Here is a 113,498-nt window from a genome sequence, read left to right as displayed (position 1 = left end):
CCGGCATCCGGCTCGCCGACACGCCGTCGCCGCTGTACCGGCTGCTGGTCCTCGCGGTCCTGCTGTCCGCCCGCATCGACGCCGGCATCGCCGCCGCCGCGGCTCGCGAGCTGTCCCGCGCCGGGTTCCGCACACCCCGGCGCATGGCCGACGCGACCTGGCAGCAGCGCGTCGACGCGCTCGGCCGCGGCCACTACCGCCGCTACGACGAGCGCACCGCGACGATGCTCGGCGACGGCGCGCAGCTGCTGCTCGAGCGGTACCGGGGCGACCTGCGTCGCCTGCACGACGACGCCGGGTCGGTCGCCGAGCTGGAGAAGCGGCTGCAGGACGTGCCGGGCATCGGCCCCACGGGTGCGGCGATCTTCTGCCGCGAGGTCCAGGGCGTCTGGACCGACGTCGCCCCCTACGTCGACGACCGCGCGGCGCAGGGCGCCCGGCTGCTGAAGCTGCCGTCGTCGCCGAAGGGGCTGGCGGGGCTCGTGCCGGCGGCGGACCTCCCCCGCCTCACGGCCGTCTGCGTCCGCGCCACCCTCGACGACGACGTCCGCTGACGCCGCACGGCGAGGCGGCCTTGACAACCGGCGGGAAATGAGAGGGGATGAGAACACCGCAGCCGGGTACGTCCCGGTCACCGTCGTTCGTGGTTCAGAAGAGTGCCACACCCCGACCCTCTCGGAGGTGTGAGCATGACCAGCCTCGCCCCGCACGCCCAGGACCACGCTGACCACGACGACCGGACCGCCGGTCTCCTTCGCGCCGCAGCGCGCGCCGACGACCCGGAGCGACGCCGGCTCCTCGATCAGGTGGTGCTCGGCAACCTCGGGATCGCCGAGTCCATCGCCCGGCGCTACGGCGGCCGCGGCGTCGACGCCGACGAGCTGCGACAGGTCGCCTACCTGGGCCTGGTCGCCGCCGCCCGGCGGTTCGACCCCGATCGCGGCCACGACTTCGTCTCCTTCGCCGTGCCGACCATCCTCGGCGAGGTCAAGCGCTACTTCCGCGACCACGCCTGGGCGGTCCGGCCGCCGCGGCGGATCCAGGAGCTGCGCGCGGCCATGACCTCGGCGTCGGACGACCTGCACCAGCGGCTCGGTTCGGCGCCCTCGGCGGCGGATCTCGCCGACCACCTCGGCGCCCCCGTCGAGGACGTCCGCGAGGCGGAGCGCTCCGGCGACCACTACTCCGCGCTCTCGATCGACCAGCCGGCGGCCGACGCCGACGGGGCGACCGGCACGACGCTCGGCGACACGCTGGGCGGCTGGGACGCGGGCTACGACCGCTCGGAGGCGACGGTGCTGCTGACGGCGGCGTGCCGCTCGCTCCCCCGCCGCGACGCGCACATCGTCTACCTGCGCTTCTTCCTCGGGATGACGCAGCAGGAGATCGGCGCCGAGATCGGGGTGACGCAGATGCAGGTGTCGCGGCTGCTGCACCGGATCCTGACCCAACTGCGGGCGAGCATCGGCGAGCTCGGCGCCGCCTGACGGGGTGGGCGGGCGCCGTCGCCGTCAGTCGGTCGCCGTCAGTCGGTCGATCCCTGGCCGACGTCGAAACGGTCCTCGTAGCGCCGCCGCGCCTCGGCCAAGGCGCGGCGGCCGACCCGGGCGACGGGGTCGATGTCGGTGACCAGCGGCTCGTGGTCCGGCCCCTGCCCGACGACGCGGCCGGTGAGCAGCCAGGCGAACCGGTCGTCCTCGTCGAGCTCGTCGTACTTGCACAGCCGCCGGGCGACCCAGTCGGCCGGCGGCCGCGGCCACCACGGCTCGGGCTCCAGCGTCGTGACCGACCAGCCCGGGAGCTCCACCCCGGCCTCGTAGTCACGACTCGGCCCGTCCTTCTCGTCCCGCGCCGGCCCCCTCGAGTACCGCACGAGCAGCCCGGGATGCTCGCCGACCGCCCTCAGGACCTCGTCGAGCGAGTCGAGGACCGGCAGGTCGTCGTCGGTGGATTCGGCTGGCACGTGTGGACCTCCGCTTCCGGCACCGGTGCCCGTACCCAATCTTCACGGCTCCTTAGCGGGATGCGATGTATAGCGACGACCCATGCGTGGAAAGCTGTGCGCATGGCGATCGGAACGGTGAAGTTCTTCCGCGCGGACAAGGGTTGGGGGGCCATCAGTTCGCCGGACATTCCCGACGGCACGGACACGTGGGTGCACTTCAGCGTCATCGCGATGGACGGCTTCCGCGAGCTCGCCGCCGGCGACCGCGTCGAGTTCTCGTACGAGCAGGCGCAGCAGGACAGTTTCCGCTACCGCGCCACCGTCGTCCGCAAGCTGCCCGACACCCGCCGCCGGACCGCCTGACCCGCTCGCCACCCGACCGGGTGCGACGATGACGCCATGAGGTGGGACGCGGAGTGGCGTGAGGGTATCGACCACGCCCTCAACGAGGCCGACGTGCTGGGGTTGCGGCCGGCCGTCGACCACGCGGCCGTCGACGTGCTGCTGCACGTGCTCGCGATGCCCGAAGACGGCCCCCTCGGTCCCGACCGGCGCCGGATCCTGCGCCTGCACGACCCCGGCACCGTCGACGTCGTCCTGCGCCTCCATCGGCTCGAGGGCCTGGACCGGGAGCCCGCGATCCCGCTGGCAGGGCTGGACGCCGTCGAGGCGTTCTTCGCGTCGCTTTCGTGGGGCGGGTCGATCTACGGCTGGCGCTTCCTCGACGACCCGGAACTCACCACTGGCTGGCCGCCGTCCCCGAGTCTGCGCGTCGACCTGCGCGCCACGCCCGCCGCGCACACGTTCTACTGGTTCAACGAGTGCGGCGACGGCGACGGCGACGACACCCGGGGCTACTGCATCGAGGGCACGGTGTCCTTCAACGACCTCAGCGTCCACCGCGCCGACGGCAGCGAGCAGGACCTCGGCGAGTTCGTCGCCGATTCCCGGCGCTACTGGACCGCGCTCCAAACCGGTGATCCCAGGCTCGCATTCGACGCGCAACGGGCAGCACAGGCCGGTACACCCAGCTGGCGCCCCTGGGCCGGCGGCTGGACGGCCACGACCGTCAGCGGCACCTGACCGGGCCGGGTGCGGACAGACGTCGACGCCGGGCCCGGGGTGGCGGGCCCGGCGCCAGCCGGTGATGGGGGCTCGGGGCTCAGATGAGCCAGCGGTTCTTCTGCACGAACGGGATCCGCTCCCAGACGCGGCCCAGCCCGAGGTACCGGCCCGAGAACGTCAGCGCCAGGACCACGATCATGAGCGCCTCGGTGATGTGCTCGTCGAGGAACGGGTTGGTCTCCAGCGGCAGCGAGGCCATGTACATCATGGCGAGCATCAGCACGCCGGCGACGGCGGCGACGCGCATCCCGATGCCGAGGATCAGCGCCAGCCCGATGCCGAGCAGGCCGATCATGAACAGCCAGTCCACCCAGGTGTTCCCGGCCAGGTTGGTGAAGAAGTCTTTGAACGGGCCCTCGACGCCGGACAGGTACCCGGTGGTGGGGCTGCCGCCGTCGATCCAGGCGTTCTCGCTCGGGGTCGCGTAGCCGAGGCCGAACGTCTTGTCGAGGAACGCCCACAGGAAGGTCCAGCCGAGCGCGAACCGCAGGGCGGCCAGCACGTACTGAAGAGCCACGGGGCGAACGTCGGGGGTTCCGGTGCCGGCAGTGGGCTCGGCGAGGTCCGGCCCGATGGTCCTGATCGGCACGTCATGGCTGCTGGACGTGGTCATCGTCCTTGCCTTTCCGGAAGTGTCGCCGGCGGGTCCGGCGGCTGGTTCCAGTTCACCGCTCCGGGCCGGTCCGGCGCTGCTGTCGAAGGTCGTCGGCGTCCGGGACATAGGTCCTGGCGGCGGATGACCTCGGTCGTCAGAGCGCCGGCGGCCGGGTGCGGATGCGCCGGCCGCGCACGATCTCGGGCCGGACGCGGATGTAGTACGGCCGCTCCCCCAGCGCCCACGGCGTCAGGCCGAGCCCGTCGAGGTGGCGGCGCTCGGCCTCGTCGGTGACGACGTCGGAGCGGCCCACGATCACCACCGACCAGCCGGTCATGCTGGCGTCGGCATAGTCGTCGGCCTCGAAGGCGACGACGGCGGACCGCGTCGCGGCGGCCAGCTTGGAGCCGGAGCTCGTGCGGATGACGACGTCGTCGCCGTCCAGGGCGAAGTTGACCGGCTGGATGGCCGGCAGCGCCGCCTCGGTGAAGACGATCCGGCCGATCGGCACGGTCCGCAGCAGCCTGTAGCAGGCGGGCCGGTCCAGCTTCTCCAGCCCGTCGAAGTCACTCAGGGTCAGTGCGTCCACAGCACCACGGTCCGCGCGCCGGGGCACCCCTGCCAGGGACCAAGGTCCCGTCGGCGGACGTAGAGGACTCGGGTCCGCCCGGGACGGGACTTTGGTCCCCGCCCGCGCAGCCGAACGGCCACTACAGTCGGCGGCGTGGACACCGATCGCACCATCAGGGTCTTCCTGCTCGACGACCACGAGGTGGTCCGCCGCGGTGTCGCGGCCCTGCTCGAGACCGAATCAGACATCGAGGTCGTCGGCGAGGCCGGCACCGCCGAGCAGGCCATGGCCCGCATCCCCGCCCTCCGGCCCGACGTCGCGATCCTCGACGTCCGGCTGCCCGACGGCGACGGCGTCACCGTCTGCCGCGAGATGCGCTCGCAACTGCCGGACCTGCAGTGCCTCATGCTCACGTCCTACGCCGACGACGACGCGCTCTTCGACGCCGTCATGGCCGGCGCCGCCGGGTACGTCCTGAAGCAGGTCCACGGCACCGACCTCATCGGCGCGGTCCGGGCCCTGGCCGCCGGGCAGTCGCTGCTCGATCCCGCCAGCACCGCGCGCATGCTGGCCCGGCTGCGCGACCGCGCCAGCAAGCCGGACCGGCTGGCCGGCCTCTCCGACCAGGAGCGGCGGATCTTCGACCTCATCGGCGAGGGGCTGACGAACCGGCAGATCGGCGAGCGGATGTACCTGGCCGAGAAGACGGTGAAGAACTACGTCTCGACCATGCTCGGGAAGCTGCACATGAACCGTCGCACGCAGGCCGCCATCCTCGCCGTCCAGCTCAAGGCCGAGAGCCGTCACGACTCCTGATCGAGCGGCACCGCCCAGCGCACCGTCGTCCCGCCGTCCTGGCCCGGACCGGCCGTGAACGTCCCGCCGAGCCGCTCGGCCCGCTGCGCGAGGTTGGCCAGGCCGCTCTCGTGCCGCTCGGCCGGCAGCCCCACGCCGTCGTCGGCCACCTGGAGCAGGAGCACGCCCCCGGCGGCGGACACCAGCACGTCGACGCGCGTCGCGCGGGCATGCCGCACCGCGTTGGACAGCGCCTCCTGCAGCACCGGCACGAGCTGCTCGGCGAGGTCGTCGGGGACGGCGTTGTCCAGCTCGCCGACCAGCTGCAGGCCCGGGGCGAACCCCAGCTGCTCGCGCGCGGACTCGACCAGCGTGACCAGCCGGCCCCGCAGCGTCGTCGCGCGATCCTCCTTCGACGTCTGCAGCGCGAAGATCGTCGAGCGGATCTGCCGGATCGTGGCGTCCAGGTCCTCGACGACGTGCTCGATGCGCGCCGCGACGTCGGGCCGGTCGATCAGCCGAGCGGTCGCCGTCAGGCTCATCGCGCCGGCGAACAGCCGCTGCACGATGACGTCGTGCAGGTCGCGGGCGATCCGCTCGCGGTCGTCGACCAGCCCGTGCTCCTCGGCCGCCTTGCGCGCGTCGGCCAGCTCGAGCCCGACGGCGGCCTGGCTCGCGAACGCGTGCAGCATGCGCACCGCCGGCTCGGCGAACGGGGTCGCGCCCCGCCTCTTGGCCAGCAGCAGCACCGCCCGCACCGACGGCGGCGCACCCAGCGGCACCAGCAGCGCCGGCCCGTCCGGCAGCCGGTCGAGCACCGGCATGGGCGCGGCGTCGCGCCGCAGCTCGGGCACGGCGCGCGGCTCGCCGGAGGCCAGCACCGTCGCCGACAGCGTCCCTTCGGCCGAGAACGCCATGTCGCGCACGCCGCCGTCACCGTCGCCGTCGCTGCCGTCCACGCCGTCGACGGCGAGCACCCGCAGCATCCGACCGCCCTCCTCGGGCACCACGATGATCGAGGTGTCGGCACCGGCCATGCCACGCCCGTGCCGGGCGATCAGCCGCAGCGCCTCTTCCGAGGCCGTGCCGGACAGCAGCGCCTGCGTGACCTCGGCCGACGCGTCGAGCCAGGTCTCGCGCCGGCGGGTGGCGTCGTAGAGGCGGGCGTTCCCGATGGCGATGCCGGCCGCCGTGGCCAGCGCCTTGACGATGATCTCGTCCTGCTCGTCGAACTCGCGGCCGTCGCGCTTCTCGGTCAGGTAGAGGTTGCCGAAGACCTCGTCGCGGATCCGGATCGGCACGCCGAGGAAGCTGTGCATCGCGGGATGGCCGTCGGGGAAGCCGTAGGACGCCGCGTGCTCGCTGATCTCGGCCAGTCGTAGCGTCTCGGGCTCAGCGATGAGCAGGCCGAGCAGCCCGCGCCCGTGCGGCCACTCGTGGATCCGGGCGATCTCCTGCTCGCTGACGCCCACCGGGAGGAACTGCGCCAGCCGTCCGTCGTCGCCGATGACGCCGAGCGCGCCGTAGCGGCAGTCGGCCAGCTCCGTCGCCGCCTCGACGATGCGCCGCAGCGCGGTCTCGAGGTCCAGCTCGCGGCCGATGGACACCACCGCCTCGAGCAGCGCGTGCACGCCGTCGCGGGCGGCCACGACCGCCTGCAGCCGCGACTGCACCTCGGCGAGCAGCTCGTCGAGCGGCAGCTTCGGAAGAAGATGATCGGACTCCTCCACGAGGTGATCGTGCCACGCGGGACCGAGGTCGTGGGTGCCCGGGCCGTTGGGCTCTGCGCCGACCCGCCGCGCGGTGGTGTCGTCGAAGTAGAGCATCCATCACCACGTCAGGAGGAATCGTGAGAGCGCTGGTCTACCACGGCCCGGGACACCGATCCTGGGAGGACGTGCCCGACCCGGTCGTCGAGAGCCCGGACGACGCCGTCGTCCGGGTCGACTGCGTCACCATCTGCGGCACCGACCTGCACATCCTGAAGGGCGACGTCGCCACCGTCGAGCCCGGGCGGGTTCTCGGTCACGAGGCCGTCGGCGCCGTAGAGGAGATCGGAGCCGGTGTGCGCACCGTCGCCGTCGGCGACCGCGTCCTCGTCTCGTGCATCTCCGCCTGCGGTCGGTGCCGGTACTGCCGGGAGGGCCGCTACGGCCAGTGCCTCGGCGGAGGCGGCTGGATCCTCGGCCACCGCATCGACGGCACGCAGGCCGAGCGGGTCCGCGTCCCGTTCGCCGACACGTCCGTGTACCGGCTGGCCGACGGCGTCAGCAGCGAGGACGCGGTCATGCTGGCCGACATCCTGCCCACGTCCTACGAGGTCGGCGTCCTCGCCGGCGCGGTCCGGCCGGGCGACACCGTCGTCATCGTCGGCGCCGGCCCGATCGGTCTCGCGGCCGTCGTCACGGCCCGGCTGTTCAGCCCGTCTCACATCGTCGTCGTCGATCCGGCTCCCGGACGGCGGGCGGCCGCCGCCGCCTTCGGCGCGGACGTCCAGCTCGACCCCACGGCCGACGACGTGCTCGGCCGGGTGCGGGACCTGACGGACGGGCTCGGCGCCGACGTCGCCGTCGAGGCCGTCGGGCTCCCGTCGACGTTCGAGAGCTGCGTCGAGCAGGTCCGGCCCGGCGGCCACGTGGCCAACGTCGGCGTCCACGGCGGGCCGGCGACCCTGCACCTCGAGACGGCGTGGATCCGCGACCTCACCATCACCACGGGCCTGGTCGACACGGCCACGACGCCGTCGCTGCTGCGCATGCTCGCCGCGGGCCGGCTCGCGCTGCCCGGCCTCGTCACCCACCGCTTCGGGATCGACGAGATGCAGGACGCCTACGACGTCTTCTCCCGTCCGTCCGAGACCGGGGTCCTGAAGGTCGCGCTCTTCGCCGCCGACGCCGATGTCCAAGGTCCCGCTGGTGCGGGCCTTACGCGGGTACCCGGCTGAGCCGGCGCGCGCGACGCTGGAAGAAACAGCACAGCTCAGCGTGGAGGGAAGCGATCCAGATGCGCGCCCGCGTCGTCTACGAGTCCATGTTCGGCAACACCCAGGAGATCGCCGAGGCGATCACCGAGGGACTGTCGGCACACCTGACCGTCGAGATCGTCGAGGTCGGCTCGGCCGGCGACTCGCTCGACGGGGTCGACCTCCTCGTGGTCGGCGGCCCGACCCACGCGTTCAGCATGAGCCGCCCCTCCACCCGCAAGAGCGCCGCCGACGACGCGCCCGGCGGGATCGTGTCCAAGGGCCCGGGCATCCGCGAGTGGATCGCCGGCCTGCACCCCGACGGCACGCCGGTGGCGACGTTCGACACCAGGGCCGAGCACCCGCACCTGCCCGGCTCCGCCGCCCACGCCGCGCTGCGCCGGCTGCGCCACCGTGGCGCCCGCCCGGTCGCCGGCGCGAAGAGCTTCTCCGTGACGGGGATCAGCGGCCCGCTGGCCGACGGCGAGGCGGACCGGGCCCGCGAGTGGGGCGACCAGCTCGGCCTCGCCCTGACCTGAGGAGATCCGCCACGGGGTCGAAGGACTCGGGACGAAGGTCCCGAACCAGGTTCCTTCGTCCTCTAGGGCGGCGGCCCGTCCGGGACGAGGCTGGAGACATGAGGAACCCCACGAGATCCGTGCCGGCGGCGCGGCGCCTCCTCGCCGTCTGCGCGCACCCCTATGACGCCACCTTCGCCCTCGGCGGGGTGATCGGCGCCTTCGCGGACGCCGGGACGTCCGTGCACGTGCTGTGCCTGACCCACGGCCGCCGCCCCGACCCGAGCCCGCGCCGCCGCCTCGAGCGCGCCCGCGACCTCGGCCGCGCCGTCCGCCACCTGGGCGCCGAGGACGTCACCTTGATGGACCACGCGCCCGGGACGCTCGGCACCGCGAGCCTCGACGAGCTGGCCCGCGAGATCGAGTCCGCGGTCACCGCGGCCGACGCGCTGCTGGTCGTCGACGCCACCGGCGGCGGCGCCCACCCGGACCACGTGCGGACGATGCGCGCCGCCTACCGGGCCGCCGCCACCGTCGGCTCGGTGCTCTACGCGTGGACGCCGCGCCCGGCTCCCCGGCCGGCCGGCCGGGTCCTCGTCGTCGACGTCGACCGGGACCGGCAGCGCGACGCCATCGCCTGCCACACCGGGCTGGCCGCCGACGATCCCGTGCGCGATCACTGGCCGGCGCACCAGGACCCGGCCGAGCGGCTGGTCGTCCTCAGCGCCGAACGCACCCTCGCCCCGGCGCCCGCGGAACCCGCCATCTGACGGAGATCCCCGATCGGAGGTCACCATGTCCACCGCCATCGTCGTCGGCGTCGACGGGTCGCCGGACAGCGGCCACGCCCTCGACTGGGCCGCCGCGGAGGCGCAGCTGCGCGGCGTCGAGCTGCGCATCGTGTACGGGCTGTGGCTGCCCATGGCCGCCGTCCCGTTCGGCGGCGCCGCGGTGCTCCCGCCGTCCGACGACTTCCATGCCTACGCCGAGCTGGTCCTCGACAACGCCACCCAGCGGGTCAAGAGCCGGCACCCCGTCGTCGAGACGGCGATCTTCCTGCTGCAGCGGCCGCCGGCCGAGGCGCTGCTCGAGGCGGGCCGCGACGCCGCGCTGACGGTGGTCGGCACCCGCGGGCTGAGCGGCCTCGGCGCCCTCGTGCTCGGCTCGGTGAGCGGACGGGTGGCGGCCCGGTCGACGCGCCCGGTGGTCGTCGTCCCGCCGCACCAGCGCACCGGCGACGGCACCCTCGTCGTCGGCGTCGACGGATCCGCGCACAGCGACGCCGCCCTCCGGTTCGCCCTGACGGAGGCCGCCGAGCGGTCGGCGCCTGTCCTCGCCCTGACCGTCTTCCAGACCCAGGTGGTCCAGCTGCCGATCCTCGACCCCGACGCGCTCGCCCGGGTCACCGCGCTGGACCGCCAGCGGGCCGAGGGCCTGGCGGCCGAGGCGGTGGCCCGAGCCCGCGCCGCGACCGGCTCGCGCGCCGAGGTCCGGGTCCGCGCCGAGGCCGGCAACCCGGCCGAGATCATCGCCGGCCTCGGGCGCGACGCGACGCTGATCGTCGTCGGCACCCGCGGGCGCGGCGAGGTGCGCCGCATGCTGCTCGGCTCGACCAGCCGCGGCGTCCTGCACCACGCGGCCGGCCCGGTCGCCGTCGTGCACGCCCCCGAGGCGGCCTGACGGCGGACGCCTTCGCTCAGGGCCGGACGGCGGTGACGATCCAGGCGCGGGCGTCGTACAGGACGCCGTCCGGGGTCGCGTGCGCGGCGAGGTGAGCGCGCAGCCGCTCGCGCGCGGCGGCGAGCCCGGCGCCGTCGAACCCGGCAAGGGCGCCCTGGGGCTCCCGCAGCTGCAGCACGGCCTCGAACGCCGCGTCGACGCCGTCGCCGTACCAGACCGGCCGCTCGACCGCGGCGAACCCGACGTCGCCGTAGCCCGCCGACTCGAGCAGCGCGCGGGTCGCGCCGGGATCGGCGAGCGAGAACGCGCCGTCGTCACCCCGATCGGGCTCCGCCCCACCCAGGATCGCCGCGATCAGCGGGCCGGCCCAGGCGTTGGCCGCGCGCCCCTGCCAGACGATCATCGCCAGCCGTCCGCCTGGCCGGGTCGCCCGCGCGAGGTTCGCGAACGCGGCGGCCGGGTCGGCGAAGAACATCGTCCCGAACCGGCTCATGACCAGGTCGAACCCGCCCTCAGGGAACGGCTGCGCCTGCGCGTCGGCGGTCTCGAACGCGACGTTGCGCAGGCCCTCGCGGGCGGCGAGCCCGCGCGCCTCGTCGATCCGGGCCGGCGCGACGTCGACGCCCAGGACCCGGCCCGCCGTCGCGATGCGGGCCGCGTCGCGGGTGGTCCGCCCGCTCCCGCAGCCGACGTCGAGCACCCGGTCGGCCGGCCCGATCGCGAGCGTCTCGCGGAACGGCGGGTCGAGATACCGGAGCTCGGCGTCGTAGTCGAAGGGCATCGCCTGACTCTAGGGGCTTGCAATCGGTACCCGGGTACAGGCTTACGGTCGAATGACGACGAGAGACGGGACGACACCATGAGCCTCACCCCGCGACCCGCGATCGGCCTCGAGCCCACGTGGGTGCCCGAGGACGCCTGCACCCTGCCCACCGCGGAGCGCCCGCTCCGGCTCGACGAGTTCGCCGGCCTGTTCGCGCGGTCCCTGCGCGGCCTCGACCGCCCAGCGCCGACCCGGCTGCTGCTGGACCTCGACGCCGCGGCCGAGGAGCAGGCCCGCGACCTCACCGCCCGCGAGAACAGCTGCTGCTCCTTCTTCACCTTCGCCTTCGAGCACGCCGCCGACGGCATCGTGCGGCTCCGGGTGGACGTGCCGGCCGGGCGCAGCACCGTGCTCGACGGCCTGGCCCGGCAGGCCGCCTCGGCCGCGTCCCGGGCGGGGTGACCAGCCCCGCCCCGGCCGCGACGGATGCGATGATCGTGGCAACGATCGTTCGCAGAGGAGACCACCCATGCGCGGAGCCGTCCTGCACGCACCCGGCGACATCCGGGTCGAGGAGCGTGCGGACCCGGTCATCGTCGAACCCACCGACGCGGTCATCCGTGTCACCGCGGCCTGCATCTGCGGCTCCGACCTCTGGCCCTACCGCGGCATCGAGAAGCCGCGGCTGCCGCGGCACATGGGCCACGAGTACGTCGGCGTCGTCGAGGAGATCGGCTCCGACGTGCGCGCCGTGCGGGTCGGAGACTTCGTGGTCGGGTCGTTCTTCGCCTCCGACAACACGTGCGAGATCTGCCGCGCCGGCTACCAGAGCCGCTGCGTGCACGCCGTCTCCATGGGCTCCATCGGCACCCAGGCCGAACGGGCCCGGATCCCCATGGCCGACGGCACCCTCGTCGCCACCCCGGGCGTACCGGACCCGCGATTGGTCCCGTCACTGCTCGCGGCGTCCGACGTGCTCGGCACCGGCTGGTTCGCCGCCGTCGCCGCCGAGGCCGGACCCGGCAAGACCGTCGCCGTCGTCGGCGACGGTGCGGTGGGCCTGCTCGGCGTGCTCGCCGCACGCCACCTCGGCGCGGAACGCGTCATCGCCATGAGCCGCCACGGCGACCGCCAGGCCCTGGCCCGCGACTTCGGCGCCACCGACATCGTCACCGAACGCGGCGACGACGGCGTGGCGGCGGTGAAGGAGCTCACCGGCGGCCTCGGCGCCCACTCGGTCATCGAGGCCGTCGGCACCCAGGAGTCGATGATGCAGGCCATCCGCTCCACCCGCGCCGGCGGCCACGTCGGCTACGTCGGCGTCGCCCACGACGTCGCACTCCCCGGCGACGAGCTGTTCTTCTCCGGTGTGCACCTGCACGGCGGGCCCGCTCCCGTCCGCCGGTTCCTGCCCGAGCTGATCGAGCTGATCATCGCCGGTGCGATCGACCCGGGCCGGGTCTTCGACCTCACCCTCCCCCTCGACGACGCCGCCGACGGCTACCGGGCCATGGACGAGCGCCGCGCCATCAAGGTCCTGCTCACCCCCTGACGTCCCTGTGCGACGAGCGAACGCTCGCCACCACCCAGTCCCGCGACCCGATGATGGTTGAGGGAAAGGTGTCGCTCTGGCGACAGTTTTCCCTCAACCATCCGCGACGGCACCGCAAACCGTCAGCGCGCCGGCCGGGCCAGGACGTCGACAGCCGCACCGAACAGGCGTGGAAGCGCGGCCGCGAGCGGGACGAGCGCCCGCCGTCCGCCGGACACCGAGGTCGCGCCGACCAGCACCCGGGTCATCAACTCGTAACGCCAGGTCAGCCGTCGCCAGGCCGCCTCGTAGCCGGCCGGCGCGTCCGCTGCGATGGCGGCCACGGCGACGCGGGCCTGGGCCATGCCCAGGGCGACGCCCTCGCCGGTCAGGGCGTCGACGTAGCCGGCTGCGTCGCCGGCCAGGAGGATGCGGCCCGCGACCCGGTGCCGCGAGCGCTGCCGGAGCGGCCCGGCGCCGAGCACCGGCGTCACCGCGTGGCCCGCAAGGCGCGAGACGAGCGCCGGGAACGCGGCCAGGTGCTGGTCGAAGGACGCGCGGGCGCGCGTGAGCAGGGCGATGCCGACCAGGTCGGCGCCGACCGGTGTCACGTACGCCTCCGCCGCCGGCGCCCAGTGCACCTCCACGTAGTCGGTCCAGGGCGCGAGCCGGGCGTGGCGTCGCAGGCCGAAGCGGCGTGCCGAGCCGACGGTGACGTCCAGGCCGAGCCGGCGGCGGATGGGCGAGTGCAGCCCGTCGGCGGCGACGAGGTAGCGGGCGCGGATGCCGTCCACGTCGACGCCGTCGGCATCCTGCGCCACCGCATCGATCGCCGCGGGGACGACGGGGACACCTGCGGCATCGACCGCGGAGCGCAGCGCCGCGTGCAACGTCGTCCGCCGGACGCCGCGGCCCGGGCCGGCCCGGAAGTCCGCGACCGCCGAGCGCCGGCCGGCCACGTAACGGATCCCGCGCAGCGACCGGCCGTCGGGGTGGATGCCGAGGCCGGCGAGGGCGGCGACGGCGCCCGGCATGAGCCCCTCGCCGCAGGCCTTGTCGATCGGCCCGGTCCGCGGCTCGTACACCACGACCGAGAGCCCGGCTCGCGCCGCGTGCAACGCCGCCGTCAGCCCCACCGGGCCGCCGCCGGCGACGACGACGTCGATCACGTCGCCCGCTCGGCCTCGAGCGCCGTCAGCGCCGCATTCTCGACCGAGAGCCGGACGGCGAGCAAACCGGCGTTGAGCAGGGTGAACACGACCGCCGTGATCCAGGCCGAGTGCACGAGCGGCAGCGCGAACCCCTCGACCACGACGGCGACGTAGTTGGGATGGCGCAGCCACCGGTACGGCCCGCCGGCCACCAGCGGCAGGCCGGGCACGACGATGACCCGGGTGTTCCACTGGTGCCCGAGCGTCGCGATGCACCACCAGCGCAGCGCCTGCGACGCCACGACGAGCGCCAGCATCGTCCACCCCAGGGCGGGCACGAACTCGGGCCGGCGGATCCACACCTCGGCGACCGCGCCCACCAGCAGTCCCGTGTGCAGGACGACCATGACGGGGAAATGGCCCTGCCCGTACTCGACGCCGCCCCGGGCGAAGCTCCAGGCCGCGTTGCGCTTCGACACCACCAGCTCGGCCAGCCGCTCGAGGCCGACCAGTCCCACCAGCACGGTGAACAACACGTCGGACACGGGGTCACGCTCGCAGCAGGACGAGCTCGAGGCAGAAGCCGGGTCCCATGGCCAGCACGATCCCATACGAGCCCGGCCGCGGCGGGCGCAGCTCGAGCGTGTCGGCGAGGACGTGCAGCACCGACGCCGACGACAGGTTGCCGATGCGGTCCAGCGAGTCCCACGTCAGCGCCAGCGCGTCGCGGTCGACCCCGAGCGCGTCCTGCATCGCCTCGAGCACCTTCGGCCCGCCCGGATGGCACACCCACCACTCGACGTCCTCGCGGCCCAGCCCGAGATCGGACAGGAAGCCGTCGACGTCGGCGCCGACGTGCCCGCGAACGAGATCGGGGACGTCGGCGCTCAGGACGATGCGCAGGCCGCTCGCGCCGACGTCCCAGCCCATGGTCCGCTCGGTGTCCTCGTAGAGCCGGCTCCGGCTGGCCAGGACGGCCGGCCGCACCCGCCCGGGCGGTGGGTCGAGCCCGCCGGCCCGCTCCGCCCCCACCGCGACGACGGCGGCGGCCCCGTCGCCGAACAGGCCGCTGGCGACCAGGTTCGGGATCGACGCGTCCGCCCGCTGCACCGTCAGCGAGCACAGCTCCACCGACAGCAGCACCGCGACGTCGCGGGGATGACCCAGCAGGTAGTCGTGCACCCGCGCGATGCCCGCGGCCCCGGCCACGCAGCCGAGGCCGACGATCGGCACCCGCTTGACGTCCGGCCGCAGTCCGATGCGCCCGGCGATCCGCGCGTCGAGCGACGGGACGGCGATCCCGGTGATGGTGGTCGACACGATCTGGTCGACGTCCGACGGCGTGAGTCCGGCGGCGTCGAGCGCCTCGGTGACGGCGCGGGCGCCCAGCTCGACGGCGGCCTCGATGAACGCGTCGTTGGCGGCGCCGAAGTCGGTCAGCTCGGCGTAGCGCTCCTTCGGCAGGGCGAGGTGGCGCGTGCTGACGCCGGCGTTGGCGTGGAAGCGCTGCAGCAGCGCGTGGTCGTAGCGGCCGGACGGGGCGATCATGCCCGCGAACGCCGCCGTCAGGTCCGCCTGCGCGTACTTGTGATCCGGCAAGGCGCCTCGAACGGACAAGATGCGCGTCATTGTCCCTTTGTACGCCAAAATCCCGGCCCTAAACTTCGACCGTGGCGACGGGAACGGCGGCGGCGGGCCTGGTGCGCGCCTGCCATCCGGAGCCGACGGCGGCCGTCACCGTCCTGAGCGCGCTGCTGGCGCTGCGCCTGGGCCACGACGCCGCGACACTCGTGCTGGTCGTGGCGGCGGTGTTCACCGGCCAGCTCACCATCGGCTGGTCCAACGACCTGGTCGACGCCGGCCGCGACCGTGCCGTGGGTCGCGCCGACAAGCCGCTGGTCACCGGCCGGGTGACGGCGCGGACGGTCGGTGTGGCGCTGACGGCGGCGGCGGCCGCCTGCGTGGTGCTGTCGCTGGCCCTGGGACTCGCAGCGGGGCTGGTGCACCTGCTGCTCGTCGGCTGCGGCGTCGGCTACAACCTGCTGTTCAAGCGGACGGCGCTGTCGTGGCTGCCGTACGCGGTGGCGTTCGGGCTGCTGCCCGCCGTCGTGAGCCTCGCCCTCGACCCGCCCGAGTGGCCGCCCGCCTGGATGATGGCCGCCGGCGCGCTGCTCGGCGTGGGCGCGCACCTGGTCAACGTGCTGCCCGACCTCGACGACGACCTCGCGACGGGCGTGCGCGGGCTGCCGCACCGGCTCGGTGCGGCGCGGGCCCGGGTGACGGCCGTGGTCGTGCTGGTTGCGGCGTCGGTGCTCGTGGTGCTGGGTCCGGGCCGGCCCCCGGCGTGGGCGTGGGCGGGTCTGGCCGTCGTCGCCGTCCTGGCGGTGGTGGCGCTGCGCGGACGGGGCAGCACGCCGTTCCGCGCGGCCATGGCCATCGCGCTGGTCGACGTCGTCCTGCTGGTGCTGCGCAGCTGAACGGGTAGTGCCTCCTCATGGATGACCCCTGGGACCTCGTCGTCGTCGGCTCCGGACCGGCCGGATCGGCGACGGCGCTCGGGGCGCTGACGGCGGACCCGCGGCTGCGCGTGCTGCTGCTCGACCGCGCCGACTTCCCGCGCGACAAGGCGTGCGGCGACGGCATCTCGCCGGACGTGACGGACGTCCTGGCCGTCCTGGGTGTCCCGGGACTGCTGGACGACTGGGCGCCGGTGCGGCGGCTGGAGCTGGCCCGGGGCGAGGACCGGGTGTCGCGCCCCATGCGGCGGGCGGTCCGGGTCGTCCCGCGCACCGTCCTCGACCACCGGCTGCTGGCGGCCGCCGTCGGCGCCGGGGCGCGGTTCGAACGACGCCGGGTGCGCTCCGTCCGCTCCCGGGGCGACGTCGTGGTCGTCGACGGCGACATCGCGGCCCGGGTGGCGGTGGGCGCGGACGGCGCGTACTCCGTCGTCCGCAAGGCAGCCGGACTCCCGCCCGCGCGGCGCCGGGCCATCGCGCTGCGCGGCTACGTGGCCACGCCGCCGCGCTGGTCGGGCCTGCAGGTCATCGCGTTCGACCCGCACGTCACGCAGGCGTACGCGTGGTGCTTCGACCGCGGCGACGGGCTGGCCAGCGTCGGCTACGGCGCCTTCGCCACGGACGGCCTGACCCGTGCCGCGCTGCTGCGGCGCCTCGGCGAGGTCCTGCCCGGCGCCGAGGACGGGACCGACTGGCGCGGCCACCACCTGCCGCTGTCGTCGTGGCGATGGGCGCAGCCCGGCGGGCCGCTCCTGCTGGCCGGCGACGCCGCGGGCCTGATCAACCCGATGACCGGCGAGGGCATCCACTACGCGGTGGCGACGGGTGCCCTGGCCGGACGGGCCGCGGCGGCCGCCGTCAGCGCCGGGCGTCCCGGGTCGGCCGGAGGGCGATACCGGACGGCCGTGCGGGCGATGCTCGGGCCGCACCTGCGGCACACGGCCGGGGCCGCTCGCCTGTCCGCGGTGCCGGCGGTGCTGCGGGCCGGCATCACGGCGGCGCGCCGCGATCAGGGCGTCTTCGACGACCTCGTCGACCTCGGGCTGGGCCAGGGACGGCTGACCCGCCACGTGCTGGCCGGACTGGCCCGCGCCCTCACCCCGCGCTGAGCCGCGCTCGTCGTCCGGGCGGCGGTGCATGGGGGCGACGGGCCTGGGTACCTGCCCGGGACCGCGGAACGGACGGCTGGGGAGGGTCACATGATCGAGGTCAAGCGGCGGGTGGACGTGACACCGGAGCAGGTCTACGCCGTGCTGGCCGACGGCTGGAGCTTCGCCGGATGGGTCGTGGGCGCCTCGCACATCCGCGCCGTGGACCCGGCCTGGCCCGCGCCGGGCAGCCGGATCCACCACAGCGTCGGCCCCTGGCCGCTGTCGATCGAGGACGTCACCACCGTCGTCACCGCCGAGCCCGGCTCGCTGCTCGAGCTCGAGGCCCGGGCGTGGCCGGTCGGCGCCGCCAGGGTCCGGATCGAGCTGCGTCCGAGCACGGACGGCCACACCGAGATCCGCTTCCTCGAGGAGCTGAGCAAGGGCCCGGGCCGGCTCCTGCCGTCGCCGCTGCAGGGCCTGCTGCTCAAGCCGCGCAACGACGAGTCGCTGCGCCGCCTGGTCCGCATCGCGGAGGGTCAGGCGTCCTGACGGTGCCGGGCGCTCAGCGCCTCAGCGGTACCGATCAGCAGCACGGCGGCGATCACGGCGACGATGAATCCGAGGACGTTCAGTTCGAAGATGTCCCCCGTGCCGAGCAGGTTCGCCACCACGCCACCGATGACCGATCCGGCCAGTCCGAGCAGCAGGGTGGCGATCCAGCCGAGGTTCTGCTTGCCGGGCTTGATCAGCCGGGCGAGTGCGCCGATGATCAGGCCGGCGACGATGAATCCGATCACGGTCGTCTCCTCGTATCGGGCGGCTGGGCTTCGCCGCGTTCGCTGTCCCCGTACCCGCCCGCGTCGTCCCCACGCCTCGACGCCGGGACCCTGGTGTCCGCGGCGACCAGGGCGTTACGCTCCACGAACTGTCGGACGGACGGAGGATCTCTTGTACCCCACGGTCGCGGAGATCCTGGAACTTCCGGAGGTCCAGCGCGGTCACCCGCGCATCGCGGCCGGCAAGGACGGCGTGGATCGAGCGGTGCGGTGGGTGCACGCCCTCGAGCTACGCGACGTGACGGGGCTGGTGCGGGGCGGCGAGCTGTTGCTGACCACCGGCGTGGCCCTTCCCGAGAACGCCGGTGACCTGCGCCGCTACATCCAGTCGCTGGCGAGCAACGGCGTGGTGGGCGTCGGCATCGAGCTGGGCTTCCGGTGGACGACCCTGCCCCAGGCCATGGTGGACGAGGCCGACCGGCGCGGCGTGGTGCTCGTCGCGTTCCACAGCGGCGTCCCGTTCATCTCCATCACCGAGGCGGTCCACAGCGTGATCCTCAGCAGCCAGCTGGCGCTGCTGAAGACCTCGGAGCAGATCCACGAGGCGTTCACCCGTCTCGGCACCGAGGGCGCGACGACGCAGGAGATCGTCGACGAGGCGGCGCGGTGGGCCGGCGCCCCGGTCGTGCTCGAGAGCCCCGCCCACCGGGTGCTCGCGGCGTCGCACGCCGGCCACCACCGCGACGTCGTGCTGGGCGACTGGGAGCGGCGGTCGCGCCATGCTCACGCCGTCGACCACACCGGCCGGTACGGCCCCGAAGGATGGCTCGTGGCGCCGGTGCGCGCGCGGTCCCAGGCCTGGGGCCGGCTCATCCTGCAACCCGGCGAGACCTGCACCAGCAACCAGCGCATGGCGCTCGAGCGCGCGGCCGCCGCGCTGGCGCTCGGCCGGCTGATCGAGCCCGACGCGCCGACGCTGGAGCGGCAGGCGCACCGGTGCCTGCTCGCCGACATCGTCGCCGGACACCATGACGACAAGGACCTGTACTCCCGGGCCGCCGCGCTCGGCGTGCCGATGGCGGGCCACGCCCTGCTCGGCCTCGTCGTGGACCCCAGGGGTCCCGCGAGCGACGCCGTCGACCAGTCCCACGGTGACGCGCTGGTGGCCGCCGCGATCGACCAGGTGAGCGCGGCGGCCATCGCCGGTCCCCTCGAACGCGGCATCGGGGTCGTGCTGGCCGTGCCGGGCACGGGACCGCACCGAGAGACGGTGCGCCAGCTGGCCGACGCCGTCCACCGCCGGTTCACCTCGACGGGACGGCGCGTCGTGGTCGGGGCGGGAGCGGTGGCGTCGACCATGGCGCAGGCCGCGGCGTCTCTGCGCGAGGCGGCGGTCGTCGCCCGTGCGGCGCCGTGCCGCGCCGCCGGCGAGTCCTATCTGACCCTCGCCGACGTCCGGCTGGCGGGCCTGCTGACCATGCTCCGCAGCGATCCCCGCCTCGAGGCGTTCATCGAGCGCGAGCTCGGAGCGCTGCTGGCCGACACCAGCCGCGACGGCACCGAGCTGCTCCGGACGCTGCACGCCTACCTGACGGCGGGGCGGAACCGCGCGCTGACGGCGAGGTCGCTGCACCTGAGCCGCCAGGCCCTGTACCGGCGGCTGGACCGCCTGCAGCAGCTGCTGAAGGTCGACCTCGACGACGCCGAGTCGTGCCTCTCGCTGCACGTGGCGCTGACGGCGGTGCGCCACGCGGGCGTCGATCGGCGCGTCTTCGACTGGTGACGCAGTGTCAACCGGAGGCGCCGAAGTCGGGACACTGTGACCGGCATCACGTCGCCGGCCGGCCAGTAGTGTCCTTCACACCGTCCGTCGAGGCGGCCCCTCACCTCCGCTTGCTCTGAGCTGCGCCACACACTGCGCAGCCTGCGTTGATACATAATCGAAGATTTTTCAGCCGCCCATCCAGCCCTCAGGGAGCTGATCACATGGCTCGACGACCACTGGCCCTGCTCGCCCTCGCCCTCGCCGGCGCGCTGGCCATCGGCGCGTGTTCCGGCGGCTCCGACGACGGCGCACCGGCGGCCGGGGACGGCGCTCCGGCGGCCGGGGACGGGCCCGAGGGGACGCTCGTGGTCGCCGCCGCCGAGGAGCCCGAGACGCTGGACTTCATGGCCAGCACCCAGGGCAACGTCCACTTCCGGACCATCAACGTCGTCGAGACGCTCTTCGCCTTCGACGACGAGTGGGCGCCGCAGCCGCTACTGGCCGACACCGTCGAGGCCTCGCCCGACCTGACGACCTACACCATCACGCTGCGCAACGTGAAGCTGCACAACGGCGACCCGCTGACCTCCGCCGACGTCGTCGCCTCGCTCGAGCGGTGGATGGAGGTCGACGGGCGCGCCGCCGGGTGGATGACCGGCCTCGAGAGCCTGGAGGCGACGGACGACACCACCGTCGTCTTCACGTTCAGCGTGCCCAAGCCGCTGCTGCCGTCGTACCTGGCGACCACTACGACGGGGATCATCGCGGCGAGCGCCGCCGAGGCCGCCGGGACCGGGGTCCTGGAGCCGGAGCAGCTCATCGGCACCGGGCCGTTCATGATCGATCACTGGGAGTCCGGCGTCGAGCTGGTGCTGAAGGCGTTCCCCGACTACGTCCCTCCCGAGGGCGAGCCGTCCGGCCACGCCGGGGCGCGCGAGGCCGGCGTCGAGGAGATCGTCTACCGGCCGGTGCTGGACGAGAGCGCGCGGCTCGCGGGCCTGCAGACCGGCGAGTTCAACTACGTCGAGTCGCTGCCGCTGGACCAGCTGGACATCATCGAGTCGACCGACGGCGTCGAGGTGACGCCGCGGATCGTGGGCAGCGTCGCTGCCTACCTCAACACCCAGGACCCCGTCATCGGCGATCCGGCGATGCGCCGTGCGCTGCTGGTCGCGCTGAACATGGACGAGATCGCGGCGTCCCTCGGTCCGGACGAGCTGTGGGAGCTGTCGCCGGCGATCCCCTCGTCGGGCACCCGGTTCGCCAGCGACGCCGGCACCGACGACTGGAACGCCGGCGACCCGGACCGGGCGCGGTCGATGGCCGAACAGGCCGGCTACGACGGCGAGCCGCTGGTCGTCATCACGACGTCCACGCCCGCGACCTACCGGATGGCGATCCTCCTCGAGGAGCAGCTGGAGAAGGCCGGCTTCACGGTAGAGCCGCAGCTCATGGAGACCGCGGCGATGCAGGAACGACGCAGTCAGCCCGACGGCTGGCACATCGCGATGGGCCAGATCAACAACGTCCCGGACGCCACGCAGCTGAGCGCGCTGTCGTGCGGGAACACGGTCGGCGCCTACTGCTCGGAGGAGATGAACGGCCTCGTCAGCGCGTTCTCGTCGGCGACCTCGGACTCCGACCTGACCGCGGCGCACGATGCGATCCAGGAGCTCTTCTACCAGGACCTCCCGTACATCAAGGGTCCCGAGGTCTCCGATCTCAACGCGACGTACCACCTGGCGGACTTCGATCCGACCAAGCTCAACGTCCCGCACCTGTGGAACGCACGCCTCACCCAGTAGGCGGGACGACGCATGCTGTTGATCTACGCGGTACGGCGGCTCGTGGCAGCCCTTCCGGTGCTGGTCATCGTCGCCGTCCTCACCTTCCTGCTGATGTCGATCGTGCCGGGCGACCCCGCCCGGGTGCTGCTGGGCGACTCCGCGAGCACGGAGCAGCTCGCGCGGCTGCGCACCGAACTGGGCCTGGACGATCCCTGGCTGGTCCGGTTCGGCTCGTGGTTCGGCGGGGTCCTCCGCGGCGACCTCGGCGAGTCGGTGTTCCTCTCCGAGCCGGTCAGCTCGATCATCGGCAAGCGAGGCCTGGTCTCGCTCACCCTGGCGATCGCGGCCGAGGCGGTCGCCATCGTGATCGGCATCGTCCTGGGAGTGGTGGCGGCGCTGCGTCGCGACCGGTGGCTGGACCGCATGCTGTCGGCCGGGTCGGTCGCCGGCATCGCGGTGCCGAACTTCGTCGTGGCCATCCTCCTGATCGCGCTGTTCGCCGTGCAGCTGCGGTGGTTGCCGGCCACGGGCTTCGTCGCCCCGTGGGACGACCTCGGCGCGAGCATCCGGACGCTCGCGCTGCCGGTCGCCGCCCTGGCGATCAAGCAGGCGGCGCTGATCGCCCGGATGATGCGCGGCAGCATGGTCGAGGTGCTGTCGAGCGAGTACCTGCTCGCCGCCAGGGCGCGCGGTCTCGGCCGCGTCCGCCGCGTCGTGCGGCACGCGCTGCCGAACGCGCTCGGGCCCACCATCACGGTGATCGGCGTCGGCTTCGGCTCCCTGGTGACCGGCACCGTGATCATCGAGGTGGTCTTCGGCATCCCCGGCATGGGCCAGCTGCTCATCGACGGTGTCCGCACCAGGGACATCGTCCTGCTGCAAGGCGTGATGTTGACCATCACGGCGATCTACGTGCTCGTGATGCTCCTGACGGACCTCGCCCAGGCCTGGGTGAACCCGCGCATCAAGCCGAACTGACGGAGGCGAGACCCCATGGCAGCACGACGCACGACGCTCGGTGACGCGGTGACCGGTGTGGTCGCCGGCACCGCGAAGGCGGGAGGCGGGGCACGGCCGCACCGCCCGGTCGGTGGCGTCCGCGCGTTCCTCCGCACGGTGCTCGCCGGGTCGCCGCTGGCGATCGTCTGCAGCAGCGTCGTGGTCTTCTGGGTCGTCGTCGCCGTCCTCGGACCGTTCCTGGTCCCCGGCGACCCGCTCGCGACGAACGTGAGCGAGCGGCTGTCGTCCCCGTCGGCCGACCACTGGCTCGGCACGGACGAGTTCGGCCGCGACGTCGCCGCCCGGCTGGTGCACGGCGCGGGGGTCTCGCTCCTGCTCGCGTCGGTCACCGTCGTCGTCTGCATGGTCGTCGGCACCGCCATCGGCTCCGCGGCCGGCTTCTACCGCGGGCTCTCCCAGGTCCTCATGCGGGTCGTCGACGCGCTGATGGCCATCCCGGGCCTGGTCCTGGCCATCGTCCTGATGGCCGTCCTCGGGCAGGGCCTGCTCACGATCATCATCGCCCTGTCCGTCGTCTACATCCCGCTGTTCGCCCGGGTCTCCTTCGGCGAGGTCCGGGCACTGAAGGAGCTCGAGTTCGGGCAGGCGGCGCTCGCGCTCGGCGCCAGCAAGTGGCGCGTCCTCACCCGGCACTTCCTGCCGTCGATGAGCTCGTCGCTCAATGTCCAGGCGTCCTACGTCCTGTCCACGGCCATCATCACCGAGGCGAGTCTCAGCTTCCTCGGCGCCGGGGTGCCGCCGCCGACGCCGAGCTGGGGCGCGGACATCAGCGCGGGCAAGAGCTACCTGTTCACCGCGCCGTGGATGCTCTGGCCGGCCGCCATCGCGCTCACCTCGCTCGTGCTGGCCGTGAGCCTGCTCGGCGACCGTCTGAGGGACGTCCTGGAGTTCCGGACCGACCGGGTGGAGGTCTGACGCATGCCCGCGAGGCACACACCCACGCCGCGGCTGTCCGTCGACGGCCTGTCGGTGACCTACCGGGGCAGCCGGCCCAATCCCGCGGTCACCGGCGTGTCCTTCTCGATCGGCGTCGGCGAGAGCCTCGCCATCGTCGGCGAGTCCGGAAGCGGCAAGTCGAGCGTCGCGCGCAGCCTCGGTGGCCTGCTCCAGGGCAAGGCCGACGTGAGCTGGGAGTCGATGGCGATCGACGACACGCGCTTCGTCCCCGGCGACGTCGAGGCCGGCGTCGGCGGCGTGGCGGGGCGGCTGCTCAGCTACGTCTTCCAGGAGCCCAAGGCCTACCTCAACCCGAGCCTGCGCATCGGCGGGCAGCTCTGCGAGATCCTCGGCATCCACCTGAAGCTCGGCCGCCGCGAGGCCGAGCGCGAGGCGGTCGAACTGCTCGACCACGTCGGCATCCCGGACGCGGCGCGCCGGATGAACGACTACCCCCATCAGCTCTCGGGCGGCCTGGCCCAGCGCGTCGCGATCGCGATGGCGATCGCTCCTCGCCCGGCCGTGCTCGTCGCCGACGAGCCGACCTCGTCCCTCGACGTGACGGTCGCGGCGCGGGTGGTCGCGCTGCTCCGCCGGCTGCAGCGCGATCGCGGCATGGCGCTGCTGCACATCACCCACAACCTCTATCTGGCGGCACGCTCGTCCGACCGCGTCGCCGTCATGTACGCGGGCGAGTTCGTGGAGGTCGGAACCGCGGCGGACGTCCTGCGCAACGGGGCCATGCCCTACACGCGCGGCCTGCTCGCGGCCGCGCCCGCCGCGGACGGGCGGACACGGATGCGCCCGATCCCGGGATCGCCGCCCGACATGCGCGAGCCCAGCACCGGCTGCCGATTCGCTCCCCGCTGCGCCCACGTCCACGCCGGTTGCGCACACGACGTCGGCCTGCGCACCGTGGCCGACGGTCACCACGTGCGCTGCACTCTGGTGGAGGGCTGAGATGAGTCAGAGCACACCGGTCCTCGACGTGCGGGGGCTGTCCAAGCGGTTCCGCCAGCTCTCCCCGCTGTCCCGCCGCACCGTCGGGCTCATCGACGCCATGGCCGAGGTCGACCTCCGTGTCGAGGCCGGCCGCACGACGGCGCTGGTCGGCGAGTCCGGCTCCGGGAAGACGACGCTGGCCCGCTGCGTCCTCGGCCTCGAGACCCCCGACGCCGGCGTCGTGCGGATCGGCGACCTCGAGGCCCATCCGGGCCGGCCGCGCGCCAAGGAGCGCGCCGCCCGGGTCCAGGTGGTCTTCCAGGACCCGAACACGTCGCTCACCCCGCGCATGGAGCTGCGGCACATCATCGGCGAGCCGCTCGTCGTGCACCGCGCGGTGTCGAGCCGCCGCGAGCTCGCCGACCGCGTCGCCGAGGCCATGGAGTCGGTCGGCATTCCCCGGGACTGGGCCCGACGCCGTCCCAGCGAGCTGTCCGGCGGGCAGCGCCAGCGCGTGGCCATCGCCCGGGCGCTGGTGCTGCGGCCGTCGCTCATCGTGCTCGACGAGCCGGTGTCGGCGCTCGACGTCTCGATCCAGGCCCAGATCATCAACCTGCTCGAGGAGCTGCAGGACGCGTACGGCATCGGCTACCTGCTGATCAGCCACGACCTGGCGATCGTGCGCGCGATCGCCCACAGCGTCTACGTGATGTACCGCGGCAGGATCGTCGAGAGCGGCGCTCCGGACCGGGTGCTCACGACGCCCCGGCACCCGTACACCGAGTCGCTGCTGCACGCGGAGCCGTCACACCCCGCGTGGGACCTCGACGTCTTCGACACCACCGCCGAACGTCCCGGGCGCTCGGACTGGCGCGAGGGCTGTGCGTTCGCCGGACGGTGCGGCCGCGCCCTCGACGTGTGCCGCGGAGAGGTGCCGGCCGACGTCGGCGCGCCGGACGGCGGCGTCCTCCTGTGCCACCACCCCCTGCCGTCCCACCCGTAGCCCCGTCGCCCAGTCCCCCGCCCCCGTCCCCCGGAACACAGAGGAGAGCAGCATGGTTTGGACGCCGCCCGCCACCGTCTCGGTCGAGCAGATCCGTGAGTCGTCGCGAGGAGCGGAGGCACGGGCCGGCGAGCCGATCGACGTGGAGCAGTACCTGTTCACGATCGAGTCGCTCGGACTCCCGTGGGACATCGGCGGGGCGATCTACCAGCCGCGAGGGCCGGTCGCGGTAGGCCCGGACGGCAAGGCCGTCGGCGTGTTCCTCATCCACGGGGGCGGCGGCGACCACCGCGGCTTCGACACGATGGCGCGGCTGCTGGCCCAGGGCAAGGGCTACCGGGTCGTCACCATCACCTACCCCGGCAACCTCTACCTGGAGGGCGAGACCTACGACTGGCCGGGCGACACCTTCGGCGACGACGGCTCCATCCGGACGCCCATGTGGAAGAAGGGCGAGGCCGTCACCCCGGACCAGTACGACCTGGTCGAGATCAAGGGCGACGACGTCTTCCGGGCCAAGTACGGCACGCTGATGTTCCTCAAGGCGCACCCCGGGAGCCGGTTCTTCGACCGCCTGGCGGCATGGCCCATGGCCTACGAGGACGCCTTCGTCGAGGCCTGCCGGCGGTTCCTGCCGGCCGAGGACTACTCGATCTACTGTTCCGGCGTGTCCACCGGCGGACCCTTCGCCCACATGATCCTGCAGCGGGTCGAGAACATCGTCGGCCTGGTGGGCGCGGAGAGCAGCCCGTACGGCAGCATCTTCTCGGCGATGCTGGACCAGGGCTGGCCCTACGACTTCGACATGATGACCGTCCGCACGTGGCGCGACGTGGCCCGGTACGCCGGCCCGGAGGCCGGGGCGGACGCCGGGCGCCGGCTGCCCTGGCTCATGGAGGAGGTCTTCGAGAAGCACCGCGCCATGACGCACCGGCCGCTCCTGAAGGCCCAGCACCTCGTCCAGTTCTGCGCGACGGACGCGCTGGAGCGCGCGGCCGAGGCGTCCGCCGCCCGGCTCGGCCTCGGCGAGGACGCGACCAAGGAGCTCAAAACGAGGTTCGCGGGCTATCCCTTCCCGCTGGGAGGCGACGCGCGCCCCGTCCCGCCGCTGCTGTACAGCATCATGGCGAACAGCCGCGACCACACGTTCCAGCGCTACGACGAGATCCTGCTACCCGCGCTCGCCCGGCTCGACCCGGCACCCAAGGCGAACATCGTCCGGTTCGACATCGGGGTCCACCAGTACCAGGCTCCGCTCGGCGACCTGCCCTACGGCACCGCGCCGGCCGTGGCGGACCTCTGGGCCGACGCCATCGACGGCGGCTACTACCTCCCGTAGCGGTCGCGGCGTCAGAGCCGGCCGTTCCCGTCGGAGCCGAGGTCGGTACCGCTCTCGACGGCGGCCGCCTCGGCCTTGGCGTCCTCGACGGCGGCCTCGGCCTGCCGCGTCGCCTGCTCCGCCGCGGCCGTGAGCTCGCGCTGGGCGTCGTGGCTCAGCTCGGCCGGCGGCTGCTCGCCGTCGCCGGCCGGCTGGTTGCCGACGCGGGAGTGGTCGCCGAAGGCTCCGGTGACCGACCGGATCGCCTCGGTGAGCTCACCGGGGATGACCCAGAACGTGTTGTTGGGGCCGTCGGCCAGGTGCGGCAGCGTCTCGAGGTACTTGTAGGCGAGCACCTTGGGGTCGGCGTTGTTCAGGTGCACCGCCTGGAAGACCCGCTCGATGGCGCGGGCCTCGCCGTCGGCGCGCAGGATCATCGCCTGCTGGTTGCCCTGGGCCTCCAGGATCTCCTGCTGGCGGGTGCCCTCGGCGGTGAGGATCTTCGACTGCCGCTCCCCTTCGGCGTGCAGGATGACGGCGCGCTTGTCGCGCTCGGCCCGCATCTGCTTCTCCATGGCCTCCTTGATGGTCGACGGCGGGTCGATGGCCTTGATCTCGACCCGGTTCACCCGGATGCCCCACTTCCCCGTCGCGTCGTCGAGGACGGTGCGCAGCTGCGCGTTGATCACCTCGCGCGAGGTCAGCGTCTTCTCGAGGTCCATGCTGCCGATGACGTTGCGCAGGGTGGTGACGGTGAGCTGGTCGATGGCCTGCAGGTAGTTGGCGACCTCGTAGGCGGCGGCGCGCGGGTCGGTGATCTGGTAGTAGAGCACCGTGTCGATGTTCACCACCAGGTTGTCCTCGGTGATCACCGGCTGCGGCTGCGAGGTGAACACGTGCTCGCGCACGTCCAGCTTGGTGTTGATGCGGTCCACCATCGGGATGATGAAGTTCAGGCCCGGTTGCAGGGTGGCGTGGTACCTGCCGAACCGTTCGACGTTGTAGCGGCGGGCCTGCGGCACCACGCGAACCGCCGACGCGACGCCGAACACGACGATCGCAGCGACGACGATGACGAGTACCAGCAGCAGTTCCATGTCTCCTCCGATGTCGTGCTCAGGGTTCAGGGCAGCAGCTCCCGCGGGTACACGATGGCGGTGGCGCCCTCGATCTCCATCACGTCCACGACCGCCCCGGAGGGGATCACGTGGTCCTCGTCGAGCGTGCGGGCGGACCAGGTCTCGCCGGCGAGCTTGATGAGTCCGCTGTCGGCGGTGACGTCCTCGATCACGACCGCCCGCCTGCCGACCAGCGCGTCGCTCCCCTCGCTGGTCAGGGGCGGATGGCTCATGTGCTGACGGGCGATCGGCCGCACGATGAGCAGCCCGGCCGCGCCGGCGATGGCGAACGCCGCCAGCTGCAGCACCCACGCGCCGCCCAGCCCGGCCACGACCGCCGCGACGAGCGCGGCACCGGCCAGCAACCCGAACGCGAGTGTGAGCGTCAGGAACTCCGCGGCGCCCAGGGCCGCGGCCACGAGCAGCCAGATGATCGCCGGCATCGGAAAGACCTCCCCGCCTTCGGGATGGTCCACCCCAATCTAGCTCGCCGAACGCCGATACAGAATGGGCCGGAGGTCAGATGTTGGAGGTCTTCGGCGACAACTCGGTCGCCGTCCGGGTCCGTGACCGGGTGATCGCCTTGGCGGCCTCGGTCAGCAGGAAGATCATCACCGCGAGCACCGCCGTCATCGCCCACTCACGCGGGCCGATGGGCGCGGAGCCGAACCAGGTGTGGGCGAACGGCGCGTAGCAGAACAGCAGCTGCAGTCCGATCATGGCGCCGGCGCTCCACCACACGGCCCGATTGCCGCGGAGCACCGCCGGGGTCAGGCTGGAGCGGTCCAGGAACCGGCAGTTGAACAGGTAGGCGAGCTGGCCCAGAGCCAGCATGGTGACGGCCGTGGTCTGGGCCTCCGCGAGCGGGACGCCGCGAGCGTGCTCGTAGTAGAACACGCCCATGGCCGCGCTGCCGATCAGCGCGGCCACCACCGCGATGCGCCCCAGGGACGCGAGCGGGACGATCGACTCCCGCGCGCGTCGTGGCGGGCGGGACATGATGTCGTGCTCGGCGCGCTCGTTGGCCAGCGCGAGCCCCAGGGTCACCGAGGTGACCATGTTGATCCAGAGCACCTGGACGGGTTGCAGGGGCAGTGTCAGGCCGAAGAGGACGGCGATCAGGATCACGAGCGACTGGGCGCCGTTGGTGGGCAGCAGGAACAGCAGCGATCGCCGCACGTTGTCGTAGATGCGCCGCCCTTCCTCCACGGCCCGTTCGATGGTCGCGAAGTTGTCGTCGGCGAGCACGATGTCCGCCGCCTCCTTGGTGGCCTCGGTGCCCTTGATGCCCATGGCCACCCCGACGTCCGCCCGCGTCAGCGCGGGTGCGTCGTTGACGCCGTCGCCCGTCATCGCCACGACCTCGCCGTGCGCCTGCAACGCCGCGACGATGCGGAGCTTGTGCTCGGGACTGGTCCGGGCGTAGATGTCGACGTCGCGCACCGTGGCGCGCAAGGTCTCGGCGGACATCGCCTCCAGGTCCGCGCCGCTCAGGACCCGGTTGGTGTCCTGCGCCGCGATCCCCATCTCGCGGCCGATCGCGAGCGCCGTTCCGGCGTGGTCGCCGGTGATCATCTTCACCCGCACGCCCGCCGTCCTGCACACCGTGATCGCATCGACGGCCTCGGGGCGCGGTGGATCGACGATGCCGACGAGCCCGGCCAGCTCCAGTCCGCCGTCGAGGTCGGCATGCGTCAGCGTGGAGGTCCCGGGGACCGGGCGGGCGTGGGCGGCGGCGAGCACCCGCAGTCCGTCGGCGCCGATCTCGTCGATCTGTGACTCCCAGAACTCCCGGTCGAGCGGTTCGGGGTCGCCGGTGGGGCCGGTCTGCGAGCCGCAGCGCTCCAGGACCCGGTCCGGCGCGCCCTTGACGAGCACGCGGAGAGTGCCGCCCGGGTCGCTCGCGAGCACGCCCATGTACTTGGTCGCCGGATCGAACGGCACCTCCGCGACCCGTCGCCATCCGTCGGCCGCGAACCCGGCCTTGGGCCCGAGGACGCTCAGCGCGCCTTCGGTCGGCTCCCCCACCAGACGCCATTGCGACCCGTCCTCGACGACCGTGGCGTCGTTGCAGATCGACATGTCCTCGATCAGCCGAGCCAGATCGGGCCGGTCGGCGACGGTGACGACGTCGCCCCCGAGGGTGACCTCGCCGACGGGCGCGTAGCCCAGTCCGCTGACCTCGAACCGGGCGCCGCCGGTGCGCACCATCCGCGCCGTCATCTCGTTCCTGGTCAGGGTGCCGGTCTTGTCCGAGCAGATCGTGGTGACGGCGCCCAAGGTCTCGACCGACGGAAGCTTGCGGGTGATCGCCCGCCGGCGGGCCATCTGCTGCACGCCCAGCGCGAGCGTGATCGTCACCAGGGCCGGGAGTCCCTCCGGCACCGCGGCGACCGCGAACCCGATCGCGGCGCTGACCAGGTCGGGAACCTCGAACTCGTGGAGGACGCGACCGATCACGATCATCACGAGGGCCATGACCAGGATCACGACCGCGAGCTTCTTCCCGAGCGAGTCCAGCGACCGGGTGAGCGGCGTGTCGACGCCCTCGACCTGCGAGATCATCGTCTGGACCTTGCCGATCTCGGTGTCCTGCCCGGAGGCGACCACCACCCCGGTCCCGGTGCCCGCGACGATCAGCGTCCCTGAGTACAGCATGCCGTGGCGGTCGCCCAGACCCGCATCGGCCCGAACCTCGTGCACGTCCTTCGCCGCCGGAACCGACTCCCCGGTGAGCGCCGACTCCTCCGCCTGCAGGCCGGTCGACTCGAGCAGCCTCACGTCGGCGGGCACCCGGTCCCCCGGACGCACCCGGACGACGTCCCCCGGCACCAGCTGATCCGCGTCGACGTCGATCACGGTGCCGGAGCGCACGACGTGGGCGCGGACGGACAGCATGTTCTTGATCGCGTCGAGGGCGCGCTCCGCCCGTCCCTCCTGAACGAGGCCGATGGCCGCGTTGATCACCGCGACGCCCAGGATGACGGCGAAGTCGACCCAGTCGGCTAGGACGGCCTTGAACGCCGCGGCGACCAGCAGGATGTAGATCAGGGTGTCGTCGAACTGGGCGAGCACCCGCCGCCACCACGGTGTCCGTGTCGGTGGCGCCAGCCGGTTCGGGCCGAAGCGCTCGAGACGCCGTTCCGCCTCGTCGGCGGTCAGGCCGGTCGGCCGGCTTCCCACGGCCGCGAGCACCTCGGCCGGCGGGAGCGACCACGGCGCGTCGACGACGGCGTCGGCCGTGCGGGCTGACGGGGGCATGTGGTCTCCCTCCTGCGAAACGGCGGGGGCGCTCCCCGCTCTACGCCGGTGCGGCTCGGACGACCGCCACGGGACCGGCCGCCTGGTGCAGCACCGCCTGGCTGATCGAGCCGAGCAGCAGGCTCCGCACCGGTCCCCGCCCCCGGGAGCCCACGACCAGGAGCGCGGCGTCACGGCCGAGGTCGAGCAGCACGTCGGCGGGGTGACCCTCTTCGAGCCGCACCGACACGTCCACAGGCCCGCCGATGGCCTGCCGCGCCCGGTCGACCGCCTGGTGCAGCGCTTCCAGGGCGAGACGGCGCTCCTCGGCTCCCACCACGGACATGGTCTCGGGATCGACGTCCTGCAACGGCAGGAACGGAGCCCGGTAGGCACTCACGGCCACGACCTCCGTCTGCTCGTCCCTGCCTCGTGCCAGGGCGAAACGCAGCGCGGCGTCACTGTGCTCGGAGCCGTCGACGCCCACGACGATCGCCCCGTCCAGGTGCCGGCTCCCCGGCGGCACGACGACGACGGGACACGAGGCGCGCGCGGCGACGCGGGTGCTCACCGACCCCAGCGCCAGCGAACCCACCCCGCCGAGCCCGCGGCTGCCGACCACGATCAGCTCGGCCCCGTCGTCGGCGACCTGCAGCAACGCATCGTCGGGGCGGCGCATCAGCAGGGACGTCGTCACGTTCAGGTCGGGTGCCTGCTCGGTCACGCGCTCGCGAGCGGCGTCCAGGACCAGCTGGCCGTAGCCGTGCACGTCCTCGGCCAGCGGCAGCACGGAGGCGTCGCCGAACGCGATCGCGGTCATCGGCATCCAGAGTCCGTACACGATGGCGAGATCGGCTTTCCGCCCCCGCGCCTCCGCCGTCGCCCAGTCGAGTGCGACCCCGCTGTCAGGAGAGCCGTCGACTCCGACGACGATCACCGAGGTGGACACGCGCGACTCAGACTCACCGGCCACTTCTCGACCCTAGCCGCTCGGACGGCTGAATGGCCGTTGTCCTTTTGCCCGCCACCTGCGACTGTGGCCTCGTGACGCGCGACGCAGGCGACGACGAGACTCCCGTCGTCGCGGCGACCGAGCTGGAAGAGCTCGCCGAGCAGGCATCGAACCTGGCGCAGGCGATCGACGAGGCGAGCGCCCGGTTGCGCGCTCACGCCGATGACTCGAGCAAGGCCGGCTGGCGACTGGACGAGGCAGTCGGCGCCGCACGCGGAGCGGCCCGCGAACTGGCCGCCGCCGCGGGCGACCTCTCCCCCGAACCGGGCAGCTCGAACTGCGGCATCACCTGGGGCGTCTGCCCCGACCACGGCAAGACCCTCACCGGCACCGCGGGCCGGAGCTGGTGCCGCCGACCCGGGTGCGGACGCTCCTGGCACTACGACCGGGCATCACTCCCCTGCACCGAGCCGATCGCCTTCGAGGTCCGCACCCCGAGAGGCGACAGCACCGCGATGTGCCGGGGCCACGCGGTCGCCGCGCTCGAGCTCCAGGCCGGCATCACCCTCGACCCCGTCCCGCCGGACGTCGACGCCGGCCCGCGCTCCTGACGCACCGACCCGTGGTGCTCACGGCGAATCCTCCTGTTCCCGGGCATTGAAGCCCTCGACCGCGGTCGGCAACGTGGGGAAGATGTGCTCGTCGCCGATCCGGTCGAGCAGCCCGGTCGGGGCGAGTTGGTCGCGGAGGTCCTGCTTCAGGCGTGCCAGGGCAAGGATGATGCCGCGTCGCTCCAGCTCGGAACGCAGCGACTCCAGCGCGTCCGCGCCGGTGACATCGATCTCGACGTTGGCCTCGACGTTGAGGAGGAACCAGCGCACGGGAGCGCTCGCGGCGTCGACGGCGGCGAGGGCACGGGTGCGGAAGTTCTCGGCGTTGGCGAAGAACAAGGGCGAGTCGTAGCGGTAGACCAGCAGTCCGGGGATCACCTGCGCCGACGGGTAGTCGTCGACGTCGTGCATGCCGGCGAGGCTCGGGACCAGGCCCTGGATCGCGTCGTGCGGCCGGGCCACCCGGCGCAGCAGGTCGAGCACCGAGAGCCCGATGGCGACCACGATGCCGAGCAGCACGTCGAATACCAGCACGCCGGCCGTCGTGGCCAGGGCCAGCAGGAGCTCGCTGCGGCGGAACCGGGCGAAGCGGACCAGCTCGGGTACGTCGACCAGCCGGGTGGCGGCGTACACGACGACGGCCGCGAGGGCCGCGAGCGGGAAGGCCGCCAGCAGTGGCTTCAGGGTGATCAGCGCCAGCAGGGTGCACGCCACCGTCACCAGGCCGGTCAGCTGCGTGCGCCCGCCGACCGCGTCCGCGATGGCGGTGCGACTTCCGCTGCTGCTCACCGGCATCCCCTGCAGCAGGCCGGCCCCGAGGTTCGCGGCACCGAGGGCGAGGAGCTCGCGTTGCGGGTCGATGGTCTGGCCGTGCCGGGTGGCGAACCCGCGGCCGGTGAGGATGTTGTCGGTGTACCCCACGAAGGCGATCCCCAGTGCCGGAGCCAGCATGGTGCTCAGCTCCGACAGGCCGATGTCGGGAACGCCGGGCACCGGGAAGCCGCCGGGGATCTCTCCGACCAGCCGCACCCCGCGATCGGAGAGGTCGAGGACGGCGGCGGCCGCGGTGGCACCGAGCATCCCCACGAGGGCCACCGGCGCGCGCGGGAAGCGCGCGGCGGCCACCAGCATCGCGGCCAGCGTGATCAGACTCAGCGCGGCCGTCGGCCCGTGCACCTGGTCGAGCTCGTCGAACACCTCACGGAGCTCGGGCACGAAGCCGTCGGCGTCCTCCGGCACGCCGAGCAGCTTGCCGAGTTGCGAGGCCACCATGATCCCGGCGATCCCGGCCAGGTAGCCGACGAGGACCGGGCGGGACAGGATGTCTGCCAGGGCACCGAGCCGGAGCAGCCAGCCGAGCACGCAGAAGCCGGCCACCAGCAGCGCGAGCGCGGCAGCGGCGGCGGTGACGTCGGTCCCGGTGCCGGCGACCGTCGCCAGGGCGGCCGCGGTCATGAGCGCGGTGGTCGACTCGGGACCCACCGACAGCAGCCGTGACGAGCCGAGGAACGCGTAGAGGGTGAGGGCGCCCACCACGGCCCACAGGCCGGTCTGCGCCGGCACGCCCGCCAGCTCGGCGTACGCCATCACCTGCGGGACCAGGTACGCCGTCACCGTCACGCCGGCGAGCAAGTCTCCGCGCAGCCAGGTGCGGCTGTAACCGCGCACCCAGCCGGGCGCCGGCACCCTCATCTCAGGCTCGGGACACCGAGATCATGGTGCGGCTCCTTCCAGCGGACCCAGCAGCCGGGTCACGACAGTCTGGCACAACCACGAGGCTGCTCGGCGCTCCCGCCGGCCGGAGCAACACAATGGGATGGGGTCCAGCTCTCAGGAAGGACGGTGGCGGCGTATGGCGAGCAGGGGCAGGCCGCGGGAGTTCGACGTGGACGAGGCTCTGGACGCCGCGATCCAGGTCTTCTGGCGACAGGGGTACGAGGGGACCACGCTCGACGACCTGACCACGGCGATGGGCATCAGTCGCCCGAGTCTCTATGCCGCGTTCGGCGACAAGGAGGCGACGTTCAAGCGGGCCGTGGAGCGGTACGCGCAGGTCGACATGCACTACGTCGAGACGGCACTGGCCCAGACCACGGCCTTCGCCGTGGCCGGGCACTACCTGCGCGGCAACATTCGCACCATCACCAACCCTGCCCGGCCGCCCGGCTGCCTGACCGTCCAGGGCGGGGTCTCCGGCTCGCAGGCCGACCAGCCGATCGTCGAGTTCCTCGACTCGGTCCGGGTCGACGTCGAGGCGCGCCTGGCCGCCCGGTTCCGTCAGGCCATCACCGACGGCGATCTCCCCGCGACCGAGGATCCGGCAGACCTGGCGAAGTACCTGCTCACGGTTACGGGCGGCCAGGCGATCCAGGCGGGCGCCGGCGCGACCCGTGCTCAGCTGTCACGTGTGGCCGAGCACGCCCTGGCCGCCTTCCGGCCATTCGCACAGCCACCTTCGTGACGTCGCGCCGACGGGGCTCGCGCCTCGGTCGCGCGAGCCCCGTCGGTGTCGCTCCGTCAGCCTTCGAGCTGACGCTGAACGGCCTGAGCGTCGATGAGGTAGTTCATCTCGTAGAAGCGCCCGTCGCGGACCTTGTGGAAGGAGTACTCGGCGAACTCCAGAGTGGCGCCGGTCGGGGCCACGCCGAGCCACTCCTTGGTGTGGGTGCCCTTGTTGTACAGACGGGCCGCGACTCGGTCTCCGTCGATCGCGACGTCCTGGACTCGCCAGGTGAAGTCGGGCACGGAGTCGCCGTGTGCCTTGAGCTCGGCGATGATGTCGTCGCGGGTGACCGCCTTGCCGTTCTCGACCAGCTCGTCGTGGACGAACTCGGTCATGCGGTCGAAGTCGTGCGCGTTGAGGGCCTCGATGTAGCGCTCGAAGACCTCGCGCACCTCGGACTCGGACATCTGGTTCCTGCTCTCTCCCCGGAGTCCGGGGGTTGCGTACTGCGACGGTGATGAGTCACGACGTCCTCCGCGGGTGTGCCATGGCGGCCGTCGCTGAGGGAAGGAACCCCCACCCCGAGATTTCTATTCCATTTGGTACAGAATTCGGCGGTGCGCGCGATACCGGCGGCGCGTAGGCGAGACTGTGGGCGTGGAGTACGTGTCCAGAGTGCCGCGACCGCCGCTGGACGGGCTGATCGACGACCTCTACTACCTGGAGGGTGCGCCGCCGTACGCCCGGCTGAGACTGCCGGCGGCGCCGGCGGCGCTGCTCATCGTCAACCTCGGGGCGCCGTTCCGCGTCCGCGGCGGCGCCGACATCGAGACGTCCGAGTACGCCGACGGATGCGTGGTCACCACGCCCACCCGCGCGTGGGAGTTCGCCTACCCCCTCCCGACCCGGTCCGTCGGCGCGCACGTCAAGCCGTGGGGGCTGGCGCCGTTCCTGCCGATGCCCGCGGCCGAGCTGCGCGACCGGCCGGTGACGGTCGAGCAGGTCTGGGGCCGGCCCGCCGTTGCCGAGCTGCGAGACCGGCTGGCCACGGCGGACGGACCGCACGAGATGATGACGCTGCTCGAGGAGGAGCTGATGCGACGGCTGTGCGAGACCGCCGGCCTGGGGCTGGTCCGCCATACGAGCAGCGTCATCACGGCGACCAGCGGGGCGGTGACGATCGGCGACCTGAACGTGGCAGCCGGTGTCAGCAGCACTCACCTGGCGAAGCGGTTCAAGGAACTGATCGGCGTCACGCCGAAGCGGCTGGCCCGCACCCACCGTTTCGCCGCCACCGTGTTGACGATCGACCCCGCCGGACCGGTCGACTGGGGCGAGCTCGCCGCCGGCGCGGGCTACTTCGACCAGGCCCACTTCGGCCACGAGTTCCAGGCGTTCACAGGGCTCACTCCGACCCGGTACATCGAGGTCCGGCGGCGGTTCCTGCGCGAACATCCCGGCCACACGCTGGACGGCTGGCCGCTGCCGGCCGATTGATTTCTTACAAGAGCGGCCGCTCACGTCTCTCTACTGTGGGGGCACCCCACAGCAGAGGAGAGCCCGATGAACAAGGTCGTCATGTACGCCTCGGTATCGGTGGACGGTTTCATCGCCGACGAGAAGGACCAGCCCGGACCGCTGTTCGACTGGTTGCTCAGCGGTGACGTCCCGCTGGACGAGAGCGGCGTGCTGAAGGTGTCGCAGACGTCCTACGACTACACCCGGCCGTACTGGGACCAGCTCGGGGCGACGATCGCCGGCCGCCACGTCTTCGACCTGACCGACGGCTGGGACGGGACGCCCCCGGGCGGCGTCGACCACGTCGTCGTCGTGACCCACCGGGGCAGGCCCGACGGTTGGGACCCCGAGGGGCCGTTCCACTTCGTCGACGGCGTCGAGGCCGCCGTGGCCGAGGCGAAGGAGCTCGCGGGCGACCGCACGGTCGAGGTCGCCGCCGGCGACGTCGGCGGCCAGGTGCTCGCCGCGGGCCTGGTCGACGAAGTGCGCATGGACGTCATCCCCGTGGTGTTCGGGTCCGGCAAGCGCTACTTCGGGTCGGTCAACGCCCAGCACCTGCTGGAGGACCCTGACGTGGCGATTCAGGGCAACCGGGTGCTCCACCTGCGCTTTCCTGTGCGGCGCTGACCGGCACATCGACGAGCGCATCGACGCGTGGTTCCTCGAACAGGACCGACGGTGCGGTGCGGGGCCAGGTCCACGCGTACCGCACGATGAGGGCGAGAAGGATCAGTTCCAGGCCGACGCCGAGGCCGTAGAAGTACAGCCAGGACTCGCCCACCGCGTTGAACGCCGTGACGGGGACGTAGAGCGAGGCCACGACGAGGTTCGTGATGCGGTTCGCCCGGGCGGGCAGCGTCATCGACAGCACGACCATGAGGATCGGGATGGCCACGAGGGTCAGCGCCGCGGTCGAGAAGGTCTGGGAGAGGTCGAACTCGAAGACCCTGCCGCCGAGGATGTCGTCGACGACGCCGGGCGTGAAGAAGTTGAGGATGTCCACGTAGGCGTAGAGGAACATGAAGCTCGTCCACGTGGCGGCGAGCTTGGCTCTCACCGGGATCCGCTGGTCTTCCAGTGTGGCGGTGGATTGACGTGTTCTCATCACGGGCTCCGTCGTGTGGCGAGGATCGGCAGGTCCACGATCGCCGAGCCCGGCGGCGGGCGCCTCGGCCCGGAGGCCGGGGTTCGCCCGGCCGATGGCATGGTCGCTCTCTCATTCTTTCGGCGGGTACGCCGAAGCGCGCCGATCCCTAGGCTGGAGTCGTGGTCACCGTCCGGCGCTCCATCTGGCAGGAGCCGCGGCCCGCTGACGCCCCACCAGTCGGCCGGCTCGACTGGCTCCTGGTGGGCGTGTTCGCGGCCGCCGCCCTGGTCGAGGGCATCGCTCGGCCGGGTTTGGCCTGGCAGCCCCTGGTGACGGTGCTCGCCCTGGCGCTGGTGCCCGCCCTGCTCTGGCGGCGGGCACGCCCCCTCATCGCCGCCCTGGTCGGGTGGGGCGTCGCCGGGCTGCTCTCGGTCCTCCAGCTGACTGCGCACGCCGGGGACCTGGGGCTCTACTCCATGATGGCCGTCCTGATCCTGCTCTACTCGCTGGTGCGGTGGGGCTCGGGCCGCGAGATGGTCCTCGGGACGGCGTTCGTGACGGTCGTCGTCGCGCTGGGGATGTACGTCTCCGCCGCGGGCTGGGCCGACGTCTTCGGCGGGAGCGTCCTCCTGCTGTTGTTCGTCGCGCTCGCGACTGTGTTCCGCTATCGCGCGGACCTCTGGCATCGCCAGCAGCGCGAGATCCGCAATCAGGAGCGGGTGGCGCTGGCGCGCGAGCTGCACGACACCGTGGCCCACCACGTCTTGGCCATCGCGGTGCAGGCGCAGGCCGGTCGCGTGGTCGCCGGCATCCAGCCGGAGAAGGCTGCCGACGTCCTGGCCTCGATCGAGTCCGAGGCGTCGCGAACCCTGGCGGAGATGAGGTCCATGGTGCGGGTGCTGCGTGAAGAGGAAGCCGTCGCCTACTCTCCGCAGCTGGGTGTCGCGGACCTGCCTGCTCTGGCGCGCGCCGACGCGACGCCCGCCGTCGAGGTCTCGCTGGGCGGTTCGTTGACCAGGCTGGCACGACCCGTGGATGCCGCGCTCTATCGGCTCGCGCAGGAGTCGCTGACCAACGCCGTACGGCACGCCCGGAGCGCGACCCGCGTCGGGATCGACGTACGCCGCGAGGGCGACGCCGTCAGGCTGCGTGTCAGCGACGACGGACGGACCGAGCCGGGGGCGGCCCCGGAGCCGGGGTTCGGCCTGCTGGGCATGGCCGAACGCGCCCAGCTCCTCGGCGGATCGCTCTGCGCGGGGCCGGGGCCCGAGGGCGGTTGGGTGGTCGAGGCCGTCCTCCCGGTGGAGGCGCTGACATGAGCATCCGTGTTGTCGTCGCCGACGACCAGGACTTGGTCCGGACCGGGCTGGTGATGATCCTCGGCGCGCAACCCGGCCTCGAGGTCGTGGGGCAGGCAGCAGACGGGCTCGCAGCGCTCGACCTGGCGACCCGGCTGCGTCCCGATGTCCTCCTCGTCGACATCCGGATGCCCGGGCTCGACGGCGTCGAGGTCACGCGACGCCTGGCCGGTCCGGACGTGACGGACCCGATGGCGGTCGTCGTGATCACCACCTTCGACCTCGATGAGTACGTCCTGGGCGCCCTACGCGCCGGCGCCCGCGGCTTCCTGCTCAAGGACGCCGGGCCGGAGCTCCTCGTGCAGGCCATCCACGCGGCGGCCAACGGGGACGCGCTGATCGCCCCCAACGTCACCCGCCGGCTGCTGGCGACCTTCGCCGACCAGGCGCCGGTGGTGCCGGTCCAGCCCATCGACCCGCTCACCGAGCGCGAGGAGGAGGTGCTCGCGCTGGTGGCACGGGGCCGGACCAACGCCGAGATCGCCACCGAGCTCTTCGTCGGCCTGAGCACGGTCAAGACCCACGTCGCATCGTTGATGACCAAGCTCGGCGCCCGCAACCGCGTCGAGATCGCGATGTGGTCATACGACACCAGACGCGTGAGAGCCGACTGACCCGGTACCGCTTGTTGCAAGTGAGCGGCAACAACCCATTCGTTTCACCAACGATCCGCTGGCACCCGAGGGCTACCATCGGACGATGCCGACGCCGCCCGGGTCCTCCCCCGCCGTCTCGCACGTCGTCCAGCCGCACACCCACGGCCATCAGGACTACGAACGCCATGCCCGCACGGCGCTGCGCGGCTTCGGCCTGCGCAGCACGCCGCAGCGGCTGGCCATCATCAAGGCCCTCTCCGAGGCGCACGATGCCGGGCACGCCGACGGCGGCGCCCACCTGACCGTCCCCGAGATCCACGACGCGCTCGACGCCGCCGGCATGCACATCGAGCTGTCGACCATCTATCGGACGGTCGCCACCCTGGTGGAGCACGGCGTCCTGCACGCCATCGCCTATGTCGACCGCCCGGCGTCCTACGGGCTCGCCGGCATCGCCCACCACCACGCGGTCTGCGTGCGGTGCGGCACGGTCTACGAGATCTCCTCGACCGCACTCGCGGACGCGATGCGGGCGATCGAGGACGTCACCGGCTTCCTGCCCGACGACCTCCGGGTCACCGCGCACGGAACGTGCGTGGACTGCCGCAACCAGCCGGCAGCGGCCGGCGAGGACTAGGAGGCGGGACCGGCCGTCGTGCGGCGACCTCAGATCGCGGTGAACGTGATCGTCGCCTCGTAGATGCCGGGCACCAGCGTGGTCGGCGCCTCGATCAGCAGGCCGGCGCCGAGCCGGCTGGTCCCGAACCCGGATCCGGCGTCAGCCACCGCGAGCGGGCTGCTCACCGACAGCCCGGTGGCGGAGCCCGGGCCCGGCACCACGGGGTCGCCCGGTCGTACCGCGCCACCGTCGGGCCGGCCGGCGACGATCGGGGTCCAGCCCAGGTACTCCGCCGGCAGGACGGCCGCACCCGCGGTGAAGTCGCCGGCCTGGCCGGAGACCACCCAGCCCGGTGCGCCGGACCGCGTGTCGGTGACCGTCACCGGGCGCAGTTCCCCGGCGGACGACCACCGATCGGCGGCGGCCCCCAGCTCGAAGTCGCTCATGGTGACCACGTCGTCGTCCGGGTCGACGCTGACCACGAGGGCGCCCTGCCCCTCCGCCAGGGTCGCGACGATCCGCTCCGACGGGCCGCCCGGATCCGGGCCGGCGCCGTCGACGCTCAGCGTGGCCGGGAGCGAGGTGACGTACACGCGTCCGTCGTCGAAGGTGAGCTGCGCGGTCACCGTCGCGCCGCCGAGGTCAGCCGTCACCGGCAGCTCGAGTCGCGGGCCGTTCGCCCCGTCGACCACGACCGGTTCGGGGTCACCGGGGCGCTGGACCCGCCAGACGTAGCGCGTCAGCACCGACGACGGCGACACGCGCGCGGTGAGGACGGCGGTGTCGCCCGCGTCGTAGGCCGGCGCGAGGCCGTCGATGACGACGCCCTGGGGCGGTGGCGCGCCGTGGTCGTCGACGTGGATGGTCTGCGTCGTGGTCGTGGCGAGCACCTCGCCGTCGGAGTCGACGAGGTCGGCTCTGATCTGCGTCCCGTCGAGCGCCTGCTCGGCGATGACCGCGTGGGACATTCCGGCGGTGCCGGGGATCTGGCGGAACTCCGGCCAGTCGCTGCGCTTCCACCAGAAGCGGACGACGTCGGAGGACGCGGGCGCGGGATCGGCGGTGAGGTCCATCGAGACCGGGGTGCCGGTGTGGTAGTGCCCGTCGATCGCAGCCATGGTGAGCACCTGGTCGCCCTCGGCAGCCGTGGTGACGTTGAACGGCACGGTCACGTAGCCGACCAGCTGGTCGGTGGCCTGGGAGTAGACCCGCAGGTACAGGGTGCGGTCCTGCATGGCCTTGGTGACCTCGAACTCGGCCGTGGGCAACGCGGCGCCGTCGTCGAGCAGCAGCCGGTCGCCGCCGCCCTGCCACAGCTCCCAGACGAACTCCAGCCCGTCGCCGAGATCGGGCGACACGGACGCGCTCAGGCTCGCACGCTCCCCCACCCGGTAGAGATCGCGGAGGCCGCCGAGCTCGATCGAGCGCATGGTCAGGCTGTACCGCTGCGGCGCGGACTGGCCCAGGACGGTGCCGTCGGCGGCCCGCAGCTGCAGCGCGAACTCCTTGTACTGCATGAAGTTCGAGACGACCGACCACGGGCCGGCGCCGACCGGGCCGTACGTCGCGTGGGTGTCCCGCCAGGCGACGTCGCCGACGGCGGTGCGCTCGACCCAGCGCAGGCTCTCGCCGTCGGACAGCGCCCGGTGGCTCGCGACCAGCGGGACCGCGACGCCCCAGTAGTAGGTCGCCTCGATCGGCGCGACGGTGACCGCCTCGCCACTACCGGCGTCGGTGCCGCCCACGCTGAGCCGGACCGGCGCCGTCGTCGCGTCGACGGCCGAGCCGGTGCGGATCTGGGCGCGCAGCAGCCAGCCGTCGTAGGCCGTGGTCAGCACCCGCTCCAGCGCGAGCGGGCCGGCGCCGGTGACGCCGGCCAGGGTGACCGGCTCCTGCTGCGGGTCCGGCGAGGTCGCGATCCAGCGGACGCTCTGGTCGGGACCGAGGACGTAGCCCGCGACGCTCAGCCGCAGGGTGTCGCCGGCCACGTAGTCGTCCTCCAGCCCGGTGATCTCGAAGTCGGCGGCGGCACCGGGCTGGCGGACGTTCACCGTCACCGGCTCGGCGGCCGAGGGGCCGAACTCGTCGGTCCACGTGGGCACGAACCGGGCGGTCACCGTCTGACGCCCGAGCGGGATGCCGGCGGTCTCGAGGGTAGCGGCGCCGCCGTCGACGTCGGCGTGGCCGAGCACGACGTCGCCGGCGGCGAACTCGACCGCGCCGTTCGCGTCGGCCGGCGTGACCGTCGCGGCGAGCGTGACTGGTGTGCCCGCGGTGGTCTCGGCCGGGTCGGCGGCCAGTGTGGAGGTCGTCGCGGCGGCGGGTGGGACCGGTCCGACGTGGAACCGGACGGTGGCCGAGGCCGCCTGCGGTACGCCGCCGATCGCGGCCCTGACCTCGAACGTCAGCAGATACCGGCCCGGTGCGGTGAAGCCCCAGTTGGCGTGCCGGTGCGCGCCGGCCGGGAACTCCAGGACGTTGCCCAGCCCGGCGTCGCCGGAGAACAGCCGCTCCGGACCCGACCCCGACTCCGTCCACACCTCGACGCGGCCGGGCCCGGTCGCCGACGTGAGCGCGATCTCCACGGCGTCGCCGTCGACGGCGCCGGCCGCCAGCCCCTCGGTGTCGAGGCCCGGCCACACGACGCCCTCGCGGCGGGTCTCCGGCGCGATCCAGGCCTCGGCCCCGGCAGCGCCGAGGAACGCGTAGGCGGGATCGTCGGGCACCGTCGTCCTCGCGGCGTCCTCGACGTTGACGATGACGTCGTCCGGGTAGAAGCGGGTGCCGGCCCGCTCGAGGTCGGCCTTGCTGTGCAGCGTCAACTGCCCGGCCGCGACGCCCACCGACAGGACGTCGACGTGGGTGTCGGTCAGCACGGTCCGGGTGCTGCTCTCCGGGGCCGGCCCAGGAGCGGCCGTCGCGGCGCCGGAGGGCAGGAGCGCGGCGACCGCGCCGAGCGCCGCGACGAGTGTCAGCGCGACGCGTCCGCGGGCATGGCGAAGCGGGGTCAGGCGTGTCATCGGACTCGCTTCCATGAGGGAGAACGGGTGACTTGCGGCGGATCGACCAAGCTATTGTGAATAGTAACGGTTCTCATTAGTATCCTGTCCACCGCAGTCCCACTGGAGAGGATCACGATGAGGGCCCTGCTCACACGACGTGCCAGACAGCTGGCCGTCCCTGTCGTCGCGGGTGCGCTGCTGGCATCGAGCGCCACAGCCACCGCGGCGGCCGGTGAGTTCGAACTGACCCTGGACACCGGACACATCGACGCGTTCACCCTGCGCTGGGTCGACGAGCAACTCGACGTCGACCTGCAGGAGGACGTCACCGGCCACCATGTCCTGCACGAGCCCGAGGACGTGCTGCTGCAGGTCAAGCCGGAGTCGGCGCTGGTGCTGCCGGATCCGCTGCCGCCGAGCCTCGCGTTCCTCGGCGACCCGGGCGACACCGTCTACTACCTGCCGCAGACCCAGGACCCGGACCTGATCTGGCCGGGCTGGAGCACCGAGCAGATCCCCGCCGGCGTGTTCACGAACCCGCTGCGGATCGAGGTCACCGACGTCGAGGGGCCGGGCGACGTGTTCCTGTGGCAGACCGGCTCGTTCGGCGAGTCGATCTCGGTCCTCGGCGGCGGCTTCCAACTGCCCGGCACCATCTCGCCCAACGCCAACGTCCACGCCCATGCCAACTGGGCGTTCGGCGCGACCGGCCGCTACACGCTGACGGTGCAGGCCAGCGGCACCCTCGCCGCCGGCGGCACGGTCACCAGCACGCCCGTGACGTACACGTTCCAGGTGGGCGACGCCGACCCCGCGCCGTCCACCACGCTCGGCATCTCCGGGCTGGCCGGCCACTACCACTCCGGCGACGTCGTGACGCTGACGGCCGTCCAGGACCCGCCCACCGGGCTGGACCACTACCACTGGTTCACCCGGGCGCCGGGCACCGAGGAGTGGGTGGTCGTTCCGGACGCCGGCACCGGTGAGTACAGCTTCACCGCCACGCCCGGCCACGACGGTGTGCAGGTGATCGCGCGGCTCTACGACGCCGACCACGCGGTGGTCGCAGAGTCGGCACCCGCGACCGTGGTGGTGGACGACCACGAGGAGCCGGAACCGCCGGAGCTGTCGCAGCGCATCGTCGCGACCCTGCCGGAGGACGAGGGCGCGCTGGTCGCCAGCGTCGACCCGGAGGACGACGAGGTCACGATGAGCGACTTCGAGCTCTCCGGCACGGCCGACCGGTGGACCTCCAGCGGCGACCTCCGGCCCGTCACGGTCACCGACACGCGGGCGAGCGCGCCGGGCTGGGTGGTCTCCGGCCAGGTCGGCGACTTCACCGCCGGCGACGAGGTCCTGCCCGGCCGGCATCTGGGCTGGAGTCCGCTGATCGCCGAGCAGCCCGACGGCGGTGGCGTGACGGCCGGCGAGGTCGTGGCACCGGGCCTCGGCTCCGGCGACGGCCTGTCCGTCAGCAGCCCGCTCGCCACCGCCGCGGCCGGCGACGGAACGGGCACCAGCCGGCTCGGCGCAGGCCTGCTGATCGAGGCGCCGACCACGCTGGTCCCCGGCACCTACGAGGCGACGATCACGTTCACCGCGATCTGACCTCCGCCTCACCACGACACCGGCGCGACCGGCCCGCCCGCGGCCGGTCGCGCCGGACCCTGCCCACACCCATCGGAGCATCCGCCCGTGAGACCCATCGGCCGCATCACGGCCCTCGCGGCGATCGGCGTCGCCGCCCTGATCCTCCCGACGACGGCGTCCGCGTCGTCGCAGGCGCCCGTGACGTGGGGCATCGTCCCGTCGGGACCGGACGGCCCCGGCGACCGCGCCGCGTTCGAGCACACCGTCGATCCCGGCGCGACGATCACCGACGTCGTCGCCGTCAGCAACTACACCGAGCAGCCCCTCACCCTCGACCTCTACGCCAGCGACGCCGTGCGCAACACCCAGGGCGGTTTCGACCTGCTGGCCGCGGCCGACGCGCCGGTCGACGTCGGGTCCTGGGTCGACCTCGGCGAGCCGACGGTGACCGTCCCGGCCCGCTCCCGGGTCGATGTGCCGTTCCGGATCACCGTCCCCGCGAACGCGACGCCCGGCGACCACGCCGGCGGCATCGTGGCCGGCCTGACCACCCGGGCGACCGGAGGCGGGCAGGTCGCCGTCGACCACCGCGTCGGAGCGCGCCTCTACCTGCGGGTCACCGGCACCTTGGAGCCGTCGCTCACGGTCGACGACGTCCGCGTCGCGTTCGACGGCCTGCCGCTCGGCCAGCCCGGCGCCGTCCGCGTCGAGTACACCGTCCGCAACGAGGGCAACCTGCGCCTCGCCGGCCGGCCCGCCGTCCGCGTCGCCGGCCCGTTCGGGCTCGGCGCACGCACGTGGACGGGCGACCTGCTCCCGGAGCTGCTGCCCGGTGACTCCATCGCCGGTTCCGCCGTCGTCGACGGCGTCTGGCAGCTCGGCCGGCTGGACGTCGAGGTCGAGATCCGGCCGGAGACCTCCGGCGGCCAGACGCTCGACCCCGCGCCGCCCGCCGGGACCGCCGCCGCCCGCCTGTGGGTGGTCCCGTGGATCGCTCTCGCGGTCCTGGCGGCCGTCGTCCTCGCGGTCGTCCGGCGACGCCGCACGACGAAGCTCCGTCAGAGGACGAACGCGAACGCCACCGCTTCCGTCATCTGACGGGTGCCGCCCCCGCCGCCAGCCGGTACTGTCACTGAGCCCCGTTATCATTACGGCCTTCGTGGAGGATTCCGGCTGGTGAGTGAGCTGCAGGTCACGGACGAGCGACGCGGCGCCGGCCGGTTCGTCCCCGAACTGTTCGTGCTGGCGCTGGTGGCGGCGGTCCTCCTCCGGCCCCGCGTGGCCGGCTGGTTCGACAGCGCGACCCTGCAGACGTGGTCGACGGTGTTCGTGTCGATCACGCTGCAGGCGCTGCCGTTCCTCGTCCTCGGTGTGGTGGTGAGCGGCGCGGTGACGGCGTTCGTGCCATCGTCGCTCATCGCCCGGCTGCTGCCGGACCGGCCCGCGATAGCCGTGCCGTCGGCCGGCCTGGCCGGGGCGGTCTTCCCCGGCTGCGAGTGCGGGTCGGTGCCGATCGCCGGGCGGCTGACGTCGCTCGGTGCGGCACCGGCCGCCGCCCTGGCGTTCATGCTGTCCGCGCCCGCCATCAACCCCGTCGTCATGGCCGCGACGGCGGTCGCGTTCCCCGGGCAGCCCGAGATGGTGCTGGCCCGGTTCCTCGCATCGTTGGCCGCCGCCGTCGTGGTCGGGCTCCTGTGGGCGCGGTTCGGGCGCGGCTCGTGGCTGCGGCTGCCCGCGCGGCCGGTGACCGACGGGGCGAACCGGTGGGACGTGTTCGCCGGCACCGCCCGTCACGACTTCCTGCACGCCGGCGGCTGGCTGGTCGTCGGCGCCGCCGCGGCGGCCGCACTGCAGGTGCTGATCCCGCGGTCCGTGATCACCACAGTCGCCACGAACGAGTGGCTCGCCGTGCTGGTCCTCGCCGGGCTCGCGGTCCTGCTGGCGCTGTGCTCCGAGGCGGACGCGTTCGTCGCGGCCAGCCTGTCGCAGTTCTCGCTGACCGCGCGGCTGGTGTTCCTCGTCGTCGGTCCCGCTGTCGACATCAAGCTCATCGCGCTGCAGGCCGGCACGTTCGGCCGCGGCTTCGCACTGCGGTTCGCGCCGCTGACGTTCGTCGTCGCCGTCGCGAGCGCGCTGACCTTCGGGTGGTGGCTGCTGTGAGGGGCGCGGGTGCCAAGCTGCTGGACCGGCGGATGGAGTCGGTGCTGTTGCTCGCCGTCGGCGCCGTCGCCGTCCGGTTCGGGTTCGCCGACGCCGCGCTCGCCTACCTGAAGCCGAGCTTCCAGCCGATCCTGCTGATCGCGGGCGTCGTGCTCGTGCTGCTCGGCGGGCACGGCCTGCTGCGCGGGGACGATGGTGGCCACGAGGGGCACGGCCACGACGACTCGCCCGGGGTCGCGTGGCTGCTGGCGGTGCCGCTGCTGGTGCTGCTGCTCATCGCGCCACCGGCGCTCGGCTCGTTCGCCGCCGGCCGGCAGGGCCCGGTCGCGACGGTGTCGGCCTCCGGCTTCGTCGAACTGCCGCCCGCGCGCGAGGGCGCCGTCGACCTCGGGATGCGCGACTTCGTCACCCGGGCGCTGCAGGATCCGGACCGATCGCTCGAGGGCGTCCCCGTGCGGGTCGTCGGTTTCGTCGTCCCGGACGACTCAGGCGACGGGTACCTGCTGTCGCGGTTCACTGTGGCCTGCTGCGCCGCTGACGCGACCGCCTACACCGCCCGGGTCGTCGGCGACGGCGACCGTACCGCCGACACCTGGGTCGAGATCACCGGTCGTTGGGAGCCCGCCGACGGGTCCGGCGGTGACGCGCCCGTCCTCGTGGCCGACCGCGTCACCGTCGTGCCCACGCCCGAAGAGCCCTACGAGTACTGAGCCGCCGCGCGATAAGGTCGCGATCGTCAGCGATCTCGACGTGAGGACATCTCGATGGCCGGTACCGTGCGGCGGCAGACGCGGCAGAAACTGGAGGTCCGTGCCGCACTGGTCCAGAGCAACGACTTCGTCAGCGCTCAGGACCTCTTCGCCAAGCTGCGCGCCGACGGCTCGGGCATCGGCCTGGCGACGGTGTACCGCAACCTCAACGAGATGGTCGGCAACGACGAGGCCGACACCTACCACGCGGCGGGCGGCGAGCAGCGATACCGTTCCTGCAGCCGCGACCACCATCACCACCTGATCTGCACCGAGTGCGGCAAGGCCTCCGAGATCCAGGCCCCGCTCGAGGACTGGGTCGAGTCGGTGGCCGCGCAGCACGGGTTCACGCGGGTCCACCACGTGGTCGACCTGTTCGGCGTCTGCTCCGACTGCGCGGCCGCGTCCTAGCTCAGGCGGGCACCGGACTCTCTCCCGCGCTCGAGCGCCGCCACCGCCTCGCGAGGATCCCGTGCCGCGGTGCCGCGACGTAGGCCGCGAGGAACGCCGCGGTGAGCACGAGCACGATCGTGCCGCCCACGGGCAGGTCGTAGCTCCATGAGAGGTAGAGCCCGACGGTGGCCGACCCGCCGCCGATGACGGGCGCGAGCAGCATCATCAGGCCGAGCCGGTCGGTGAGCAGCCGGGCCGCCGCGGCCGGTGTGACCAGCAGCGCGAGCACCAGGATGTTCCCGATGGTCTGCACCGAGATGACGATCGCCACCGTCACCAGGACGTAGAGCGCGATGTCGAGCCAGAACACGCGCAGCCCGACCGCCCGGGCCAGCTCGCGGTCCAGGCTGACCGTCACGAACTGCTGATGGAGCAGCATGACCGCCCCGAGCACGACGACCCCGGTGAGCGCGGCCGTGTAGATGTCCTCGTCCGGGACTCCGGTGATGGTGCCGAAGAGGAACTGCTGCAGGGAGCCGGCGTACCCCGGAGCCTGCGAGATGATGACGATGCCGAGGGCGAACGAGGCGACGTAGAAGACGCCGATGACGGAGTCCTCCTTCACCCGGCGGTTCTGCGCGAACACCGCCACCAGGATCGCGGTGACCACACCGGCGACGGCCCCGCCGACCACCAGGCTGCCCTGGAGCACGAACGACACGGCCAGGCCCGGGAAGACCGCGTGCGCCACCGCGTCACCGATGAAGGCCATCCCGCGCAGCACCACGTAACAGCCGACGACGCCGCAGACGATGCTCGAGAGCACCGCGATCAGCAGGGCCTTCGGCAGGAACGCCAGGTCGGGATTGGTGAGGTCGGCCAGGAAGTCGGGGATCGACACGGCTCACATCACCTTCAGGATCTTCAGCAACGGACTGTTCTCCCCCACGCCGAAGGTGCGCATCCAGGGCTCCGGGTCGAGCAGGTCGCTCGGCGCGGCGTCCGCGATGACCGTCCGGTTCAGCAGCGCGATCCGGCTGCAGGTGTCCAGGGCGCCGACGAGGTCGTGCGTGGTCATGAGCACGGCCCGGTCCTCGCGGGCGAGGTCGAGGAACAGCTCGGTGAGCAGCTCCTGGGTCGGCAGGTCCAAGCCGGTGAAGGGCTCGTCGAGGAGCAGCACCCGCGGCTGCAGCGCCAGCGCCCGGGCCACGAGCACCCGCTGGCGCTGCCCGCCGGAGAGCTCGCCCACGGGCCGCCGCGCCAGGTCGCTCATCCGCACCCGCTCCAGCGCCTCTCCGACGGCGCGCCAGTCGTCCACCCCGGGGCGCCGGAACGGGCTCAGCCTGCCGCTGAGCCCCGTCATCACCGCGTGCTCGACCGCGATCGGGAAGTCCCAGGCGAACTCGTGCCGCTGCGGGACGTAGCCGATCGCCGAGCGCCCCGGCCGCGACGGCCTGCCGTCGACCAGGACGGCGCCGGTGGACATGCGGACCAGCCCGAGGACCGCCCGCAGCAGCGTCGTCTTGCCCGCGCCGTTGGGCCCGATCAGCCCGGTGAGCTCGCCCGCCTCGACGGTGAGGCTGACGTCGTCCAGGACTGGACGGCCGCCGAGGGCCACGGTGACGCCGCGCACGTCCAGGACGCTCATGCCGCGGCCTGCGCGCGACGGCGGGCCCCGCGGCCGCGCAGGACCACGATCACCAGCACGACGACGAGGAGCGCAGCGGCTCCGACGGCGCCTAGCAGCACCGGCGCCGGACCGCCGCCGCCGTCGTCACTCGCCTCAGCCACCGCGGGCGGGGTGGCGGTCTCGCCCGGCGCGGCACTCGTGTACTCGGCCGCGAACGCCTCGTCGGAACTCGTGGCGTCGCCGACGGCGAACCGGAGGACCTGGGTGTCCGACTCCGGCTCTCCCGACACCAGGTCGGCCGAGACCTCGACCTCGACCAGGTAGACGCCGGGCTCGGAGAACACCCAGTTGGCGTGGGTGTGGGTGTTCACCTCGACCCAGAGGTCCTGCGGGAACGCCGCGCGGCTGTCCCACAGCACCTCGGGCTCCCCCAGCGTGCCGCTCTGCAGGAACATCACCAGGTCGCCCGGGCCCTCGACACCGCGCAGGGTCAGCGTGGCGCCACGGTCGATGCTCTCCATGACCGTCGGGTCCTGGGTGTTCCACCCGACCCACACGACGCCCGGCTGCTCCGCCTGCGGCACGACGTGCACGTCGGTCCCCGCCTCGGCCGGGAGGAAGGCGTAGGCGGGGTCGTCCGGCACGGTCGTGAGCGAGGCGTCGCTCACCTGGAACACCGTCTGCGGTGTGGTGCGCCAGACGGCCGGCTCGGCGTGGTCGTCGTGGACGAGCAGGGTCCACGCGTCGTCGACGTAGCGCGGGCCGATGTCGACGTGCCCCTCGGTCAGCACGGCCGGCTCCGTCGCGATGGCCTGGTCGGGATCGATCTGCTGATCCAGGTCCGCGTCGGCGGAGGCGCCGGCCGTGGAGGCGCCGGCCGCCGCCGTCGCCGTCACGACCCCCGCCACCAGCAGGGATGCCATCCGGAATGGTCGCTTCATCGCTCTCTCTCGGCTGGTTCGGACAGGCAGGTGCGAAGCGACTCGGCGTTGAATCGCATCATCTCGGCGTAGGTGCCGACCCGGTCGTCGAAGGTGTCGCCGTAGATGGGGCAGACGGCGACGCCGAGATCGCCGGCGACCTCGGTGAGCGTGGACGCACGCGTCACGAGGTTGGGTTCGAGGAAGACCGCGGGGATGTGCAGGTTGCGGATGGTCTCGGCGAGCTTGCGGCGGTCGGCCAGGCTCGGCTCGGTGGCGGGATTGGGCGTGACGAACCCGGAGATCTGCACGTCGTACGCCGCGCCCAGGTAGCCGAACGCGTCGTGGGTGGTGACGAGGTGCCGGCGCGACTCCGGGATCGCCGCGATGGTGTCGCGCACGTAGGCGTCGACGTCCGCCAGCTCGTCGATGTAGCGACCGGCGTTCTCGCGATACGTCCGCGCGCCGTCCGGGTCGACCCGGATCAGGGTGTCCCGCATCAGCTCGACGTAGGAGATCGCGTTGTGCACGTTCTGCCACAGGTGCGGGTCGATCTCGCCGTGGACGTGCCGGCCCAGCACCGCCTGCGGCAGCTGGAAGACCTGCTCGCCGGGTCGGCCGAGGAACCGGAAGCCCTCGCCCGCGGGGATCTCGTGCAGTGCCTTGTTGGGCACCTCGATGACCGTCGTGGCCGGGTCGTGGTCGCTCTGGTGTGCGTCCGCGGGGCCGTGCGGGTCGACCAGCAGGGTCAGCTCGCCGGTGTCGATGTCGACGGTGATGTCGGCGTGGCCGGCGCTCAGCACCTCCGCGCCCTCCATGCCCGGCACGGAGTGCGGATCGACGCCGACGGCGAAGGTGAACGTCTGCTCGCCCATCTCGACGGGCCGGGAGTCCGGCGTGACCGCCAGGCTCGCCGTCAGCGTCAGCCGGTAGACGCCGGGCTCGGTGAACGCCCAGCTCATGTGCGTGTGTGCGTCGGGCGGGAGGGTCGCGGTGTCGTCGCGGAACCCGTTGGAGGGGTCGAACCCGTCGGTGGAGTCCACGTAGAACTCCGGGTTGCCGAACGACTCCGTCAGGTAGGCGACGAGGTCGCCCGGCCCCTCCGCGTGGGTGCCGCTCAGATACACGTCGGACGCACGATCGGCGCCATGACGCGCACCGGTGCCGCGGACCCGCATGCCGAGCCAGATGGTGTCGAGGGCGACGTTCTCGACCAGCGGAATGATCTCCGCCGCATACTTGACCGCGCCCTCGGCGAGCGAGATGTTCGGCACCGCCGGGTCGAGGTTGGCGTCCAGCGCCTTGATGACCGACTGCTGTTCGAGCAGCAGGTAGTTGCTGAACGCGACGTCGGCGTAGACCACGTTGCGGATGTCGCGCAGGCTCGGCTCGTAGCTGTGCGGATCGGCCGTGTCCGGCACCAGCGAGCTCACGTTCACCCGGTCGCCGCCGACGTTGCGGGCGAGGTCGGCCAGGATCCCCGTCGTCGTGATGACCTGGATCCGGTCGTCGCTCGCGCTGAGCGTCGCCGGCGCCGCGCAGCCGGCCAGGGCGAGCGCGGCGACGGCGATCCCGGCGGCGGCGAGGCCGGCGACCGTCCTAGGCACGCGCGGCCCGGCGCTCGCGCCAGTGGGCCGCCAAGGCCACCGCGCCGCCGGCGACCAGCAGTCCGCCGAGGACGGTCAGGGCCGGTGTCGACGACGTGCCCGTGCTCGCCAGGTCGCAGTCGGCGGTGCTCGACGGCGACGGGCCGGCGGTCGGCGTCGCGGTCGGCGACGGGGTCGGTGTGGCGTTGCGTACGCCGGACAGCTCGCCGACCACGAACGAGTACTCCACCGGCCCGGTCGTGACGGCCTCGCCCCCGGCGGTCCCGGACACCTCGAAGGTCAGGGTGTAGCTCCCCTTGGCCGAGAACGCCCAGTTCGCGTGCACGTGCTGGCCCACGCTCTGCTGGCGGAGCGGCAGCGACTCCTCCGAGCTGAAGATCCGCGCGATGTCGCCGAACCCCGTCGTCTGGAAGACCTCGACCGTGCCCGGGCCCTCGGCACCGACCAGGCGCATGTCGACCGCGTCGCCGGCGAACGTGCCGGACGCGAGCTCCTCCGTCGACCAGCCGGCCCAGACGACCTCAGGATTCTGCGTCTCCGGGATCAGCCACAACGGCGACCCCGCCGTGCCCAGGAACCCATAGGCGTCGCCGCCCGGCACCGTGCTCTCGGCCGCCGGCACCACCTGGACCAGCACGTCCGCCGGATCGTGGAACGTGTGGTCCGCAGCCGTGCCCACCTTGGCCCGCAGGTCGAGCCGGCCGGACTCGAGGACCGGCGCCAGCAGGTCGACGTGCTCGTTGGTGAGGACCACGGGGTCGCCGGAGCTCTGCCCGCCCGGAGTGCCGCTCGGCCTGTTCGTGGGGACGCAGACCTCGCCGGTCGGCTTGGTGGTCGGCCTCGTGGTCGGCTCCGGGGTGGGCGACGGCGTCGGGCTCGGCCCGGTGCCGTCGTCGCCGCCACCGGCGTCGCCGCCGTCGGTGCCCCCACCGTCGGCGCCCCCACCGTCCGCTCCGCCATCCCCGCCGCCGGCGTCCCCGCCGCCAGCGTCCCCACCGCTGGTGTCGCCGCCCGCGTCCGTGCCGCTCTCGTCGCCCGGCAGGCCGGGGTCGCACTCCAGGTCGCCCACGACGACGGCATAGTCCACCTCGCCGGTGGTGACGGCAGTGCCGTCGGGCAGGCTGCCGCTCACCTCGAACGTGAGGGTGTAGTCGCCGAGCGCCGTGAACGCCCAGTTGGCGTGGACGTGCTGTCCGACACTCTGCTGCCGCGGCGGCAACGCGTCGGTGGAGCTGAAGATCCGGGTGGGCGCCGCGCCCAGGCCGGCGGTCTGGAACACCTCGACCTCGCCCGGCCCCTCGGCGCGCACCAGGGTCAGCTCGACGCCGTCACCCCGCAGTGCTCCCGGAGCGAGTTCCTCGGTCGACCAGCCCGCCCAGACGACCTGCGGGTTCTGCGTCTGCGGGATCATCCACAACGGGTCACCCGCTGCTCCCAGGAACTCGTAGTCCGCGCCCGGCGGCACCGCGATCGCCGCCTCCGGATCCTTCACCTGCACCACGAGATCGGCCGGATCGTGGAAGGCGTGGTCGCTCGCGGTGCCGACCCGGGCCCGCAGGCCGAGCGCGTCGCCGTCCAGCGAGGGCGAGAGCAGGTCGACGTGCTCGTCGGTGAGGACCGTCCGCGGGTCCTCGCACTGACCGGGCGGATCCTCGCCCGGATCCTGCGACGACACCGTCAGGGTGTGCGGGGCGGACTGCGCGACGTACTCGCCGCCGTCGGTGTACAGCGCGACCCGGTACTGGCGGCCGTCGTCGGCCGCCGCGGCGGTGATGCTGACGGTCTCGGTGGTCGCACCGTCGATCGGCCGGAACTCCATCGCTCCCGGCGACCGCGTGGACCACCGGTAACCGCGCAGGTCCGACGGCGGGTCCTGCGTCGCCGTCAGGGTGACGTCGTCGCCCGCCGTGACGGCGTCAGGCCCGGTGACCGTCAGGGTCGGCGCCACCGGCTCCTCACCGGTGTCCTCCACGACGACGGTGACCGGCTCCGACGTCGAGCCGGCGAAGAACTGTGGCTCCTGAGAGCTGTACGTGGCGCTGATCCGGTGCTCGCCGGGCTCGTCGAACGTGACCGGCAGGGTGGCGCGGCCGTCGGTGAGGCCGGTCCAGCCGAGCGAGGTGTCGCCGTCGTGGAACTCGACGTAGCCACCGGGCGCGGGCGGCGCGTCCGCACCGGTCTCCGCCGCCACGTCGGCCGTCAGCACGACCTCGTCGCCGGCGACGGTCCGCGCCGGCGCATCGAGGGTGATCGATGTCCGCCCCGGCTCGGGCAGCGTGCCCTCGTCGCCGCCCACCACCCAGGTGTAGTCCACCGGACCCGTCGTCACCGGCCGGCCGTCGACGACGGCCGAGACCGTGAACCCCAGCGTGTAGACCCCCGGCTGGGTGAAGGCCCAGTTGGCGTGCACGTGCGCGTTCACCGCCTGACGCAGCGTCGCGTGGTCCTCGTCCGAGCTGAAGATCCGGATCGGCTCGCCGAACGGGCCGGTCTGGAACACCTCGAGCTCACCCGGTCCCCGCACGTCCGTCAGCGTGATGTCCACGGCGTCGCCGTCGACCACACCGGCGCCGATCTGCTCCGTGCTCCACCCCGCCCAGAGGACGTCGGGGTTCTGCGTCTGCATGACCACCCAGGCCGTGTCGGCGCCGATGAACTCCGCGTACTGCTCGGGCAGCTCCTCGACCCGGGCGAGGTCGGTGAGGTGGAACACGAGGTCGTCGGTCGCGACGTGCTCGACCGGCGGGCTGATCGTCGAGTCGACGGTGAGCCGCTCGCCGTCGAAGCCCACGTCGATCGCGTCGACGTGCTCGGTCGTGAGCACCCTCCGCTCATCCGCGGGCGGTGGCGAGCCGGGCTCGGCGGCCATCGGCGCTGCGGCGGCGGGAACCGCGGTCAGCAACGCAACGCCGCCAGCCACGCCCGCGAGCTTCCGGACCATGGAACGGTGCATGACGAGATCGGCTCCTGTCGGCTCAGCGTGAGGGCGTAGCCAATATAGATAACGATTCTCAGTTTGACTAGTTATGCCCGGCTCGCGGCCGCCGATCGTGTCGATGCGGTCACCGTCATCGTTCGGGGCCGTGGACGCGCCGACGCACGGCACCGCTACGGGAGCATCACGAGAGGATTGCGATCCGACCGGTCGACTGTCGGCGAAACGCCCGCGACCGATGTCAGGGGTCCGCGAGCTCGGAGATCGACGAAGACTCGGAGATCCTGCTCACACACAGCTCACGAACGAAGGCATGAGCTTCGCTGGTGAGGAGGGGAATCGGGGGCTGACCTGGGTGGGCGATACTGGGATCGAACCAGTGACCTCTTCGGTGTGAACGACGAACCCACATGCCAATGACCTCGCTGGATCCGCATCACCGCAGTTCAGGGGCACAGTACAACCCGCCCTAGCCCCGTCTGACCCAGCCTTGCAAGCAAGATCGTCACACATATCGCACACGATCATGGTCGTTCCTCTTGCTGCACAGACGGGATCAGATAACCCACGGTGCCGCCTGAGAGTCGATGACTCGCTGACCGACACGGTCACCTGGATATGCGGGAGGAGCGCATCTCGCAGAACGACAGCAGCTTGGGCACGTGTGGACACGCGACGGCCGTAGAAGCGTACGCCGTCGCTACGGCGACCGTTCGGCGTGCCCGCGAGCGGGGCCGGTTTCGCCGACACGAGCCGTCCTCGCGTACCGCCGCTCGTAACTCACCCGCGATACTGGCGCCATGTGGATACGCGAGGTCGATGTCCCCTCTGACCTCATCGATGCCGCGCGAGCCGGCCGGCTGGTGATCTTTGTCGGAGCGGGCGCTTCCCGAGACGAGCCAGCAGGGCTTCCCGACTTTCGCACCCTCATCAAGCAGATCGGTGCCTCGGTCAGCGACCAGCCCAACGATGACGATCTACGGCATCCTGACGTGTACCTGGGTCGCTTGGCGGACAAGGGGATCGATGTCCATCGCCTGGTGGCACATGCGATCAACCAACCCGCTTCGCAGCCGAACGGCCTGCATCAGGCGATCGTGAAGCTGGCCACCGTCCATCCATCTCCACGGATCGTCACCACCAACTATGACCTCCACCTCACGACAGCGGCGCAAGCCGAGGGCCTGGATCTCGCCGTGTACGAGGCGCCCGCCCTTCCGGTCGGTGACGACTTCGAAGGAATCATCCATCTCCACGGTTCGCTCGATCAGGAACCACGTCGGCTCGTGGCGACCGATAAGGACTTCGGCAGGGCGTACCTGCTTGACGCTTGGGCAGCGCGCTTCCTCGAGCGGATGTTTGCGGCATTCACCGTCCTCTTCATCGGCTACAGCCACGGCGACGTCGTCATGCAGTACCTGGCACGATCACTCGGTCCATCGGGCAAAAGGTTCGTGTGCACGAGCGACGGGGACGATCCAGCCTGGCGCCAATACGGACTCACGCCGGTCTCCTATCCGGCGGAGGGCGGAAGCCACGCAGCATTGCCCGCATGTCTGGCACGTTGGGCCGAGCTGACGGCGATGGGTCAAACCCAACACCGCGCCCGGATCGCTGACCTCGTCGCCACCGAACCCCCGACTATCCCTGAAGAAGTGTCGTACCTCGACGAAGTGCTCGAGCACCCCGAGCGGATCAGGTACTTCACCGAGAAGGCTCACGGGGCGACCTGGTTTCGCTGGGTCGCTGAGCGGCCGGCCTTCCGGGCGCTGTTCGACCGCGAACGGGCCGGGAATGAGTCAGCACGCACTCTGATGGCATGGGTCGCTGACCGCTACATGCTAGATGAGTCCACCTCCCCGCTCGCCCTGCTGGCGATGCGTGACCAGCCGTGGCCGCCGGCAACGTGGCAGACGATCGTGCACCGGCTCTTCGCTTACGACGGCGAGATGCGCTCCTGGCTCTCACCCTGGATGGTCCTCGCCCTCCAGAATGCTCCGAGTCCCCGCGACGATCTGCTCGATATGCTGCTCGCGGAATCCAGCTGGGGTGACAACCTCGGTCTGGCGCTCACGCTCCTCGAGGATCGCACTCGACCGGTGCTGAAGTCGGCGCTCAGCTTCGTGGACGCCGACACCGCACGGTTCGAGGTCGACCTTCCCGGCAGTGAGCACTGGCTGTCAGAAGCGTGGTCCAAGGTGTTCGCGCCGATGCTCGATCAGCACCTCGCGCCGATCATGGCCTCGATTGACGAGCAAATGGCACGCGTGTACCGCCTGCTCCGAAGCCTGCCCGACGACTCCGGCTTTGATCCAATCAGCTTCCGGCGATCAGCCATCGAACCGCACGAGCAGGACTCGTATCGCGAACCGATCGACGTGCTGATCGACGCGGCGCGCGACTGCATAGAGCATGCGCTCGTGCACGAAATCGATCTAGCGGTTCGCTGCGTCGACGCCTGGGCGGCTCGCGGTGAGGCACTGTTTCGTCGGCTGGCCGTCCACGCCTGGCGGGTGCGAGTGGATCGGTCAGCGGACGAGAAGCTCAGCTGGCTCGAGGCCCGAGATTGGCTCTGGGAGATCCGCTTGCAGCATGAGGTCTACCTTCTCCTGCGAGAGGAGCTCCCCGGGGCGAGTGATGAGATCGCGCAGGCGTTCGTCGATGCGGCTATCGCCGGTCCCCCTGCCGATGGTGACGATGAAGTCTCGCCTTACCGCTCCTACAACCTTCTGGCCTGGCTTGCACAATCCGCGCCGGACCGGCCCAACATCGCCCAGGCATTCAGCGACTACCAGGTGGCCCATCCCGACTTTGAGCCTCGGGAGCATCCGGACCTAAACAGCTACATGATCTCAGGATTCGTCGAAAACGCGCCGCCGTTGTCTGCCGATGAACTGCACGCACGGATCGTTGAAGACCCGGTCGCTGCGGTCGCGGCGCTCCGCCAGTTCCAAACCGACTCGCTCACCCTCAGCGGACCGACCTGGACTGGCGCGTTGCGCTCCCTCCAGGCATGTGTCTCCGCCCATCCCAATGACGGACTCGTGGTGGCCGAAGTCCTGCAGCCCGCCGACGGCGAACTGCGCAGCGCGATCATCGAGGGGTGGGACACCGCAGACCTGGACGAGCAGACGATCATTGACGTCCTCACGGTGATCGACGGCTGGGACCGGGACGAGATCCGCCGCGCGGCGACCAAGATGCTCTCAAACGGGGGCACACAGACGAATCCGACCCCCTGGCACCAGTCTCCCCGCGCTCGGGAGACTGCGAGAAGACTCTGGCCGAATGAGCCAGAAACGAGCACGCTCAGTGGCGCCGACGACCTCTTGACGGAGGCGATCAACCATCCAGCCGGCGACCTCGCCGAGTTCTGGACGAAGGTTGTCCAGTGGGCATGGACCCAGGCCGGGGACTCCTGGCAAGGTCTGCCCAGCGAACTCGTCACCGAACTCGATCTGATGATCGTCGCTGAGGGTCGCAACGGACTCCTCGCGCGCACGTTCCTGGCCTCGCAGCTGCACTTTTATTTCGCAGCCGACCCGACCTGGGCGACGTCCCGGCTACTTCCGCTCTTCGAGTGGGGCCGCGACGAGGAGATGGCCCGAGGTGCGTGGCAGGGGTTCTTGTCGTGGGGCCGACCTAACGATGGACTGCTCACCGCCGGTCTCCTCGACGCCTACGTGGAGACATGTCGTCACCATGATGCGCTCGGGTCACAGCTCCGGCATCAGTTGAGCGCCCACCTCGCAACAATCGCAATGCAGGCAGCCGCTGACCCGCTGGATTGGCTTCCCCGCTTCGTGGTCACGGCCCCCGAGGAGCTGCGCCTGTCCTGGGCTGACCAGGTCGGCCACATCCTTGAGGAACTCAATCCCGACCAGGCGGCAGCGCAGTGGGAACGCTGGATCCGGACCTATTGGGCACGTCGCGTCCAGTCGACGCCATTGCCGCTTGCCCGGGCCGAAGCTTCGACGATGGCACGCTGGTTGATCGGTCTGGCGAGCTCGCGCGGCGAGGCCGTCACGCTTCTCGTCCAGACACCCGCCGGACTGTCCCAACACAGCGGCCTTCTACACCGCATCCATGAGCTCGATCTCACCGCCGACGCGACCAACTGGGCCACCGCCATCACCCATCTACTCCGAGGCACACACGGACCCAACTGGTCGGCCGCGCACTACCTCCAGGACATCGTGAAGCAACTACGAGCCGCCAACCCCGCCCCCGACCTCTCCGAACTCATCAACCAGGCGATGCGGCTCGGCGTGACCTCAGCCGCCGACTGGTGAACACCGATGGACCAGGGCGGCCGAGCTGCAGGCCGACACGATGATGCGATCGAAGCAATGACATCTGCGGTGCGAGCGACGCGGATAATCAGTTGGCCGGTAGACGCCTTCGGGCCGGAGCCCATCCGATGGCTGTCATGGCAGGAGTCAGCTGTCCGTGATCGGGGCATCGACCTCATCGCCTCACGAGTGGGAGGGTTTGCACGAGCGCCCGGCTACACCATTTGGCACCTTGAACCGCCATCGTCCCTCGGATTCATGAACGTCGCCGTGTGGTTGAATCGCGGAGGACGAGCTAGCGGAGGTGGCACATCCGTTGTCCTCCGTCGCCGACCTCACTTCACTGGTTCGGAGCCCGCGCTCAGAATAGAAGACCGACCACCCAGCGGGGATACGCTCGAGGACATAGCCCTCGAACGGCATCCCGCCACTGAGCGGGATACGTCGGGGTCGAAACCAGTCCCGACTGAAGGTTCGCGATGTGTTTGCTAGAGCCCGGCGCGTGCTTCCTCGAACATCTCGAGTTCGAACGGAGTCAGGTCGGCTGGCGCACGCATCGAGCGCAACCGATCAAGAATGTCATCCAGCGACGTCGCGCTGCGGATTCCGAGACTTGCTTCGATCTTCATCGTAAGTGGCACTGGTATGCCGTACTCCTCAAGCACGGAGGCGAAAGGCGACAAGAACAGGTTCTCTACCTGGCCGGCGAAAACCGAGGTGTCCGAGCTGGGCATTCCCGATCGGCGAAGAACGTCCGAGGCGATGCTACCGAGCGTCGTCAGTGCAGCGGGAATCTTGAACTGCGCCCAATTTCGCAGAAAGTCGAGTGTATCCTCGACTGCTTCATCCGGCTCCGACCCGAAACGGCTGATCTGGTTTTCAATGAGGGCCTGCGTGTCGCCGCGATTCCGACGCAGGATGTTGAGTCTACCGCCGAGCTGGTCCGGCGTCTTGACCGCGGGTCCGGCACCAGTGAGCTTGAACAGCAAATGGGATGCTGCTCTTACATCTGATGCCTCAGGCATGGGCGTCCTCCAGGACAGAACACGCGCCCAGCGTGCGGGATCGCTGTCCAACTCCCGACCGACGTCGAGTTGCCTCTCCAGCGACACCCCCTTGTTCTTACGGAGAGTTTCGACAGATACGACGCGCTGCTGCACGTATGGCCGAAGCCGTTCCCTACTCGCCGGGCTCAACTCCTCCTCGGGTAGCTGTATCAAGACCTCTGGACTCGCTTCTTCACTCTGACTCAGCACGGGAACATCAACTTCCAGGTCCGCAGCGCTCGGAGCCGGATTGAATACGATCACGCGGCCTACGAAGTGCCGAAGCATACGACCCGAGCGCCCACGTATATTGCTGAAGGTAAAGTAATCGTACTTCTTGTTCGCGATCTTGTTGTCCAGGATGACGACGTTCTTCGCGGCGGTGTTGACACCCTCGATGAGCGTGCTGGTAACGATCAGATAAGGAAGCCTTCCCTCGTCGAAGAGCCTCACCATGTGATGCCCGAGCGCCCGAGGCAGCCGGCCGTGATGGATGCCGATCCCGTGCCGTACCGCACGTGGGACGGTCCACTCGGGATGGTATGTGTCGGCTATCCAGTCTGCGGCGTAGCCGACGTCGCGCCCGCCTCCGACACCACGATGGAGTAGCCAGTTCGCTACGACGCGGGTGCGTTTGGGCGAGCTGCAGAAGATCAGCGTGCCGGGGCCGACCTCGCGACACGCAGCAGCAAGGTCGTCCGGCAGGGTCTCCTTTCGGCTGTGGATACGTTCGATGTCGGTGGCCACGGTCGAGAAGCCGGTACTGACGAAGGTTGCCCTCAGCCGCTCCAGACTTGCCCCAGTCATAGCAGTGATGTTGGGACCGAGCAGGTAGAACTGCGCACCGGTCTCTAGCAAGCGCCAGAGCAGAATGTTCAGCTGGGCCGAACGCTCATCACTGTGTGAGGGGTCCAGCTTATAGAACTCGTCCACGACGAAAAAATCCAGCTCGCTGGGTACGCCCATCTCGAGCATCCGCTCCTGGGTCATGACCCACAGATTGCGCTGGCCGCGGTCCTGTGTGCCGTGCGTAATGATCTTGTACCTGTCGCGCAGGTGCGCCAGGCGCCGACGCGTTTCGTCCATGAGTGCCAGCGTTGGAACAATGACAGCGGCGTTGGAGAAATCGCGGGCAGCCAGCACGGCATCGATCACCAGGCTCTTGCCAAAGCTGGTCGGCGCGGACAACACGACGTTCTGACCGTCGAGAAGTCGCTCGTAGACCATCGCCTGCTCGGAGTGAAAAACGAGATCCTCACGAAAGGTCCAGCCGACAGGACGATGTGCCTCGTAGGCCAAGCGGTCCGCCAGTGGCAAGCCGACCACGTCGCTCAGATACGGGAAGAGCCCGTACTCGCGAACAAGGGCTTGCAGGAGCCCACGGGCATCGGCAGGGAACTCATCCCAGCGGTCCAGCGCCCGGATCACGAGATCACGCGCGTCATGGCGGTCGACGAATGCACCATGCCGCCCGATTGCAGCGAGTGCGTCGAAGGCCTTATCCGCCGCAAATCCATCGCGTCGCGCAATCACGGCCCTCGCCGCGTCGTAGCTCATTGCCACTTCTGCAACTCCGCCTTCAGCGCCTGTTCGAACGCAGTCTTATCCGCGAGAGGCACGAGGAACAGTCGGACCTCCGCTGGGATGCGACCGTCGAGCCTATCGTTGAGCGTGCGCCAAATCTGTCGAACTTCCGCTTCCAACGCAGTTTCATATTCTGGGCACACTCTGGAGTGGGCCAAGGTGCTCCCGCTGTCGTACGTGAGCAGGATCGGAACGACCACTCTCGCGAACACTTCATCGAGCGAGGAGTGCGGGTGCATCAGGCGGCGAAGTTCGCCCGCATGCGGATGGTCGTCGTCAATCTTGCTCGAAACCAGGGCGAATTCTGAGCGGAGGTAATCTGCTTCGAGGTGACCGCCGAGATCTGCGATAACGGCATGAATTGCTTGGTCAATCCGCCGATAGAACTTCGCCTCACCCAGCCAGAGCTCTAATCCCCGAGGCGTGTGCACTGAATGGACGCCATCGAAGCCCTTATAGGTGTCGTTGTTTGCGGTCTTAAACCACACCTTGTTGATGACAGTATCACTGCCGAAGAATTGGCGACATAAGGCATGTAGTAGAATCTCACCTGGCACGCCACGGTCGCCGCCATTCCCGAAGGTTGCCCGCATAGCGCGCTTGGTCAGCTCCAGGGCGCGCCCGGCCGACAGGTGTACGCGCTCATGCCGCCTCAGTGCGTAGTCGAGCACCCATTCCAACACATGATTGGCGAGCTCCACTGCCCGCCATCGCCCGAGTTCATAGTCTACGGTCGCGCCGAGAATCGGCGGCCTCACGCGCTCATCCTGAACTCGCGCCGTCAACAACGCAACCGGAAGGTCCAGCGGGTCTGGTCGGCAAGGACATGGGTCGCGTTCCTGCCAAGCCGCATACGTCATCAGTAGTCACCCCCTCCGCCTTGGGCCGATTACAGTGTGCAAGTAATTGTGGGGGAATGCAATGTACAAGGGCGAACGGCGCGAAGGCGTTCTAAGGGATGAACTCGTCGAGTCGAACGCGTGATCGATTAACTGCTTCTGACGCCCGTTCATCCGCAAGTGTGCTCATGTCCGCGACGCGCCGGGATCCGCCAGGGCTCCGGTACTCGCCGGAAAGCCGGGGCCAGCGGAGCCACAAGGCGTCGGTCAGCTGGCCGAGGAGCCACTACCTTGTCCATCCGCTGCTCGGCCCGAGAATGCCGATTCCCTGCGGAACGGGTCACCGGGACAACCGACGGCATCGTCGACTCACCCGCGAGATGCCACGGCGCCCGCAATACCGGGAGGACAACCCATGGCAGCGGAGCAGACCGGGCGAACCATGCCAAAACCGGCAGCTTGTCGTCGGCACTCCGATAGTCCCAGGTGAACATCACGACTGCCACATTTGCCCCCTCGCAACGCCATGTGTGGAGGGCCGCGCGTGCCTCTGGAGGGCCGGACGGCCTTCGACAGGCAAGCGCCCGACCTCGCTCCCCTCCTGCCTCGACACGTGCCTCCTGAGTTGGGGCAATCCCGCGGAGAGCGGATACCGAAGGCATCCAAGTCGTTATGGAGTGCGTGCCAGGAACTCTTGCCAGCCGGGATCAGGGAGGTGAACCGGCCCGGGATGTCCGGAGACTTGTACCCACGTCCTCACCCTCGCTTATCGTCGCCAGCGGGGAAGCTCGCCGCCACCCTCACCTGGTCACTGTGGCTCGTCACCACCACTGAACGCACACCGTTTCCCGTCGACCTCCAGATCTACGACCCGCTGCGCGCCGGGTCCACGTGGTGCTTCCCAGACCGGCGAGCTGCTCGGCGGGCCACCATGCCGACGAAAGCCGACACGCCTTGGAACGCACGGGAGCGTGGCTGGGGTCGTTGCCCTCGACGGTAGCCCCACTACCGCATGAGCCAGGAGACACGCGTCTCGCTTCCACTGACCGTGGGAGTGCTGTCGATCGGTTCTCGACGCATCGCCGTGCGTACGTGGATCGCCCGGCTCGCACCCGTGACGCCGAGCTGAATCTCTAGGTCCAGCCTCCTCTCGGCGATCCAGTCCGAGTACGCCTCGGCGCCGAGCTCATCCTGGAGCGTGAGGCTGATTCGACCGCTTCCTGGTGCCGTGATGAGGAGGCCGTCCTTGGTCGCACTGACGCCAGGCCGGGGGTCTGGCGGCGGTTGATCGGTCCCCCACCACGCCCCGCTCCACGCCTTGAGGCGGAGTTGTGCGTCCACCCCTGCGCCGCGAACAATCCCGGACATGACGTGATTCGGCATCATCGCCGTTCGATCTGACAGGTGCTCCACAAACAGTTCAATGTGACCGGACCAGTCGATGGTTGGCTCACGACCTGTCCGTTCCGTCATCGCCACCGAGCACTCGGCGCTCAGGATTACCGTGGCCGGCAGGTCGACGGTGGGGGCGAGCATGCGCAGTAGTTCGGCCCGCTTCGCACTGCGCGTGCCCGTGCCGGAACGGTAGGGCACCTCGTGGATCGAAGATCCGGCGGTCTTGACGACATAGGGCGCGCGGTCGGTCTCGAATGTGAGCACCGCGACCTGGTCTCCGCTTGCCAGCGTCACGTTGAAGTGATGGAGCAGGGCCGGCGCCCCGCCGTCGAACTGCTTCTCGAGCTGAGCGAGCCAGTCGCTGACCTCAACTCCCGACGGTGTCGTCAGAGTCTGTCTCTTCTCGTCGACGCCGATGATCCAGTTGATCGGGTCGGGCGTAGCCCTGTTCGCCATCCCGGCGAGCTGGCGGGCCTTCTGTATCGGATCCGGCCAGGCCGACTTGCACTCGATGAGGTCGTCCTCGACCGCGCCGGACGCGAGTACCCTCGCGACGGCCTCGTGGACCTTGACCTCGACCTGCTGCTTCGTCGGCGGCGGCATGCCAACCATCATGGCCTTGACCTCGGCCAGGGTCCGTTCGACACGACGGGCGTGTCGTCAGTCGGATATCCGGACAGCGACCGCGGGGGCGCATCCGAGCCACCCGCTGCGCCCGGCGCCAGCGTGGCAAGCGCCGTGGGCCGGGCACACCGGGTCGTGTTCGTGTGCACCGCCAACTCCGCCCGCTCCCAGCTGGCGGCCGCTCTGTGGAAGCGCGCCAGCACCATCCCCGCCACGTCCGCCGGCACCCACCCGGCCGACCGCGTCGACTCGGGTGCGCTCGCCGCCGCCCGACGGCACGACCTGCGGATGCGGCCGGCCCGCCCCCGCAGGTTGGCCGACATCGCCGCCGACGACGACTTCGTCATCACCGTCTGCGACCACGCCCACGAGGAACTCGGTGACCTCGGCGGGCTGCACTGGTCCATCCCGGATCCCGTGCGAGCCGGAACCGACGAGGCGTTCGACGCCACCGTCACCGCGCTCGCCGACCGCGTGGGCGGTCTCGCCCCGCGCCTCGCCCCCTCCTGAGGGAGCACAGCCTGAAGGGAGCACCCCGCCGTGTCGAACACCTACGAACGCGCACCGCTCAGCCTCGATCAGCAGGTCGCGCTCACCACCGCCGCCACCCGGTTGTCCGGCGACTTCGCCGGGACCTTCGGCACCGAGACGATCGAGCGGTTCCTGCACACGTCCTACGACCAATTCGCCGGCCGCGCCGTCGTGGCCAACTTCCTCCCGCTGCTCGCCGAACGCTTCGCCCGTCAGCGCCTCACCGCCCTCGCCCGCATCGAAGGCCGCAGCGACGACGGCCGCCCCACCGTCCTGTTCCTGTGCGTGCACAACGCCGGCCGCTCCCAGATGGCTCTCGGCTTCTTCCAGCACCACGCCGGCGACGACGCCATCGCCTGGTCCGGCGGCTCCGAACCCGGCGAGCAGGTCAACCCGATGGCCATCGCCGCCATGGCCGAACGCGACATCGACATCTCCGCCGAGTACCCCAAGCCCTGGACCGACGAGATCGTCCGCGCCGCCGACGTCGTCGTCACCATGGGCTGCGGCGACGCCTGCCCCGTCTTCCCCGGCAAGCGCTACGAGGACTGGACCCTCGACGACCCGGCCGGCCAGGGCCTCGAGGCCGTCCGGCCCATCCGCGACGAGATCGAACGCCGCGTTCTCGGCCTCCTCGACCGACTGAACGTGCGCCGGGGCTGACCCTCGAGCGGAGCGCCGACAACGGTCAGGCGAATTCCTCGGGCGTGAGGGCGGGCATTGGAGCTACCGGCTCCGGAATCGGGCCGCCCCGTCGATCGCGCAAGGGGTCGACATCAGGAAATGGCCATTCCACCAGGATCGTCCCAGCCAGCGAGATCAGGAACCGTGGTTTGTCAACGCCATCGGTGCGCATGAGCGCCAGCGGCTTGCCATTGGCGGGCTGTCCTGTGCGGTAGGCGCGAATTGCTTCGGCTCGAGGCCCGAGCTGGACGTCACGTCGCGATCTTGCGTCGCGTGTCGCTACCAACTCCGCCCTGATCTCGGCGGTGCTGGCCGTCATCGGCACTCCGCCGACATGGAGACATGCCGCCAGGAACGCATTCTTAAGCAGGCCGGTCTTGTACTGTGCACGCGCCGGGAGTGCCAAGTGCATGGTTACCCCGCCCTCGACGAGGGCACTGCCGAGCCTGTTCTCTGGGTTCGACGGGCGTTCTTGGACTTGGAACCACTCGCCGTCGGGCGTCTGAAGATTCAGCACGCGTGAGTGGCCGAACGGTCGCGGGTCTCCGTCTTGGGAGTAGAACGTGTAGACGGCATCATCGAACCAGTCCTGCAGGGCCGATTCCGTTCGTGAGCCCAGCTTGTTGTTACATGGGCTACAGGTGTTCGCCATCACGATCCCGCCGAGCGGCTTCGGCGGCACGTGTTCTCGGCTATCAGCCTCACCATCGAAACAGATCGGGCAGTAGGGAAAGGCTCCAGCTCCGATTTCGCAGATGAACTGGGCGATACCTAGATCATCAGACAGGAGCGCACGAAGTCTTGCCTCCACAATGCTCCCGTCCTGGCGGGTGATGGCCATCTCTGCGATCTTGGGTAGACCACGACCACCCGTGACTGTGTTGCGACCCGTCACGCGGCTGATCTGGGCCGCGAACGGGTCGCCCGGTTCGTCGATCTCCACCCCTCGATTGTCGCCCTCGCGGGCACGATCAGCGCCGGGACACGCCCAGGCTGCCGACGGCGCTGATCATGCCGATACTCCCCGGACACCGCTGGGTCGCCGAGATCGACGACAAGATCGTCGGCTGGACCGCCGTCTCCCCCGTCTCCGACCGCGACTGCTATCGCGGCGTCGGCGAGACCTCCGTCTACGTCGACTCCGAATTTCGCGGCCGCGGCGTCGGCAAGGCCCTGCTGCGCCAGCAGGTCACCTCGGCCGACAAGGACGACATCTGGACCCTCCAGACCTCGATCTTCACCGAGAACCGCGCCAGCCTCTCGCTGCGCTACCAGGCGGGCTACCGCACCGTCGGCATCCGCGAACGCATCGCGCAACGCGACGGCGCCTGGCACGACACCGTCCTCCTCGAACGCCGCCACACGGTCTGACTCCGGACAGGACCTACTAGTCGGCGCGGAGGCTTCTCGCGGTACGCGCCGTTCTCAGCACGCCAAGCGTTCACGGCTTTCGAAGCGCCACGGCAGGTACCAGTCCGCGGAAGCGGCGGGTTGCTTACATGACGACGTGCCGACCCCATGATCGGGGCCGGCACGTTCAGCTGTTGCCGGATCAGATGAGCCAGCGGTTCTTCTGCACGAACGGGATCCGCTCCCAGTAGCGGCCCAGCCCGAGGTACCGGCCCGAGAACGTCAGCGCCAGCACCACGATCATGAGCGCCTCGGTGATGTGCTCGTCCATGAACGGGTTGTTGTCGAGCGGTAGCGAGGCCAGGTACATCATGCCGAGCATCAGCACGCCGGCGACGGCGGCGACGCGCATGCCGATGCCGAGGATCAGCGCGAGGCCGATGCCGAGCAGGCCGACCATGAAGATCCAGTCGACCCACGCGTTTCCCGCGAGGTTGGTGAAGAAGTCCTTGAACGGGCCCTCGACGCCGGACAGGAACCCGGTGGTGGGGCTGCCGCCGTCGATCCAGGCGTTCTCACTCGGGGTGGCGTAGCCGAGACCGAACGTCTTGTCGAGGAACGCCCACAGGAAGGTCCAGCCGAGCGCGAACCGCAGGGCGGCGAGCACGTACTGGAGCGCAACGGGACGAACGTCGGGGTTGTCGGTGCCGGTGGTGGTCACCGTAGCGGTGCTCGCGGGCCGGAAGTTCCGGACCGGCACATCGTGGCTGCTGGACGTGGTCATCGTCCCTGCCCTTTCTGGAAGTTCGCCGGTCTGTCCGGCGGTTGGTTCCAGTCCACCGCTCCGGGCCGGTCCGGCGCTGCTGGCCTTGGTCGCCGGCCCACGGGACCTTGGTCATCCGCGCTCGGGACCGTCTGCTCACAACGCGGTGAAGGACACGGCAGTACGGTCGTGGTCGTGAGTACAGAATCGACTTCGGCCGGCCCCGCCAAGGCCATCACGGTGTTCCTGCTCGACGACCACGAGGTGGTCCGCCGCGGTGTCGCGGCCCTGCTCGAGACCGAGCCCGACATCGAGGTCATCGGCGAGGCGAGCACTGCAGGACAGGCCATGGCCCGCATCCCCGCCCTCCGGCCCGACGTCGCGATCCTCGACGTCCGGCTGCCCGACGGCGACGGCGTCACCGTCTGCCGCGAGATGCGCTCCCAGCTGCCGAACCTGCAGTGCCTCATGCTCACGTCCTACGCCGACGACGACGCGCTCTTCGACGCCGTCATGGCCGGCGCCGCCGGCTACGTGCTCAAGCAGGTGCACGGCACCGACCTCATCGGCGCCGTCCGGGCACTCGCCGCCGGCCAGTCGCTGCTCGACCCCGCCAGCACCGCCCGCATGCTGGCCCGCCTGCGCGACCGCACGTCCAAAGCCGATCCTCTGGGCGCACTGACCGGCCAGGAACGGCGCATCCTCGACCTCATCGGCGAGGGCCTGACGAACCGGCAGATCGGCGAGCGCATGTTCCTCGCCGAGAAGACGATCAAGAATTACGTCTCCAACATGCTGGCCAAGCTCAACATGCACCGTCGGACTCAGGCCGCGGTCCTCTCGGCCCAGCTCAAGGCCGAGCATCATCGGGACTACTGAAGCGGCACCTGCCAGCGCACGACCGTTCCGCCACCCTCACGAGGCACAGCCTCGAATGTCCCTCCCAGCGCCTCGGCCCGTTGCGTGAGGTTCGCCAGGCCGCTGTGCCGGCGCTCCGACGGCAGGCCCACGCCGTCGTCGCCCACCTGGAGCGTCGCGGCCCCGTCTGCGACCGCGACGATCACATCGACGCGCCGCGCCTTCGCATGCCGGACCACGTTGGACAGCGCTTCCTGCAGCACGGGCACCAGTTGTTCGCCGACGTCGTCGGGGACCGCGTTCTCCAGTTCGCCGACCAGCTGCAGGCTCGGGGCGAAGCCGAGCTGTTCGCGGGCCGACTCCACGACGCTCACCAGGCGACCGCGCAGCGACTCGGCGACGTCCTCTCGGCGCGAGTGCAGCGCGAAGATCGTCGAGCGGATCTGCCGGATCGTCGCGTCCAGGTCATCGACGGTCCGCTCGACCCGGCTCGCCAGGTCCGGGTTGTCGACCAGGCGAGCGACCGCCGTCAGGCTCATCGCGCTGGCGAACAGCTGCTGGACGACCACGTCGTGCAGGTCGCGGGCGATCCGCTCGCGGTCGTCGACCAGCCCGTGCTCCTCGGCCTCCTTGCGCGCGTCGGCCAGCTCGAGCCCGACGGCGGCCTGGCTCGCGAACGCGTGCAGCATGCGCACCGCCGGCCCGACGAAGGGCGCCTCACCCCGCCGCTTGACGAGCACCAGCACGCCACGCATCGATGCCGACGCACCGAGCGGCACCAGCAGCGCCGGGCCGCCGGGCAACCGGTCGAGCAGGGGCGACGGCTCGGCGCCCTGCCGGATCTCGTTGACCGCGCGTGGTTCCGCCGACGTGAGCACCGATTCCGTCAGCGTGCCGGTCGCCGCGAACTCGAACTCCACCAGGGACGCCGCCCCCTCGCCGTCGGCGGCAGCTACCCGCATGAGCCGCCCTGTCTTGTCCGGCACGACGACCACGCCTGTGTGAGCGGACGCCATCTCACGAGCATGGCGGGCGATCAGCTGGAGCGCTTCGCCGAGCTCGGTGCCCGAGAGCAGTGCCTGCGTGACCTCGGCGGACGCGTCGAGCCAGGTCTCGCGCCGGCGGGTGGCGTCGTAGAGGCGGGCGTTCTCGATGGCGATGCCGGCTGCCGTCGCCAGCGCCTTGACGATGATCTCGTCCTGCTCGTCGAACTCACGGCGGTTCTTCTTCTCCGTCAAGTAGAGATTGCCGAACACTTCGTCGCGGACCCTGATCGGGACGCCGAGAAAACTGTGCATCGGAGGGTGCCCCTCGGGGAACCCGTACGACTCCGAGTGACTGGAGATCTCCTCCAGCCGTAGCGTCTCCGGCTCCTTGATCAACAGGCCGAGCAGCCCTCGCCCGTGCGGCCAATGCGCGATCTTGGCGATCTCCTCCTCGGAGATTCCGACCGGGATGAACTGCGCCAGCTGGCCGTCGTCGCCGATCACGCCCAATGCGCCATAACGACAATCGACCAGGTCGATGGCCGCAGCGACGATGCGCCGCAGGGCCGTCTCGAGCTCCAACTCTCGCCCGATCGACACCACCGCCTCGAGCAGCGCGTGGACTCCGTCGCGTGCGGCGATGACCGCCTGCAGCCGCGATTGGACCTCACCCAGTAGCTCGTCCAGTGGCAGTTTCGGCAACAGTTGCTCGGACTCGGACACCATGTAGACCCCCTGCGACCCGCGGCGATCAGTCTCGCACCGGCCACGGGTGAAGTCGAGGAGCCGTTCAGCGGGGCGGGGTTCGGCGCCGCTCAGTGGACGACAGCGACCGGACCGTGCGCGTGCCGGAGTACGGCCTGGCTGACCGAGCCGAGAAGGACGCTCGCTACACCGGAATGCCCCCTCGATCCGACGACGGTGAGCGTGGCGGTCCGGGTTCGATCGATCAGCACGCCTGCCGGCTCTTGGTCGTTGCGCACCAGATGCAGGCGGACGGTCGAACCACGGACGGTGCCTGCGGCGACCAGCTCGTCGACGGTCGGCGACGTCGCGCCCCGGCCTTGCACGACGACGAGATCGGTGCGGCGAAGACGCGCCTCGACGAGGGCGAACTGCAGCGCCCTGGCCGCATGCGTCGATCCATCGACGCCGACGACGATGCCGCCGCGTTGAGTGCCCTCATCCTCGTAGCCGCGCACGACGACCGTAGGCGGTGCGGCGTGAGCTGCCACGGCTGAACTGACGGAGCCCATGACGGCGGCCAGGGGTGGCCGGCCGCGACTGCCCACGACGAGGAGTTCGGCATCGGCTGATTCCTTGAGCAGAACTCGGGTCGCCGGGCCTTGCGGGTGGATGCCGGAGAGCATGTCGTCGGGCACGCGGTCACGGGCGTAGTTCATCGCATCGAGATATCCACGCAAGCCCGGCGCCACGGTCCGCAGCCGACCGGTGCGAGCCGGCTCCGCAGGGTCGTCCTCCATACCCGTCGAAACGTGCACAATGCGAAGCGGCCGCCCGCGGAGCAGCGCCTCGTCGACGGCCCACCGAACGGCCAGCTGTCCGCCAGGGCCGTTGTCGACTCCGACGACGATGCTCACGACCCGGCCTTCGTCAGATGACGCCGGTAGTGATGGATCACAGCGTCGGGACCGGGGAAGATCAAGGTCAGCACGCCGGTGTCGGACCAGCGGACGACATAGGGTGGCTCGCCGCCGGCGCCCCGCACTTCCAGGATCTCGCCGTCGCGGCCGTGCTCGCCGAGAACAGGCCCCTTGAGCACGATGCGGTCTCCCACCTCTGCACGCATGGGGACACACCTCCTCTCCTCCGAGGTTCGCAAGTGAACGGCAGCGCTGGCAGGGCCGAATGTCCCGGCGCCCGGGCCCGTTGGCCCTGCCGCACCGCCCCACGGCCCGGCTAGCGTCGATGACGTGCTCCGGCGTGAACCCGTCGAGCTGCCCGAGCGAAGCTTTCCCCGCGACCCGTGGCGGCTGGTGGAAGCCCACTTCGATCCGCGCTACGTCGCGCGGACAGAGACCGTGTTCGCGCTCGCCAACGGCTATCTGGGAGTGCGCGGCACGCAGGACGAGGGCCGTCCGGTGTTCTCCCCCGGCACCTTCGTGAACGGCTTCCACGAGACCTGGCCCATCAGGCACGCCGAGGAGTCGCATGGACTCGCCCGCACCGGCCAGACGATCGTCAACGTCCCCGACCCGACGGCGCTGACCCTGTTCGTCGACGACGAACCGCTGGTGCTGAGCATCGCCCGCTTGCGCGAGTACGGCCGCGTCCTGGATCTGCGCTCGGGAACACTCACACGTGAGCTGCTCTGGTCGACGCCCGCCGGCAAGCACGTCAAGGTCCGCACGACCCGCCTGGTCTCCTTGCACGACCGCCACCTCATGGCCATCGACTACGAGGTCACTGTGCTCGATCACCCGGCGCCCGTGGTCGTCCGATCGCTGCTGGTGAACCATCAGGATCGTTCCCGCGCCGGCGGTGGGGCGGCGCGGGCGCCGGATCCACGGCTGGGCACGGTGTTCCCGCGCCGGGTGCTCGACTTGCGGACCCGGCGCGTCGACGGCGGCCGGTTCGTCCTCGGCTATCGCGCCGCCGAGAGCGGTATGACCCTGGGCGTCGGAGTGGATCACAGGGTCGAGGTCGCCGACGGGCACGACGTCACCAGCCTCGTGGACCCCGATCTGAGCGAGACCGTCGTCCGCGTCGACGCCGGCGCCGGGGTCCCGATCCGCGTGACGAAGTACGTCACGTACCACAGCTCCCGCAGCGCGGACACCGACGACCTCGCCGATCGCTGCGAACGGACACTGGACCGGGCCATGGCTGACGGGTTCGCCTTACTGGCCGCCCGGCAGCGCGCCGAGCTCGACCGCTTCTGGGATCGGGCCGACGTCGAGGTCGAGGAGCGCGACGCCAGCGACGGCGCCGGCTCCGCCGCGCTCCAGCAGGCCGTGCGGTGGAATCTCTTCCAGGTCGCGCAGGCCACGTGGCGAGCCGAGAGCGGCGGCGTGCCCGCCAAGGGGCTGACGTCGCCGGCGTACGAGGGGCACTACTTCTGGGACACCGAGATGTACGTCCTGCCGTTCCTCTGCTACACCCAGCCTCGCATCGCCCGGAACCTGCTCCGGTTCCGCCACGCCATGCTGCCGCAGGCCCGCCGCCGGGCAGCTGAGCTGGACCTGATGGGCGCGGCGTTCCCGTGGCGGACCATCAACGGCGAGGAGGCGTCGGCCTACTACGAGGCCGGCACGGCGCAGTTCCACCTCAACGCCGACATCGCCTACGCCCTGCGCCGCTACGTCGACGTCCGCGGCGATCCCGGCTTCCTCGCCGAAGCGGGCGCCGAACTCCTGATCGAGACGGCTCGCATGTGGGCCGATCTGGGCTTCTATGGTGACGACGGCCGGTTCCACATCCATGGCGTCACTGGTCCCGACGAATACACGACGGTGGTGAACGACAACACCTTCACCAACCTCATGGCGCGCGAGAACCTGCGCGACGCCGCGAGCGTGGTGGAGCGGATCCGCCGCGACGACCCCGCTGAGTACGCGACGCTGACCGACGCCGTCCGGCTGCGGCCAGAGGAGGCCGACATCTGGCGGCACGCGGCGGCCGCGATGGCCATCCCCTACGACGAGGCTCGCGGCATCCACCCGCAGGACGCCGCCTTCCTGGACCGCGAGGTGTGGGACCTGGACGCGACGCCCAAGGAGCGCTTCCCGCTACTGCTGCACTACCACCCGCTGGTCATCTACCGCCATCAGGTGGTGAAGCAAGCCGACGTCGTCCTGGCGATGTTCTTGTTGGGCGACGAATTCACGGACGAACAGAAGCGGCGCAACTTCGAGTACTACGAGCGGCTCACGACGGGCGACTCGTCGCTGTCGGCCTGCGTCCAGGCGATCGTCGCGGCGGAGATCGGCGAAGAGAAGGCCGCCCTCGACTACTTCCGGTACGCACTGCTCATGGACCTGGGTGATGTGGAGGGCAACGTGGCCGACGGCGTCCACATCGCGTCGGCGGCCGGCGTCTGGATGGCGCTGGCCTACGGCTTCGCCGGACTACGCGACCGCGGCGGCGAGCTCAGATTCAGTCCGCACCTGCCCACCGCCTGGGCTCGGCTGCGACTGCCGCTGCGCTTCCGCGACCGGCAGGTCGAGATCGTCCTCACTCATGACCGCGAGACCTACCGGCTCCTCGAGGGCGAGCCCCTCACCATCACCGTCCGCGGCCACCGCCACCAGCTGACGTCCACGGGGATGTTGCAGGTGTCGCCGTGACCCACTCGCGCCAGCCGGTGACCGCGAGGCCCAGCGCCAGCAGCGCGCGTAGCCCGCATCACGGGCTTCCAGTCCACGAGGTCGTCCTGCTACTGGACACGGATCCGCAGTACGGGCTCACGGCCGCTGAGGTGCGTCGGCGGCTGGACCGCTACGGTCCCAACGCGCTGCCGCCGGCCCGGCGGACCAGCGCAGCGGTGCGGCTGCTGCGCCAGCTGCATCATCCGCTCATCTACGTGCTGCTCGGCTCGGCGGTAGTCACGGGCCTGCTCGGTGAGTGGGTCGACTGCGGCGTGATCCTCGGCGTCGTCGCCCTGAACGCAGTGGTGGGCTTCATCCAGGAGTCCCAGGCCGAAGGCGCCCTCGAGGGTCTGCGGTCGATGGTGCGCACCCGTGCCCGGGTCGTGCGCGACGGCCGCGAACAAGTGGTCCCGTCCGACGACCTGGTGCCCGGGGACGTCGTCGTGCTCGATGCCGGTGACAAGATCCCGGCCGACGCCCGCCTCACCCGATCGGCCCGGCTCAGCATCGACGAATCCGCGCTGACTGGCGAGTCCGTGCCGGTGGATAAGGACGAGGTCGTGGTCCTGCCCGACCTGACGCCCGTGGCGGACCGGCACAACATGGCCTACTCCGGCACGCTGGTCATCGCCGGCAGCGGTGCCGGCGTGGTCGTAGCCACCGGGACGGGGACCGAGCTCGGCGAGATCCACCGACTGGTGGGGGCGGCAGACTCGCTGGACACGCCGCTGACGGTCAAACTGGCGTCATTCAGCAAGATCCTCACTGTCGCCATCCTCGCGCTGGCCGTCGTCACGTTCGCGATCGGGCTGCTGCGCGGCCAAGACCCGGTCGAGACCTTCACGGCCGCCATAGCCCTCGCCGTCGGCGCGATCCCCGAGGGGTTGCCGGCCGCGGTGACGATCACGCTGGCGATCGGCGTGTCGCGGATGGCGCGCCGGCGCGCGGTGATCCGTCGGCTACCCGCCGTCGAGACCCTGGGCAGTACGACCGTCATCTGCACCGACAAGACCGGGACGCTCACGCAGAACGAGATGACGGTGACCGCCGTCTGGACCCCGGCCGGCGAGTACGCGGTCACCGGCTCCGGCTACGAATCCGCCGGCACGGTGCTCGACGCCGCCGGCCACCCCGTCGACCTCCACGAGGACGGCGGCACCGTGGCGGCCCTGCGGTGGTCGCTGCTCGCCGGTGCCGCCTGCACCGACGCCTCCGTCCACCACGCCGACGGGCGATGGGGCATCGTCGGCGACCCGACCGAGGCCGCCATGGTGGTCGCCGCCGCGAAGGCCGGGCTGACCGCGGACCGCGTCGGGGCGGACTACCCGCGGCTGGCGACATTGCCGTTCAGCTCCGAGCTGCAGTACATGGCCACCCTCCACGAGGACACCGACACTCACGATCGAGTCATCCTGGCCAAGGGCGCCGCCGAGCGCATCCTCGACCTGTGCCACGCACAGCTCGGCGATGACGGCGACCTCGTCCCGCTGGACCGCGCGGTCGTCCACGCCGCGGCCGTCGACCTTGCCGGTCGTGGTCTGCGTGTGCTCGCGACCGCCATGGGCGTACTCGACGGGGCGACGGACCTCAGCGGCGACGGGTTGAGCGGCCGGTTGACGTTCACCGGCCTGCAGGCCATGCACGATCCGCCGCGCGAGGCCGCCGCGGCCGCCGTCCGGGCCTGCCGGAGCGCCGGTGTCGCCGTCAAGATGATCACCGGCGACCACGCTGCCACTGCCACCGCGATCGCCCACCGCACCGGCCTGCTCGACGACGACAACCCGCCGTCCGGTGCCGTGCTCACCGGAACCGACCTCGACACCATCCCACCCGACCGCTACGCCGACGCCGTCGACCGAGCCCACGTGTTCGCCCGCGTCTCCCCCGAACAGAAGCTCCGCCTCGTCGACGCCCTCCAAGACCGTGGCCACGTGGTCGCCATGACCGGCGACGGCGTCAACGACGCCCCCGCACTGCAGCAGGCCGACATCGGTGTCGCGATGGGTGCCAGCGGCACCGAGGTCGCCAAGGACGCCGCCGACATGGTGCTCACCGACGACGACTTCGCCACCATCAAAGCGGCCGTCGAGGAGGGCCGCGGCGTCTTCGACAACCTCACCAAGTTCATCGCGTGGACGCTGCCGACCAACATCGGCGAGGGCCTGGTCATCCTGGTCGCCATCGCGTTCGGCACCGCGCTGCCGATCCTGCCCACGCAAATCCTGTGGATCAACATGACCACCGCCGTCGCCCTCGGGCTCATGCTGGCGTTCGAGCCCAAGGAACCCGGCATCATGACCCGCCCGCCTCGCGACCCCGACCAGCCGCTGCTCACCAATGCCCTGATCGCACGCATGCTGCTCGTCTCGGCCCTGCTGGTCGGCGGCTCGTGGTGGCTGTTCGCCTGGGAACGGACCGACGGCGCCGGCCTCGCCGAAGCCCGCACCGCCGCGCTCAACCTCTTCGTCGTCGTCGCCGTGTTCTATCTGTTCAGCTGCCGCTCCCTGACTCGGTCGGCCTGGCGGATCGGGCTGTTCACCAACCGGTGGATCGTCGTCGGCGTCGCCGTCCAGCTCCTGGCACAGCTGGCCCTGACCTACCTGCCCACCATGAACGCCGTGTTCGGCACCGAGCCGATCGGCGCGGACACCTGGTTGCGCATCCTCGTCATCGCGACCCTCGCCACCACCGTGGTGGCCGTCGACAAACGCCTCCGCCGGGCACCCGCGCGCGGGCCCAAGGATGACCGGCGACGGGACCATCGCCCCTCGCCGCGAGGGTCCGGCGGCGATGGACTGGAGGTGCGAAGAGGGAGGAGGTGAGCAGATGAACGTCACCACCCGGCACGACCTCCGCCGCACAGTGCCCGACCTGATCGACTGGGTCGAGGACCTGCCGAACCTGTTCGCGCGGCCCGGCGCGGCTGACCTGCGGCCTTTCCGGCTGGAGGAGCACCTGGACGACGAGACGTACGTCCTCCGGGCCGAGCTCCCCGGCATGGACCCGGAGCAGGACATCGCGATCGAGGTCGTGGGCGACCAGCTGTCGATCCGTGCCGAACGCACCGATCGCCGGGAAGAGTCCGACCGGTCGGAGTTCCGCTACGGCCGGTTCCACCGCGTCGCCGTCCTGCCCAAGGGCGCCGACGGCACCAGGGCGACGGCCCGCTACGAGGCCGGGATCCTCGAGATCACGATCCCGATCGTCGAGTCGCCGCCCGAGTCTCGCACCGTTCCCATCACGAGAGGATGACCGCCACGATCGATTGACCACGACACTCCGTGTGCCTGCCCGTGCTCCCGTTCGGGCAGGCACACGCATGCTCGAGGTCGAAGGTCCCGCGTCACAGACGTCGCAGGTCCCGCCCACCGCCGACCTACGCACCTGAGAGCGCCGGCGGCAGTCAGCGAATACTGAAGTCACCCTCAGGCGCAGCACAATGCGGGACCCTCAGGAGACGATCATGACCACGACCTTCACCACCACCCAGGAACGCACACCGGTCCTCGTCGACCTTCAGCTCTGCGACCGCTGCGGCGTCCGCGCCCGTGTACGCGTCGTCCTTGCCGGCGCTGGCGAGCTGTATCTCTGTGGTCATCATGCTGGCGAGTTCCGTGACACCTTGGAGCGCGCCGGCGCCACACTCGAGGGCGTTGCCCTCTGAGGTCCGCAGGACTACTTCATGAGCCAGGAGACGCGCGTCTCGGTTCCCGCCGCTCCGGTCGATATAGTCGTCGGTTCGCGGCGCATCGCAGTCTTCATGTGGATCATTCGGCTCGTACCTGTGACAGCGAGCTGAATCTCCAGGTCCAGTGTCTCCTCCGTGATCCACTCGGGGAAGCCCCCGGCGTCGGGACTGTCCTGGGGCCTGAAGCTTATGCTGCCGCTGCCGGGTGCTGTGATGAGCAGTCCGTCCTTCGTCGAGCTGACGCCAGGCCGGGGATCCGGCGGCGGTGGCTCTGTCCCCCACCACGCCGAACTCGAAGCGGTGAGGTGGAGTTGCAGGTCTATTTCCCTGCCGCGAAGAATCCCCGACATCAGGTGGTTCGGGATCATGGCTGTCCGGTCTGTGAGGTGCTCCACGAAGAGTTCGACCTGACCCGAACAGTCGATTCTTGGCTCACGACCGGTCCACTCGACCAACGTCATCGAAGATCTGGCGCTGAGTACGGTCGTCGCCGGAAGGCTGATCGTCGGGGCGAGCATGCGGAGCAGCTCGGCTCTCCTCGCGCTACGCGTACCCGAGCCGGAGCGGTAGGGCACTTCGAGGGTTGGATCGCCCTTCGCCGACTTCACGAGGTACGGTGCGCGGTCGGTCTCGAAGGTGAGGACCGTGACCTGATCGCCGCTCTCCAGCGTCACGTTGAAGTGGTAGAGCAGCGCCGGTGCTGCGCCGTCGAACCGCTTCTCCAGTTAGGTGATCCAGTTGCTGACTTCGACCCCCGACGGCATCGTGACGGCTCGGGCCTTGTCGTCGACACCGATGATCCACGTGATGGGTTCGGGCGTCGCCCGGTTCGCCATACCGCCGAGTTGCCGCGCCTTCTGGACCGGGTCCGGCCACTCGGACTTGCACTCGACGAGGTCGTCCTCGACGGCGCCGGAGGCACGGACCCTCGCGACGGCTTCCAGGACCCTGACCTCGATCTGCTGCTTCGACGGCGGCATGGCGACCATCATGCAACGTCGAGCCGGTGCCTCCTGTGAACGACGTGCCGACGTTCACTCGGCGACGTCGACGGCGACTGCGGGACGGATTCGAGCCGCGCGCTGGGCCTACGGGAGGCCGGCCGCCGTCGAATGTCGTCGAGCCCAGACAGGTAGTCCAGCAGCGTGGTCTTGCCCGAACCGGAAGGACCCATGACAGCGACCAACTCGCCGTGGCCTACGGTCAGGCTCAGCCGTCCAGCGCCACGACCGACTGCTGGCCGGTCCGTCATACCTTCGTCAGCAGCGGCTCGGTGACGGCGGTCATCATGCAGCTCCCGCGGTTCGGTCCCGCCGGAGGGCGAGAGCGACGAGCAGCACGGCAAGCAGCAGGCCGACCACTCCGGCACCGATCACGACCAGTGCCGCCCAGGGCAGGACGGGCAGTTCCGCGGCCACGCGCGCGTCCAGGTCGACGCCGGCGCTGCCGTCGGCGTTCATCGCCACGACCAGCCACCGGCCGTCCTGCGGCTCGAAGGTCAGCGTCTGTTCGCCGGTCCCGCTGGCCGAGGCGACCCAGAAGTCCTGCGCCGCGGGTGCGGTGGCCGGCGCTCCGCCGGCGTGCGGGTCGTAGCCGACGTCGCCGCCCGAGACCCGGGTCACCTCGTCGTAGCCGAAGCCGTCCAGGTAGGCAGCGGCTTCAGAGGCCCGCGCGATGCCCACGAACACGTCTGCGTCGTTGGCGTCGAAGCGGATCTGCACGTCGCCGATCACGTCGCGCACCTGCAGCCAGTCGGGCACGTCGGTGTCGATCTCCAGTCCGGTGCCGACGATCGCGTACGCGTCGGTAGAGAAGCCGATCTCGGCGCTGGACAGGAAGCCGCCGGAATCGCGCTGCGTCTGGTCCAGCGCGAGCCCGGCGCCGCCGGCCGCGACGAGCCCGAACGAGCCGAGTCCGATCAGCGAGCCGAGCACCAGCGCCACGACCCGTCCCGCACCCATTGGCCGTGCCGGCGGCGCCGGCGACAGCGACGGCGTGGGTTGCGGTAGCGGGGGCGGCGGTACGGGCGCGGGCTCGACCGGGTGGACCGAGTGGACGTCGAACCGTCCTGTACCGACCTCGAGGACGGCCGGCTCACGCTCGCCCATGTCGAGGCGGAACGGCGGGTACTCGTCGGTCATCAGGGCCGCGTAGGCGACCACGCGGTAGACCCAGCGGTTCAGGCCCAGGACGAGGTCGAAGATGCCGCGCGGATAGCGGCCGGTGACGGCGAGCACGACCGCGGCGACGACGACCAGCAGGCCGATCAGGCCGGTGACCGGGCTTCCGACGACCCAGTTCCCCGCCTGCGAGCCGACGTACGTCGCGCCGCCGAGAAACAGGCCGATGACCAGGTAGTGCGGGATGGCCAGCAGCCACCACTTGACCAGCACGAGTCCGCGGGACAGCTGCCCGGGGTAGGCCACGTCGAGCCGGGCCGGATAGTCCGGCACGTCGGCGAGCGTGAACGGCGGGTAACGGGCGGTGCCGAGCGCGCCGTAGCTGTAGTAGGCCACACGCCACGACCACCGCAGCACGCCGACGTTGAAGTCGAACAATCGTGGCGGATACCGGCCCGTGACCAGGATCGCGACGAACGCGGTGACGCTCACCACGGCGAACGCCATCCACAAGAACGCGAGCACGACGTAATGCGGGATGGCCAGGAACCACTTCACCAGCCACAACCACCGCGACATACCCGAATCGAGCCGGCCCGCGAGACGGACCGGCGTGCCGGCGGCGACAGCCATCGGACTCATCCCCTTCGGATGCATGAGGTTCACCTCCCATCCAGTCATGGCCCGGGATCCGGTGGCAGAGGAGATGGTCGCGGGGGCTGCGGGCCCAAGGGCAGGACCCATGCCGCGCCCCACCGGGACGTTGTGCCCTCCCAGGTGCGGTCCGCCGGTGATGTCGTCGAAACATGGAGACGCAGCTACAGGAACGCGCCACGGACGCCGGGCGCGGGACGGAACGTCGCTGGCCGCTGATCGCCGCCGCGACGCTCGCGGCGTCCACTACGGCGGCCGTCGTCGCGCACGCACGGCTGCGGAACTGGGGCGCTATGGCGGAGGAATCGGTCCGCCAGCTCCCCGGCGACGAGTTGATCTTCGACGCCGACTCCGCCACCACCCGCGCGGTCACCATCAACGCGCCACGCGAGGAGGTCTGGCGCTGGCTCGTGCAGATCGGCCAGGACCGCGGCGGCTGGTACAGCTACGACTGGCTGGAGAACCTCCTCGGCCTCGACATCCACAGCACTCGTGACGTGCGCGAGGAGTGGCAGCGGCTCGCGGTCGGTGACGAGGTCCGAGCGACCCCGCCCGGCGCGATCGGTATGAAGGAGGGTTACGCCTTCCGGGTCGAGCACGTGGAGCCCGGTAGCGCGCTGGTGTTGCGGCAGCAGCCACCCGAGCACCCGTGGAACGCGACGTGGGCGTTCATCCTGGTCGACGATGCACCCGGATCGTGCCGGCTGCTGGTCCGCACGCGCTCGAAGCGCATGCCCGGGCTCGTGAGCCGACTGACCTGGGTCGGCGGTGAGCTGATGGACCCGATCGTGCTGATCATGACCCGCCGGATGCTCCTTGGGATCCGCGAGCGCAGCGAGTCCGCCCACGACCTGCAACTCCGCGGGCACCCGTCCGAAATGGTCACCCAAGCCTGACCACATCGCACCAGAGATCCCTGAGGAGGGAATCATGAAAGCGCTCGTGTACCACGGCCCCGGCCGACGGTCCTGGGAGGACGTTCCGGATCCGGCGGTCAAGAGCCCGGACGACGCCATCGTGCGTGTCGACTGTGTCACCATCTGCGGCACCGACCTGCACATCCTGAAGGGCGACGTCGCCACCGTCGAAACCGGCCGAGTGCTCGGCCACGAGGCCGTCGGCACCGTCGAGGAGATCGGCAGCAACGTGCACAACGTCGCCGTCGGCGACCGCGTGCTCGTCTCCTGCATCACCGCCTGCGGCCGCTGCCGCTTCTGCCGCGAGGGCCGCTACGGCCAGTGCCTCGGCGGGGGCGGCTGGATCCTCGGCCACCGCATCGACGGCACCCAGGCCGAGCGCGTCCGCGTCCCGTTCGCCGACACCTCGGTCTACCGGCTTCCGGACCACGTGCGCAGCGAGGACGCGGTCATGCTCGCCGACATCCTGCCCACGTCCTACGAGGTCGGCGTCCTCGCCGGCGCCGTCCAGCCCGGCGACACCGTCGTCATCGTCGGCGCCGGGCCGATCGGCCTGGCCGCCGTCATCACCGCCAAGCTCCTGAGCCCGTCGCACATCGTCGTCGTCGACCCGGCCCCCGGCCGGCGCGAGGCCGCCGCCACCTTCGGCGCCGACCTCCAGCTCGACCCCGGCACGGACGACGTGCTCGGCCGCGTCCGGGAGCTGACCGACGGCCTCGGCGCCGACGTCGCCGTCGAGGCGGTCGGTATCCCGCAGACGTTCGAGAGCTGCGTCGAGCTGGTCCGGCCGGGCGGCCACGTCGCCAACGTCGGCGTGCACGGCGCACCCGCGACACTGCACCTCGAGACAGCGTGGATCCGCGACCTCACCATCACCACGGGCCTGGTCGACACCCGCACCACGTCCGTGCTGCTGCGCATGCTCGCCGCGGGGCAGCTCACTCTGCCCGGCCTGGTCACGCACCGGTTCGGCATGGAGGAGATGCAGGACGCCTACGACGTCTTCTCCCGTCCGTCCGAGACCGGCGTCCTGAAGGTCGCGCTCTTCGGCGTCCACACCGGCATGGAGTGAGTGACCACTCCCGATGCCCGACCTCCATCTGTGGTGGCTCGCCGAGACGCTGACGTGCGAGTACGCCGGCGCAGTGGCTGCTGATGTCGTGGTGCGGGCCGTCTCCTCGGCGGCCCGCACCCTCCGCGATCTGGACCTCAGCGACGACGTCTACTGGGACCTCACCGAGCAGACCGCCCGCCGCGAGCTCACCAATCTCCTCGCCCGTCTCTGACACCAGACGCGCAGTCGACCTTCGCCACGGCAAGCGGGTGCCGCGAGAGGTCCTACCCTGGCGCCATGGCAGTCGACCCCGCCCCGCTCCCCCTCGACGACGAGGCCCTGCGAGCCATCGGCGTCATCGCCGTACAGTCGGCCCGGGTCGAATGGCAGCTGACCGGAATCCGGGCCGTAGTCGACCGCTCGATGTCCCATGAGGAACACCTCCGTCAAGGTAAGGCCAAGGCTCACGCCAAGACGATTCGGGCGTACCTCCAAGAACACGAATCCTGGGCCGGACCCGAAGCTACCGCCGAATGCATCCAGTGGGCCGATGAGGCCGCTCAGCTTCTCTTCGAACGAGGGAATCTGGTGCACAGCGGATGGGTGACCACGACCGACGACGACGGAGTTTTCCATCTCACTCGGCGGCACATGAAGACCGGCGACGAGTATCCGTTCAGCCATACAGACCTCGAAGAACTCGGTCACAAGCTCGGGATGCTGGCCACCACAGGCCACATGTTCATGGCCGTCGCGATGACGAAGCTGTTCGACGCTGACGAGTGATCAAAGCCCCTCGCACCGCCTTGTCAACGGCGTCGGAGGCGAGGAGGCCGGCGGCGCCGGCAAGAGCGACCGCCCACCCGACCACCGTCGGGCCCTGGTGGTCGAAGGCCTCGGCGAGGGCGGGCACGTAGACGACCAGAAGCGACACCGTCAGCGCCAGCGCGACCGCCGGCAGCAGCAGCCGATTGCTCATCCAGCCGAGCTCGCCAGGGCGGCGGGTGGAGCTGCGGCAGCCGAAGGCGTTCGCGGACTGCGCCACCACGACGGCCATGAAGGCGGCGCCTGACGCGGCCAGCTGGGTCGAGCCGCCGGGGAACGGGTCGCCTGGGCGCCAGCCCGCCGCGACGAAGGTCAGCACGAACGCAGCCATCGAGAACAAGGTGATGGTCGGGCCGAGGACGCCGAACGCGCGCCGCGCGACGGTCCGGTCGAGGAGACGCCCCGTCACCGGTGGCCGGTCGAGCACGCCCTTGGACGGGGGCTCCGCGCCCAGGGCGACCGCCGACCAGGTATCGGTGCCGATATCCAGCGCGAGGATCTGTAGCACGCCGAGCGCGAGCGGGAACTGCCCGCCCGACAGCATCCAGACGACGAACGGGGTCAGCTCGGCGACGTTGTCGGACAGGTGGTAGGTGAGGAAGCGGCGGATGTTCAGGAAGGTGGCGCGGCCCAGCTCGACGCCGGCGACGATGGTCGCGAAGTGGTCGTCGAGGAGCACCAGGTCCGACGCCTCGCGCGCCACGTCGGTGCCGGATCTGCCCATCGCGATGCCGATGTCCGCCTCGTGCAGCGCCGGGCCGTCGTTGACGCCGTCACCGGTCATCGCCACGACGTGACCGCGGGCTCGCAGGGCGCGGGCGATGCGCAGCTTGTCCTCTGGAGAGACCCGGGCGACGACGACGCCGTCACGATCCAGCAGTGCAGCGAGGACGGCCTCGTCGTCCGGCAGGTCGACGCTGACATGCACCGGGTCATCGGGACGCCTAAGCCCCACCTCCGCCGCGATCGCCGCAGCCGTCGCCGGGTGGTCGCCGGTGATCATGGCGACCTTGATGCCTGCGTGGCGGCACGCCGCGATGGCCTCATGCACGTCCGCGTGCGGCGGGTCCTCCATCCCGAGCAGGCCGTACAGCTCGAGGCCGTACTCGGCCTCAGCCGCCGACGACGGCACCCTCGCGCCCACCGGCCGGCCGGCGACGGCGAGCACCCGCAGACCGCGATGGGTCAGCGTCGCCAGGGCGGCGACCGCCGCACCGCCACCCTCATCGACCTCGACGCCGCACAGCGGCAGGACGGCGTCCGGCGCGCCCTTGACGAGCACCTCGTCGCCGGCGACCACTGACATGCGCCGCCGCCGCGGGTCGAACGGGAACCGTGCGACGACGTCACCGTCCGTCTCGGCCCCGACACGACGGGCCAACGCATCCAGTGCCGCCTCCATCGGGTCGCCGTGTGCCCGCCACTCCCCCTCGACGCGGTGCACGTAACCGGTGGAGCACAGGACTCCGGCTCTCGCCGCCCGCCGCACGGCCGCAGCCACGGACACGCCGTCTTCGTACTCGACGACCGCGTCCGGCGCGTAGCCGGGCGTGCGGATGCGCGCGCCGCCCGATGGGGTCCAGACCTCGACCACCGTCATCTGGTTGAGGGTGAGCGTGCCGGTCTTGTCGGTGCAGATGAACGTCGTGGAGCCGAGCGTCTCGACGGCGTCGAGGTTGCGGACGAGGGCCTTCTTCCGCGCCATCTGCTCCGCGCCCCACGCCAGTGACAGCGTCACCGTCGGCAGCAGGGCTTCGGGCACGAGGGCGACGGTGACGCCGATGGCGAACACGAGCCCGTCAGACGCCGGCTCGCCCGTCAGCATCGCGACGGCGAAGAACGCGCCGCCAACCGCCAGGGCGATGGCTGCGATCGTCCGCACCACACGCCGCAGCTCTAGCGTGAGTGGGCTGGCCGGCGGCGCGGACGCTGTGGTGAGGTGCGCGATCCAGGCGAGTCCGGTGCCGGCGCCGATGGCCGTGACTCGTGCGGATGCCTCACCTTCGACGAGGAAGGTGCCGGCATGCACCTCGTCGGCGACGTCGACGGCGACCGGCTCGCTCTCGCCGGTCAGGAGGGAGGTGTCGATCCGCAGGCCTTCCGCCGTGACGACGGTGCCGTCCGCCGGGATCCGGTCGCCGGACTCCAGCGAGAGCAGGTCGCCGACAACGACCTCGCTGGCGTCGACCTGTTGCGGACGGTTGTCTCGGATGACGGTGACGGCCAGCGGCAACAGGTCACGCAATCGGTCCGCGGCGCGGCCCGCGCGGCTCTCCTGCACGAACGCGAACACCGCGTTCAGGACGATGACGACGACGATCGCGATGCCGAGCTGCGGCAGGCCGGCGACGAACGCGAGCGCCGCCGCGGCCCAGAGCATGATGGCGAAGAAGTGGACGAGCTGGTCGATGAGCCGGCGCAACGCTGAACGCCGGGCCGGTGTGGGCAGCCGGTTCGGCCCGTCCCGGGCGAGCCGGGCGGCCGCCTCGGGCGCGGTCAGGCCCCGTGCGGTCCTCACGGTCACGATGCCAGGCCCGCCGTCTCGGCCGCCGCATGTGCAGGGCGCTCCGCGCGGCCCACGAGCGCGCGCATCTGCGGGCGCCCACCGGCGACGGCGGCCAGCACGTCCCGTTCGCTGACGATGCCCACCAGTGCGCGGCGCGAGCTCAGAACGGGCAATGCGGTGAACCCGCTGTCGAGCATGATCCGGGCGGCCAGCCCGACCGGGGCGTCCTCGAGGATCCGTGGCCGTAACCGGCCCAGGAGCAGCTCGCCGAGCGTTTCGCGGAAGGGTGGTTCGCCGCGCTCGCACCAGGCAACCGCGACGTCCTGGACCGAGACCACGCCGTGCACCCGTCCCGAGTGGCTCACCACCGCGACGTGCTCGGTCCCGGTGCGGCGCATGAACTCCCACGCCGTCACGCAGGGGGTCGACGCGTCCATCACCTGGACCCGCCGGCACATCACCTCGGCGACGGTCACCGACATGGCACCTCCCCTCTCCTGATTCCACGCTAGGCCCGCGTCGAAAGCTCGTCAGTAGCCGAAAGTCCCGAGGTCAGAGGCCCAATGTGGGTGGTGTCGGGACGCCGGGAGAGCGAGAGTCGAAGCATCGAGAAGAGCTCCGTTCGAGTATGTGAGGAGGAGCTGTCATGCACGCACTCGTCGTCTACGAGTCCACGTTCGGCAACACCCAGACCATCGCCGAGGCGATCGCTGACGGACTGGCCCGGAGCATGACCGTCGATCTCGTCGAGGTCGGTTCTGCAGGAACGTCGCTCGCCGGCGTCGACCTCTTGGTGGTCGGCGGGCCGACCCACGCCTTCAGCATGAGCCGGGCCTCGACCCGCAGGAGCGCAGCGGAGCAGGCACCCGGAGGTGTCATCTCGAAGACCACCGGCCTGCGCGAGTGGCTGTCGACGGTGGACGCATCGGACACGATGGTGGCGACCTTCGACACCAAGACCGACAAGCCACACCTGCCCGGCTCGGCGGCGAAAGCCGCCCGGCGCGTCCTGCGCCACCGCGGGTTCCACCCGGTGGCGGCAGCGGCCAGCTTCTATGTGACCGGGACGACGGGTCCGCTCGTCGACGGTGAGGGGGAGCGCGCCCGCCGCTGGGGCGACCAGATCGGTCTCGCCCTGTCCTAGGGGGCGCGCTGCCACTCGCCACGAAGGAGGTGACCGTCGTGACCACGGATCCCCGGACGGGCATGACTGTGCTGGACGAGGACGCCTGCTGGAGCCTGTTGGGTTCCGCGAGCATCGCCCGGGTGGCCGTGGCGATCGCGGGCGACGTCGAGGTGTTCCCAGTGAACATCGTCGTCGACGAACGCACCGTCGTGTTCCGCACTGGCGAGGGCACGAAGCTGGCCGCCTCGGTGATCGCGCCGCGGGTCGCGGTCGAGGCCGACGGCGTCGATCCGGCCAGGGGCCGGGCGTGGAGTGTCGTGGTCAAGGGCCGGGCGGAGCGGCTGGAACGGTTCACCGACATCTACCGCGCCGAGGACCTGGCACTCCCGTCCTGGACCGAGCACCCGAAGCAATGGTTCGTCCGCGTCTACTGCGACCAGATCACCGGACGGTCGTTCCAGACAGCATCGGCCTGACCTCGTCGCGCCTGCACCAGCCGGAGCGGCGTCCGCTCCACGAGCAGCACGTCTGACATCGAGGAGACGACCACGGTCGCGCCGGCGTCGTACAGCGCCCCCGCCAAGTCGCCGCCCCGGTCCACACCGATGACCACACCGAATCCGCCGGTGTGCCCGGCCCGTACGCCCGCGACGGCATCCTCGACGACCGCGCAGCCGGCCGGGCGCGCACCCAGGCGGCGCGCGGCCTCCTGGTAGGCGGCGGGGAACGGCTTGCCGGGGAGACCGAGCCTGTCCAGGTCCGCTCCGTCGACCCGCACGTCGAGAAGTCCGGCGACCCCGGCCGAGTGCAGCACTTGGACGCGGTGCCGGCTCGACGACACGGCCGCTGTCGGCACGTATCGCAGCCGCAGCTCACGAAGGACTCGCACGGTATCGCCGTACACGTGCGCCTCTGCCGTCCCCTTCACGATGCTGTCGACGTCGAAGATCACGGCATCGAGCCGGTCGAGGTACAGCGTGACCGTGGTCATCGGTCAGGCCCTGGGATCTCGGATGACGGTGACGGGGATCGGCATGCGGCGCAGGACGCTGCGCGCTACCGAGCCGAGCAGCATTCCGGTGACCCGTCCGTGGCCGCGGCCGCCGATCACGGCGAGATCCGCCCCGGCCGCGTACTGGGCGAGAGCGAGCGCCGGGTGGCCGTACTCGACCGCCGTCGTCACCTCGACATCGGGGAACTTCGCGAGCCACGGATTCACCGATGTCAAATAGACCTCAGCAGCGGCCTCCTCATAGCGGGCGGTATCGGGACGCAGGGGTCGGTCCGTCGGGTAGCCGAGGGGCAGCTGCATCGCGTGGACGGCGACGATCCTCGCACCTCGTTCGGCCGCGAGTCTGAATGCGTACTCCACGGCAGCTTCTCCGCGAGCGGAGCCATCGACACCGAGCAGCACGCAGTTGCGCGCCCGCGCGGGGGCTTCCCAACTCTCCGGAACGATCGTCAGCGGCACCCTCGCGTGAGCGGCACACGCCAGCGACGTCGAGCCCATCACGAGCTCGGCGAACCGTCCCAGCCCTTGCCTGCCGACGACGAGCATCGGCGCTCGCATCGAGGCACGCAGCAGGATCCGCGGCACCAGGCCGTAACGCAGGACTGTGCGCACGTCGAGATCGCCGAATCCGCTGGTGGCCAGTCGGTCCAGGGCCTCGTCGAAGATGTCGTCGGCAAGCTCCTGCGGTGCGGTGTCGAGGACCGCCAGCGAGTAGCGGTCGCCCGGGTGGGCGTACACCAGGGTCAGGCCGCAGCCACGGGTCCGGGCCTCCGAGGCGGCCCAGTCCAGTGCGACCAGCGCGCTCGGAGAGCCGTCGAGCCCGACGACGATCTGCCGGGCGTTCACCGGCGCCACGTGTTCGGCGGGAATGGGTGTTGTCGTCATGTCTTCAGCACACCGCCGCGACGCTGCGCGCGGCAGAGCAGCGTGGCCCGCGAGGCTGGGCCGAAGGTCCAATGCGGCGGTCACCCATCGGCCCTGGGGCACGGCCGCCACCGGCCGTAGCGTCGAGATTGAGGACGTGGTGCCATGCCACGCCCGTCCGGCTCGGCTCGAGGAGAGATCATGGCCGTCACCAAGCACTGGACCGTCGACCTCTACATCGGCGAACACGAGAACGGCGTGACCTTCGCCGAGGCGCGCCTGATCACCCACGCCACCGACGGGCTCCGCGCGGTCGGCAAGGCGCGTCTCAACCCTCACGACGCGAACGTGCCGGAGGTCGGTGACGAGATCGCCGCCGCCCGGGCGCTACGCGTGCTCGCCGACGACCTGCTGGACGTGGCCGCAGACGATGTGGAGGACCTCACCCACCAGCCCGTCCATCTCGAGAGCCGGTGAGTCCCATGCGTATCCTGCTCTCCGCATCCGTGCCGGGCACCGACTCTGTCGATGTCCTCGACCGGCTGCGCCGTGCCGGCCACACGGTGTACACCTGCCGCGGTGGGGCGCGCTGCGCGCTCGCGCTCGGCGGGGCGTGCCCGCTGGCCGACCACATGGTCGACGTGGTCGTGCACGTCCGGGCTCGGCCGGAGCCGCCGGTCGACCAGGACCGGCCCTTCCTGTGCGCCGTCGTCGCCGAGGTCCCGACCGTGCTGTGCGGGTACCCGTCGGTCGAAGGGCCGTGGTCTCGTGCCGACGCACACTGCTCTCCGGCCGGCGTCGTCGACGCGGTCGAGAAGGCGGTCCGGCCCACGTCGCCCACCGCCCACAAGCGGGTCCGGGAAGCCATCGCCGACGTGCTACGGCCCCACGGCCTTTCGTCTCCACGCAGGGTGGAAATCACCATGGACCACGACGTGGTGAACGTGTCGCTGACCTTCGATCGGCGGGTACCGGTCATCGTCCGCGAGCAGCTGCGACCGGCCGTTCGGACGGCGCTGGCGACCCTCAGCCCCTACTGGGCCTACGCACGAGTCTTGATCACCGAGGACGTCCCCACACCGGCCGGTTGACTCGGCCGCCGACGCCGGCGCCGCTTACGCGGCGTCGGCGTTCTCCTGTTCGGCGGCGGCCACATGCTGGATGACGCTCAGCAGGCTGTCCGGAGTCACGGAGATGGAGTCGATGCCGGCGCGGACCAGTGTCCTCGCGAAGTCCGGATCGTCGCTGGGCCGCTGACCGCACAGTCCGACGGACACGCCGGCCCCATGCGCGAGGTCGATGAGGCGCCTGATGCTCCACTCGACGGCGGCGTCGCGTTCGTCGAACAACGGGGCCAGGATGTCGGAGTCGCGGTCGACGCCCAGGGTCAGCTGGGTGAGGTCGTTGCTGCCGATGGAGAAGCCGTCGAACAGCTCGGCGAACCGGGCGGCCAGGATGATGTTCGACGGGATCTCGGCCATGACGTAGACCTTCAGGTCGTTCTCGCCGCGGATGAGGCCGTCGTCGGCCATGGTGGCGAGCACCTGCCGTCCTTCGTCCAGGGTGCGGCAGAACGGGATCATCACGATGACGTTCTGCAGGCCGATCTCGTCGCGGACCCGGCGGATCGCGCGGCACTCGAGCGCGAACCCGTCGCGGTAGCCGGGCGAGTAGTAGCGGCTCGCGCCACGCCAGCCGAGCATCGGGTTCTCCTCAGTCGGCTCGAAGACGGCGCCGCCGATGAGGGTCGCGTACTCGTTGGTCTTGAAGTCGCTCATCCGGACGACGACCGGGTGCGGCCAGTGAGCGGCGGCGATCCGGGCGATGCCGTCGGCGAGCCGATCGACGAAGTAGTCCGCCGGGCTGAGGCTGCCGTGCGTCATCCGTTCCACCCGCTGCCGGGTCGGTGCGTCGAGCCGGTCCGGGTGTGCCAGGGCCATCGGGTGGACCTTGATGTGGTTGGCGACGAGGAATTCCATCCGCAGCAGCCCAACGCCGTCGGCGGGCAGCCGCCACCAACGGAATGCCGCGGCGGGGTCGGCCACGTTGAGCATGACGCGGGTGCGTGTCTCGGGGATCGTGGCGAGGTCGAGGTCCTCCTCGCTGTAGGCGAGCCGGCCGCGGTAGACGTGGCCTTGGTCTCCTTCGGCGCAGGAGACGGTGACGGGTTCGCCATCGGCCAGGACGGTGGTGGCCGAGCCGGTCCCGACGACGGCGGGGACCCCGAGCTCGCGGCTCACGATCGCCGCATGCGAGGTGCGGCCGCCGTGGTCGGTGACGATCGCCGCGGCCTTCTTCATGATGGGTTCCCAGTCGGGATCGGTGATCCCGGTGACCAGGACGGCGCCGTCGGGAAAGGCGTCGATGTCGGCGGCGCTGGACAGCTTGCAGACGACGCCGCTGCCGATCGCATCGCCGACCGCGAGTCCGCTGACGACCGGTTCGGCCGTCTCACGGAGGCGGTAGGTGCGCATCATCGTCGCGTGCCGGCGGGTCTGCACGGTCTCCGGCCGGGCCTGAACGACGTAGAGCGCGCCGGTCCGGCCGTCCTTGGCCCACTCGACGTCGACGGCGGTGCCGTAATGGTGCTCGATCGCGACGACCCAGCGGGCGATCCGCAGGATCTCCTCGGTCTCGAGCACCCATGCGTCGCGCTCCTCGACGCTCGTCGCCACGGCCGTGGTGCCTCCGGTCGCCCGATAGACGACCTTCTGCTCCTTGCGGCCCTTGGCGCGCGAGATCACCGGGCGAACGCCCGGCTCATCGAGCAACGGCTTGAAGACGACGTACTCGTCGGGGTCGACCGCCCCGCTGACGACGGACTCGCCGAGGCCCCAGGCGGCGTTGACCAGCACCACACGCGGGAAGCCGCTCTCGGTGTCGATCGAAAAGGCGGTGCCGGCGCCGGCACGGTCAGCGCCCACCATGAGCTGCACCCCCACGGACAGTGCGACATCGAGTTCGCCGAAGCCGAGGTCACGGCGGTAACTGATGGCACGATCGGTGAACAGCGACGCGAAGCAGCGCTGGGTGGCCGCGACCACCCCGTCCAGGCCCCGGATGTTGAGGAAGCTCTCCTGCTGCCCGGCGAAACTGGCCTCGGGCAGGTCCTCGGCGGTGGCGCTGCTGCGGACGGCCACGGCCGGCTCGTCGTCACCTGTCGCCGCGCCGAGGTCGCGGTAGAACGCGGCGATCTCAGTGACCAGCTCGCGCGGCAACTGCCCGTGTCGGATGAGCGTTCGCACCCGTTCGCCGACCTCGGCCAGCGGTGCCCCGTGGTCGAGCCGGCTGATCTCGGCGGCGATCCGTTCCGTCAGCCCATTGGCCTCCAGGAAGAGGCGGTAGGCGTCTGCGGTGACGGCGAAACCGGGTGGGACGGGTATTCCGGCGTACGTCAGATGCCGGGTCAACTCGCCCAAGGAGGCGTTCTTGCCGCCGACCAGCGCGACGTCCGCGCGCCCGACCAGATCGAACGGGACGACCAGCGTGGTGCTCATGACGACTCCTGTCGCTGTTCGGGGATCATGGTGATGGCGCCGGCCGGGCACTCCGCGGCGCAGAGGCCGCAGCCCTTGCAGTACTCGAGGTCGATCTCGTATCGCCGGCCAGGACCGAGCTTGATGACGGCGTCGTCGGGGCAGACGCTGTAGCAGTTGTCGCACTCGAAGCAGCCGCCGCAGGACAGGCAGCGGCGCGCCTCGAACAGCGCCGTCGCGGCGTCCAGGCCGGTGACCACCTCGTCGAACGTCGACGTGCGCCGCGCGGCCTCGAGCTTCGCGCGATGCTGGTGGGGCGCATCGGTGTAGTACCAAGTGTTGAGCACGTCGAACCCGGCCTCCTCGATCGGTACGGCTGGGTCAGTGCCCGTCTCCCGCAGCCAGGCGTCGATGGACGCCGCGGCCCGGCGGCCGTGGCCGACGGCGCTGGTGACAGTGCGGTCGCCGGAGATGGCGTCGCCACCGGCGAACACGCCGGGCAGGCCGGTCATGAAGCAGGCGTCGACGACGATGCGGCCGCGCGCCGTCGCGACGGCCGGCTCGCGCGATACCAGCCTGAGGTCGCTGTCCTGCCCGAGCGCCAGCACGACGGCGTCGGCGTCGAGCTCGTCGAACTCGCCGGTCGGCTGCGGGAAACCGGACTCGTCCAGCCGCATCCGCTCGACGGTGATACGGCCCTCGTCGGCCTGGGCGATGGTGGAGAGCCAGCGCAACCGCACGCCCTCCTCCTCGGCCTCGGCAACCTCGGACTCGTGCGCGGGCATCCGGTCGCGGGTGCGCCGGTAGACGATGACGGCGTCGGCCGCGCCGAGGCGCCGGGCAGTGCGCGCGACGTCGACGGCGGTGTTCCCGCCGCCGTAGACGGCCACGCGGCGGCCGAGCAGCGGCGGCGCGCCGCCAGCGGTGCGGCGCAGGACGGACAGGGCGTCGAGGATGCGTGCGGAGTCACCGGCCGGCACGTAGGTGCGGTGGCTGAGCTGGGCGCCGACGGCGAGGAAGACCGCGTCGAATCCCTCGGCCTCTCGCACGGCGGCGACGTCGTCGACCCGGGTGTTCAGCTCCAGCGTCACGCCCATGCCCAGGATGCGGGCGACCTCGGCGTCCAGAACGTCGCGCGGCAGCCGGTAGGCAGGGATGCCGAAGCGCATCATGCCGCCGACCGCCGGGCCGGCGTCGCGGATCGTCACGTCGTGCCCGTGCAGGCGCAGGTGGTAGGCGGCGGCCAGCCCGGCCGGCCCGGCCCCGACGACGAGCACGTGCCGCCCGGTTGCCGCGCCCGGGGCGACGGCCCAGCCGGCGTCGATGGCGTGGTCGCCGAGGAACCGCTCGACCGAGTTGATGCCGACCGTCTCGTCGAGCTGCCCGCGGTTGCAGGCGGTCTCGCACGGCCGGTAGCAGACCCGGCCCATGATCGCGGGGAACGGGTTGACGGTCATGATCTCCCGCCAGGCCGCTTCGTAGTCACCGTCCTGGGCGAGGTGCAGCCACTCGCGCACGTTCTCCCCAGCGGGGCAGGCGGCGGCGCAGGGCGGGAACAGGTCGCGGTAGACCGGGCGCTCGACGCGCCAGGCGCCGGTCCGGTTCGTCCGACTCGACGCCGAGCCGAGTGTGATGGCGAACGGCGTGTCCATCAGGGCACCTCCTCTGCGTCCCGCGGGCTCAGCAGCCCGTAGCGGACGATGTTCCGGTCGGCCTGGGCCTGGATCCGCGCGATGACATCGGTCCGGCGCCGCGGCCGGAACAGGTGGGCGTAGCGGCTCTGCCGGCACAGGTAGTCGACGACGCGGGCCGGCCGACGGATCGTGGTGACCGCGGTGATCTCGCCGTGCTCGGCCTCGTATACGGGGAACAGCCCGCACTGCGTGGCGAGGCGGGCGAGGCGGATGGTGTCGTGCGCCTCACTACCCCAGCCGAGCGGGCAGGGCACCAGCACGTGCAGGTACCGCGCGCCGTGCAACTGCATGGCGCGGGTCACTTTGTATTCCAGGTCGCGCAGGTCCGCGACGGTGGCCGTCGCGACGTACGGGATCTCGTGCGCCATCGCGATGGCCGGGACGTTCTTGCCCTGCCCGAACACGTTGCCCGGCTCCGGGCCGACTGCCTGGGTCGTCGCCGTGCGAGCGGCCGGCGGCGTGGCACCGGAGCGCTGCACGCCGGTGTTCATGTAGGCCTCGTTGTCGTAGCAGACGTAGAGGACGTCGTCGTTGCGCTCGAACATGCCGGAGAGGCAGCCGAAGCCGATGTCCACGGTGCCGCCGTCGCCACCCTGGCCCAGGACGCGGATGTCGGTGCAGCCCTTGGCCCGCAGGGCGGCGGCCACGCCGGTCGCGACGGCGGGCGCGTTCCCGAACAGCGAGTGCAGCCAGGGCAGCTGCCACGCGCTCTCCGGGTACGGCGTCGAGAACACCTCGAGGCAGCCGGTGGCGTTGACGGCGATCAGCCGGTTGCCGGTGGCACGCAGCGCGGCATCGACCACCCAGCGGGCACCGAGTGCCTCGCCGCAGCCGCGGCAGGCACGGTGCCCGCAGGTCAGCGCGTTGGCGCGATCGGGCTGGGCCTGACCGGACCGCCGCTCGAGGTTCAGCAACCGGTTGCCGGCGACCAGGCTGCCGGTCTGCTGATGTGCGATCTGCTGGACGGCCATGGGGCGCCTCCTTCAGCGGGCGGTGGCGCGGGCGAGCTCGCGCTCGACGTTCGTCAGATCGAGGTCGAGGAAGGTCAGCGGCTCGAGCCTGGCGCCGTGCGCGTCGCTCAGCACGTCGCGCAGCGAGGCCTTGGTGATGGGTCGGCCGCCGAGCCCGGCCACCACGGTCGAGCACGGCGTGCCCGGGACGGCGGCGCGCACGTCCGGCGTGACGATGCCGCCGGTGCCGGCCGAGAACGCTCGCTCGACCACCACGACGCGGCGTGCCGACCCAAGTGCGGCACGCACCGCATCGAACGGGAACGGCCGGTAGGTGGTGATGCCGACGACGCCCACAGGCACGCCGTCGTCGCGCAGCTCGTCGGCCACGTCCTTGACGGTGCCGAGGACGGATCCGAGCGCGACCACGACGGTGTCGGCGTCATCGGTGCGGTACGGCCGCACCAGGCCGCCGGTGTCCCGGCCGAAGGCCGCGGCAAAGCCCGCCCTGATCGCCGGGATCGCGTCGAGCGCGCGCAACTGGTTGACGTGGGCGAGGTAACGGACCTCCGTGAACGCCTCGGGACCGACCATCGCACCGATGGTGACCGGATCGGAGGGGTCCAGTGCCTGGCGCGGCCGGTACGGCGGCAGGAACGCGTCGACGACGTCCTGCTCGGGGACGTCGACCTCCTCGAAGGCGTGAGTCAGGACGAAGCCGTCCATGCACACCATGACCGGCACCGACAGCCGCTCCGCCAGCGCGAACGCCTGGACGTGCAGGTCGGCGGCCTCCTGGTTGTCCTCCGCGTAGAGCTGGATCCAGCCGGCGTCGCGCATGACCATCGAGTCGCTGTGGTCGTTCCAGATGTTGATGGGCGCGCCGATGGCCCGGTTGGCGATCGTCATGACGATCGGCAGACCCAGCCCGGCCGCGTTGTAGACAGCCTCGGCCATGTACAGCAGTCCCTGGCTGGCGGTCGCCGTGTACGCGCGGGCGCCGGCGGCCGACGCGCCGATGGCGACGGACATGGCAGCGAACTCGGACTCGACGTTGATGAACTCGCAGGGCGCGAGCGCACCGGACTTCACGGTCGCGCTCAGCGCCTCGACGATGTGCGTCTGCGGCGAGATCGGGTAGGCGCAGATCACCTCCGGCCGGCACACGGCCACGGCGGCGGCGACGGCCTGCGAGCCCTCGATCTGCCTACGCATGAGATCTACTCCCCAGCTCGGCATGGACCAGGTCGCAGGCCTCGGCAGCGGCGGCGAGGTTGCCCTCGACGAGACCGTCGCCGAACCGGCCCCTGATGGCTGCCAGCACGGAGTCGACGGACACCACCCCCGTCAGGGCGGCGAAGGCGCCGAGCAACGCCGCATTGGGCACTGGGCGGCCGATGTGCCGCTCCGCCAGCTCACTGGCAGGGACCGTGGCGACGTGGCCCGGCAGATACCGGCGCAGCCGCTCGCCGATTCCCAGCTCGGCCGGACCCGACGGCGCGTTCAGCAGGACGTAACCGCCGTCCTTCAGGCCGGCGAACACGTCCATCGCCTCGAAGAGGGTCAGGTCCTGAACGATGATCGCGTCCGGACTCAGCACCGGCTCGCGCAGCCGGATCGCGACGTCGGCGATCCGGCAGAACGCGACCACCGGCGCGCCCGTGCGCTCCGAGCCGAAGCTCGGGAACGCCTGCGCGTGCCGGCCCTCGGCGAAGGCGGCGACGGACAGCAGCTCGGCCGCTGTCACGACACCTTGGCCTCCGCGCCCGTGGATCCGCACCTGAAACATGGAGCTGGACATCACGCCGCCCTCGAGTCAGAGCCGGTCGGCCACGTAGGTGGTGAGGTCGGCGAGCTGAGCGGTGTAGCCCCACTCGTTGTCGTACCAGCCGAAGACCTTCACCAGGTCGCCGTCGGCCGCGGTGAGACTCGAGTCGAACAGGCACGCCGCAGAGTCGCCGATGACGTCCCGCGACACGATCGGCCGGGTGACGTAGGAGAGCCGGCCCGCGAGCAGTCCGCTGCCGGCCGCCAACTGGAAGGCCTGGTTCACCTCGGCGGCCGTGACGCCGCGTTCGAGCACGACGGCCAGATCCACCAGGGAGCCGTCCTCGACGGGCACCCGCAGCGCCACCCCGTCCAGGCGGCCGGCCAGCTCAGGGATCACGACGCCCACGGAGCGGGCGGCGCCGGTGCTGGTCGGGATGATGTTCACCGCGGCGGATCGCGCACGGCGCAGGTCCTTGTGCGGGCCGTCCAGCAGCTTCTGGTCGCCGGTATAGCCGTGCACCGTCGTCATGAAGCCCTTGACGATCCCGAACGCGTCATTCAGCACCTTGACCATGGGGGCGACGCAGTTCGTCGTGCAGGATGCGTTGGAGACGACGTCGTGGACCTCGGGGTCGTAGATGTGCTCGTTGACACCCATCACGAGGGTGACGTCGACGCTCTTGCCGGGTGCGGAGATGAGGACCTTGCGCGCGCCGGCCTTGAGATGCGCGGCCGCGTCGTCCCGCGTCCGGAACCTGCCCGTGGACTCGATGACGATGTCCACACCGAGCTCGCCCCATGGCAGGCGCTCGGGCTCTCGCTCGCCGAACACCTCGATCCGGTGCCCGTCGACGAGGAGCGCCGACTCGTCGGTCTCCACTTCCTGGCGCAACCGGCCGTAGGTGGAATCGAAGGCGAGCAGATGCGCCAGCGTCCCGACGTCCGCAACGTCGTTGACGGCGACCACGTCGATCCCCCGGCCGAGCACGGCGCGCAGGTAGGTGCGCCCGATGTGGCCGAATCCGTTGATGCCCACTCGTACGGTCATGATCCGCCTCCGCGTCTGGTTCGACTTCTCACCTCCAGCCTTCGCCGCGGGCGGCCGGGGCCACAGAGAAGGAGGTCCCCGCGGCTCGGGCCCAGGGACCCGACCCTGCGGCCCTACCCGGCCGGCAACAGCGGCAGGACGGTGATGACGACGACGGCGACGACATGCGCGTCGTCCCGGGTACCAGGAGGCCGACCATGTGGACCGCACTCAGAGCAACCGACCGGCCGATCGTCGTCGGGATCGACGGCCGGCCGGACAGTGAGAATGCCCTGCGGTGGGCGGTGACGGCCGCACGGCTGCACCGCGTACCGCTGCGCGTCGTGCTGGTCGCCGACGCGCCCGAGGTACAGCGCTACGTGCCCTATCAGCCGACCCGTGACGGCGAGACCTTCCTGCTCCCTGCCAACCCCGGCCGGCATCCCTCCGACGACGACCTGGACCGGGCTCTGTCCATCGCCCGGCTGCAGTTGCGGCCCGAGTCGGTGAGCGGGCGGCGGGCCCCCGGCTCAGCCGCGACCGCTCTGATCGAGGACGCTGCCGACGCCGCCATGCTCGTCGTCGGTACCCGCCGACGCGGACCGGTCGCTGCCGCTGCGCTGGGTTCGGTGAGCGCGACGGTCGCGGCCCACGCGCGGTGCCCGGTGATCGTCGTCGGAACCGAGCCCGCCGCCGGGTCCGACGGCCTCCCGATCGTCGTCGGTATCGCCGACGACCGTGCCGCCGACGGCGTGCTCGACTTCGCGTTTCGCGAGGCGGCCGCCCGCGGGGTGCCGCTCGTCGTGCTGCACGCCGGCCGGCCCGACCTCGGCGAGCCGCGGCATCCCGACGCCCACTTCGGCGGCATGGTGCCGCGGCTGGCCGCGCGACTGGCGAACTACGCGGCCCGCCATCCCGGTGTGCAGGTGGCCTCGCATCTCTCCGCTGCAGGCCCCGGCGCCGACCTCGCCGCCGCCAGCGCGACTGCGCAGCTGGTGGTCGTCGGATCGCGCGGCCGCGGCCGCGTGTCCGGCCTGGTGCTCGGCTCGGTCGGCCAGCATCTCCTGCACGAGGCGCGGTGCCCCGTCGCCGTCGTGCACCCTGGGCACGCACGGACGCCGCAGCGAGCGACGACCCGGTCCGCTTCGGGCACTCCCTCCTAGAGCCGAGGGCTTCGGTCCCGGCGGCGCCGGGACCGACGGCTCTGTCGGCGGCCTTCCCCGGAGCGGATCATCGACAGTGACGCCCACCAGTCAGGAGGGCGAAACCCCGGAGCGTTGGGGATGGCGGCCGAAGGGCCGCGAAGCGCACCATCGCCGCGATGGGTCAGCTCCGGCGGGATCACACCGGCTGGTGGGCGCCGCAGCGGGCACATGTCTCGATCCCGGCCGGAGGCGATCACGGTGAGCATCCAGGAACGCACCCGCGAGCTGCGAGAAGCCTCCACGAGCCCGTCGAAACGCTACAAGATCGCCAGACGCGACCTGATCGAGCAGCCCACGGCCGTCGTGCGGGCTCACGTCCCGGCCGACGATCTGGGCGGCTGGCTCGGCATCGCACATCACCTGGTCGCGCGATTCCTGCGCCGCCACGGCCTGAAGCCCGCCGGACCGCCGTTCGCACGACTGGCCATCATCGATGGCACCGCGGTCGTGGAGGCGGGCTTCCCCGTGAACCGGCCAATCGACACCGACGGAGAGGTCGAACCCTCGAGCCTCCCAGGCGGCCCAGCCGCCGTCACCACGCACCGTGGCCACTACGAGGGACTCGAGACCGCCTTCGAGACGCTGGCGAACTGGGTGACCACTCACGGCCGCGCGCCAGCCGGGCCACACTGGGAGATCTACGAGACCGATCCCAACGCCGAGCCCGACCCGCGGCGCTGGCGTACCCAGATCGTCGTGCCATATCTGCGGCGCACGGTCCGCCCATGGTGGCGCCGCCGGTAACGGCCGGGAGATGTCCGGTCATCCATCGGCAGCCTTGCGACGGGTGCGTCCCGAGCGCGGCGCGGTCCTAACGAGGTGAGGCCCTGGAGCCGGCGGCTCAGGCCATGATCACCGCATCGCTCCTGGGCCCATGTCGCGCCAGTCGAACCACTGCGCGAGCCAGCGCTGCATGTCCACGATCTCAGCGTGCTGGTCGTCGCGGATCGTTCGGGCCAGCTCGGCCACCTGCTCATGCACGCCGCCTCCCCACAACAGCTGCTGTGACCACATCACCGCGACCATGTGGTGGCCGATCATCTCGCGCAGGAAGACCTCGTCGAGCTCGTCACCGGACAGCCCCGACAGGTCGCGCATCATCGGCCGATAGCCGTCGGCGTCCCGCTGGTGCCCCGGGTACCAGGCTCGCAGCCAGGTCCGCATCTGCTGGATCTGCGCTGACTGAGTCTCGACGATCGACTCACCGAAGCGCCGCATTTCCGGTCGGTCCGACCTGGCCAGCTGCCGCGCAGCATCGACGGCCTCCTCATGGTGAGCGACCATCTCGGCCAGATACTCCGGCTCACCGCGAGCATCGAGCCGGCCCATCATCCCGCTCGCCATCGAGCCCCACGAATCGTGGGGCCGGCCCCGGTCGACGTCACTCTGCGAGAAGCCGTCCGGGATGGAGGATCGCGTCATGGCGAATGCACCCAGTGCCGTCACCAACACGATCACGACCAGACCGGCCACCAGTATGGACATCCGTCTCATGGGAACCTCCCGGGTCTCGTCGCGCCTCACGGCGTGCTATTGGCCAGCGCCGGCGCCGGCCGTTGTTCGCGCCGGATGATCACCCGGTGGCCGTGGTGAACAGGCCGACGACGTGGCCCTCGGGATCGGTGAACATGGCGAACTCGCCGATGTCACGGATGGCCGTCGGCTTGACGATCGTGCTGGCGCCGAGTTCTTCGGCACGCCGCAATGTGTCGTCGAGGTTCTCGACAGACACGTAGACAGTGACGTACGGCGGCACGTCCTCGGGCAGCTGCATGATGCCGCCGCCCATGCCGTCCTTGCCGGTGTCGGCCACGACTGGGTAAGCCGGGTCGGTCTCGTCGAAGGTCCAACCGAACAGTTCCCGGTAGAAACCGGCGAGCCGGCCGGCGTCGCGGGAACCGATCTCGAAGTGGACCACTGGGTTGACCATGGTGCTCACCTGCCGATCTCTCCTACACGACGATCGTCGCGCCACGTGCCGAGAGCCGTTAGGGGCCATGGTCGCCGGCCGAGGACCGATGGTCCTCATCCGCGGTACCCGGGCGGTGTCGCGGCCGCCTCGGGTCGTCACCTCGGACGGCGGCCTGATGTCCTGAGGCACGGGCCGCTCGGCTGGTCAGCGCAGTCGCCGCAGAAACGGGTCCCACGTGGGGTGTGGCTCGACGCGCACCCGGGCGTCGACGGCCACGACACCGTCGGGCCGGGCGATGACCGGGTTCAGGTCGATCTCGGCGATCTCGGGATGGTCGGTCGCGAGGCGGGCGAGGCGGACGAGAACCTCCTCCAACCGCGCCAGGTCGACGGCGGGGTGACTGCGATAACCCAGCAGGACCGCCGCGATCCTCGGCGATCGCACGAGTTCGGCCGCGTCGACGTCGGTCAACGGGGCCAGCCGGGCGGCGCGGTCCGGCAGCACGTCGGTCGTCACGCCACCCGAACCGAACACGACGAGCGGGCCGAACGTCGGCTCCTGCACGACCCCGGCCAGCACCTCGACGCCGTCGGACGCCATCTGCTGGACCTGCGCGCCGCGGAGCCGGTCGCCGAACCGTCCGATCAGCTCGCCGTAGGCCGCGCGGACCGCCCTTTCCGTCGCCAGGCCGAGGATGACGGCCCCGGCGTCGGACTTGTGCACGATCCCGACGACGTCCGCCTTGAGGCCCACCACTCCCCCGAGCTCGGCCGCGGCGCGGGCGGCGGCGTCCTCGGTCGTGGCGAAGCGCACGCCGACCATGGGGATGCTGTAGGTGGTCAGCAGCTCGAACGCGGCAGTCGCGTCCAGCCAGCCACCATCCGGGCGGGCGTCGAGACCATCGGCGATGATGGCGGCGGCGCGGGTCCGGTCGATGCCGTCGAGGACGGGAACCCGGCCCTCGGGACGCGTCAGCCATTTGGCACGATCGGCGGCCCGTCGCAATGCCCAGGCGGCCGCTTCCGGCCCGGCGTACCAGGGCACGCCGTCGCGGACCGTGACCGTCTCGGCCTGGTCGATGGCGACCGCTGCGATCGGTGTGCCCGCGATGGACCGGACGCCGGTGCCGGGGTCGCTGACCGCCGTCGGGACGGTGACCGCGACGATGGCGTCGACCTCCTGGGCCCCGGCCACCATCGCGATGCACCGCGCGAACAGCTCCGCGGGCACCGCGGCGGTCGTGTCGACCGGGCCGGCGCAGGCGGCACCCGCCGGGAGCAATGTGCGCAACCGCTGTCGCGTCTCCTCGGCCAGCGATGCGACCTCGAGGCCGGCGTCGGTGCAGGCATCCGCGGCCAGCACCCCGGCGCCGCCGGCATTGGTCACCACCGCGACTCGGTACCCGGCCGGAAGCGGCTGGTGCCCGATGAGTGCGACGGTGTCGATCAGCTCGCTGAGGGTCGTCGTGGTGATGACACCGGCCTGGCGGAACAGCGCCTCGCGGGTCACCGCAGGTGTGGCCGTCGCGGCGGTGTGGGACACCGCGGCGCGCTGTCCTGCATCGGAGCGGCCGGCGAGCACCGTCAGCAACGGCATCGTCCGCGCCAGCCGGCGCGCGACGCGCGAGAACTTGCGCGGGTTGCCGAACGACTCCAGGTACAGGATGCCGAACCGGGTGGCGCCGTCGGTCTCCCACCAGCGCATCAGGTCGTTCCCGCTGACGTCGTACTTGTCGCCGACGGAGACGAACGAGGACACGCCCAGGTCGAGCCGGTCCAGGTGCTCGAGCAAGCCGATGCCGACGCCGCCGGACTGCACGACGATGCCAGCCCCGCCCGGACGCGGTGGCCGCACGCCAAAGGTGAGATCCAGTCCGGCGGTCGTGTCCACGACGCCGAAGCAGTTGGGCCCGACGAGCCGCATGCCGTAACGCCGACAGGTCGCGAGCAGCTGTGCCCCTGTGGTCGCGTCGAAACCGGAGGTGACGACGACCAGTGCACGCACGCCCCGCTCACCGCACTGCTCGGCCACGCCACACACGACGCCGGCGGGCACAGCGACCACGGCCAGCTCGGGTGCAGTTGGCAACGCGAGGACGGACGGATGGCAGGCGACGCCGGCAACCGTCGTCGCCCTCGGGTTCACGGCGTAGAGGTCGCCGGTGAAGCCACCGGCACGGGCGTTGCGCAGGATGGCGTGGCCGACGGCGTGCTCGTCCCGGCTGGCACCGACGATCGCGACGGAGGCGGGCCGCAACAGCGGCCGCAGGCTCTCGACGTCGGCACGCCGTTCCCGGTCCGCGACGGCGTCCAGGTATCGGTCGTCGACGTCGAGCGGGACGGTGAGCTCGACGATGCCCGACCGCACGGTGCTGGTGGCTGGGAGGCCGGCGTCCGCGAAGACCTGCAGGACGGCGTGATTCTGCCCGAGGACCTCGGCGCGGAAGGCCGTCACGCCGTGGGCACGAGCGCGCGAGGCGAGGTGCTCGATGAGCAGGGTACCGATGCCCCGATGATGGAGATCGTCGGCGATGACGATCGCGATCTCCGCGACGCCGTGCCGGTCGGGCGGCTCGTAGTGGACCACCCCCACGATGCGCCCGCCGAGGCACGCCACCAGAGCGTTGCCGGCCAATTCGGGCGCCGCGCAGATGCGCTCAGCCATGTCGACCGCCACGCGCGCATTGGAGCCGAAGAACCGCAGGTAGAGGTTCTCCGGCGACATCCGCCGGTGCAGCTCCAGCAGACCGGCGAGATCGCCGTCGCCCGGCACTCGGATCTCCACGGTGCGTCCGTCCGTGAGCAGGGCGAAGGTCGACGTCGTGTCCGCAGGTGCCGTCATCGGATCCTCCCGGGTCTCTCACCGGTGACGCTAGAGCGGCCGCGGTCGTCGGCGATCGGGCCCAAGGTCCCGCGTTCGCGGCCTTCCGGCTCTACGCCGTGGCACGACCACGGCAGACGCTGAAGACATGAGCAACCACACGAAGCCCGTGCCTGAGGTCCGGCGTCTCCTCGCCGTCTGCGCACATCCGTATGACGCGACCTTCGCGCTCGGGGGCGTCATCGCCGCCTTCGCCGATGCCGGCACCGCCGTGCACATCGTGTGTCTGACGCATGGCCGCCGCACCGACGCGGTGCCCCGCCGCCGGCTGGACCGCGCCCGAGACCTCGGACGCGCCAGCCGCCACATCGGCGCCGAAGACGTCACTTTGCTCGATCACGCTCCGGGCACGCTGATGACCGCGAGCATCGACGAGCTCGCCGCCGAGATACTCGACGCCGGCCGCGATGCCGACGCCCTGCTCGCCATCGACGCCACCGGCCCGGACGCGCACCCGGACCACGTGCGGACCATGCGTGCCACCTATCGTGCCGCGACGAGGCTCGGCAGCACGCTCTACGCCTGGACCCTACGCGCGCCGCAGCCGACTCGGGGACAGCAGGTCCTCGTCGTCGACGCCGACCGCGAACGACAGCGGGCCGCGATCGCCTGCCACACCGGCCTGCCCGCGGACGATCCGCTGCGCAGCCGCTGGCTGAACCACCAACAACGCGAGGAGCGGCTGATCGTGCTTCGCACCGAGCGCGTGCTCAGCCCGGTCGCTACCCGAGCCGACCTCTGACCCCCGTCACGCACCCATCGAAGGAGAGGATCACGATGACGACCCGGCCGAGACTGAATGAACTTGGCCTGAGCACGGGCAAGAAGACCCGCCTGCACCGCATCCTCTTCGAATACGGCCTGCGCAACGGCACGGCGCTGTTCCTCCCCTACGACCAGGGTCTGGAACACGGGCCACGCGACTTCTTCGACAACCCGGCCTCCGGCGACCCTGCGTACATCATGCGGCTGGCCACGGAGGGCGAGTTCAACGGCATCGCGCTCCAGATCGGCTTGGCTGAGAAGTTCTACTGGGACTACGCCGGTGAGATCCCGCTGATCCTCAAGCTCAACGGCAAGACGGACATTCCGTCCGACGCCGAGGCGCTCTCGCCCGTCCACGCGACGGTCGAGGACGCCGTCCGGCTGGGTGCCGACGCCGTCGGCTACACGCTCTACGTCGGCACTCCGGCGCAGGAGCTGGACTTCGCGCAGTTCCAGGTGGTGCGCTCCGACGCCGAGCGCCTCGGCATGCCGCTCATCGTCTGGGCGTACCCGCGCGGCTCGGCCATCGAGGCCAAGGGCGGCAAGGATTCATACTATGCCGTCGACTACGCGGCTCGCACAGCGAGCGAACTGGGCGCCGACGTCGTCAAGGTGAACTTCCCGCATCCGGAGAAGCGCACCGGCGTGAAGGAACCGTACGGCGACGAGTTCTCCTCGCAGGAGGCGATCGACGCGGTGGTGCGCTCGGCCAACCGCACCCTCGTGCTGGTCTCCGGCGGCACCCGGGCCGGCGACGACGCGATGCTCGAGAAAGCCCGGCAGTCCATGGAGGCCGGCGGCACCGGTCTCATCTTCGGCCGCAACGTCTGGCAGCGCGGCCACGATGAGTCACTCCGCTTCGTCGACAGCCTCAAGAACGTCCTCGCCAAGTATCCGAGCTGACCTTCCTGATCGGAGCCCATCATGACCAGCTCGAACGCCATCGTCGTCGGCGTCGACGGCTCGCCGGACAGCGGCATCGCCCTCACCTGGGCGGCCGCTGAGGCGCACCGCCGCGGCGTCGCCCTCTACGCCGTCCACGGACTCTGGATGCCCATCGCCGCCGTGCCGTACGGAAGCTCGGCCGTCCTTCCCCCGCCCGACGACCTGCGCGCCTACGCCACCCAGCTCCTGGACAAGGCCCGGCAACGGGTGAAGGACGAGTGGCCCAGCCTCGACATGGACACCTTCCTGATCCAGCAGCCGCCGGCGCAGGCACTGCTCGAGGTCGGGCACGACGCCGCGCTGACCGTGGCCGGAACCCGAGGACTGAGCGCGCTCGGCGCGCTCGTCCTCGGCTCCGTGAGCGGGCGCGTCGCCGCCCGCTCGAAGACGCCCGTGGTCGTCGTCCCGCCGCACCCCGCCGACAGCGACGGAACCATCGTCGTCGGCGTCGACGGCTCGGCCCACAGCGACGCCGCACTCCGGTTCGCTCTGGCGGAGGCCGATCTCCTGTCGGCTCCGGTGGTGGCGGTGAACGCGTTCCACCTGCAAGCAGTCCCGGCACCGATCTTCGAGGCGATCGGCTTGGAAGAAGCCACCGCCGCGGAACACGACTATGCCGATGCGCTGGTGCGCGACGCCGTCGTGCGCGCCCGTGCCGCGACCGGCTCCCATGCCGAGGTCACGGTCCGGGTCGTGCCCGGCGACGCCGCCCAGGCGATCGTCGACGCCGGGCAGGAAGCGGCGCTCATCGTCGTCGGCTCACGCGGCCGCGGTGAGGTGCGCAGCCTGCTCCTCGGCTCGACCAGTCACGGCGTGCTGCACCACGCGAGCCGCCCGGTCGCCGTCGTGCATGCGGAGGAGGCGGACGCTCATGGCTGACCGTGGGGCCGCCGCCGGTGGCGGGGCCATCTACGGCCTCGGCATCTTCGGAGCGCTCGTCTACTTCTGGCAGCAGGCGGACTCCTTCGGGGAGTACCTGCTGGCCGTCCTGCAGGGCCTGCTCTGGCCCGCGTTCATGATCTACGAGGCCTTCCAAGCACTGGAATGAGCCGATCCACTTCGAGGTGATCATCATGCGGAAGAACGTCCTTGTACTCGGCGGCAACTTCGGCGGGCTGACCGCCGCGTTGAGCGTCAAGCACGAGCTCCATGGCGACGTGGACGTTCGCGTCGTCTCGGCGTCGGACCACTTCCTGTTCAACCCGTCGCTGATCTGGCTGCCCTTCGGCAAGCGCCGGCCGCAGGACATCACCTTCCCACTCGCGCCGACGTTCGAGGAACACGACATCGACTTCGTCCACGCCGCCGCGACCCGGATCGACCCGGTGAACCGCCGCGTCACCACGACCGCGGGCACGTATCCGTACGACTACCTCGTCGTCGCCACTGGCTACCGCAACAGCATGGACGTGGTGCCGGGGCTCACCGGCACGCCTGGCGCACACACGATCACGACCCTCGAGGACGCCATCGACGCAGGCGCCGGCTGGCGCCGCTTCCTGGACGACCCGGGTCCCGTGGTCGTCGCCGCCACCCAGGGCGCCGGCTGCTTCGGCGCGGCCTACGAGTTCCTGTTCAACGTCTCGTACCAGCTGCGCCGCGCGGGCCTGAGGAAGCAGGTCGGCCTCACCTACGTCACCGCCGAGCCCTTCCTCGGCCACTTCGGCATCGGCGGGCTGCCCGGCGGCGAGAAGCTGCTCGGCATGTTCCTGAAGAAGGAGGGCATCACCGCGGTCACCGGCATGGCACTGTCCGAGGTGACGCCCGGCAAGATCGCCCTGGCCGACGGCGACGCGGTCGACTTCGCCTACGCCGTGATCATCCCGCCCTTCCAGGGCCAGGAGGTCGTGCGCACGGCGCAGGGACTGGTCGACGACAAGGGCTACGTGCCGGTCCACGACACGTACCAGTCGGTGGCCTGGCCCGACGTCTACGCCGTCGGGATCGCCGCCGCGGTGACAGTGCCGTGGACGACCGCAGTGCCCATCGGGGTGCCCAAGACCGGATTCCCGACCGAGGTGCAGGCCCGCGTCGCCGCCAGCAACATCGCCAGCCAGATCCTGGGAGGCGAGCCGACGAGGCACAAGGAGTTCGGCGATATCCCGGCGGTCTGCGTCATGGACGCCGGCAACAACGGCGTGATGATCCTCGCCGACAAGATGCTCCCGCCGCGTCGCGCTGGCGTGCTCATCCCCGGACCGCAGTCCCACGGCGCGAAACTGCTGTTCGAGAAGTACTACCTCTGGAAGTCACGTCACGGCTACGTCCGCTTACCCTGACCGTCCCGGCCGAACGGCGACCGCCGCGATGCCGGCCATGGCGACAGCGGTGAGGACGGGCACGGCGGCCTTCGCCGCGCGCGGCGGGAGGACGAGCTCGAACAGCGGGACCGAGTCGCCCCAACGCCGCTGCAGCGGGCCGAGCGGGCAGTTGCCCCGCCCGATCACCAGCGCTGCACCCTCACCCGCGAGAGCGCCGACGCAGACGGCCAGGAGACGGTCGCGCCGGCCGGTCACGGCGCACGCCCAGACGTACCCGAGGCTGCCGAGCTCGGCTGCCGCGATGCCGGCGTGGACGAGGCGCAGTGTTGCCGCCTTGCGCGTCAGGACCGATCCAGTGGTCACCCGGCCCACGCTGTCGTGTCCGCGACCGCAGCGGTACGGGCGAAGGTCCGCCACCGGACCGTGCCACGAGGCATTCGGGTTCAGGGCGAACGTCCCAGTGCCGCGGGCGGGCCGGCTCTACGGAAGCTCGAGCGCCCGCGGCGATGGTGGGAGTACGACACGGTCCCGGATCGGAGATCGCCCATGCCCGACTCCCTCACGACCGGAGCTCCCGGAATCGCGTAGTGCCAGGCGGCGTCACGCCACTGGCAGCGCAGCAGGACCTGTGCGGGATCGTCGATGACTTCCACACCCTGCAATCGATCGTCGTCAGCGAATCGGAGGACGGCCAAGGTCTTGGAGTCGAAGATCCAGAAGTCCTCATCGGGGAGCGCCAGGTCGGACGCAACGGGGCGGGGAAGGTACCGGATGTCTTCGCCGGCGCTGACGTTGAGACGCGCCAGGTCAAGTCCGAAGCGGGTGTAGTCGCTGAACGGCTCATTGACGACTCTCACCCGCTCGATCCGTTTGCCGGCAGCGGTCGCCGCCTCAATGTCCTCGACCCAGTCGAGGAACCATGTGTCGTCGGCGGGCTCCGCTGCGAGGAACTTGCGCAGCGGTTCCTGCTCCTCGTCGTCGACGTATCGCTCTCGCGTCTCCAGACGGAAGGCGGTGTGCTCGTAGCGGTCGAAGAGTTCCCGGAACGCGGCGCCGGCGAGGAGTTCGGTCATCGGGTCCAATCTGCCAGGCGCGGGACGTCCGCGTGGGATCCCGGCGCTGTCCGTAACGGACCGCGGCACCTCCTCAACATCCAGGCCCCCAAAAAGACGAACCCTCGCGCGTACCTGACCCGGAAGGGACGCGAGCGAGGAGCCACCATGGATCGAGACACAGGTCAAGAAGAAGTGCGCGCGGAAGTCGGGAGCCTGCACCTCTGGGTGCGCTACCTCGGGCATGAGGCGTCAGGACACGGCGAACCGCGCGCACGGTTCCAATGGCGCGCTGAGCCGACCGATGTCGACGTGCTCGACTCTCTCGCGGGCGGCCCTCTGTACGGCCCGCCTGGCGAGGCGATGTCGCTCAGGGGGGCGCTTCACGCCATCGCCTCATCGCTGGCCGATGCAGGCGAGCGCCACGCGGCAGGGCTGCCACCGGCTGGCCGCTACCCCGAATGGCTCGGTGAGATCGCGCACCGCAATCTCATCGAACTGCGCGTGCTGGCCGTGTCGACGGTCGCACCGCCGTCAGTCGATCTCGCCGCTGACAAGCCCCTGCCCGATCTCTTGAGCGTCGAGATTGCGAAGCAAGTACTGCGAAGAGGCGACGACATCATCGCCGCGGGGTTGTTGGATGCCGACGATCTCGATCACATCCACGATCTCGTCTTACGAGCCGAGCGCGACATCGTCATCCGCCGCGACGGCGACCCCTTCGGTAAACCGCTCTACCAAGGACCCGCCGCCGACGCTCATCTCCACCTCGAACCCGGCCGCTACAAAGCCCACGGATCTCTGGACCCCGTCGGCTGCGTCGTGATCATCGGCCCCTCGCCGTTCTCCGAGGGCGGGCTGGCCTCGGCCGCCTTCGACCTCCAAGGCGCTCGGGCACAAGCCGGTGACCGCGTCGCTGCCCACGACGGACCCAGGACGCCCGATACGGACCGGGTCACCAGGATGCACAGCCGTCCGCGCGGCAACGTCCGGCCCATGAGCAGTCCTTCGGTTCCGCCGAACGGCTTCGTGCACCCAGGCTCACCAGAGAGGGAGATGTGAGCACCTAGGGACGCCTCCGTCGCAGGCGGGCACTCACCGAGCCGGCTGTCCCGAAGACTGCCTGCCAACAGAGCGTGAGCCCGTTCCAGATGAAAAGGATCACCAGGAGATGCAACCAGCCGGGTCCGCCTCTCTCCAGCAGCACCTGGAAGACGGCGGCGACGAGCAGATAGCCGATGCCGAGCAGACCCGAGATCGCCACACCGAACCCCGCGCGTCGGCCCAGTTCGGTTCGGAATCGTCTGGACGGTGATAGCTGGAGCGCGCCCTGGATTGACGTCCCCACGTTCCTGATCAGTACAAACACGGCGGCACCTCTCAACGGCTTCCGGGACCGCTGCGGGAGGGATTGAGAGGACTCCGAAGGCGGAGTAGGTCGTCGGCTCGAGAACGCCGGACGATGAACACGACTGCAGCGATTCACAGTCTATGTGGCGACGCCCAACAGGATCACGAGCTGAATGAATCGAGCCGGTGCACCGCCGGAAGGACGGGTCTTGCCTCATCGCGTGGACCCGCAGCGCGAGCGCGAGCGTCTCGGAGGGCGCGGACCGCGCGATTGAAGTCGATCCGCTCGCGGTCGGTCGATGGCACTGGCCCAACGGGTTCGTCACCACCGACTCTGTGCAGGTCGCGGTAGGCCGCCACCACGCGCACGGCGTCAGTCCAGGCCTGGCGCATCGCCGGCTCTTGTGGCGGTCGCCCGCACCGCAGGACCCACGGCTCGCCCGCGGCAACCGCGGCATCCACGTTCGCATCTGCCCGTCGTTCCATGAGTTCTTCGAGTTCGGCCAGAACCGCTGCCATCTCCTCGGTCATTGCTCCGACGGCTCTGGGGAGGAGCCCGACGACGAGCCGCCGGCTGTCTCGAGCCGGCGTGCGTATCCGGCCACTGCCCGTCAGCTTCTGGACGCGGTGGCGAAGCAGTGTCGTGAGATTGTCGACGCGCTCCAGGCTGCCTGCGAGAACGGTGTGCCGGACGACCGCGGCCGGGTCGAAGCCGTTTGCGGAGGCTCGGCGTAGCTCGGCGACCAGCGATCCGTACGCGTCGTCCCGAACCACCTGGTCGAGCTGTCGATCATCGAGCCCGCCGATGGCGAGGAGTGTGGCGACGTGCTCGGCTTCGGCGTGCTGGGCGATCGTCTCGTACTCGGCCGCAAGCTGCGCGATGCTCGTCCAGGTCTCCTGCTCGGTCCTGATCATCTCGTGAGCCGACAGCGCACTGGCGCTGTTGCGGAGCACCGCCTGGAGCACCGACCGCGCCGTCGGGTCATCACCGTCGGAGCGCTGATGCTCCTCGAGGTGGGCGCGGTCGGTGGCGACGTAGGCGGCGTTGCTCTGCCGGCCGCGAGACATCGCGACGTAGAACGCCTCGCGCGTCATCGCCGGTGAACGGACGATGACGTGGGACGTGTCGACGGTGGCACCTTGCGCTCTGTGCGCGGTGATGGCGTATCCGAGGTCGACGTGCTCGGCCACGTACCAGGACGGGAGCGTGACGGTCCCCCGCCAACGTCCGTCGGCGCGCCAAACCGTAAGAGCCCCATCGGCGTGGTTCGCGGTGACGATCCAACGGTCACCGTTCTTCACCCACCCGGTGCCGACCGAGAGCCGGCGATCGTTCTGTCGTGTGATCACGAGGTCGCCGCCGCTGGCTCGGTTGCCGTCGGCAAGCTGAACGCCTCCATCCCCGACGTCCCCGGCGAGCATCCGGTCGTTCCGAGCCCGCGCGTTGAGGGAGCTGACGGTCTCGGCATCATCGGCGATCAGCAAGGTGGCTTTACCTGCCGCCAGGTCCTGGGCCCACGCTCGGTACGCCGTGTCGAGCATGACGTCGGACTCGCCACCCGCGACCCGTCCATGCGCTTCGTACCGGCGGATGGCGTCGGGCCGGCCCAGACGAAGCTCGAGGGACGCGCTCTTCTCCCAGTCCTCGCTGAACCGGCGGACGTCTGCGAGCTCCGGCGCGTCGTCGCGCGACCGCACGAGCAGCCCGAACGCCCCGCTGGTATCAACCGCGTCCAACTGCGCCCAGTCCCCCACCAGCACCAGCTTCGCGCCGGCGGTCGCAACATTAGCGGCAATGGTGTCGAGCGCGAACGTGCCCGCCAACGATGCTTCGTCGAGCACGACGAGCTGCCCGCGATGGAGCTGCCACCGACCGTGTTCGTACTCATAGAGCCACTTGGCCGTCGTCTCGGTCGTGATCCCGAGGTCGGCACCGAGCACGTCTGCCGCCGTCGCGGAGGGCGCGAGGCCCACTACGCTCCCTGATCCGAACTCGGCCTCCCAGGCTCGCCGCAGCCCGCCGAGCGTCGTCGTCTTCCCTGTGCCCGCCGGCCCGACCAGGACATCGACGATGCGGCCCGAGACGGCGATCTTCTCGATCGCAAGCACCTGGTCGCCGGCCAAGACGACGTCCTCGACAGCTGTCGCCCCGGCGACGGCCTCGAGGTCGACCGTCGGAGCCGCACGATTCTCGGCCAGACGCAGCAGGCGGTCCTCGGCGGCTAGCACGCTCGTGGAGGAGTAGACGACGCCATGCTTGGGCCGGAACACGCTCGAGCCGTCAGCGCGGCGGAACTCCGCCGGCGTGGCCGCCAGCTCCGGCGGGGTCAACCGCAGCGAGACACGCTCGGCGGCGTCGACGACCATGCCGATGACCGCCTCCCGGTCAGCAGTGGCCGCGAAGCGCAGATGCATCAGTTGCCGGGACGCCTCGGCGTAGAGGTTCCAACGCCGCCAGGTCGAACGCTTCTGCCCCACCCGTTCGACGACGGTGCGGGCCAGCTCGTCGACGACCGCGAGTGGAAGGTCGTCGGCCCGCAGCACAGCGCGGTCGACACTCGTGGTGACGACACTGCAGGCCCAGTCCGCCGGGGCCTTGTCGAGGATCCGACCTGCGCGATGGCGCCACTCGACGGTCCGCTCCGCCAGCGAGCGGACCTCCTTCTCCGGCCGCGTCTCAAGCGTGGCCCGCTGGCGCAGCTGCAACACCGTGCGTCGCGATGGGCATCGCCCGTGCGTCAGTATGTACTCGGCAATCAGTCGATCCGTCTGGACTTCGATGTCGGCTGCCCGCGCCGAGAACTCACTGATGAGGTCATCGCTGATACCGACGATCTCCCAGGACGG

Annotated in this window: 107 protein-coding genes and 2 pseudogenes (2 of these 109 running past the window's edge); 58 read left to right on the top strand and 51 right to left on the bottom strand. The window is 71.0% G+C overall.

What is annotated here, in order from left to right; translation table 11 throughout:
- Positions 1-554, top strand: the 3' portion of a protein-coding gene (locus HD601_RS17135) for an endonuclease (protein WP_184823810.1). 67 nt of this gene lie to the left of the window's left edge; the window shows 554 of its 621 coding nt (coding positions 68-621); its start codon lies beyond the left edge, outside the window; it ends in the stop codon at positions 552-554.
- A gap of 135 nt (positions 555-689) precedes the next feature.
- Positions 690-1,487, top strand: a complete 798-nt coding sequence (locus HD601_RS17130) for a sigma-70 family RNA polymerase sigma factor (protein WP_184823807.1) — start codon at positions 690-692, stop codon at positions 1,485-1,487.
- A 38-nt stretch (positions 1,488-1,525) separates the two neighbouring features.
- Here the strand turns inward: HD601_RS17130 and HD601_RS17125 are convergent, their stop codons facing one another.
- Entirely contained in the window at positions 1,526-1,963 is a 438-nt protein-coding gene (locus HD601_RS17125; protein ID WP_184823806.1) for a DUF6098 family protein, read from the bottom strand.
- 102 nt (positions 1,964-2,065) lie between these two features.
- On the opposite strand from HD601_RS17125, the gene HD601_RS17120 reads away from it, so the two are divergent.
- Together HD601_RS17120 and HD601_RS17115 are read left to right on the top strand one after the other, a co-directional pair.
- Positions 2,066-2,308, top strand: coding sequence for a cold-shock protein (locus HD601_RS17120; RefSeq protein WP_184823804.1), 243 nt, complete (start codon positions 2,066-2,068; stop codon positions 2,306-2,308).
- 36 nt (positions 2,309-2,344) lie between these two features.
- Positions 2,345-3,028: a hypothetical protein gene (locus HD601_RS17115; RefSeq protein ID WP_184823802.1), complete on the top strand. Its 684-nt coding sequence runs from the start codon at positions 2,345-2,347 to the stop codon at positions 3,026-3,028.
- Between the two features lie 79 nt (positions 3,029-3,107).
- On the opposite strand, the gene HD601_RS17110 is transcribed toward HD601_RS17115, so the two are convergent.
- Positions 3,108-3,683 carry a DoxX family membrane protein gene (locus HD601_RS17110; protein ID WP_184823800.1) on the bottom strand — a complete coding sequence of 192 codons (576 nt, stop codon included), beginning with the start codon at positions 3,681-3,683 and terminating at the stop codon, positions 3,108-3,110.
- A 136-nt stretch (positions 3,684-3,819) separates the two neighbouring features.
- Positions 3,820-4,254: a pyridoxamine 5'-phosphate oxidase family protein gene (locus tag HD601_RS17105; RefSeq protein WP_221441067.1), complete on the bottom strand. Its 435-nt coding sequence runs from the start codon at positions 4,252-4,254 to the stop codon at positions 3,820-3,822.
- Positions 4,255-4,389: 135 nt separating this feature from the next.
- On the opposite strand from HD601_RS17105, the gene HD601_RS17100 reads away from it, so the two are divergent.
- Positions 4,390-5,052, top strand: a complete 663-nt coding sequence (locus HD601_RS17100; protein WP_184823798.1) for a response regulator — start codon at positions 4,390-4,392, stop codon at positions 5,050-5,052.
- Here the strand turns inward: HD601_RS17100 and HD601_RS17095 are convergent.
- Positions 5,040-6,857 carry a sensor histidine kinase gene (locus tag HD601_RS17095; protein WP_184823796.1) on the bottom strand — a complete coding sequence of 606 codons (1,818 nt, stop codon included), beginning with the start codon at positions 6,855-6,857 and terminating at the stop codon, positions 5,040-5,042. The two genes, HD601_RS17100 and HD601_RS17095, sit on opposite strands and share 13 nt — an antisense overlap.
- A gap of 23 nt (positions 6,858-6,880) precedes the next feature.
- On the opposite strand from HD601_RS17095, the gene HD601_RS17090 reads away from it, so the two are divergent.
- The 4 genes from HD601_RS17090 to HD601_RS17075 all read left to right on the top strand — a co-directional run bounded on the left by HD601_RS17090 (position 6,881) and on the right by HD601_RS17075 (position 10,191).
- Positions 6,881-7,975, top strand: coding sequence for an alcohol dehydrogenase catalytic domain-containing protein (locus tag HD601_RS17090; RefSeq protein ID WP_184823794.1), 1,095 nt, complete (start codon positions 6,881-6,883; stop codon positions 7,973-7,975).
- 59 nt (positions 7,976-8,034) lie between these two features.
- Entirely contained in the window at positions 8,035-8,532 is a 498-nt protein-coding gene (locus tag HD601_RS17085; RefSeq protein ID WP_184823792.1) for a flavodoxin family protein, read from the top strand.
- A 98-nt stretch (positions 8,533-8,630) separates the two neighbouring features.
- Positions 8,631-9,281 (top strand): PIG-L deacetylase family protein, encoded by a 651-nt coding sequence (locus HD601_RS17080; RefSeq protein ID WP_184823790.1) that lies wholly within the window; start codon positions 8,631-8,633, stop codon positions 9,279-9,281.
- A gap of 25 nt (positions 9,282-9,306) precedes the next feature.
- Positions 9,307-10,191 carry a universal stress protein gene (locus HD601_RS17075; protein ID WP_184823788.1) on the top strand — a complete coding sequence of 295 codons (885 nt, stop codon included), beginning with the start codon at positions 9,307-9,309 and terminating at the stop codon, positions 10,189-10,191.
- Positions 10,192-10,207: 16 nt separating this feature from the next.
- Here HD601_RS17075 and HD601_RS17070 read toward each other — a convergent pair whose 3' ends face one another.
- Positions 10,208-10,972, bottom strand: coding sequence for a class I SAM-dependent methyltransferase (locus tag HD601_RS17070; RefSeq protein WP_184823785.1), 765 nt, complete (start codon positions 10,970-10,972; stop codon positions 10,208-10,210).
- Positions 10,973-11,050: 78 nt separating this feature from the next.
- On the opposite strand from HD601_RS17070, the gene HD601_RS17065 reads away from it, so the two are divergent.
- Positions 11,051-11,416 (top strand): hypothetical protein, encoded by a 366-nt coding sequence (locus HD601_RS17065; protein ID WP_184823783.1) that lies wholly within the window; start codon positions 11,051-11,053, stop codon positions 11,414-11,416.
- Positions 11,417-11,483: 67 nt separating this feature from the next.
- The gene (locus tag HD601_RS17060; RefSeq protein WP_184823781.1) at positions 11,484-12,506 is read left to right on the top strand and encodes a zinc-dependent alcohol dehydrogenase family protein; all 1,023 of its coding nucleotides are present in this window, start codon (positions 11,484-11,486) and stop codon (positions 12,504-12,506) included.
- A gap of 122 nt (positions 12,507-12,628) precedes the next feature.
- On the opposite strand, the gene HD601_RS17055 is transcribed toward HD601_RS17060, so the two are convergent.
- From HD601_RS17055 to HD601_RS17045, 3 genes are read right to left on the bottom strand one after another with little or no spacing between them, the layout of a single operon-like run.
- A complete protein-coding gene (locus HD601_RS17055; protein ID WP_184829991.1) occupies positions 12,629-13,651 on the bottom strand; it encodes an FAD-dependent oxidoreductase in 1,023 nt (340 codons plus the stop codon).
- A complete protein-coding gene (locus tag HD601_RS35820; protein ID WP_221441065.1) occupies positions 13,651-14,181 on the bottom strand; it encodes an isoprenylcysteine carboxylmethyltransferase family protein in 531 nt (176 codons plus the stop codon). Before HD601_RS35820 ends, HD601_RS17055 begins: the two co-directional genes overlap by 1 nt.
- Before the next feature lie 4 nt (positions 14,182-14,185).
- On the bottom strand, positions 14,186-15,265 hold the full coding sequence (locus HD601_RS17045) for a type III polyketide synthase (protein WP_184823775.1): 1,080 nt from the start codon (positions 15,263-15,265) through the stop codon (positions 14,186-14,188).
- A gap of 41 nt (positions 15,266-15,306) precedes the next feature.
- Here HD601_RS17045 and HD601_RS17040 point away from each other — a divergent pair, with 41 nt between their 5' ends.
- From HD601_RS17040 to HD601_RS17030, 3 genes are all read left to right on the top strand, one after another.
- Positions 15,307-16,113: a UbiA family prenyltransferase gene (locus tag HD601_RS17040; protein ID WP_184823773.1), complete on the top strand. Its 807-nt coding sequence runs from the start codon at positions 15,307-15,309 to the stop codon at positions 16,111-16,113.
- Positions 16,114-16,130: 17 nt separating this feature from the next.
- Complete coding sequence (locus HD601_RS17035; protein WP_184823771.1) at positions 16,131-17,261, top strand: geranylgeranyl reductase family protein; 1,131 nt, start codon at positions 16,131-16,133, stop codon at positions 17,259-17,261.
- A gap of 90 nt (positions 17,262-17,351) precedes the next feature.
- The gene (locus tag HD601_RS17030; protein WP_184823769.1) at positions 17,352-17,792 is read left to right on the top strand and encodes an SRPBCC family protein; all 441 of its coding nucleotides are present in this window, start codon (positions 17,352-17,354) and stop codon (positions 17,790-17,792) included.
- On the opposite strand, the gene HD601_RS17025 is transcribed toward HD601_RS17030, so the two are convergent.
- Positions 17,780-18,040, bottom strand: coding sequence for a GlsB/YeaQ/YmgE family stress response membrane protein (locus tag HD601_RS17025; protein ID WP_184823767.1), 261 nt, complete (start codon positions 18,038-18,040; stop codon positions 17,780-17,782). The genes HD601_RS17030 and HD601_RS17025 overlap by 13 nt on opposite strands.
- A gap of 151 nt (positions 18,041-18,191) precedes the next feature.
- On the opposite strand from HD601_RS17025, the gene HD601_RS17020 reads away from it, so the two are divergent.
- The 7 genes from HD601_RS17020 (at position 18,192) to HD601_RS16990 (ending at position 26,811) form a co-directional block, all read left to right on the top strand.
- A complete protein-coding gene (locus HD601_RS17020; protein ID WP_184823765.1) occupies positions 18,192-19,802 on the top strand; it encodes a PucR family transcriptional regulator in 1,611 nt (536 codons plus the stop codon).
- 203 nt (positions 19,803-20,005) lie between these two features.
- Positions 20,006-21,589, top strand: coding sequence for an ABC transporter substrate-binding protein (locus HD601_RS17015; protein WP_184823763.1), 1,584 nt, complete (start codon positions 20,006-20,008; stop codon positions 21,587-21,589).
- A gap of 12 nt (positions 21,590-21,601) precedes the next feature.
- The gene (locus HD601_RS17010) at positions 21,602-22,549 is read left to right on the top strand and encodes an ABC transporter permease (RefSeq protein ID WP_184823761.1); all 948 of its coding nucleotides are present in this window, start codon (positions 21,602-21,604) and stop codon (positions 22,547-22,549) included.
- 15 nt (positions 22,550-22,564) lie between these two features.
- Positions 22,565-23,506, top strand: a complete 942-nt coding sequence (locus HD601_RS17005) for an ABC transporter permease (RefSeq protein ID WP_184823760.1) — start codon at positions 22,565-22,567, stop codon at positions 23,504-23,506.
- A 3-nt stretch (positions 23,507-23,509) separates the two neighbouring features.
- On the top strand, positions 23,510-24,487 hold the full coding sequence (locus tag HD601_RS17000) for an ABC transporter ATP-binding protein (RefSeq protein WP_184823758.1): 978 nt from the start codon (positions 23,510-23,512) through the stop codon (positions 24,485-24,487).
- Position 24,488: 1 nt separating this feature from the next.
- Positions 24,489-25,472, top strand: coding sequence for an oligopeptide/dipeptide ABC transporter ATP-binding protein (locus tag HD601_RS16995; RefSeq protein ID WP_184823756.1), 984 nt, complete (start codon positions 24,489-24,491; stop codon positions 25,470-25,472).
- Positions 25,473-25,524: 52 nt separating this feature from the next.
- Positions 25,525-26,811 (top strand): alpha/beta hydrolase family protein, encoded by a 1,287-nt coding sequence (locus HD601_RS16990; protein ID WP_184823754.1) that lies wholly within the window; start codon positions 25,525-25,527, stop codon positions 26,809-26,811.
- Between the two features lie 11 nt (positions 26,812-26,822).
- Here the strand turns inward: HD601_RS16990 and HD601_RS16985 are convergent, their stop codons facing one another.
- The 4 genes from HD601_RS16985 to HD601_RS35815 form a co-directional block, all read right to left on the bottom strand.
- On the bottom strand, positions 26,823-27,887 hold the full coding sequence (locus HD601_RS16985; RefSeq protein ID WP_184823752.1) for an SPFH domain-containing protein: 1,065 nt from the start codon (positions 27,885-27,887) through the stop codon (positions 26,823-26,825).
- A 26-nt stretch (positions 27,888-27,913) separates the two neighbouring features.
- Positions 27,914-28,351, bottom strand: a complete 438-nt coding sequence (locus HD601_RS16980; RefSeq protein WP_184823750.1) for an NfeD family protein — start codon at positions 28,349-28,351, stop codon at positions 27,914-27,916.
- A gap of 76 nt (positions 28,352-28,427) precedes the next feature.
- On the bottom strand, positions 28,428-31,169 hold the full coding sequence (locus HD601_RS16975; RefSeq protein WP_184823748.1) for a cation-translocating P-type ATPase: 2,742 nt from the start codon (positions 31,167-31,169) through the stop codon (positions 28,428-28,430).
- Positions 31,170-31,209: 40 nt separating this feature from the next.
- Positions 31,210-32,121 (bottom strand): universal stress protein, encoded by a 912-nt coding sequence (locus HD601_RS35815; protein WP_184823746.1) that lies wholly within the window; start codon positions 32,119-32,121, stop codon positions 31,210-31,212.
- A gap of 71 nt (positions 32,122-32,192) precedes the next feature.
- Between HD601_RS35815 and HD601_RS16965 the strand changes: the two genes are divergently transcribed.
- Entirely contained in the window at positions 32,193-32,711 is a 519-nt protein-coding gene (locus HD601_RS16965; RefSeq protein ID WP_184823744.1) for a hypothetical protein, read from the top strand.
- A gap of 18 nt (positions 32,712-32,729) precedes the next feature.
- Here the strand turns inward: HD601_RS16965 and HD601_RS16960 are convergent, their stop codons facing one another.
- The gene (locus tag HD601_RS16960) at positions 32,730-34,403 is read right to left on the bottom strand and encodes a SulP family inorganic anion transporter (protein WP_184823742.1); all 1,674 of its coding nucleotides are present in this window, start codon (positions 34,401-34,403) and stop codon (positions 32,730-32,732) included.
- Positions 34,404-34,596: 193 nt separating this feature from the next.
- On the opposite strand from HD601_RS16960, the gene HD601_RS16955 reads away from it, so the two are divergent.
- Positions 34,597-35,172: a TetR family transcriptional regulator gene (locus HD601_RS16955; RefSeq protein WP_221441063.1), complete on the top strand. Its 576-nt coding sequence runs from the start codon at positions 34,597-34,599 to the stop codon at positions 35,170-35,172.
- Positions 35,173-35,228: 56 nt separating this feature from the next.
- Here HD601_RS16955 and HD601_RS16950 read toward each other — a convergent pair whose 3' ends face one another.
- Positions 35,229-35,621, bottom strand: coding sequence for an ester cyclase (locus HD601_RS16950; RefSeq protein WP_184823738.1), 393 nt, complete (start codon positions 35,619-35,621; stop codon positions 35,229-35,231).
- Positions 35,622-35,829: 208 nt separating this feature from the next.
- Here HD601_RS16950 and HD601_RS35810 point away from each other — a divergent pair, with 208 nt between their 5' ends.
- Positions 35,830-36,651 (top strand): helix-turn-helix domain-containing protein, encoded by an 822-nt coding sequence (locus HD601_RS35810; RefSeq protein WP_184829989.1) that lies wholly within the window; start codon positions 35,830-35,832, stop codon positions 36,649-36,651.
- Between the two features lie 66 nt (positions 36,652-36,717).
- Entirely contained in the window at positions 36,718-37,299 is a 582-nt protein-coding gene (locus HD601_RS16940; protein WP_184823736.1) for a dihydrofolate reductase family protein, read from the top strand.
- A 46-nt stretch (positions 37,300-37,345) separates the two neighbouring features.
- Here HD601_RS16940 and HD601_RS16935 read toward each other — a convergent pair.
- Positions 37,346-37,777, bottom strand: a pseudogene (locus HD601_RS16935) (DUF6326 family protein); the annotation flags it as partial.
- Positions 37,778-37,938: 161 nt separating this feature from the next.
- Between HD601_RS16935 and HD601_RS16930 the strand changes: the two are divergent.
- The 3 genes from HD601_RS16930 (at position 37,939) to HD601_RS16920 (ending at position 40,350) form a co-directional block, all read left to right on the top strand.
- Positions 37,939-39,078: a histidine kinase gene (locus HD601_RS16930; RefSeq protein WP_184823734.1), complete on the top strand. Its 1,140-nt coding sequence runs from the start codon at positions 37,939-37,941 to the stop codon at positions 39,076-39,078.
- Complete coding sequence (locus HD601_RS16925; protein WP_184823732.1) at positions 39,075-39,731, top strand: response regulator; 657 nt, start codon at positions 39,075-39,077, stop codon at positions 39,729-39,731. The genes HD601_RS16930 and HD601_RS16925 overlap by 4 nt, the downstream gene beginning before the upstream one ends.
- 85 nt (positions 39,732-39,816) lie before the next feature.
- Positions 39,817-40,350: a Fur family transcriptional regulator gene (locus HD601_RS16920; protein WP_184823730.1), complete on the top strand. Its 534-nt coding sequence runs from the start codon at positions 39,817-39,819 to the stop codon at positions 40,348-40,350.
- A 29-nt stretch (positions 40,351-40,379) separates the two neighbouring features.
- Here the strand turns inward: HD601_RS16920 and HD601_RS16915 are convergent, their stop codons facing one another.
- Positions 40,380-43,352: a choice-of-anchor M domain-containing protein gene (locus HD601_RS16915; protein WP_184823727.1), complete on the bottom strand. Its 2,973-nt coding sequence runs from the start codon at positions 43,350-43,352 to the stop codon at positions 40,380-40,382.
- Between the two features lie 117 nt (positions 43,353-43,469).
- Here HD601_RS16915 and HD601_RS16910 point away from each other — a divergent pair, with 117 nt between their 5' ends.
- The 5 genes from HD601_RS16910 to HD601_RS16890 all read left to right on the top strand — a co-directional run bounded on the left by HD601_RS16910 (position 43,470) and on the right by HD601_RS16890 (position 48,244).
- Positions 43,470-44,942, top strand: coding sequence for a choice-of-anchor M domain-containing protein (locus HD601_RS16910; RefSeq protein ID WP_184823725.1), 1,473 nt, complete (start codon positions 43,470-43,472; stop codon positions 44,940-44,942).
- An 87-nt stretch (positions 44,943-45,029) separates the two neighbouring features.
- On the top strand, positions 45,030-46,022 hold the full coding sequence (locus tag HD601_RS16905) for a WxL protein peptidoglycan domain-containing protein (RefSeq protein ID WP_184823723.1): 993 nt from the start codon (positions 45,030-45,032) through the stop codon (positions 46,020-46,022).
- A 78-nt stretch (positions 46,023-46,100) separates the two neighbouring features.
- Entirely contained in the window at positions 46,101-47,084 is a 984-nt protein-coding gene (locus HD601_RS16900; protein ID WP_221441060.1) for a permease, read from the top strand.
- The gene (locus HD601_RS16895; protein ID WP_184823721.1) at positions 47,072-47,794 is read left to right on the top strand and encodes a TIGR03943 family putative permease subunit; all 723 of its coding nucleotides are present in this window, start codon (positions 47,072-47,074) and stop codon (positions 47,792-47,794) included. Before HD601_RS16900 ends, HD601_RS16895 begins: the two co-directional genes overlap by 13 nt.
- A gap of 54 nt (positions 47,795-47,848) precedes the next feature.
- Complete coding sequence (locus HD601_RS16890; RefSeq protein WP_184823719.1) at positions 47,849-48,244, top strand: Fur family transcriptional regulator; 396 nt, start codon at positions 47,849-47,851, stop codon at positions 48,242-48,244.
- Between the two features lies 1 nt (position 48,245).
- Here HD601_RS16890 and HD601_RS16885 read toward each other — a convergent pair whose 3' ends face one another.
- The 5 genes from HD601_RS16885 to HD601_RS16865 are packed head-to-tail and all read right to left on the bottom strand — an operon-like array spanning position 48,246 to position 55,207.
- Positions 48,246-49,127, bottom strand: a complete 882-nt coding sequence (locus HD601_RS16885; protein ID WP_184823717.1) for an anchored repeat-type ABC transporter permease subunit — start codon at positions 49,125-49,127, stop codon at positions 48,246-48,248.
- Positions 49,128-49,130: 3 nt separating this feature from the next.
- On the bottom strand, positions 49,131-49,874 hold the full coding sequence (locus HD601_RS16880; RefSeq protein WP_184823715.1) for an anchored repeat-type ABC transporter ATP-binding subunit: 744 nt from the start codon (positions 49,872-49,874) through the stop codon (positions 49,131-49,133).
- Positions 49,871-50,779, bottom strand: coding sequence for a choice-of-anchor M domain-containing protein (locus tag HD601_RS16875; protein WP_184823713.1), 909 nt, complete (start codon positions 50,777-50,779; stop codon positions 49,871-49,873). Before HD601_RS16875 ends, HD601_RS16880 begins: the two co-directional genes overlap by 4 nt.
- Positions 50,780-50,793: 14 nt before the next feature.
- Complete coding sequence (locus tag HD601_RS16870; RefSeq protein WP_343076507.1) at positions 50,794-52,347, bottom strand: anchored repeat ABC transporter, substrate-binding protein; 1,554 nt, start codon at positions 52,345-52,347, stop codon at positions 50,794-50,796.
- Positions 52,348-52,375: 28 nt separating this feature from the next.
- Positions 52,376-55,207, bottom strand: a complete 2,832-nt coding sequence (locus tag HD601_RS16865) for a choice-of-anchor M domain-containing protein (protein WP_184823708.1) — start codon at positions 55,205-55,207, stop codon at positions 52,376-52,378.
- 911 nt (positions 55,208-56,118) lie between these two features.
- Here HD601_RS16865 and HD601_RS16860 point away from each other — a divergent pair.
- Positions 56,119-59,610: an SIR2 family protein gene (locus tag HD601_RS16860; RefSeq protein WP_184823706.1), complete on the top strand. Its 3,492-nt coding sequence runs from the start codon at positions 56,119-56,121 to the stop codon at positions 59,608-59,610.
- 488 nt (positions 59,611-60,098) lie between these two features.
- On the opposite strand, the gene HD601_RS16855 is transcribed toward HD601_RS16860, so the two are convergent.
- From HD601_RS16855 to HD601_RS16845, 3 genes are all read right to left on the bottom strand, one after another.
- Positions 60,099-62,213, bottom strand: a complete 2,115-nt coding sequence (locus HD601_RS16855) for a DEAD/DEAH box helicase (protein WP_184823703.1) — start codon at positions 62,211-62,213, stop codon at positions 60,099-60,101.
- Positions 62,210-62,998, bottom strand: coding sequence for a Hachiman antiphage defense system protein HamA (locus tag HD601_RS16850; RefSeq protein ID WP_184823701.1), 789 nt, complete (start codon positions 62,996-62,998; stop codon positions 62,210-62,212). The genes HD601_RS16855 and HD601_RS16850 overlap by 4 nt, the downstream gene beginning before the upstream one ends.
- A gap of 1,086 nt (positions 62,999-64,084) precedes the next feature.
- Positions 64,085-65,077 (bottom strand): hypothetical protein, encoded by a 993-nt coding sequence (locus HD601_RS16845; RefSeq protein ID WP_246400373.1) that lies wholly within the window; start codon positions 65,075-65,077, stop codon positions 64,085-64,087.
- A gap of 135 nt (positions 65,078-65,212) precedes the next feature.
- On the opposite strand from HD601_RS16845, the gene HD601_RS16840 reads away from it, so the two are divergent.
- Positions 65,213-65,608 carry an arsenate-mycothiol transferase ArsC gene (locus HD601_RS16840; protein ID WP_343076418.1) on the top strand — a complete coding sequence of 132 codons (396 nt, stop codon included), beginning with the start codon at positions 65,213-65,215 and terminating at the stop codon, positions 65,606-65,608.
- 30 nt (positions 65,609-65,638) lie between these two features.
- Complete coding sequence (locus HD601_RS16835; protein ID WP_184823695.1) at positions 65,639-66,292, top strand: arsenate reductase/protein-tyrosine-phosphatase family protein; 654 nt, start codon at positions 65,639-65,641, stop codon at positions 66,290-66,292.
- 25 nt (positions 66,293-66,317) lie between these two features.
- Here the strand turns inward: HD601_RS16835 and HD601_RS16830 are convergent, their stop codons facing one another.
- Positions 66,318-67,256 (bottom strand): HNH endonuclease, encoded by a 939-nt coding sequence (locus HD601_RS16830; RefSeq protein ID WP_184823693.1) that lies wholly within the window; start codon positions 67,254-67,256, stop codon positions 66,318-66,320.
- Between the two features lie 77 nt (positions 67,257-67,333).
- On the opposite strand from HD601_RS16830, the pseudogene HD601_RS16825 reads away from it, so the two are divergent.
- Positions 67,334-67,684: pseudogene (locus HD601_RS16825) on the top strand (GNAT family N-acetyltransferase); the annotation flags it as partial.
- Between the two features lie 181 nt (positions 67,685-67,865).
- Here HD601_RS16825 and HD601_RS16820 read toward each other — a convergent pair.
- A complete protein-coding gene (locus HD601_RS16820) occupies positions 67,866-68,447 on the bottom strand; it encodes a TQO small subunit DoxD (RefSeq protein WP_184823689.1) in 582 nt (193 codons plus the stop codon).
- 174 nt (positions 68,448-68,621) lie between these two features.
- Between HD601_RS16820 and HD601_RS16815 the strand changes: the two genes are divergently transcribed.
- Positions 68,622-69,305, top strand: a complete 684-nt coding sequence (locus tag HD601_RS16815; protein WP_343076417.1) for a response regulator — start codon at positions 68,622-68,624, stop codon at positions 69,303-69,305.
- On the opposite strand, the gene HD601_RS16810 is transcribed toward HD601_RS16815, so the two are convergent.
- The 3 genes from HD601_RS16810 to HD601_RS16800 form a co-directional block, all read right to left on the bottom strand.
- The gene (locus HD601_RS16810) at positions 69,299-70,996 is read right to left on the bottom strand and encodes a sensor histidine kinase (RefSeq protein ID WP_184823687.1); all 1,698 of its coding nucleotides are present in this window, start codon (positions 70,994-70,996) and stop codon (positions 69,299-69,301) included. The two genes, HD601_RS16815 and HD601_RS16810, sit on opposite strands and share 7 nt — an antisense overlap.
- Before the next feature lie 89 nt (positions 70,997-71,085).
- Positions 71,086-71,871, bottom strand: coding sequence for a universal stress protein (locus tag HD601_RS16805; protein ID WP_184823685.1), 786 nt, complete (start codon positions 71,869-71,871; stop codon positions 71,086-71,088).
- Positions 71,868-72,080, bottom strand: a complete 213-nt coding sequence (locus HD601_RS16800; RefSeq protein WP_184823683.1) for a DUF1918 domain-containing protein — start codon at positions 72,078-72,080, stop codon at positions 71,868-71,870. The genes HD601_RS16805 and HD601_RS16800 overlap by 4 nt, the downstream gene beginning before the upstream one ends.
- A gap of 124 nt (positions 72,081-72,204) precedes the next feature.
- Between HD601_RS16800 and HD601_RS16795 the strand changes: the two genes are divergently transcribed.
- The 4 genes from HD601_RS16795 (at position 72,205) to HD601_RS16780 (ending at position 78,262) form a co-directional block, all read left to right on the top strand.
- Entirely contained in the window at positions 72,205-74,577 is a 2,373-nt protein-coding gene (locus tag HD601_RS16795; protein ID WP_184823681.1) for a glycoside hydrolase family 65 protein, read from the top strand.
- 17 nt (positions 74,578-74,594) lie between these two features.
- Positions 74,595-77,420, top strand: coding sequence for an HAD-IC family P-type ATPase (locus tag HD601_RS16790; RefSeq protein WP_184829983.1), 2,826 nt, complete (start codon positions 74,595-74,597; stop codon positions 77,418-77,420).
- A 4-nt stretch (positions 77,421-77,424) separates the two neighbouring features.
- Positions 77,425-77,850 (top strand): Hsp20/alpha crystallin family protein, encoded by a 426-nt coding sequence (locus HD601_RS16785; RefSeq protein ID WP_184823679.1) that lies wholly within the window; start codon positions 77,425-77,427, stop codon positions 77,848-77,850.
- Between the two features lie 211 nt (positions 77,851-78,061).
- Complete coding sequence (locus HD601_RS16780) at positions 78,062-78,262, top strand: DUF7455 domain-containing protein (RefSeq protein ID WP_184823677.1); 201 nt, start codon at positions 78,062-78,064, stop codon at positions 78,260-78,262.
- A gap of 11 nt (positions 78,263-78,273) precedes the next feature.
- On the opposite strand, the gene HD601_RS16775 is transcribed toward HD601_RS16780, so the two are convergent.
- The 4 genes from HD601_RS16775 to HD601_RS16760 form a co-directional block, all read right to left on the bottom strand.
- The gene (locus HD601_RS16775) at positions 78,274-78,960 is read right to left on the bottom strand and encodes a hypothetical protein (protein WP_184823676.1); all 687 of its coding nucleotides are present in this window, start codon (positions 78,958-78,960) and stop codon (positions 78,274-78,276) included.
- A 51-nt stretch (positions 78,961-79,011) separates the two neighbouring features.
- Entirely contained in the window at positions 79,012-79,266 is a 255-nt protein-coding gene (locus HD601_RS16770; protein ID WP_184823674.1) for a hypothetical protein, read from the bottom strand.
- Between the two features lie 8 nt (positions 79,267-79,274).
- Positions 79,275-79,460 carry a hypothetical protein gene (locus HD601_RS34845; RefSeq protein ID WP_343076416.1) on the bottom strand — a complete coding sequence of 62 codons (186 nt, stop codon included), beginning with the start codon at positions 79,458-79,460 and terminating at the stop codon, positions 79,275-79,277.
- A 112-nt stretch (positions 79,461-79,572) separates the two neighbouring features.
- The gene (locus HD601_RS16760) at positions 79,573-81,039 is read right to left on the bottom strand and encodes a DUF4389 domain-containing protein (RefSeq protein WP_184823670.1); all 1,467 of its coding nucleotides are present in this window, start codon (positions 81,037-81,039) and stop codon (positions 79,573-79,575) included.
- A 173-nt stretch (positions 81,040-81,212) separates the two neighbouring features.
- On the opposite strand from HD601_RS16760, the gene HD601_RS16755 reads away from it, so the two are divergent.
- From HD601_RS16755 to HD601_RS16740, 4 genes are all read left to right on the top strand, one after another.
- The gene (locus HD601_RS16755) at positions 81,213-81,956 is read left to right on the top strand and encodes an SRPBCC family protein (protein ID WP_184823668.1); all 744 of its coding nucleotides are present in this window, start codon (positions 81,213-81,215) and stop codon (positions 81,954-81,956) included.
- Between the two features lie 34 nt (positions 81,957-81,990).
- Positions 81,991-83,049: a zinc-dependent alcohol dehydrogenase family protein gene (locus HD601_RS16750; protein WP_184823666.1), complete on the top strand. Its 1,059-nt coding sequence runs from the start codon at positions 81,991-81,993 to the stop codon at positions 83,047-83,049.
- 13 nt (positions 83,050-83,062) lie between these two features.
- Positions 83,063-83,263, top strand: coding sequence for a hypothetical protein (locus HD601_RS16745; RefSeq protein ID WP_184823664.1), 201 nt, complete (start codon positions 83,063-83,065; stop codon positions 83,261-83,263).
- Between the two features lie 65 nt (positions 83,264-83,328).
- On the top strand, positions 83,329-83,817 hold the full coding sequence (locus HD601_RS16740) for a hypothetical protein (RefSeq protein WP_184823662.1): 489 nt from the start codon (positions 83,329-83,331) through the stop codon (positions 83,815-83,817).
- On the opposite strand, the gene HD601_RS16735 is transcribed toward HD601_RS16740, so the two are convergent.
- Complete coding sequence (locus HD601_RS16735; RefSeq protein WP_184823660.1) at positions 83,774-86,374, bottom strand: HAD-IC family P-type ATPase; 2,601 nt, start codon at positions 86,372-86,374, stop codon at positions 83,774-83,776. The genes HD601_RS16740 and HD601_RS16735 overlap by 44 nt on opposite strands.
- 2 nt (positions 86,375-86,376) lie before the next feature.
- Entirely contained in the window at positions 86,377-86,838 is a 462-nt protein-coding gene (locus tag HD601_RS16730; protein ID WP_184823658.1) for a CBS domain-containing protein, read from the bottom strand.
- Positions 86,839-87,008: 170 nt separating this feature from the next.
- Here HD601_RS16730 and HD601_RS16725 point away from each other — a divergent pair, with 170 nt between their 5' ends.
- Together HD601_RS16725 and HD601_RS16720 are read left to right on the top strand one after the other, a co-directional pair.
- Complete coding sequence (locus HD601_RS16725; protein WP_184823656.1) at positions 87,009-87,506, top strand: flavodoxin family protein; 498 nt, start codon at positions 87,009-87,011, stop codon at positions 87,504-87,506.
- Between the two features lie 38 nt (positions 87,507-87,544).
- Positions 87,545-87,964 carry a pyridoxamine 5'-phosphate oxidase family protein gene (locus HD601_RS16720; RefSeq protein ID WP_221441058.1) on the top strand — a complete coding sequence of 140 codons (420 nt, stop codon included), beginning with the start codon at positions 87,545-87,547 and terminating at the stop codon, positions 87,962-87,964.
- Here HD601_RS16720 and HD601_RS16715 read toward each other — a convergent pair.
- Together HD601_RS16715 and HD601_RS16710 are read right to left on the bottom strand one after the other, a co-directional pair.
- Complete coding sequence (locus HD601_RS16715) at positions 87,916-88,479, bottom strand: HAD family hydrolase (RefSeq protein ID WP_184823654.1); 564 nt, start codon at positions 88,477-88,479, stop codon at positions 87,916-87,918. The two genes, HD601_RS16720 and HD601_RS16715, sit on opposite strands and share 49 nt — an antisense overlap.
- A 3-nt stretch (positions 88,480-88,482) precedes the next feature.
- Entirely contained in the window at positions 88,483-89,385 is a 903-nt protein-coding gene (locus tag HD601_RS16710; RefSeq protein ID WP_184823652.1) for a universal stress protein, read from the bottom strand.
- Between the two features lie 180 nt (positions 89,386-89,565).
- Here HD601_RS16710 and HD601_RS16705 point away from each other — a divergent pair, with 180 nt between their 5' ends.
- Both HD601_RS16705 and HD601_RS16700 read left to right on the top strand, forming a co-directional pair.
- Entirely contained in the window at positions 89,566-89,841 is a 276-nt protein-coding gene (locus HD601_RS16705) for a dsRBD fold-containing protein (RefSeq protein ID WP_184823650.1), read from the top strand.
- 5 nt (positions 89,842-89,846) lie between these two features.
- Entirely contained in the window at positions 89,847-90,455 is a 609-nt protein-coding gene (locus HD601_RS16700) for a hypothetical protein (protein WP_184823648.1), read from the top strand.
- Between the two features lie 24 nt (positions 90,456-90,479).
- On the opposite strand, the gene ppsA is transcribed toward HD601_RS16700, so the two are convergent.
- The 6 genes from ppsA to gap are packed head-to-tail and all read right to left on the bottom strand — an operon-like array spanning position 90,480 to position 98,302.
- Positions 90,480-92,861, bottom strand: coding sequence for a phosphoenolpyruvate synthase (gene ppsA, locus HD601_RS16695; protein ID WP_184823646.1), 2,382 nt, complete (start codon positions 92,859-92,861; stop codon positions 90,480-90,482).
- Complete coding sequence (locus HD601_RS16690) at positions 92,858-94,492, bottom strand: NAD(P)-binding protein (RefSeq protein ID WP_184823644.1); 1,635 nt, start codon at positions 94,490-94,492, stop codon at positions 92,858-92,860. Before HD601_RS16690 ends, ppsA begins: the two co-directional genes overlap by 4 nt.
- A complete protein-coding gene (locus tag HD601_RS16685) occupies positions 94,492-95,505 on the bottom strand; it encodes a thiamine pyrophosphate-dependent enzyme (protein ID WP_184823642.1) in 1,014 nt (337 codons plus the stop codon). The genes HD601_RS16690 and HD601_RS16685 overlap by 1 nt, the downstream gene beginning before the upstream one ends.
- Before the next feature lie 12 nt (positions 95,506-95,517).
- Positions 95,518-96,699, bottom strand: a complete 1,182-nt coding sequence (locus tag HD601_RS16680; RefSeq protein ID WP_184823640.1) for a transketolase C-terminal domain-containing protein — start codon at positions 96,697-96,699, stop codon at positions 95,518-95,520.
- Positions 96,692-97,273, bottom strand: coding sequence for a 2-oxoacid:acceptor oxidoreductase family protein (locus HD601_RS16675; protein WP_184829979.1), 582 nt, complete (start codon positions 97,271-97,273; stop codon positions 96,692-96,694). The genes HD601_RS16680 and HD601_RS16675 overlap by 8 nt, the downstream gene beginning before the upstream one ends.
- A 27-nt stretch (positions 97,274-97,300) precedes the next feature.
- Positions 97,301-98,302: a type I glyceraldehyde-3-phosphate dehydrogenase gene (gene gap / locus HD601_RS16670; RefSeq protein ID WP_184823638.1), complete on the bottom strand. Its 1,002-nt coding sequence runs from the start codon at positions 98,300-98,302 to the stop codon at positions 97,301-97,303.
- A 197-nt stretch (positions 98,303-98,499) separates the two neighbouring features.
- Between gap and HD601_RS16665 the strand changes: the two genes are divergently transcribed.
- Together HD601_RS16665 and HD601_RS16660 are read left to right on the top strand one after the other, a co-directional pair.
- A complete protein-coding gene (locus tag HD601_RS16665; protein WP_184823636.1) occupies positions 98,500-99,444 on the top strand; it encodes a universal stress protein in 945 nt (314 codons plus the stop codon).
- 120 nt (positions 99,445-99,564) lie between these two features.
- Complete coding sequence (locus tag HD601_RS16660) at positions 99,565-100,230, top strand: GyrI-like domain-containing protein (protein WP_184823633.1); 666 nt, start codon at positions 99,565-99,567, stop codon at positions 100,228-100,230.
- Between the two features lie 108 nt (positions 100,231-100,338).
- On the opposite strand, the gene HD601_RS16655 is transcribed toward HD601_RS16660, so the two are convergent.
- The 3 genes from HD601_RS16655 to HD601_RS16645 all read right to left on the bottom strand — a co-directional run bounded on the left by HD601_RS16655 (position 100,339) and on the right by HD601_RS16645 (position 104,239).
- Positions 100,339-100,971, bottom strand: a complete 633-nt coding sequence (locus HD601_RS16655; protein ID WP_184823631.1) for a DUF305 domain-containing protein — start codon at positions 100,969-100,971, stop codon at positions 100,339-100,341.
- 88 nt (positions 100,972-101,059) lie between these two features.
- A complete protein-coding gene (locus tag HD601_RS16650) occupies positions 101,060-101,416 on the bottom strand; it encodes a VOC family protein (RefSeq protein ID WP_184823629.1) in 357 nt (118 codons plus the stop codon).
- 186 nt (positions 101,417-101,602) lie between these two features.
- Complete coding sequence (locus tag HD601_RS16645; protein ID WP_184823627.1) at positions 101,603-104,239, bottom strand: bifunctional acetate--CoA ligase family protein/GNAT family N-acetyltransferase; 2,637 nt, start codon at positions 104,237-104,239, stop codon at positions 101,603-101,605.
- A gap of 127 nt (positions 104,240-104,366) precedes the next feature.
- On the opposite strand from HD601_RS16645, the gene HD601_RS16640 reads away from it, so the two are divergent.
- The 5 genes from HD601_RS16640 to HD601_RS16620 are packed head-to-tail and all read left to right on the top strand — an operon-like array spanning position 104,367 to position 108,267.
- Positions 104,367-105,020, top strand: a complete 654-nt coding sequence (locus HD601_RS16640) for a PIG-L deacetylase family protein (RefSeq protein ID WP_184823625.1) — start codon at positions 104,367-104,369, stop codon at positions 105,018-105,020.
- Between the two features lie 35 nt (positions 105,021-105,055).
- The gene (locus tag HD601_RS16635; RefSeq protein ID WP_184823623.1) at positions 105,056-105,946 is read left to right on the top strand and encodes a class I fructose-bisphosphate aldolase; all 891 of its coding nucleotides are present in this window, start codon (positions 105,056-105,058) and stop codon (positions 105,944-105,946) included.
- Between the two features lie 21 nt (positions 105,947-105,967).
- A complete protein-coding gene (locus HD601_RS16630; protein ID WP_184823621.1) occupies positions 105,968-106,867 on the top strand; it encodes a universal stress protein in 900 nt (299 codons plus the stop codon).
- A complete protein-coding gene (locus HD601_RS16625; protein ID WP_184823619.1) occupies positions 106,860-107,036 on the top strand; it encodes a hypothetical protein in 177 nt (58 codons plus the stop codon). Before HD601_RS16630 ends, HD601_RS16625 begins: the two co-directional genes overlap by 8 nt.
- Before the next feature lie 25 nt (positions 107,037-107,061).
- On the top strand, positions 107,062-108,267 hold the full coding sequence (locus HD601_RS16620; protein ID WP_184823617.1) for an NAD(P)/FAD-dependent oxidoreductase: 1,206 nt from the start codon (positions 107,062-107,064) through the stop codon (positions 108,265-108,267).
- Here HD601_RS16620 and HD601_RS16615 read toward each other — a convergent pair.
- Together HD601_RS16615 and HD601_RS16610 are read right to left on the bottom strand one after the other, a co-directional pair.
- Positions 108,259-108,612 (bottom strand): hypothetical protein, encoded by a 354-nt coding sequence (locus tag HD601_RS16615; protein ID WP_184823615.1) that lies wholly within the window; start codon positions 108,610-108,612, stop codon positions 108,259-108,261. The genes HD601_RS16620 and HD601_RS16615 overlap by 9 nt on opposite strands.
- Positions 108,613-108,692: 80 nt before the next feature.
- Positions 108,693-109,322, bottom strand: a complete 630-nt coding sequence (locus HD601_RS16610) for a DUF6879 family protein (protein WP_184823613.1) — start codon at positions 109,320-109,322, stop codon at positions 108,693-108,695.
- A 147-nt stretch (positions 109,323-109,469) separates the two neighbouring features.
- Between HD601_RS16610 and HD601_RS16605 the strand changes: the two genes are divergently transcribed.
- Positions 109,470-110,363, top strand: a complete 894-nt coding sequence (locus HD601_RS16605) for a hypothetical protein (protein WP_184823611.1) — start codon at positions 109,470-109,472, stop codon at positions 110,361-110,363.
- A 4-nt stretch (positions 110,364-110,367) separates the two neighbouring features.
- Here HD601_RS16605 and HD601_RS16600 read toward each other — a convergent pair whose 3' ends face one another.
- Positions 110,368-110,670: a hypothetical protein gene (locus HD601_RS16600; RefSeq protein WP_184823609.1), complete on the bottom strand. Its 303-nt coding sequence runs from the start codon at positions 110,668-110,670 to the stop codon at positions 110,368-110,370.
- Positions 110,671-110,813: 143 nt separating this feature from the next.
- Positions 110,814-113,498, bottom strand: partial view of a MobF family relaxase gene (mobF, locus tag HD601_RS16595; RefSeq protein ID WP_221441056.1) — the 3' portion only. 846 nt of this gene lie beyond the right edge of the window; the window shows 2,685 of its 3,531 coding nt (coding positions 847-3,531); its start codon lies beyond the right edge, outside the window; the stop codon is at positions 110,814-110,816.

It is taken from the genome of Jiangella mangrovi (assembly GCF_014204975.1).
GTDB lineage: Bacteria > Actinomycetota > Actinomycetes > Jiangellales > Jiangellaceae > Jiangella > Jiangella mangrovi.
Note: the sequence above shows the minus strand (reverse complement) of the source record. Positions and strands in the feature narration are given on the sequence as shown.

Coding starts and splice junctions, on each gene's coding strand:
- HD601_RS17130 (WP_184823807.1), top strand. CDS start 690: ATGACCAGCCTCGCCCCGCACGCCCAGGACCACGCTGACCACGACGAC.
- HD601_RS17120 (WP_184823804.1), top strand. CDS start 2,066: ATGGCGATCGGAACGGTGAAGTTCTTCCGCGCGGACAAGGGTTGGGGG.
- HD601_RS17115 (WP_184823802.1), top strand. CDS start 2,345: ATGAGGTGGGACGCGGAGTGGCGTGAGGGTATCGACCACGCCCTCAAC.
- HD601_RS17110 (WP_184823800.1), bottom strand. CDS start 3,683: ATGACCACGTCCAGCAGCCATGACGTGCCGATCAGGACCATCGGGCCG.
- HD601_RS17095 (WP_184823796.1), bottom strand. CDS start 6,857: ATGCTCTACTTCGACGACACCACCGCGCGGCGGGTCGGCGCAGAGCCC.
- HD601_RS17085 (WP_184823792.1), top strand. CDS start 8,035: ATGCGCGCCCGCGTCGTCTACGAGTCCATGTTCGGCAACACCCAGGAG.
- HD601_RS17080 (WP_184823790.1), top strand. CDS start 8,631: ATGAGGAACCCCACGAGATCCGTGCCGGCGGCGCGGCGCCTCCTCGCC.
- HD601_RS17075 (WP_184823788.1), top strand. CDS start 9,307: ATGTCCACCGCCATCGTCGTCGGCGTCGACGGGTCGCCGGACAGCGGC.
- HD601_RS17070 (WP_184823785.1), bottom strand. CDS start 10,972: ATGCCCTTCGACTACGACGCCGAGCTCCGGTATCTCGACCCGCCGTTC.
- HD601_RS17065 (WP_184823783.1), top strand. CDS start 11,051: ATGAGCCTCACCCCGCGACCCGCGATCGGCCTCGAGCCCACGTGGGTG.
- HD601_RS17060 (WP_184823781.1), top strand. CDS start 11,484: ATGCGCGGAGCCGTCCTGCACGCACCCGGCGACATCCGGGTCGAGGAG.
- HD601_RS17045 (WP_184823775.1), bottom strand. CDS start 15,265: ATGACGCGCATCTTGTCCGTTCGAGGCGCCTTGCCGGATCACAAGTAC.
- HD601_RS17035 (WP_184823771.1), top strand. CDS start 16,131: ATGGATGACCCCTGGGACCTCGTCGTCGTCGGCTCCGGACCGGCCGGA.
- HD601_RS17030 (WP_184823769.1), top strand. CDS start 17,352: ATGATCGAGGTCAAGCGGCGGGTGGACGTGACACCGGAGCAGGTCTAC.
- HD601_RS17015 (WP_184823763.1), top strand. CDS start 20,006: ATGGCTCGACGACCACTGGCCCTGCTCGCCCTCGCCCTCGCCGGCGCG.
- HD601_RS17010 (WP_184823761.1), top strand. CDS start 21,602: ATGCTGTTGATCTACGCGGTACGGCGGCTCGTGGCAGCCCTTCCGGTG.
- HD601_RS17005 (WP_184823760.1), top strand. CDS start 22,565: ATGGCAGCACGACGCACGACGCTCGGTGACGCGGTGACCGGTGTGGTC.
- HD601_RS17000 (WP_184823758.1), top strand. CDS start 23,510: ATGCCCGCGAGGCACACACCCACGCCGCGGCTGTCCGTCGACGGCCTG.
- HD601_RS16995 (WP_184823756.1), top strand. CDS start 24,489: ATGAGTCAGAGCACACCGGTCCTCGACGTGCGGGGGCTGTCCAAGCGG.
- HD601_RS16990 (WP_184823754.1), top strand. CDS start 25,525: ATGGTTTGGACGCCGCCCGCCACCGTCTCGGTCGAGCAGATCCGTGAG.
- HD601_RS16985 (WP_184823752.1), bottom strand. CDS start 27,887: ATGGAACTGCTGCTGGTACTCGTCATCGTCGTCGCTGCGATCGTCGTG.
- HD601_RS16980 (WP_184823750.1), bottom strand. CDS start 28,351: ATGCCGGCGATCATCTGGCTGCTCGTGGCCGCGGCCCTGGGCGCCGCG.
- HD601_RS16975 (WP_184823748.1), bottom strand. CDS start 31,169: ATGCCCCCGTCAGCCCGCACGGCCGACGCCGTCGTCGACGCGCCGTGG.
- HD601_RS16960 (WP_184823742.1), bottom strand. CDS start 34,403: ATGAGGGTGCCGGCGCCCGGCTGGGTGCGCGGTTACAGCCGCACCTGG.
- HD601_RS16950 (WP_184823738.1), bottom strand. CDS start 35,621: ATGTCCGAGTCCGAGGTGCGCGAGGTCTTCGAGCGCTACATCGAGGCC.
- HD601_RS16940 (WP_184823736.1), top strand. CDS start 36,718: ATGAACAAGGTCGTCATGTACGCCTCGGTATCGGTGGACGGTTTCATC.
- HD601_RS16925 (WP_184823732.1), top strand. CDS start 39,075: ATGAGCATCCGTGTTGTCGTCGCCGACGACCAGGACTTGGTCCGGACC.
- HD601_RS16920 (WP_184823730.1), top strand. CDS start 39,817: ATGCCGACGCCGCCCGGGTCCTCCCCCGCCGTCTCGCACGTCGTCCAG.
- HD601_RS16915 (WP_184823727.1), bottom strand. CDS start 43,352: ATGACACGCCTGACCCCGCTTCGCCATGCCCGCGGACGCGTCGCGCTG.
- HD601_RS16910 (WP_184823725.1), top strand. CDS start 43,470: ATGAGGGCCCTGCTCACACGACGTGCCAGACAGCTGGCCGTCCCTGTC.
- HD601_RS16890 (WP_184823719.1), top strand. CDS start 47,849: ATGGCCGGTACCGTGCGGCGGCAGACGCGGCAGAAACTGGAGGTCCGT.
- HD601_RS16880 (WP_184823715.1), bottom strand. CDS start 49,874: ATGAGCGTCCTGGACGTGCGCGGCGTCACCGTGGCCCTCGGCGGCCGT.
- HD601_RS16875 (WP_184823713.1), bottom strand. CDS start 50,779: ATGGCATCCCTGCTGGTGGCGGGGGTCGTGACGGCGACGGCGGCGGCC.
- HD601_RS16860 (WP_184823706.1), top strand. CDS start 56,119: ATGTGGATACGCGAGGTCGATGTCCCCTCTGACCTCATCGATGCCGCG.
- HD601_RS16855 (WP_184823703.1), bottom strand. CDS start 62,213: ATGAGCTACGACGCGGCGAGGGCCGTGATTGCGCGACGCGATGGATTT.
- HD601_RS16845 (WP_246400373.1), bottom strand. CDS start 65,077: ATGCCGCCGCCGACGAAGCAGCAGGTCGAGGTCAAGGTCCACGAGGCC.
- HD601_RS16820 (WP_184823689.1), bottom strand. CDS start 68,447: ATGACCACGTCCAGCAGCCACGATGTGCCGGTCCGGAACTTCCGGCCC.
- HD601_RS16810 (WP_184823687.1), bottom strand. CDS start 70,996: ATGGTGTCCGAGTCCGAGCAACTGTTGCCGAAACTGCCACTGGACGAG.
- HD601_RS16800 (WP_184823683.1), bottom strand. CDS start 72,080: ATGCGTGCAGAGGTGGGAGACCGCATCGTGCTCAAGGGGCCTGTTCTC.
- HD601_RS16785 (WP_184823679.1), top strand. CDS start 77,425: ATGAACGTCACCACCCGGCACGACCTCCGCCGCACAGTGCCCGACCTG.
- HD601_RS16780 (WP_184823677.1), top strand. CDS start 78,062: ATGACCACGACCTTCACCACCACCCAGGAACGCACACCGGTCCTCGTC.
- HD601_RS16770 (WP_184823674.1), bottom strand. CDS start 79,266: ATGCCGCCGTCGAAGCAGCAGATCGAGGTCAGGGTCCTGGAAGCCGTC.
- HD601_RS34845 (WP_343076416.1), bottom strand. CDS start 79,460: ATGGGTCCTTCCGGTTCGGGCAAGACCACGCTGCTGGACTACCTGTCT.
- HD601_RS16760 (WP_184823670.1), bottom strand. CDS start 81,039: ATGGCTGTCGCCGCCGGCACGCCGGTCCGTCTCGCGGGCCGGCTCGAT.
- HD601_RS16755 (WP_184823668.1), top strand. CDS start 81,213: ATGGAGACGCAGCTACAGGAACGCGCCACGGACGCCGGGCGCGGGACG.
- HD601_RS16750 (WP_184823666.1), top strand. CDS start 81,991: ATGAAAGCGCTCGTGTACCACGGCCCCGGCCGACGGTCCTGGGAGGAC.
- HD601_RS16745 (WP_184823664.1), top strand. CDS start 83,063: ATGCCCGACCTCCATCTGTGGTGGCTCGCCGAGACGCTGACGTGCGAG.
- HD601_RS16740 (WP_184823662.1), top strand. CDS start 83,329: ATGGCAGTCGACCCCGCCCCGCTCCCCCTCGACGACGAGGCCCTGCGA.
- HD601_RS16725 (WP_184823656.1), top strand. CDS start 87,009: ATGCACGCACTCGTCGTCTACGAGTCCACGTTCGGCAACACCCAGACC.
- HD601_RS16715 (WP_184823654.1), bottom strand. CDS start 88,479: ATGACCACGGTCACGCTGTACCTCGACCGGCTCGATGCCGTGATCTTC.
- HD601_RS16710 (WP_184823652.1), bottom strand. CDS start 89,385: ATGACGACAACACCCATTCCCGCCGAACACGTGGCGCCGGTGAACGCC.
- HD601_RS16705 (WP_184823650.1), top strand. CDS start 89,566: ATGGCCGTCACCAAGCACTGGACCGTCGACCTCTACATCGGCGAACAC.
- HD601_RS16700 (WP_184823648.1), top strand. CDS start 89,847: ATGCGTATCCTGCTCTCCGCATCCGTGCCGGGCACCGACTCTGTCGAT.
- ppsA (WP_184823646.1), bottom strand. CDS start 92,861: ATGAGCACCACGCTGGTCGTCCCGTTCGATCTGGTCGGGCGCGCGGAC.
- HD601_RS16690 (WP_184823644.1), bottom strand. CDS start 94,492: ATGGACACGCCGTTCGCCATCACACTCGGCTCGGCGTCGAGTCGGACG.
- HD601_RS16685 (WP_184823642.1), bottom strand. CDS start 95,505: ATGGCCGTCCAGCAGATCGCACATCAGCAGACCGGCAGCCTGGTCGCC.
- HD601_RS16680 (WP_184823640.1), bottom strand. CDS start 96,699: ATGCGTAGGCAGATCGAGGGCTCGCAGGCCGTCGCCGCCGCCGTGGCC.
- HD601_RS16675 (WP_184829979.1), bottom strand. CDS start 97,273: ATGTTTCAGGTGCGGATCCACGGGCGCGGAGGCCAAGGTGTCGTGACA.
- gap (WP_184823638.1), bottom strand. CDS start 98,302: ATGACCGTACGAGTGGGCATCAACGGATTCGGCCACATCGGGCGCACC.
- HD601_RS16665 (WP_184823636.1), top strand. CDS start 98,500: ATGTGGACCGCACTCAGAGCAACCGACCGGCCGATCGTCGTCGGGATC.
- HD601_RS16660 (WP_184823633.1), top strand. CDS start 99,565: ATGGCGGCCGAAGGGCCGCGAAGCGCACCATCGCCGCGATGGGTCAGC.
- HD601_RS16655 (WP_184823631.1), bottom strand. CDS start 100,971: ATGTCCATACTGGTGGCCGGTCTGGTCGTGATCGTGTTGGTGACGGCA.
- HD601_RS16650 (WP_184823629.1), bottom strand. CDS start 101,416: ATGGTCAACCCAGTGGTCCACTTCGAGATCGGTTCCCGCGACGCCGGC.
- HD601_RS16645 (WP_184823627.1), bottom strand. CDS start 104,239: ATGACGGCACCTGCGGACACGACGTCGACCTTCGCCCTGCTCACGGAC.
- HD601_RS16640 (WP_184823625.1), top strand. CDS start 104,367: ATGAGCAACCACACGAAGCCCGTGCCTGAGGTCCGGCGTCTCCTCGCC.
- HD601_RS16635 (WP_184823623.1), top strand. CDS start 105,056: ATGACGACCCGGCCGAGACTGAATGAACTTGGCCTGAGCACGGGCAAG.
- HD601_RS16630 (WP_184823621.1), top strand. CDS start 105,968: ATGACCAGCTCGAACGCCATCGTCGTCGGCGTCGACGGCTCGCCGGAC.
- HD601_RS16625 (WP_184823619.1), top strand. CDS start 106,860: ATGGCTGACCGTGGGGCCGCCGCCGGTGGCGGGGCCATCTACGGCCTC.
- HD601_RS16620 (WP_184823617.1), top strand. CDS start 107,062: ATGCGGAAGAACGTCCTTGTACTCGGCGGCAACTTCGGCGGGCTGACC.
- HD601_RS16610 (WP_184823613.1), bottom strand. CDS start 109,322: ATGACCGAACTCCTCGCCGGCGCCGCGTTCCGGGAACTCTTCGACCGC.
- HD601_RS16605 (WP_184823611.1), top strand. CDS start 109,470: ATGGATCGAGACACAGGTCAAGAAGAAGTGCGCGCGGAAGTCGGGAGC.